Raw genomic sequence first — 110,457 nt, forward strand, 5'->3', positions numbered from 1 at the left:
TGGCTCGCCGAGCACGAGCACGCCGAGGTCGAGCTGCTGCCCGTCGACCACCTCGGTCGCCTCGACGTCGAGGCGTTCCGTGCCGCCGTCGAGCGCGACCCCGCGTCGGTCGCCCTGGTGTCGGTGATGTGGGCCAACAACGAGGTCGGCACCGTGCAGCCGATCGCCGACGTCGTCGCGATCGCGCACGCCCACGACATCCCGGTGCACACCGACGCCGTCCAGGCGGTCGGCCAGGTGCCGGTCGACTTCGCCGCGAGCGGCGTCGACCTGCTCACCCTGACCGCCCACAAGGTCGGCGGCCCGTACGGCGTCGGCGCGCTCGTCGTGCGGCGGGAGCTCGCGCTCACCCCGCAGCTGCACGGCGGCGGTCAGGAGCGCGACGTCCGGTCCGGCACCATCGACACCCCGGCCATCGCCGGCTTCGCGACGGCCGTCGAGCTCGCGGTGAAGCGGCAGGCCGAGCACGCCGAGCGCGTCTGCGCGCTGCGCAACGACTTGGTCAGTCGGGTCACCGAGGTGGTGCCCGACGCCGGCGTCAACGGCGACCCCGACTGCGCGCCCGACCACCGGCTGCCCGGCAACGCGCACCTCACGTTCCCCGGCTGCGAGGGCGACTCGCTGCTGATGCTGCTCGACGCCCGCGGCATCGCGTGCTCGACCGGGTCGGCGTGCTCGGCCGGCGTGCCGCAGCCCTCCCACGTGCTGCTCGCCATGGGCCACGACGACGAGCAGGCCCGGTCGTCCCTGCGGTTCTCGCTCGGCCACAGCTCCACGCAGGCCGACGTCGACGCGCTCGTCGAGGCGATCGGCCCCGTCGTCGAGCGCGCCCGGGCGGCCGGCGCCGTCTCCGGCATCGGCGGTTCCGCCCGCAAGGCGGTGTGACTCCCGTGAAGGTTCTCGCCGCCATGTCCGGCGGCGTCGACTCCGCCGTGGCCGCGGCCCGCGCCGCGGAGGCGGGCCACGACGTCACCGGCATCCACCTCGCGCTCTCGCGCAACCCAAAGTCCTACCGCACCGGCGCCCGCGGCTGCTGCACGATCGAGGACGCCAACGACGCGCGCCGCGCGGCCGACGCGATCGGGATCCCGTTCTACGTCTGGGACCTGAGCGACCGGTTCCACGAGGACGTCGTCGAGGACTTCATGGCCGAGTACACCGCCGGCCGCACCCCCAACCCCTGCCTGCGCTGCAACGAGAAGATCAAGTTCGCCGCCGTCCTCGAGCGCGCGCTCGCCCTCGGGTTCGACGCGGTCGCGACCGGCCACTATGCGCGGCTCGTCACCGGCGACGACGGGCTGGTCGAGATGCACCGCGCCGACGACGACCGCAAGGACCAGTCCTACGTGCTCGGCGTGCTCACCCAGGACCAGCTCGCGCACGCGCTCTTCCCGCTCGGCAACACCCCCAAGCACGAGGTGCGCGCCGAGGCCGAGCGTCGCCGGCTGCAGGTCGCGAAGAAGCCCGACAGCCACGACATCTGCTTCATCTCCGACGGCGACACCGGCGGCTGGCTGAGCGAGAAGCTCGGCGCCGGCTCCGGCGACATCGTCGACCACGCCAGCGGCGAGGTGCTCGGCCGTCACGGCGGAGCGTTCGGCTTCACGATCGGCCAGCGCAAGGGGCTGCGCATCGGCCGACCTGCCGCCGACGGCAAGCCGCGCTACGTGCTCGACATCGAGCCGGTCAGCGGAACCGTCACCGTCGGTCCGCGCGAGGCGCTCACCGTCGACCGGATCGCGGGCATCCGGCCGCGCTGGTGCGGCACCCCGCTGACCGGCGAGCTGCACGGCACCGTCCAGCTCCGCGCGCACGGCGACGAGCACCGCGCGGTCGTCCGCGTCGACGGAGACGACATCACCATCGACCTGCTCGACACCGCCCAGGGGATCGCGCCCGGCCAGGCCGCGGTCGTGTACGACGGCACCCGTGTCGTCGGCTCCTGCACGATCAGCGCGACCCGGCGCGTGCCGGCGGCCACCGCATGACGATCGCCACCGGGATCGGTTCCCTGCCGGGAGACGACGCCGCGGCCTTCGACGAGGCCGTCCGCACCGTGCTCGGCGAGCTGCCCGACCTGCCGCACCTGCCCGAGCTGCCCGGCCGCGGCGCGACCGCGTCGATGACCGGACGGACGCTCGCGCTCGTCGGCGGCCTCGACGCCGACCTCCAACCGGCCGGCTGGCGGCTGACGGGAAGCACTGGGTCCCCGGGTGCCGACCACCGCCGGGCCCGGTCGCTCCTCGCCCAGGACCTCGACGCGATCGAGGAGCAGGCGCAGGGCTACGAAGGCCGGTTCAAGGTGCAGGTCACCGGGCCGTGGACGCTCGCCGCGACCGTCGAGAAGCCGCGCGGCGACCGCGTGCTCGCCGACCACGGCGCCCGGCGCGAGCTCGCCCAGGCGCTGGCCGAGGGCGTCGCCGAGCACGTCGCCGACGTGCGCCGCCGGGTGCCGGGCGCGACCGAGCTGCTCGTCCAGGTCGACGAGCCGGCGCTCCCGGCCGTGCTCGCCGGCAGCATCCCGACCGCCTCCGGGTTCCACCGGCACCGTTCCGTCGACCTCCCGGTCGCGTCCGCGCTGCTGGAGGAAGTGTTCGCCGCGGTCGCCTCCGCCGGCGCCGTACCGCTCGCGCACTGCTGCGTCGCCGACGTCCCCGCCGCGCTGCTCACCGGCGCAGGCGCGCAGGGGCTGTCGGTCGACCTCGGCGTGCTCGCCGCGTCGGCGTACGACGAGGTCGCGACGCTGCTGGAGAAGGGCGCGCCGGTCCTGCTCGGCGTCGTGCCCTCGACCGACCCGGCGACGCCGCCCGGCGAGAAGGCCGTGGTGGAGCAGGTGCTGCGCTTCCTCGACATGCTCGGCTTCGACCCCGAGGCCGTCGCCGGGCACCTCGTGGTGACGCCCACGTGCGGACTGGCCGGAGCGAGCCCGGCCTGGGCCCGCCAGGCGCTGCGGCTGACCCGGAGCGTAGCGACGTCACTGGGCTAGGTGCGTAGGTTGGGCACCCGAGCCCCGAGGAGGCGCGCGTGCCCCGATACCCCGTCCTGCTGCACACCGCGATCGACGCCCGGGACTGCCGGGGCCTGGGAGAGTTCTACCGGCAGCTGCTCGGGCTGCGGTACCGCGACGGTGAGCAGCCGCCGACCGACGGCAGCCCCGACGACGCCGACTGGCTGGTCCTGCTCGACGACGACGGCCACCGGGTGCTGACCATCCAGCAGAAGCTCGACACGACCCCTCCCACGTGGCCGTCGGAGCAGGTGCCGATGCAGATGCACATGGACTTCGCGGTGCCCACGGTCGAGGAGCTGGAGCGGCACCGCGCCCGGGCCCTCGCGCTCGGCGCCCGGCTGCTGCACGAGCGCTCGCAGGACGAGGGCGAGCCGCTCTACGTGCTCGCGGACCCGGCCGGGCACCCGTTCTGCCTGCTGGTGCGACCGGTCAGCGGGTGAGCTCCTCGACGAGCACCTCGACGCGACGGCGGATCTCGTCGCGGATCGGGCGCACGACGTCGATGCCCTGGCCGGCGGGGTCGTCGAGCACCCAGTCCTCGTAGCGCGTGCCGGGGTAGAACGGGCACGCGTCGCCACAGCCCATCGTGACGACGACGTCGGCCTGCTGGACGGCGGAGTCGCTGAGCAGCTTCGGCTGCGCCGCGGCGATGTCGATGCCGTCCTCGGCCATGGCGGCGACGGCGACCTGGTTGACCTGGTCGGCGGGCTGGGAGCCCGCCGAGAGGACCTCGATCCGGTCGCCGGCGAGGTGCTGGAGGTAGCCGGCCGCCATCTGGGAGCGGCCGGCGTTGTGCACGCAGACGAACAGGACGGTCGGCTTGCTCACGGGGACTCCTCGAGGGGTACGGCGGTCGCGGCCGCCGGGGTGGCGTGGAGCAGGAGGACGAGCGCGGCGCCGACGCCGCCCCCGATCAGCTGCATGGCGACGAACGGCAGGACCGACGCGGGGGCGATCCCGGCGAAGGTGTCGGAGAGCATCCGCGCCACGGTGACGGCCGGGTTGGCGAAGCTGGTGGAGCTCGTGAACCAGTAGGCGGCGGTGATGTAGCCGCCGACCGCGAACGCAACCGTCTCGATCCGCGGGGACCGGAGCGCGCCGAACACGACGAGCACGAGGCCGAGGGTGGCCACGACCTCGCCGAGCAGCTGGCCGGACCCCCCGCGGTCGTGGGTGGAGATGCTGACGGCGTCGAGGTCGAACATCAGGTTCGCGACCACCACCCCCACCAGGCCGCCGGCCACCTGGGAAACGACGAGGACCGCTGCCGTGGCCGTGTCCACGCGGCCGAGGACCCGCTCGACGAGGGTGACGACGGGGTTGAACGACGCGGAGACGGGCTGCAGGGCGAGGATGAGCGCGACCAGGACCGCGCCCGTGGCGAGGCTGTTCTCCAGCAGCTGCAGGCCGGTGTCCTCGGGGGAGAGCCGCTGCGCGGCGATGCCGGAGCCGACCACGGCGGCGACCAGGAACGCGGTCCCGACCAGCTCCGCCACAGCGCGACGCAGGTGCACGGGCCGCACCGGCGGGTTCACCGGGTGACGAGCGAGGCGCGCAGCGCCTCGAGCGACGACGGCACGACGGAGTACCACATGTTGCGCCCGCGCTTCTCGGCCGTGACCAGGCCGGCGTTGGAGAGCACCTTGAGGTGGTGGCTCACGGTGCCCTGCGACCGCCCGACCGGCTCGGTCAGGTCGCACACGCACACCGCGCCGCCCTCGGCGTTCGCGAGCAGCGAGACCAGGCGCAGCCGCACCGGGTCGCCCAGCGCGGCGAACCGCTCCGAGAGCACCTCCGCGTCGGGCTCGGGCAGCAGCGTGGTCACCAGCGGGGTGCAGCACTCGTCCGCCGACGCCGCCGTACCCGGCCGCTCCACCAGCGGCAGCTCCTTCACGCCCACCCGGGCCTCCTTCTCTCGGTGTCTCTCCGAAGTCATTCTGCCAAACCCATTGACTTCCATCAATGGGTGGGTACTGTTCATCGCATCAGACGTATCGACAAGCATCGATGGATGCTTCCTGAGGAGGTCCCCATGTCCCGCGTCCAGCTCGCCCTCAACGTCGACGACATCGACGCCGCCGTCGACTTCTACTCCACGCTCTTCGACACCGAGCCGGCCAAGCGTCGTCCGGGCTATGCCAACTTCGCCGTCGAGAACCCCCCGCTCAAGCTCGTGCTCTTCGAGAACGCCGGGGCGACCGGCACCCTCAACCACGTCGGCGTCGAGCGCTCCTCGATGGAGGAGGTACAGGCCGAGGCGGACCGCCTCGAGGCCGCGGGACTCACGCTCGACGTCGAGGGCGACGTCGTGTGCTGCTACGCCCGCCAGGACAAGCACTGGGTCACCGGGCCCGACGGCCAGCGCTGGGAGAACTACGTCGTCCTGGCGGACGCCCACCCCGAGCTCGAGGGCAAGGCGAGTGCCGAGCTCACCCAGCTCGAGTGCGCCGACGACGCGGCCGCCGGTGGCTGCTGCGCCGGCTTCGAGAACGCCGACCGCGCGGGTGCCGAGCGCGTGGAGGTGACCCGATGAACCCGCTCGACACCTCGGGCATCCTCGCCCGCGAGATGATCCGTGACCGCGTCGAGCTGGCGCGCCACGCGCGGATCGCCGCGCTGGCCCGCTGCTGCCACCCGTCCACCTGGCGCCGCGCCGCCGGCCGGCTCCGCGAGGCGACCCGCTCCCTGCACCGAGCAACGACACCGGCCGCGTCCGTCTGCTGCGCCTGAGCGGCGGCTCGCGCCCCCGAGCCCGGGGACGTACGGCGGTCAGGCTGACGCGCGCCGGACCAGCGCCGGCGGGAACACCATCCGCACCGGCGTCGCGTCGGACGTGCCGTCGAGCTGCTCGAGCAGCATCCGGGTGGCGCGCTCGGCCATCAGGCCGATGGGGTTGCGGATCGTGGTGAGCGGCGGGTCGGTGGTCTCGGCGAGGCCGATGTCGTCGTAGCCGACGACCGCGACGTCGTCGGGCACCCGCCGGCCGTGCGCGGCGAGCACGCGCAGCGCGCCCAGAGCCATCAGGTCGGAGGCGACGGCGAGGCCGTCGAGGTCGGGATGCCGGTCGAGCAGCTGCTCGGCGGCTGCCGCGCCGCCCTGCTCGGTGAAGTCGCCGTGCTCGACGGCATCGGTGGCCAGTCCTGCCGCGGCCAGGGCGTCGCGCCAGCCGGCCAGCCGGTCCTCACCGGCGGACATGTCGGCCGGGCCGGCGACCGTGCCGATCCGGCGGCAGCCGCGCTCGACCAGCACCGTCGCGGCCTCGCGCCCGCCGCCGACGTTGTCGGTGTCGACGTAGGCGACCTTGTCGCCGCTGCTCAGCGGCCGGCCGACGAAGACGCACGGCAGCGCGATCCCGGCCAGGTGGTCGGCGAGGCTGTCGCTGCGGTGGTGCGAGACCACGATCGCGCCGTCGACGTGCCGTGCGCGCAGGTAGCGCAGCATCCGCTCCTCCTCCTCGCCGGGCCGGGCCAGCAGCAGCACGAGCTGGAGGTCCTTCTCGGCGAGCACGCGGTTGACCGAGCGCAGCGTGCGCGCGAAGAACGGGTCGGAGAAGACCCGCTCGTCGGGCTCGGGTACCACCACCGCGACCGAGCCGGTACGCCGGGTGACCAGGCTGCGGGCGGCGGGGTTGGGGGAGTACCCCAAGGACGTCACCGCTCTCTGCACCGCCGCCAGCGCAGCCGGGCTCACCCGGTGGCCGCCGTTGATCGCGCGGGACGCGGTCGCCCGCGAGACACCGGCGACGCGCGCCACCTCGTCGAGCGTCGGCGATCCGTCCACGGACGTCACGGTAGCGACCCCAGCCGGCCGGTCGCCGCGACCTCGGCGTAGAAGCGCGCACTGGACTTGGGGGTACGACGCTGGGTGGCGTAGTCGACGTGCACGATGCCGAAGCGCTTGCCGTAGCCGTAGGCCCACTCGAAGTTGTCGAGCAGCGACCACTGGAAGAAGCCGCGCACGTCGACGCCGGCCGAGATCGCGTCGTGGACGGCGCGCAGGTGGCCGTCGATGTAGGCGATCCGGTCCGGGTCGTGCACGCCGCCGTCCGGGCCGACCCGGTCCTCGTAGGCGGCGCCGTTCTCGGTGACGTAGATCGGCGGCGCGGCGTACTCGCCGAGCCGGCGCAGCAGCCGGGTGAACCCCTCGGGCTGCACCTCCCAGCCCATGTGGGTGCGGGGCAGGCCGCGGCGGGGGAACGTGACGTGCTCGGAGCCGGAGAACGGCGAGCCGGTGGTCCAGCCGGGCCGGCCGCTGCCGAACCCGGGGGCGCCCGGCTGCGGCCGGCCCGAGACCGCGTCGCCGTGGTAGTAGTTCACCCCCAGCACGTCGAGCGGCTGGTGGATCTGGGCGAGGTCGCCGTCGCGCACCACGTCGCGCCACGGCCGGCCCGCCCAGTGCAGGTGGGCGGTGTCGTCGTACAGGTCCTCGGGGTAGCGGCCGCGCAGGGTCGCGTCGAGGAACAGCCGGTTGTGCAGCGCGTCGATCCGCCGCGCGGCGTCGACGTCGGCCTCGTCGGTCGGGTCGAACGGGTCGGCCACGGTGAGGTTCAGCGTGATGCCGAGGTCGGCCGTGGTGCCGCGACGCCGCAGCTCGTCGACGACGAGCCCGTGCCCGAGCAGGAGGTGGTGCGCGGCGACCAGCGCGGCCGCGGGGTCGCGCCGGCCCGGCGCGTGCTGCCCGCCGGCGTGGCCGAGGAACGCCGAGCAAAACGGCTCGTTGAGCGTCGTCCAGACCGGGCAGCGGTCGCCGATGGCGTCGTACAGGGTCAGCGCGTAGTCGGCGAAGCGGTACGCCGTGTCGCGGTTCGTCCAGCCGCCCTCGTCCTCGAGCGCCTGCGGCAGGTCCCAGTGGTAGAGCGTGAGCCACGGCCGGATGCTGCGGTCGAGCAGCCTGTCGACGAGCCGGGCGTAGAAGTCGACGCCGGCCTGGTTGACGCTGCGGCCGTCGGGGCGGACCCGCGGCCATGCGGTCGAGAACCGGTAGGCGCCCAGGTTGAGCTCCGCCATCAGCGCGACGTCCTCGTCGACGCGGTGGTAGTGGTCGCACGCGACGTCGCCGGTGTCACCGCCGGCGACGGCGTCGGGCACGCGGCAGAAGGTGTCCCAGATCGACGGCCGGCGGCCGTCCTCGGTGGCGGCGCCCTCGATCTGGTACGACGCGGTGGCGGCGCCCCAGAGGAAGCCCGGCGGGAACGACACCGCACCCGGCTGGGCCCCGGCGGCGACGGTCGGGCGGATGGTGTCGGTCATCCCTTGACAGCTCCTTGCATGATGCCGGCCACCAGCTGGCGGCCGGTCAGGACGAACAGGACGAGCAGCGGGATCGTCGACAGCACCGCACCGCAGAGCACCAGCGCGTAGTCGACGTAGTAGCCGCTCTGCAGCTGCTGCAACGCGATCTGGACGGTCGGGTTGCTCGCGGGGAGCGCGATCATCGGCCAGAAGAAGTCGGTCCACACGGTCATGAACGTGAACAGGCCGAGGATCGCGGCGGCCGGCCGCGCGGCGGGGACGGCGACGTTCCAGAAGACCCGGATCATCGAGCAGCCGTCGACGCGGGCGGCCTCGATGAGCTCGTCCGGGATCGCGTCGACGAGGTACTGCCGCATGAAGAAGACGCCGAACGCCGTGACCAGGGTCGGCACGATCACCGCCGCGAGGGTGCCGGTCCAGCCGAGGTCGGCCATCAGGATGAAGAGGGGGATCACCCCGAGCTGCGTGGGTACGGCGAGCGTGGCGACGACGAACACCATGAGGGGCGTGCTGCCGCGGAACCGGAGCTTGGCGAAGGCGTAGCCGGCCAGCGTGCAGAAGAACACCACCGACGCCGCGCAGACGGTCGACACGATCAGGCTGTTGGACAGCGCCTTCCAGAAGTCGACCGTGTCGAACACGCGGGCGGCGTTGGAGAGGAAGTGCCCGCCCGGGACGAGCGGAGGCGTGTCGCGGTTGACGATCTCCTTGGTGTGGGAGCCGATCACGAACGACCACCACAGCGGCATCGCCGAGCCGAGCACGAACGCGGTGAGCAGGCCGTAGACGAGGAAGCCGGGTCGCCGGGTCATCGCCGCCTCCTTCCGAGGCCGCGGCCGTGGGCATGGCCGTGGAGGTGGCTCAGCCGCCGACCGAGCACGAGGTTGAGCAGCGCGAAGGCCGTGATGAAGCCGAAGAGCAGCCAGGCCACCGCCGACGCCGTACCGAGGTCGCGGATCCGCCAGCCGAGCTCCCAGAGGTAGAGCGTCACGGTCTGCCACTGCCGGTCGGAGCCGCCGAGCCCGACGTTGTCGAACAGCCGCGGCTCGGTGAAGATCTGCAGACCGCCGATCGTCGAGGTGATCACGACGAAGATCAGCGTCGGCCGGATCATCGGGATGGTGACGGAGAGGAACTGCCGGACCCGGCCGGCACCGTCGAGCGCCGCCGATTCGTAGAGGTCGCGGGGGACGGCCTGCATGGAGGCGAGCAGGATCAGCGCGTTGTAGCCGGTCCAGCGCCAGTTGACCATGCTCGCGATCGCGACGTGGCTGGCGAGGGTGTCGACGTGCCACCGGACCGGGTCGATGCCGACGACGCCGAGGACGGCGTTGACCAGGCCGTACTTGTCGCCGAACAGGTTGCCGAAGATCAGCGCGACCGCGGCCGGGGCCACGACGAACGGGACCAGCACGCTCATCCGCCAGAGCACCTTGCCGCGCAGCTCGTTGTCGAGCAGGCCGGCCACGACCAGGGCGAGCAGCACCTGCGGCACCGAGGACAGCAGGAAGATGCTGACGGTGTTGCGGAGGGCGACCCAGAAGTACTGGTCGCCGAACACCTTCGTGTAGTTGTCGACGCCGACGAAGTCGCCCTTGCCGCCCAGCAGGCTCCAGTCGTGCACCGAGACCCAGCCGGTGTAGAGCAGCGGGAACATCCCGACGAGCAGGAACAGCACGAAGAACGGCGCGACGTAGAGGTACGGCGAGACACGCACGTCCCACCGCGACAGCCGCTGCCGCCAGGTCAGCTGCGTCGTCGAAGGCACAGGCTGATCATCCAGGCGGGGGAGCGGCTGCGCAGCCGGCCGGGGGTCGGCGGCCGGCTGCCCCGCCGGGAGCGTGGAGGACGTGCTCCCGGCGGGCGCGAGGGGACGGTGCGTGCTCATGGGTGCAGTCGCTCAGCCGAGCCGCTCGACGTCGGAGACGAAGGTGTCCCACGACTCGTCCGGCGACGCCTGTCCCTGGTCGACGCGCAGGACGGCGTTCTGGAACGCCGCGATGATGTCGGCGTACTTCGGGCCCTTGAACGGCTGGACGGTGACGGCCTGCGCGCGGTCGGAGAGGATCTCGCCGGTCGGGGCGTCGTTGAAGAACTCGTTGACCTGGTCGGTGAGGACGGGGTCGTCGAGCGCGTCGACCTGGCTCGGGAAGGTGCCCTTGGCCTCGAACGCCTTGAGCTGCTGCTCCGGAGCGGTCAGCCACGCGGCGAGCGCCTTGGCCTCCTCGGGGTGCTCGGACTGCGCGGGCACGGTGAGGAACGAGCCGCCCCAGTTGCCGCCCCCGCCGGGAAAGGCGTTGGCGATGTCCCAGCCCTCGACGCCCTCGGCGTTGCCCTGGATCACGCCGAGCATCCAGCCCGGGCAAGCCATCGTGGCGAAACCGTCCTTCTGGAACGCGGCCACCCAGTCGTCGGACCACTGGTCGAGGTTGGTGGCGAGACCGGCCGCCTGCATCGAGGTGACGGTGTCGAAGACGTCGCGGACCTCGGGGTTGGTGGTCGCGACGATCGTGCCGTCCTCCTGCTCGAACGGGAACTCGAGCTGGTTGATCATGGCCTGGCTCACGCCCTTGGACGCGTCGTACCAGGCGGTGTCCGGCATCGTCGCGACGAACTCCTTGCCGGTCTCGAAGTAGGAGTCCCAGGACTCGAAGAGCGGCGCGACCTCGTCGCGGTCGCTGGGCAATCCGGCCTTCTCGAACAGGTCGGCGCGGTAGCAGATGCCCTCGGGGCCGATGTCGGTGCCGTACCCGATCAGCCTCCCGTCGGTGGTGGTGCCGGCCGCCTGCTTCCAGTCCAGCCAGCGGCCGTCGACCTCGGGGTCGGAGAGGTCGACGAAGCCGTCGGCCTCCTCGAGGATCGCCGGCATGCCGTCGCCCTCGATCGCCTCGACGTCGGAGAGACCCGAGCCCGCGGCGAGCTTGGTGTAGAGGTTGTCGCGGTGCTCCTCCCAGGTGCCGGTCTTCTTCTGGACGACCTTGATGTCGGGGTGGAGGTCCATGTACTCCGTGAGGAGGTCCTCGTAGCCGAACTCGTTGAACGTCGCCACGGTGAGGGTGATCGGGCCCCCGTCGTCGCCCGAGTCGGCGTCGGAGCCGCCGCCGCACGCGGCCGTGACGCCGGCCAGGAGGACCGTGACGGCGGCGAGGGCGAGGCCTCGGCGCGTGCGACGGTGACGGCGGGTGCTGCTGCTGGAGGTGGGGGTGGAGGTGTCCACGGTGTCGCTCCTCGGTGTGAGGCCGGTGTTCGTCGACCGGTCGGTGACCGGGCCACGGCCGTGGTCGGGCCGGCTCTGCTGTCGCGTGCAACGGTGTGAGAGCGCTTCCACCACGATGGCGGGATCACCCTGACACCCGTTTCTTTCCGTGTCAATGGTCACACCGTCGTGAGCGTGAAATGCGATGCGCCGTGAGTGGGAGCGCTCCCACCAAAAAGGCCTCCCGGTCTAGTCGCCGGACGGCGCGGGCATGCCGGCGAACGCCAGGCTCCGGCTCACCGCGAAGGCGTTCCACGCCGGGATGTCGCGGAACATGTAGTGCCCGACGCGGCCCATGTCGACGAGCTCGGCCGACGCCGCGACGCCCTCGGCCCGGCGGACGAACTCCCGGGTCTGCCGGAGCGACGTGATCCGGTCGGACCGGCCGTGGGCCGCCGCGAACCGGCGCCCGCGCAGCGTGCCGTTCGGCTCGTCGGGCGGGAGCCACGGCGCGAGCGCCACGACGCCGGTGACGTGCGGGTCGTCGGCCACGGCGACCGCCGTACGAGCGCCCATGGAGTGCCCGAGCAGCACGACCGGCAGGTCGCCGTACCGCTCGCGGACCTGCTCGAGCGCCCACCGGGCGTCCGGGACCGGGGACGGCCCGAGGGCCGCGCGGGCGTTCCAGCCGCGGAGGGAGTAGCGCAGCAACCAGACCGCGACGTCCGCGCGGGTCAGCCGCCCGCCGATGTGCGTCATCATCCAGCTGCTGCGTCGCCACGACGCGCTGCGGTCGTCGACAGGGGTGCGCCCGTCGGCCTTCCCGCCGTGCAGCATCAGCACCAGCGCGCGCGGGTCGGACGCGGGCGCGCGCGTGGTGAGGGACGGTGCGGGGGTCGGGTCGGGCACGTCGTCGATCCTCTCAAGATGGGGGCGGAGCCATCACTCAGTTCGTCGGTGGGGCACGGCAGGATGGCCCCATGACCGAGACCCCCGAGGTGGCCGCGGCGACGCCGGAGGCCCGCGAGGAGCACCGCGAGCTGGCCGAGCAGGTCGAGGACGCGCGCTGGCGCTACTACGTCCTCGACGACCCGACGCTGTCCGACGCCGACTTCGACCAGCGGATGCGCCGGCTCGAGGCTCTCGAGGAGGAGTTCCCCGAGCTGCGCACGCCGGACTCGCCGACTCAGAAGGTCGGCGGCGCGGTGTCGACGGAGTTCACCCCGGTCGACCACCTCGAGCCGATGATGAGCCTCGACAACGCGTTCACGCTCGAGGAGGTCGAGGCGTGGAAGGCCCGCCTCGCCCGCGACGGCGTCGAGGACCCGGCGATGCTCTGCGAGCTCAAGGTCGACGGGCTCGCGGTCAACCTGCTCTACGAGGACGGCCGGCTGGTGCGCGCCGCGACCCGCGGCGACGGCCGCACCGGCGAGGACGTCACGCCCAACGTCCGCACGATCGACAGCGTGCCGCACCGGCTCACCGGCACCGACGACTACCCCGTCCCGGCCCGGGTCGAGGTGCGCGGCGAGGTGTTCCTCCCCGTCGAAGCCTTCGAGCGGCTCAACGAGTCGATGAAGGACGCCGGCAAGCCCCAGTTCGCCAACCCGCGCAACGCGGCCGCGGGCTCGCTGCGGCAGAAGGACCCGCGGGTCACCGCGACCCGCGACCTCGGGCTGGTCTGCCACGGCCTCGGCGCGCGCGAGGGGTTCACGCCGACGGCGCAGTCCGACGCCTACAACGCCCTGTCCGCCTGGGGCCTGCCGGTCTCCGACCAGGTCAAGGTGCTGCCGAAGCTCGCCGACGTCGAGGCCTACATCGCCGACGTGGGGGAGCGGCGGCACTCGATCGTCCCCTACGAGATCGACGGCGTCGTCATCAAGGTCGACGACGTGTCGCTCCAGCGCCGGCTCGGGTCGACCTCACGCGCGCCGCGGTGGGCGATCGCCTACAAGTACCCACCCGAGGAGGTCAACGCCAAGCTGCTCTCCATCGAGGTCAACACCGGCCGCACCGGCCGGGTCACGCCGTTCGGCGTCATGGAGCCGACGCGGGTCGCCGGCTCGACCGTCGAGCGGGCCACCCTGCACAACGCCCACGAGGTGAAGCGCAAGGACGTCCGCCCGGGCGACACGGTGATCCTCCGCAAGGCCGGTGACGTCATCCCGGAGATCGTCGGGCCGGTGCTGCCGCTCCGGCCGGAGGGACTCGCGGAGTGGGTGATGCCGACCGAGTGCCCCTCGTGCGGCACCGGCCTGGTGCAGGAGAAGGAGGGCGACAAGGACCTCCGCTGCCCCAACCACCGGACCTGCCCGTCGCAGCTGCTCGACCGGGTCTTCCACGTCGCCGGCCGCGGGTCGTTCGACATCGAGGGACTCGGGTCCGAGGCCGCCTACGCGCTGCTGCAGGCGAAGGTGATCGTCGACGAGGGCGACGTGTTCGACCTCGACGAGGCCAAGCTCAAGCGGGCCGACCTGTTCACGCGTGCGCCCAAGAAGGACGAGGGCGACCAGCCGGTCCTGTCCGCCAACGGGCAGCGGCTGCTCGACAACCTCGGCGCCGCCAAGGACCGACCGCTCTGGCGGGTGATCGTGGGGCTGTCGATCCGGCACGTCGGCCCGACGGCCGCCCGCGCGCTCGCGACGCAGTTCGGCTCGATGCAGGCGGTCCGCGAGGCCGACGAGGAGGCGCTCGCCGCCGCCGAGGGCGTCGGCCCGACGATCGCGGAGTCGGTGCGCCAGTGGTTCGACGGCCCCGAGGCCGACTGGCACAACCTGATCGTCGACAAGTGGGCCGCCGCGGGCGTGACCATGGAGGACGAGCGCGACGAGTCCACCCCGCGCACGCTCGAGGGGATGAGCATCGTGGTGACCGGGTCGCTGGAGGAGTTCTCGCGCGACCAGGCCAAGGAGGCCATCCTCACCCGCGGCGGCAAGGCGGCGTCGTCGGTGTCGAAGAAGACCGACTTCGTGGTCGTCGGCGACGCGCCGGGCTCCAAGGCCGACAAGGCCGCGCAGCTCAAGGTGCCGGTGCTCGACGAGGACGGCTTCCAGGTGCTGCTCGCCGACGGCCCCGACGCCGCGCGGCAGGTCGCGCAGGTCGGGGACGCCTGAGGGCGGACGGTCAGGCCGTCGCGGGCTCCTCGACCGGCTGGACCTCGGTGTCGACGCCGGGGATGCCGGTGCCGCGGATCGAGGCCCGTGCGGTCTCGGGCACGAACAGCAGCGCGATCCCGCCGACGGCGCAGGCGGCCATCATCGAGAACGCCGGCACCAGCGAGTTCCCGGTCGCCTCGATGAGCGCCTCGTTCAGGTACGGCGCCGTACCTCCGAACAGGGCGGTCGACACGTTGTAGGCGATCGCGAACCCGGCGAAGCGCACCTGGGTCGGGAACATCGCCGGGAACGTCGCGGAGATGGTGCTGAGCTGGAACACGTACAGCAGACCGAGCACCGCGAAGGCGACGATGGCGAGCACGAAGCTCTGCGCCATCAGCAGGTACATCGGGATGGCGAGCACGAAGAGCCCGGCGAGCGAGGTCCACCACAGCGGCTTGCGGCCGAGCCGGTCGGACAGCCGGCCGGAGACCGGGATCACGAGCATCATCACGAGCTGGCCGATGATGACGACGGTCAGCGAGGCCGTCGAGGACAGCCCGATCTTGTTCTCGAGGTACGTCGGCATGTAGGCGAGCAGCGTGTAGTTGCAGACGTTGAGGGCGACGACGAGGCCGCCGAGGGCGAACAGCGGACGCCGGTACGTCGTGAACAGCTCGCGCAGCTCGTGGCCGAGGCCGAGCTTCCCGTCGTGCGCCCCCTGCTCCTCCTGCAGCTCGTTGAAGATCGGGGTGTCCTCGAGCTTGGTGCGCAGGTAGAGGCCGACCGCGCCGAGCGGGCCGGCGACGAGGAACGGGATGCGCCAGCCCCAGTCGGCCATCGCCGTGCTGCCCACGACGAGCTCGGTGCCGAGGACGATGAGCGCACCGGCGGTGAAGCCGGCGAGGGTGCCGAACTCCAGGAAGCTGCCGAGGAAGCCGCGGCGGCGGCTGGGGGCGTACTCCGCCATGAACGTCGCGGCGCCGCCGTACTCACCGCCGGCCGAGAAGCCCTGGACGACACGGAGCAGCACCAGCAGGACGGGGGCCCAGATGCCGATGGTCGCGTGGCCGGGGAGCAGGCCGATCGCGAAGGTCGCGCCGGCCATCAGCATGATCGTGCTGGCGAGCACCGCCTTGCGGCCGAGCCGGTCGCCGAGCGGGCCGAGCACGAGCCCGCCGAGCGGTCGGAAGACGAACGACACGGCGAACACCAGCAGCGTGGCGGCCGTGCCGGCCTCGGGGAAGAACTGGGCGGTGATGTAGGTGGTGGCGTAGGCGTAGACGCCGTAGTCGAACCACTCGGTCATGTTGCCGATCGCCGACGCGCTGATCGCGCGCTTGACGGTCGTGGGTGCGGGCTGGGCAGGGTCCGCGGGTGCGGAGGTGGACATGGTGCTCCTCGGTCGGGGACCCCAGCACCTACCCGCTTCGTCCCTTATGACACATCTGGTGTCACTCTGAGTCACACCAGGTGACACATCCGGTCGAGCCGGAGGGCCAGGTCGCGCATCGCGTCGCGCAGCTCGGGCGGCTCCAGAACCGTGCCGGGCGGCTCGATCCGGGCGAGGTGGAACGCCAGCGCGTCGAGCCGCTCGCCGCCCGCGACGAGCAGGCAGTGGTCGTCGTCGAGGGGCTCCACCGTGGCCGCCGTCGGCGGGACCTGCGCGCGCACGACGTCGGCCGGGACGTCGTAGCGCACCCGCACCTCCAGCGGGTACGGCGCCCGGCTGATCGCCCGCGAGACGTGCTCGCGCGCGTCGGGCGCCTCGCGCGGGCGGAACGTCCACGTCGTCGGCTCGACGTCGCGCATCCGGTCGAGCCGGAACGTGCGCCAGTCGTCGCGGTCGACGTCGTGGGCGAGGAGGTACCACCGGCGGCCCGTCGCGACGAGCCGGTAGGGCTCGACCGTGCGGGCCGTCTGCTCGCCGGCGTGGGCGACGTACCCGAAGCGGACGCGCTGGTGGTCGCGGCAGCCGCGGGCGAGCGTCATCAGCGTGGCCGGGTCGGCCGGCGTGGCGGCGGTGTCGAGCGTCTCGGTCGCCTGCTGGACGGCCGCGACCTGGGCGCGGAGCCGGGCCGGCAGCACCTGGTCGAGCTTGGACAGCGTGCGCAGCGCCGCCTCGTCGACGCCGGCGACCGACCCGCCGGCGGCGAGGCTGAGGCAGACCGCGACGGCGACGGCCTCCTCGGGGTCGAGCAGCAGCGGCGGGAGGCCCTGGCCGGGCCCGAGCTGGTAGCCGCCGCCGACACCCTTCGCGGAGCGGACGGGGTAGCCGAGCTCGCGCAGCCGCTCGACGTCGCGGCGCACGCTGCGGACCGTGACCCCGAGCCGGTCCGCGAGCTCCGGGCCCGACCAGACCGGGCGGGACTGGAGCAGCCCGAGCAGCTGCAGCACCCGGGCGGTCGTCTCGGCCATGCCGGCAGTCTGCCGCACGTAGAGGACCGGATCTGTCCTCTTCTGCTGGAACAGTGGAGGCATGACGACGACGCGCACCCCCGACCTGAACACCACCCTGCTCGACCAGCTCACCTTCCACTGGGAGCACCAGCTCCGGCCGCGGCTCGACGGCCTGACCACGGAGGAGTACCTCTGGGAGCCGGTCGACGGCGCCTGGAACGTCCGCCCGCGCGGCACCGGTGACGCGCCGTTGTCCGGCGGGTCGGGCGACTTCACGATCGACTTCGCGGCGCCCGCGCCGGAGCCGGCCCCGCTGACGACGATCGCCTGGCGGTTGGGGCACGTCATCGTCGGCGTGCTCGCGATGCGGGTGGGCAACCACTTCGGCGGTCCGCAGACCGACTACTTCCGGTGGGAGTACGCCAGCACCGCCGACGAGGCGCTGGCTCAGCTCGACGCGCAGTACGACGCGTGGGTCACCGGCGTGCGGGCGCTCGGCGCGGAGGGTTTGTGGCAGCCGTGCGGCGAGGCCGAGGGCCCGTACGCCGCCGAACCGAAGGCCACGCTCGTGCTGCACATCCACCGAGAGCTGATCCACCACGGTGCCGAGATCGCGCTGCTGCGCGACCTCTGGACGCACCGTGGTGGATGGCGCGGTCTGGACGCCGGTCAGGACTCGTAGGACATCCCCGCGATCCGCAGCTCGCCCTTGCCGAGGTCGACCGGCACGGCCGAGCAGCCGCCGTCGGCGAAGGTGGGGCACACGGTCGCCTCCTTCGCGGTCACCTTCAGGAGGTCGCCGGCAGCGGTCCAGCCGTAGTCCCAGGCCGCGCCGTCGACGGTCTGCTCGGCGCCGGTGTCGAGGTCGTGCAGGACGAACGACTCCTCGGAGGTCGGCGAGTCCTGGTACACCACCTTGGCGATGCTGCCGTCGGGAGAGAGCAGGATGTACGGCGTCCGCTTCGCGGGGACAGCCATCAGCTTGTCGCCTGTCTGCACGTCGACGACGGTGACCCCGCTCGTGCTGTCGTAGGTGACGGCGCGGCCGCCCACGACCGTCGACGGGGCGCCGGCGCCGAGGACCGGGGCGTCGCCCACGGTGCCGGCTCGCCAGTCGACGTCGGCGGTGGACGAGTCGAGCGCGACGTACACGTGGTCGCCGGACAGCGAGACCGGTGGTGCCTCCCAGCCGCCCTGCCCGAACCTGCCGTCGACCGTGACCCGGGCGACCTCGCTGCCGTCACGCACGTCGAGGACCACGACGTCCCACAGGTCGCCGGGGCCGGGGGCGTCGTCGGCGTACGCGAGGTACGGCTGGGTGGCGTCGGTCGACGGGATCCGGTCGCCGAGGTCGATGCCGAGGTCCCGAGGTGCCTCGTCGCCGTTGATCGCGACGTAGCGCGACGGACCGGCGTCGTCGCTGTACGGGTTGTTGCCGACGCGGGCCACGACGCCCTCGGACGTGTAGTAGACGGCCTTGACCTGTCCGTCGACCTCGACCGACGGCCGGTCGGCGCCCCGAGGCCACACCGTGCTGCCGGCGGCGAACGCGCCTGCGTCGGCCGACCGGGGCTCGGTCACGGGCGCGGTGTCGTCGCGATCCGTCCCGCTGTCCTTCGGGCCGAGGGCGGCGAAGCCGGCGACGACGACCGCGGTCGCGGCGACGGTCGCCACGACGGTGCCGGCCCGACGCCGGCGGCGTACCGCCCGGCCCCGGCGGAGGATCGCGTGCGCGTCGGGCACGGGGATCGGGAGGTCGGTGGCCTCCTCGCGGAGGAGGGTGCTCAGGCGCTCAGTCATGGCGGGCTCCCAGGGTCTGCGGGACGACGGCCTCACCGAGAAGGGTGCGGAGCCGGGCGAGGGCGTCGTGGGTCTGGCTCTTGACGGTGCCCTCCGTGCAGCCGAGGGCGTGGGCGGTCTGGGCGACGCTCAGGTCGTCGTAGTAGCGCAGCACGACCACCGCGCGCTGCCGGGTCGGCAGCTGGGCGAGCGCGGCGACCAGCGACGGCCGGTCGCTCGGGTCGTGCTCGTAGCCGTGCTCGGGAAGCGTCTCGGTCGGCCGCTCCTTGCGCCAGCCCTTCTTGCGGAACCAGGAGGTGGCGGTGTTGACGAGCACGGTGCGGGCGTACGCCGGAGCCGCTTCGATGTCGCGAACCCGGTGCCAGGACGCGTAGGTCTGGGCGAGCGCGGTCTGCACGAGGTCCTCGGCGTCACCGCGGTCGCCGACGAGCAGGTAGGCGGTCCGGTAGAGCGACGCCCAGCAGCCGTGCACGAGGGCGCTGAACTCCGCGTCGGACGCCGTCCGAGAAGGTGCCGCCATGGGCGCTCTCCTCCGCTGTGAAGTGACTGGTCACCCTCTCAGATGCGCGAGGCCGGGAAAGGGTTGGTCGGGCGCCCAAATAGGATGCTGCGCATGCCTGACATCTCCCGTGACGACGTGGCGCACCTCGCCACGCTCGCCCGGATCGACCTGTCCGACGCGGAGCTCGACCACCTCGCGCCGCAGCTCGCCGTGATCCTCGACTCCATCGCCTCGATCAGCGAGGTCGCCGCCGAGGACGTCCCGCCGACGTCCCACGCGCTGCCGCTGACCAACGTCTTCCGCGAGGACGTCGCGACCCCCGGCCTGACCGCCGAGCAGGCGCTGTCCGGCGCGCCCGAGGTCGAGGAGCAGCGCTTCTCGGTCCCGCGGATCCTCGGCGAGGAGCAGTGAGCGCCGTGACCGACTGGACCCGCAGCACCGCCGCCGAGCTCGCCGACGCGCTCGCGAACGGCGAGACCACCTCCGTCGAGCTGACCCAGGCGCACCTCGACCGCACCGCCGCCGTCGACGGCGCCGTGCACGCCTACCTGCACGTCGACGCCGAGGGCGCGCTCGCCCAGGCCGAGGCCTCCGACGCCCGCCGGGCCGCCGGCAGCCCCGCGTCGCGCCTCGACGGCGTGCCGATCGCCGTCAAGGACGTGCTGGCCACGCAGGGCCTGCCCACCACGTGCGGGTCGCGGATCCTCGAGGGCTGGATCCCGCCGTACGACGCCACGGTGGTCGACACCTTGCGCCGCGCCGGCCTGCCGATCCTCGGCAAGACCAACATGGACGAGTTCGCGATGGGCTCGTCGACCGAGCACTCCGCCTACGGCCCGACCCACAACCCGTGGGACCTCGACCGGATCCCCGGCGGCTCGGGCGGCGGCTCGGCCGCGGCGGTCGCGTCGTACCAGGCGCCGCTCGCGCTCGGCACCGACACCGGCGGCTCGATCCGCCAGCCCGGCGCCGTTACGGGCACGGTCGGGGTGAAGCCGACGTACGGCGGGGTCTCCCGCTACGGCCTCGTCGCGCTGGCCAACTCGCTCGACCAGGTCGGGCCGGTGACCCGCACCGTGCTCGACTCCGCGCTGCTGCACGAGCTGGTCGGCGGTCACGACCCGCGCGACTCGACGTCGATCGACCAGCCGCTGCCCGACCTCGTCGCGGCCGCGGAGCTGGGCGCGACCGGCGACATGAGCGGCGTCCGGATCGGCGTCGTCAAGGAGCTGTCCGGCGAGGGCTACCAGCCGGGCGTGCTCGCACGGTTCGAGGAGAGCGTCGAGCTGCTGGTCAAGGCCGGCGCCGAGGTCGTCGAGGTGTCGTGCCCGACGTTCGTGCACGCGCTCGCGACCTACTACCTGATCCTGCCGGCCGAGGCGTCGTCGAACCTCGCGAAGTTCGACGCCATGCGCTACGGCCTGCGGGTCTACCCCGACGGCGTCGACGCGCCGAGTGCCGAGGAGGTCATGCGCGCGACCCGCGACAAGGGCTTCGGCGACGAGGTGAAGCGCCGCATCATCCTCGGCACCTACGCCCTGTCGAGCGGCTACTACGACGCCTACTACGGCCAGGCGCAGAAGGTGCGCACGCTGATCAGCCGCGACTTCGAGGCGGCGTTCGCCAAGGCGGACGTGCTGGTGTCGCCCACCGCGCCGACCACGGCCTTCAAGCTCGGCGAGAAGCTCGACGACCCGCTGGCGATGTACCTCAACGACCTCGCCACCATCCCCGCCAACCTCGCGGGCGTCCCCGGCATCTCGGTGCCCAGCGGCCTGGCCGACGAGGACGGCCTGCCGGCCGGCTTCCAGGTGCTCGCGCCCGCCCTCGCCGACGACCGCGTCTACCGCGTGGGCGCCGCGCTCGAGAAGCTGCTCGCCGACCAGTGGGGCGGCCCGCTGCTCGCGCAGGCCCCGACCCTGGACGGAGTCGCCCGATGAGCACCCCATGCCGCTGCTCCCTGCGCTCACTTCGTTCACTCCGCTCCCACCGGCAAGGGGACCCCGCATGACCGACACCCTGCTGACGTACGACGACGCGCTGGCGGCGTACGACCCCGTCCTCGGGCTCGAGGTGCACGTCGAGCTCAACACCGCCTCGAAGATGTTCTGCGGCTGCTCGACCGTGTTCGGCGCCGAGCCCAACACCCAGGTCTGCCCGGTGTGCCTCGGCCTGCCCGGCGCGATGCCCGTCGTCAACGGCAAGGGCGTCGAGTCGGCCATCCGCATCGGGCTCGCGCTCAACTGCCAGATCGCGGAGTGGTGCCGGTTCGCGCGGAAGAACTACTTCTACCCGGACATGCCGAAGAACTTCCAGACGTCGCAGTACGACGAGCCGATCGCGTACGACGGCTGGATGGACGTGGAGGTCGACGGGGAGACGTTCCGCGTCGAGATCGAGCGCGCGCACATGGAGGAGGACACCGGCAAGTCCACCCACGTCGGTGGCGCGACCGGCCGCATCCACGGCGCCGACCACTCGCTCGTCGACTACAACCGGGCCGGGATCCCGCTGATCGAGATCGTCACCAAGCCGATCCGCGGCGCGGGGGCGCGGGCGCCCGAGGTGGCCCGCGCGTACGTCGCCCAGCTGCGCGACCTGATCGTCGCGCTCGGCGTCTCCGAGGCGCGGATGGACCAGGGCAACCTGCGCGCCGACGTGAACCTCTCGCTCTCGACCAAGGGCTCCGACGTGCTCGGCACCCGGTCGGAGACCAAGAACGTCAACTCGTTCCGCTCCGTCGAGCGCGCCGTCCGGTTCGAGGTGCAGCGGCACGCCGCGATCCTCGCCGGGGGCGGCTCGATCGTGCAGGAGACCCGGCACTGGCACGAGGACACCGGCATCACGACCTCGGGCCGCGAGAAGTCCGACGCCGAGGACTACCGCTACTTCCCCGAGCCCGACCTGGTCCCGGTCGCCCCGACGAGGGACTGGGTCGAGGAGCTGCGCGCGACGCTGCCCGAGAACCCGACCGCCCGGCGCGCCCGGCTGCAGCAGGAGTGGGGCTTCTCCGACCTCGAGATGCGTGACACCGTCGGCGCCGGCGCGCTCGGCCTGGTCGAGGAGACCATCGCGGCCGGCGCCTCGCCGCAGGCGGCCCGCAAGTGGTGGCTCTCCGAGCTGTCCCGGCGCGCCAACGACGCCGGCGTCGACCTCGTCGACCTCGGGGTCACGCCCGCGCAGGTCGCCGGCGTGCAGGCGCTCGTCGACGCGGGCACGGTCAACGACAAGCTGGCCCGCCAGGTGTTCGACGGGCTGCTCGCCGGCGAGGGCACGCCCGAGGAGGTCGTCGAGAAGCGCGGCCTCGCGGTCGTCTCCGACGAGGGCGCGCTGTCGGCGGCCGTCGACAACGCGATCGCCGCCAACCCCGACGTCGCGGACAAGATCCGCGACGGCAAGGTGGCGGCGGCAGGTGCGCTGATCGGCGCGGTGATGAAGGAGATGCGCGGCCAGGCCGACGCCGCCCGCGTCCGCGAGCTCATCCTCGAGAAGCTCTCCTAGCTCGAGACAGCGCGAGCCGGGGCCACGACCCCCCGGCTCGCGTCGGGCTACCGGAGCGTGACGGTCTTCGTGTCCTCGAAGGGGGCGAAGCCCTCGCCGCCCGACATGTCCTCGTCGTGCACGCGCAGGGTGTACTCGCCGGGCGCGGCGTCGTCGGGCAGGTCGACGGTGAACTCGTAGGGCGCCATCGTGCAGCACTCCTTCGCCATCACCGGGTCGTCGGCGTTGGAGGCGACGACCGGGCCGTCGAGGCCGCCGCGGTACAGCTCCCACGCGACGTTGGCCTCGAAGAACGCGCCGACGCCGGAGACGGTGAACCCGTCCTCGACCGTCGCGCCCTGCGCCGGTTCGATGATCCAGACCTGGGCGAGCGTGTCCGTCTCGGCGCCCCGGGCCAGCGGCTCGGCGGTCGGCACGCCCAGGACCGTCGTGGCGGGTCCGCCGTCGAGCCGCAGCGCGACGGGCGCCGTGGTCTGGGTCGCGGCCTGCGCCGTCCACACGAGCTGCTGCACGGCCATCTCGGCGTCGGCCTTCGACATGCCGGCGGGCCGCTCACCGGGCACGCCGGTCAGGTCGAGCTGGATCTGCCCGTCGTTGCCGTTGCCGTCGAAGCCGGCCTGCACCTGGGTGCCGGCCGGCCACGGCGTGCGGTAGTCCGGGTCGTCCGGCGTGCGGCTCACCGCGTCCGTGACGGCCTGGTCGAGCGGGGCGCCGCCGATGCCGGGATGGAACTCGCGGTAGAGCCGCGGGCCCTGGCCGGTGTCGCCGACGTAGTAGACGGGCACGGCTCCCTCGACCGCGACCGGCGGCTCCTCGCTGTCGGGCTCCGCGGGGCTCGTGGTCGTGTCGGGCTCGGCGGCGGACGTCGGGCCGGCGGAGGCCGGTCCCTGGTCCGCGGTCGGCGTCGTGCCGTTGTTCATCATGACGACGCCGGTGATGACGGCGGCGGTGGCGAGCACCGCGGCCGCCGTACCGAGGAACCAGGGGCGGGTCGACGATGCAGACATCGGGCTCACCTTCGTGCGGGACTGGATGTCGTCGAGGCCGTCGCGCGGCTGCACGTCGGCGGTCGCCTCGTCGAGCAGGGCACGCAGCCGGTCCTGCTCGCCGGGGGTCAGGTCGGGGTCGGGAGTCATGACGGGTCCTCCGTCTCGTGGGTGCTGTCGAGGAGGGGGCCGAGACTGGTGCGCAGCGCCGCTGCCGCGCGCGAGGCGTGGCTCTTCACCGCGCCGTTGCTGATGCCGAGGGCGTCGGCGATCTGGGCCTCCGAGAGGTCGAGGTAGTAGCGCAGCGCCACCACCTCGCGCTGTCGCTGCGGGAGCGCGCGAAGCGCCTCCAGCACGTGGGTACGGCGTTCCGCCACGACGGTGTCCTCGTCCGCACCGGGCCGGGGCGGCACCGGCTCCGGGACGTGTCGCGCGGCCACGACCCGGCGACGCAGCACCGAGCGGGAGCGGTTGACGACGGCCTGCCGCAGGTACGCGAGCGCCTTGTCGGGCTCGCGCAGCGACCGCCAGCGGCCGTGCATCGCGACGAAGGCGTCCTGCACCACCTCCTCGGCCGTCTCGGGGTCGCGCACGAGCAGGACGGAGAGCCGGACCAGCTGCCGGTAGTGCGCGGCGTACAGCTGCTCCACGGCGTCGTCGGCGTCCCAGGCACGCGCGTCGGCGCGGTCGCCCGCGTCGGGGCCGGACATGTCACCCCCTGGCCGGGGTCGCTGGAGCAGGGCGTTCCTCACGGTAGTTCCACGCGCGGCCCCGCGATCCGGTTGACACGCGCCTACGCTGAGTCCATGACGGAGAAGGCCGACCCCGTGACCGACCCGGACTGCCTGTTCTGCAAGGTCGTCGCCGGCGACATCCCGGCCGACGTCGTGCACGAGAGCGACACGACCGTGGCGTTCCGCGACATCGAGCCGCAGGCGCCCACCCACGTGCTGGTCGTCCCGCGCGCCCACCACGCCGACGCCGCAGCGCTCGCCGCCGCCGAGCCGACCGTGCTGGTCGACCTGGTCGACGCCGCCGCGGCCGTGGCCAAGGCCGACGGGATCGCCGACGACGGCTACCGCCTGGTGTTCAACACCGGCGCGTCGGCGCACCAGACGGTGTTCCACGCCCACCTGCACGTGCTCGGCGGGCGCACGATGACCTGGCCCCCGGGATGACCCGGCGGCCGGCGGGGGCGGGGGCAGTGGCGGCGCTGACCGTCTCGCTGCTGCTCCTGGCCGGCTGCGCCGGCTCCGACGCGCCTGCCGCCAAGGACAGCCGCGTCCGCGACGCGGTCGGCCAGCTCGCGACCAAACAGGGTGCCCGCGACCTCGACGCCCACGTCGACGAGCAGCACGACGGTGCCGCCGCGGCTCGCACCCCGCTGCGCCCGGGCGAGCGGTTCGCGCGGCTCGCCATGCCGGCGGCGTACACCCCGTCCGCCCCGAACGGCACCGGCAACGACGACTACCGCTGCTTCCTGCTCGACCCGCACCTCGGCCAGGACGCCTACCTCACCGGCCTCGACGTGCTGCCCGGCACCGAGCGCGTCGTGCACCACGTGATCCTGTTCAAGGTGCCCCCCGACGTCGTGGCGCAGGCCAAGGCCGCGGACGCCGCCGAGACGGGGCAGGGCTGGACCTGCTTCGGCGGCACCGGCCTCGGCGGTGACGGCGGCAACGGCCTCGACGACGCGCCCTGGCTGGGCGCCTGGGCGCCCGGCGGCGGCGAACGGGTGATGGCCGACGACCTCGGTATCCCGCTGGAGGCAGGCACCCAGGTCGTCATGCAGGTGCACTACAACCTGCTGGCCGGCCCCGGCCCCGACGTGACCTCGGCCCAGCTGCGGCTCGCGCCCGGCGACGCCGACCTCGAGCCGCTGCAGACCGTGCTGCTGCCTGCGCCGGTCGAGCTGCCCTGCCGCCCCGGCAGGACGGGCAAGCTCTGCAGCCGTGACAAGGCGGTCGCGGACGTGATCGCGCGCTTCGGACAGGCCGGCCAGGCCGCCAACGCGCTGCACCTGCTGTGCGGCACCGAGCCACCCGGTCCCGTCCAGCACTGCGACCGCACCATCGACCGTCCCGCGACGCTCCGCGCCGTCGCCGGGCACATGCACCTGCTCGGCAGGAGCATGCACATCGACGTCAACCCCGGCACGCCCCGCGAGAAGCGGGTGCTCGACATCCCGGTCTGGGACTTCGACAACCAGGGCTCCCAGGCGGTCGACCCGCTCGCGCTACGCCGCGGCGACGTCGTCCGGGTCACCTGCGAGCACGACCAGGCGCTGCGCGACGTGCTGCCGGCGTTCGAGGGCCAGGAGGAGCGGTACGTCGTCTGGGGCGAGGGCACGACCGACGAGATGTGCCTCGGCATGCTCCTGGTCACCCGGCCGTGAGCGGGACGGTTCCGCCAAACGCAGGAGCGCACCTGGGGGTGTGCTGAGTAGCATGGAACGGACACATCGCCCGCGAGACCAGGGAGGGCAGGCCGGACCGGCCACCCCATGACAGAGACCGACACTCCTCAGCACATCATCGTCGTGCCGGCGAGCGTCCCGATGGTGAGCCTGCTCGGCCCCCGCGACGAGCACCTGGCCCTCATCGAGCAGGCGTTCGAGGCCGACGTCCACGTCCGCGGCAACCAGGTCACCCTGCGCGGCGAGCCCGCCGAGGTGGCGCTCGTCGAACGGCTGCTCGACGAGCTCGTGACGATCATCCGCACCGGCCAGGGGATCACCCCCGAGACCGTCGAGCGCGCGATCGGCATGCTCCGCCAGGAGACCTCCGAGCGTCCCGCCGACGTGCTCAGCATGAACATCCTGAGCAACCGCGGCCGCACCATCCGGCCCAAGACGCTCAACCAGAAGCGCTACGTCGACGCCATCGACAAGCACACCATCGTCTTCGGCATCGGTCCCGCCGGCACCGGCAAGACCTACCTCGCGATGGCCAAGGCCGTGCAGGCGCTGCAGTCCAAGAACGTCAACCGGATCATCCTGACCCGGCCCGCCGTCGAGGCGGGGGAGCGGCTCGGCTTCCTGCCCGGCACCCTGAGCGAGAAGATCGACCCCTACCTGCGACCGCTGTACGACGCCCTCCACGACATGCTCGACCCGGAGACGATCCCCAAGCTGCTGGCGGCCGGGACGATCGAGGTGGCGCCGCTGGCCTACATGCGCGGCCGCACGCTCAACGACGCGTTCATCATCCTCGACGAGGCGCAGAACACCTCGCCCGAGCAGATGAAGATGTTCCTGACCCGCCTCGGCTTCGGCTCCAAGATCGTGGTCACCGGCGACGTCACGCAGGTCGACCTGCCCAACGGCATCAAGAGCGGCCTGCGCGTCGTGGAGGGCATCCTCGACGACGTGAAGGACATCTCGTTCAACCGGCTCACCAGCAGCGACGTCGTACGACACCGCCTGGTCGGGCACATCGTCGCGGCGTACGACGACTACGAGGCGCGCCGCGAGCCGGGCCCCGACCGCGCCCGCACCACCCGGTGAGCGGGGGACCGGCATGAGCATCGAGATCCTCAACGAGTCCGGCGCCGACGTCGACGTCAAGGAGCTGTCCCGGCTCGCGCGCTTCGTCATCGACCGCATGCGTGTCCACCCGCAGGCCGAGCTGTGCATCAAGCTCGTCGACGAGGACACCATCGCCGAGCTCAACGAGAAGTGGATGGAGAAGGAAGGCCCCACCGACGTGCTGGCCTTCCCGATGGACGAGCTGCGGCCCGGCCTGGTCAACGAGGAGCCCGAGGAGGGCGTGCTCGGCGACCTGGTGCTGTGCCACTCCGTCGCGGAGAAGCAGGCGAAGGCCGCGGGTCACGCCACCGCCGACGAGGTCGACCTGCTCACCACCCACGGCATCCTGCACCTCCTCGGCTACGACCACGCCGAGCCCGAGGAGCACCGCGAGATGTTCGGCCTCCAGGCCCGGCTGCTCGCCGAGTGGCAGGGTGCGCGTCGCGGCGAGGTCCTCGCCGGCGACGAGCCGGTCTGAGCGTGGTGACGACCCGATGAGCAGCATCGACGTCTGGATGCTCGTCCTCGCGGTCATATTGATCGTCGTCGCGGGCGCGTTCAGCAGCGCCGACGCCGCGCTGTCGTCGTTCTCCAAGGCCCGCGCGGAGCAGATCGCCCACGACGGCCGGCCGGGTGCCGCCCGGCTGCTCAGGATCGTCGAGGACCCGCCCCGCTACCTCAACACCGCGCTGTTCCTGCGGATGCTGTGCGAGATCGCCGCGATCGTCATGGTCACCGTCGTCTCGCTCGACCTGATCATCGTCGGCGGCAGCGCCGAGACCGGTCCCGAGGTCGGCGACCGCCGCTGGCTCGCGATGCTCGCCGCGATCGGCATCTCGCTGGTGGTGTCGTTCGTGGTCATCGGCGTCTCGCCGCGCACCGTCGGCCGCCAGCACGCCGAGCGCGTCGCGCTGATCTCCGCCGGTCCGCTGCTGGCGTTCACCAAGGTGCTCGGGCCGGTGCCGCGGCTGCTGATCCTCGTCGGCAACGCGATCACTCCGGGCCGCGGCTTCTCCGAGGGGCCGTTCTCGACCGAGGCCGAGCTGCGCGAGCTCGTCGACCTCGCCGAGGCGTCGTCGGTGATCGAGTCCGGCGAGCGGCAGATGATCCACTCGGTCTTCGAGCTCGGCGACACGATCGTCCGCGAGGTGATGGTGCCGCGCACCGACGTGGTGTTCATCGAGCGCAACAAGACGCTGCGCCAGGCCATCTCGCTCGCGCTGCGCAGCGGCTACTCCCGCATCCCCGTCGTCGGCGAGAACCTCGACGACATCGTCGGCTTCGCCTACCTCAAGGACCTCACCCGGCGGGTGTTCGACCGCCACGAGGCCGAGCAGACCGAGCGGGTCGAGTCGGTGATGCGTCCGGTCATGTACGTCCCCGACTCCAAGCCCATCGACGGCCTGCTCCGCGACATGCAGACCGAGCGCAAGCACGTCGCCGTCGTCGTCGACGAGTACGGCGGCACCGCGGGCCTGGTCACGATCGAGGACGTGCTGGAGGAGATCGTCGGCGAGATCACCGACGAGTACGACGTCGAGCAGACCGACGTCGAGCACCTCGCCAACGGCAGCACCCGGGTCAGCTCGCGCTTCGCCGTCGACGACCTCGAGCACGTCTGCGGCGTCGCGGTGGAGGACGACGACGTCGACACCGTCGGCGGCCTGCTCGCCAAGCACCTCGGCCGGGTACCGATCGCGGGCTCCGTCGTCGAGCTGCACGGGCTGCGCTTCGAGGCCGAGGGGCCCGCCGGCCGCCGCAACCGCATCGGCACCGTGCTGGTCACCCGGCTGGAGGCCGAGCCGGAGCGCCACGGCGACGAGTCCTACCCTGACTCCCATGCCGACGAACGTGCCGAACGAGCTCACTGACCCCGAGGACCACAAGCTCGTCACGCTCGCCCGCACCACGCGTGCGCGCACCCGCGCCGCCGAGGGCGCCTGCCTGCGCGACGGCGACGGGCGCACCTACGCCGGCGCCACCGTCGACCTGCCGACCCTGCGGCTCACCGCCGCCCAGGTGGCCGTCGCGATGGCGGTCGCGTCCGGCTCGCGCGGTCTCGAGGCGGTCGTCGTGCTCGGCGACGCCGCCGTCCTCGACGAGGCCGACCTGTCGGTCGTGCGCGACTTCGGCGGCCACGGTGTCCCCGTGCACCTGGCGGCGCCCGACGGCACGATCGTCGCCTCGGTGCGGTCCTGAGCGGTTGATACCGATATCGATAGCCCGACCGTGACCCCTGGGTCACTCCCGGACTACCGACGTCGGTAGTGCACCCGGGTCACCTGTGACGGTTGTCGCAGAAATGCTTGATCCGTGCGCGGTACATTGCGAGACGTGGCAGATCCGGTGGGTAGGGACCGGCACGCCGACGCGGTGCGGCGGCTGCGGGCGTCGTACGACGCCGTGCCGTCGGGCGCGCCCGTGCGGCTGGCCAAGCGCACTTCCAACCTGTTCCGGGCGCGCGCGAGCGCGACCGCGCCAGGCCTCGACGTCAGCGGCCTCGGGGGCGTGATCGAGGTCGACGCGCAGGCGCGGACCGCCGACGTCCAGGGCATGTGCACCTACGAACGGCTCGTCGACGTCACGTTGCCGCGCGGCTTCATCCCGTACGTCGTGCCGCAGCTGCGCACGATCACCCTGGGCGGCGCCGTCACCGGGCTCGGCATCGAGTCGACGTCCTTCCGCAACGGCCTGCCGCACGAGTCTGTCCTGGAGATGGACGTGCTCTGCGGCGACGGTGAGATCCGCACGGTGCGGCCCGGCGACGACCTGTTCGACGCGTTCCCGAACTCCTACGGCTCGCTCGGCTACGCCACCCGGCTGCGCATCGGGTTGGAGCCGGTGCCGTCGCACGTCGAGCTGCGGCACCTGCCGTTCAGCGACTTCGACGCGATGTCCCGCCTGATCGCCGAGATCTGCGAGACCCGCAGCCACGACGGCGAGCGGGTCGACGGCCTGGACGGCGTCGTGTTCGCTCCCGGCGAGGCCTACCTGACGCTGGCGCGGTTCACCGGCGCCGAGTCCCGGAGCCGGGCCAGCGACTACACCGGCATGGAGCCCTACTTCCGCTCGGTGCAGCGCCTCGGCAGCGGCTCGCCCGCGGGCGGCCGGGACCGGCTGACGATGTACGACTACCTCTGGCGCTGGGACACCGACTGGTTCTGGTGCTCGGGCGCCTTCGGGCTGCACGACCCGCGGGTGCGGCGGCTGTGGCCGCGGCGCTACCGGCGCAGCGACGTGTTCCACAAGATCGTCGGGCTCGAGAACCGCTACCACGTCAAGGCCCGTCTCGACCGCCGCAAGGGCCTGCCCGACCGCGAGCGCGTCATCCAGGACGTCGAGGTGCCCGCCGAGCGGCTCACCGAGTTCCTCACCTGGTTCGACGACGAGGTCGAGATGCGTCCCGTGTGGCTGTGCCCGCTGCGCAGCACGCGCGACTGGCCGTCGTACCCGCTCCGTCCCGGCGCCACCTACGTCAACGTCGGCTTCTGGGGCACCGTCCCGATCCGGCCCGGCGCCCGCGACGGCGACCGCAACCGCGCCGTCGAGGCCAAGGTCACCGAGCTCGGCGGCCACAAGTCCCTGTACTCCGACGCCTACTACGACCGCGCGACGTTCGACCGGCTCTACGACCAGGACTTCGCGCGCACCGTCCGCAAGCAGACCGACCCCGACGGTCGGCTGACCGACCTCTACGAGAAAGCAGTGGAACGTCGATGACCAGCACCCTCAACCGCACGACCTCGTCCTCCACTCCCTCGGTGACCATCGGCGAGGCCGTCGAGCGGATCATGCCCCAGGGCCTGCCCTTCCGGTTCTCGGCCTACGACGGCAGCGCCGCCGGTCCCGAGGACGCCCCGATCCACCTCGCGCTGCGCAACGAGCGCGGCCTGTCCTACCTGCTCACCGCCCCCGGCGACCTCGGCATGGCGCGCGCCTACGTCCGCGGCGACCTGGTCATCGAGGGTGTGCACCCGGGCAACCCCTACGACGCGCTCGTCTACCTGCAGAACAACCTGAGGTTCAAGGTGCCCTCGCCCTCGGAGGCGATGCGGCTCGCGCGCGGCCTCGGGCTGAGCCACTTCCTGCCGCCGGAGCCGCCGCCGCAGGAGTCGCTGCCGCGCTGGCGCCGGCTGGTCGAGGGCTTCCGCCACTCGCGCACCCGCGACGCCGGCGCGATCCACCACCACTACGACGTCTCCAACCGGTTCTACGAGATGGTCCTCGGCCCCTCGATGACCTACACCTGCGCGTGCTTCCCGTCCGAGACCGCGACGCTGGAGGAGGCGCAGGCCAACAAGTACGACCTCGTCGCCCGCAAGCTCGACCTCAAGCCGGGGATGCGGCTGCTCGACGTCGGCTGCGGCTGGGGCGGCATGGTGCGGCACGCCGCCCGGGAGTACGGCGTCCAGGTCATCGGCGTGACGCTCTCCCGGGAGCAGGCCACGTGGGGACAGGAGGCCGTGCGCCGCGAGGGCCTCGAGGACCTCGCCGAGGTGCGCCACGGCGACTACCGCGAGATCACCGAGACGGACTTCGACGCGGTCAGCTCCATCGGCCTCACCGAGCACATCGGCGTGCGCAACTACCCGTCGTACTTCTCCTTCCTGCGCGGCAAGCTCGTGCCGGGCGGCCGGATCCTCAACCACTGCATCACCCGCGCCGACAACCAGTTCCGCGACACCGGGGCGTTCATCGACCGCTACGTCTTCCCCGACGGCGAGCTCACCGGCTCCGGCCGGATCATCACGGTGATGCAGGACAACGCCATCGAGGTGCGCCACGAGGAGAACCTCCGCGAGCACTACGCGCTGACGCTCAAGGGCTGGTGCGAGAACCTCGAGGCCAACTGGGACGCCTGCGTCGACGAGGTCGGCACCGGCACCGCGAAGGTCTGGGGCCTCTACATGGCGGGCTCGCGCCTCGCGTTCGAGCGCAACGAGATCCAGCTGCACCAGGTGCTCGGCGTGCGGACCGACGACCAGGGCCGCTCCGGGTTCCCGCTGCGCCCCACCTGGCTGTCGTAGCAACCGGCGCACCAGGCAGAATCGCGGGGTGACCGAGACCGATCAGCCCGGGTTCCGCAGCGGCTTCGCGTCGTTCGTCGGCCGGCCCAACGCCGGCAAGTCGACCCTGACCAACGCGCTCGTCGGCACCAAGGTCGCGATCACCTCCTCGCGCCCGCAGACCACGCGGACCGTGGTGCGCGGCATCGTGCACCGGCCCGACGCGCAGCTCGTGCTCGTCGACACCCCCGGCCTGCACCGACCGCGGACGCTGCTCGGCGAGCGGCTCAACGACCTGGTCACCACCACCTGGGCCGAGGTCGACGTCGTCGCGGTGTGCTTCCCCGCCGACGAGAAGGTCGGGCCGGGCGACCGGTTCATCGTCAACGAGCTCGCCAAGGTCCGCCGTACCACCAAGATCGCGGTCGCCACCAAGACCGACCTCGTCGAGCCCGACCGGCTCGGCCAGCACCTGCTCGACATCCAGGCGCTGGGGGAGGAGACCGGCACCGACTGGGCCGAGATCGTCCCGGTCTCGGCGAAGTCCGGCGACCAGGTCGCGCTGCTCGCCGACCTGCTGGTCGCCCGGCTGCCCGAGGGGCCGCCGCTCTACCCCGACGGCGAGCTCACCGACGCGCCCGAGGAGGCGATCGTCGCCGAGCTGATCCGCGAGGCCGCGCTCGAGGGCGTGCGCGACGAGCTGCCGCACTCCATCGCCGTCGTCGTCGAGGAGATGGGGCTGCGCGAGGGCCGGCCCGAGGACAAGCCGCTGCTCGACATCCACGCCAACGTCTTCGTCGAGCGGTCGTCGCAGAAGGGCATCGTCATCGGACACAAGGGCAGTCGCCTGCGTCAGGTCGGCACCGACGCCCGCAAGGGCATCGAGGCGATGCTCGGCACGCCGGTGTACCTCGACCTGCACGTCAAGATCGCCAAGGACTGGCAGCGCGACCCCAAGCAGCTGCGCCGGCTCGGGTTCTGAGGTCCAGCCCACCGGTGACTTCCGGGCGCCTCGCTGGTCCACCCTGGTGAACGACGACCAGGAGAGGACCCGTCATGGACGAGCAGTTCGACGCGACCATGCAGAAGAGCGAAGCGAAGGGCGGCTGGACGTACGTCGTCTGGCCCCGCTCGGCGGAGTACTTCGGCACCCGCGGCCTGGTCAAGGTCAGCGGCACCATCGACGGCGAGCCGTTCCGTTCGTCGTTCATGGCGATGGGCGACGGCACCCACAAGCTGCCGGTGAAGGCCGATGTGCGGCGGAAGATCGGCAAGGAGGCGGGCGACACCGTGGCCGTCCGCCTCCTCGAGCGCCACTCGTCCTAGCGGCGTTGTCAGCGGACGCGGCAGGTCAGCAGGAGGTACTCCCACTGCATCGTGCCGGCCGCGTCGGAGCCTTCACTCGCCTCGAACGCCCGGCGCGACAGGTCGGCGAGCTCAGTGTCGAGCGAGGCGACCTTCTCGGGCTGGTCGGCGATCTGCTTGTACGCCGCGATCGTCGGGCCGTACGTCGCCTTGAAGAAGTCCCGGAACTCCTCGGGCGAGCCGAAGCGGTCGACGGTCAGCATCCGCCGCTCGGCCACCACGTCGTCGACGCGGTCGCCGAGCAGTTCCCGGACGTGCTCCTCCTTGCCCCACAGCGGGGGCGGCGAGACGCCGGCCGGGGGCGGGGCGACGTACGGCTTCATCGTCGCGAACATCTGCCCGATGAAGCCCTCCGGCGTCCAGCTCACCAGCCCGATCGTGCCTCCCGGCTTCGTCACCCGGACGAGCTCGTCAGCGCTCTCCTGGTGGTGCGGCGCGAACATCACGCCCACGACCGACATCGTCGTGTCGAACGCGTCGTCGTCGAACGGCAGCGCCTCGGCGTCGGCCTCGCGCCACGCCAGGGACACCCCCTGCGCCTCGGCGTCCGCCTTGCCCCGCTCGAGCAGCTCCGGGGTGAGGTCGCTCGCCACCACGTCGGCGCCGAGCCGGGCGGCCGGGATCGCCGCGTTGCCGGAGCCGGCGGCCACGTCGAGCACCTTGTGCCCGGCGCGCACCCCACACGCCTCGACGAGCACCGGCCCGAGGGACGGGATCACCTCGTCGGCCACGCTCGGGTAGTCCCCGAACGCCCACATCGCCCGGTGCTTCGCCTTGAGCTCGGCCCCCGCGGATGACGTCGTCGTCGCCGTCATGTCCTTCTCCTTCGTCGTTCCCCCACGGATGCTTCGTGCTTCGACGGTAGGGAGCCGCCAGGGGGTCGCCTAGTACGACATCTGTACCGGCCGAACCGGCCCGTCCGGTTTGGCCCGGCTTGCCCCGTGGCGGTCTCGGTACGGCGGGCCTAACCTCCCGGAATGGGGACGACGTACGGGCAGTTCTGCCCCGTGGCCAAGGCCATGGAGCTCCTCGACGAGCGCTGGACCATGTTGCTGGTCCGCGAGCTCGTCCTGGGCAGCGAGCACTTCAACGACCTGCGGCGCGGGCTGCCGCGGATGTCGCCGTCGCTGCTGTCGAAGCGGCTGCACCAGCTCGTCCGGGCCGGCGTCGTCGACAAGGTCGTGGACGGCAAGGACGTGCGCTACGTGCTCACCCCGGCCGGGCAGGAGCTGCGGCCCGTCGTCGAGGCCGTCGGCACGTGGGGTGCGCGGTGGATCGGCGAGCTCGGGGACGTCGACCTGGACCCCAAGCTGCTGCTGTGGGACATGCACCGCAACGTCGACCACGCCGCCGTGCCGCGCGGCCGGACCGTGGTGCACTTCCGGTTCCCGGAGCTGCGCGGGCCGGCCGGGCGCTGGTGGCTGGTGATCATGCCGCCGGAGGAGGTCGACGTCTGCGACACCGACCCGGGTCACGACGTCGACGTCGTGGTCACCTCGAGCCTGCGCGACCTCACCGACGTGTGGCGCGGCGCCCGCAGCTGGGCGGACGCCCTGCGCGCCGAACGGGTGTCGTTCGACGGCCCGGCCACGGTGCGGCGCGACGTACCGCGGTGGTTCCCGCCGAGCGGCTTCGCCCTCGTCGAGCACGCCGACGGGCTGGTCGCCCTCTGAACAGCGGCGTCTTCAGCAGGCGGAGGCGTAGACCCCGGCGTCGGTGGGGGGCGCGTCGGTGGACTTGGCGTTCTTGCGGTCGAGCGTGAAGTAGCGCAGCCAGTCCATCTGCATGCGGCTGCGGTTCATCCGGACTCCGGGCTCGGCGACCATGCTGTAGCGGACCGTGAAGGGGACGCCGGAGAGCGCCTCGGGGCGGCGCTCCGTGCGGATCACGTGTGCGTCGACGAACCAGGAGATGCGCTTGGGCCGGACCTCGACGGCGAACGTGTGCCACTGGTTGTCGGCGAGGTTCAGCGCCTTCGAGGCGGTGAACTCGCGGTTGGGCAGGTTGCGGATCCAGAGGTTCGCGCTGGTGTCGCCGAACTGGTAGCCCTGCAGGCCGACGTTCAGCGCGCCGCAGCGCTCGTCGCGGTCGCCGGCGGGGACGAGCTCGGTGCGGACCTTGTAGTCGGCGAAGCTCGTGGAGTAGCGGCGCGAGCGGAGCCGGATCTCCCAGCGGCCGGTCGACGCCCCGGACCTGGTGCTGGTCGCGGTCACGGTGCCCTCGTCGGCGGTGTTCAGCGTGAGCATGCCGAACTGGTGCTGGACGAGGCCGGGGCCCTCGACGTGGTACTTCCGCGGCTTGCGGCCCGTCTCGTAGTCGTCCTGCCACAGCGGGTGTCCCCACTTGAACGTCGACTGCGCGTTGACCGGGCCCGGCGGGTTGGCGTGGTCGGCCGTGGCGCTCGGCGCGGCGCCCGGCAGGACGGTGACGGCGGCGAGCACGGAGAGGGCGGCAGCGGTCCAGCGGGCGTGGGTGCGCATCGTTCGAGGCTAGGCAGACATGTCCGCTTTTGTACAGACAGAACGGGTGGCCGCGGGGGTGAGGGGCACGCGGCGGATGAGAGGCTCGGCCCGTGGTGACCCGCTGGACGCTGACCGTCGACTGCCAGGACGCGAACGTCGTGGCGGCGTTCTGGAAGGAGGCTCTCGGGTACGTCGACCGGCCCGCGCCGCGCGGCTGGGACTCCTGGGAGCAGTGGCTGCGCGACATGCACGTGCCGGAGGAGGAGTGGGGCGACGCCGCCGCGCTCACGGACCCCGACGGCGTGCTGCCGGACATCTCGTTCCTCAGGGTGCCCGAGGGCAAGACGGTCAAGAACCGGCTGCACCTCGACCTCCAGGTGGGTGGCGGCCGCGATCTCGACCAGGCCGTGCGGGTCGAGCGGATCCGCAGCCACGTCGACCGGCTGGTCGCGGCGGGCGGGCGGGTGCTGGCCGAGCACCACGACGGCGACCGGCTCGACCACGTCGTGCTCGCCGACCCGGAGGGCAACGAGCTCTGCGTCGTCTGACGCCGGCCGTCGGCGTGCCGTCAGCGAGCCGTCAGGGGTGCGCCTTCTCGCCGACCGCGGCCTTCTCGGCGATCAGTCCGACCCGCTTCGCGCGGGTGGCCTCCTGCTTGGCGGTGACGACCCAGGCGAGCATCATCTTGCGGGCCGATGCCGAGAACGCGTCCCACTGCTCGCGCGACCCGGGGTGCGCCACGAACGCGGCCGCCAGGTCCGGCGGGACCACGAGGTCCTCGACGTCGTCGTACAGCGTCCAGGTGCCGTCGGCCTTGGCGGCCTCGATGACGGCCCGTCCCGGCGCCTCCATCAGCCCCTCGCGCTCGAGGCGTTCGATGCGCACCTTGTTGGTGCGTGCCCACACGCTGCCCTTGCGGCGCGGGGAGAACCACTGCATCGCCCGGTCGTCGTCGAGCGTGCGCACGGTCGCGTCGATCCAGCCGTAGCGCAGCGCCTCGCAGACCGACGCCTCGTAGTCGAACGCCTGGTCTGCCGCGCGGCGCGGCGTCACCAGCCACACGCCGCGGGTGTCGGCGTGGTGGGCGGCGAGCCATGCGGTCCACTCGGCGAGCGCCCCTGGCTCGAACCGCTCGGCCTCGTCCATCACTCCCATGCGCTCATCCTGCCGGAGCGCACCGACAAGTCGGCGGTCAGCCGAGGACAGCCACCGGTCAGTCCGGCGCCCAGCAGAAGCCGTAGCGCTGGCCCTGGTCCCACTGCTCCCGGGTCGGCCACTCCCAGCCGTACTCGAACGACAGCGGGTCGTCGGCCGCGCCCGCGGCGCGGTCGCGGCAGCTCTCGTCGCCGGCGTCGCGCACCCGGGCGGTCCCGGGGTACCGCTTCCCGCCGGCCAGCGGGATCGTCGCGATCGCCCGCCACGAGTGCCGCCGGTCGCAGATCACCCGCTCGAACCCGCGGGTACCGGGCTCGGCGGTCCCGCACAGCCCGTACGTCGCCGGCCCGGCGGCGCGGTCCAGCACGCCGGCGACGCGCGGCCGGGGCGGCAGCGGGTGCAACGTGTCCCGGGCGGCGATCGCGACCAGGTCGCAGCGGAACCAGTCGGCGCCCTGCTCTGCCTGCTCCGGCGTCGGTGCGAACCACACCACGGCGAACCGGCTGAGCGAACGGTGCTCCGGGGTGCCGCCGACGTACGCCGCCATCCGGCGCGGGCAGGTGCGGGCCATCTGCGCGCGCACCCGCTCGGCGTCCACCGCGAGCCGGTGCCCGTCGACGACGAGGTCTAGCCGCCCGACATGGACGGTCTGCGCGTCGTGCCGCCCGGTGCAGGGCACCGGCTCGGCGTCGTTGCTGGTCCGGCCGAGCTCCCGGAACGCGTAGCGGTAGCAAGCCTTGGCCTTCGGCGCCGGCGGGGGCGTGGCCTCGGCCTGCTCGGTGCCGGCGCCCTCCGCCGCCGTGGTGCCGGGGGAGCCGGACGCTCCGGGCGGCTCGCCGTCGCTCGCGTCGCCGCCCCCGCCATCCGCGGTGCAGCCGGCGACGAGGACCGCGCTCGCCGCCGCGGCGAGGAACGTGCGGAGCCGGCTCATTCGCCCGTCTTCGCCCAGCAGATCGAGCGGCGGTTGCCGGCCTTCCACTCCGCTTCGTGGAACCACGTGTAGCCGAAGTCGTAGTCGACGGGGTAGTTCATCCAGGCGCCGACCGAGTCGGAGCAGTAGTCGCGGGTGCGGGCGGCGACGACCCGGTCGCCCGGGTAGTCCTCGTCGTTCTCGCCGAGGACGATCGTGGTCACCGCGCGCCAGGTGTGCTTCTCGCTGCAGGGGATCTTCACCGAGTCGGCGACCGTGGGCCCGTCGACGCAGACCAGCCACTTGTCCTCGGGGTCGCCGAGCAGGATGCCCTCGGCGGTCCTCGGCAGCGTCACCAGCGACGTCGACTCCTCGCCGCCGCCGACCACGTCGCAGCGCCACCAGCGGGCGCCGCCGTCCCACGCCTCCTGGCTCGGCCGGAACCAGGCCCAGGTCACCGTCGACCGCATGACCAGGCTCTCGTCGCCGCCCAGGAAGCGCCGGAACTGCTTCTCGCACGCGTCGAACACGTGCGCGCCGAGCGCCGGGTCGTCGATGTCGCCCTCGGCGGACGAGACGTCGTCGGGGAACTCACCCACGGCGAACGTCTCCGCGGTGTGCTTCCGGGCGCAGTCGACCGGAGGCGACGCGTTGCTCGCGGCCAGCACGTCGTCGGGCTCGAGCAGCCGGCACTGGCCCACCTCCGGCGGGCGGGTCGAGACCGGTTCCTCGCTGCCGCCGAGCGCGGGCAGCGCCGCGCATCCCCCGAGGACGAGCAGCGCCAGCAGCAGCGGCACGCGGGAGAGCAAGAACGAACCTCAGGTGTGGTCGGGGGACACGAGTGCGGCGATGGTACCGCCGAGCTCGTACGCCGCCGCGAGGTGCTCCTCACCGACGTCGCCGAGCACGCTGAGCACCTCGGCCGACTGGCGCCAGCCCAGCGCCCCCACGATCGACCGCACGGCCCGCACGGCGCCCTCGGTGTCGTAGCGGCCGTGGACGTAGAGCCCCCACGGCCGGCCGCGGGTGGTCGCCGCCTCGTCGGAGGAACCGTCCCCGGCCGACCCGTCGTCGGACAGGGCGCCGCCGACCCGGAGGAACGTGGAGTCGAAGAAGTGCTTGAGCGCGCCGCTCATGTAGCCGAAGTTGGCGGTCGTGCCGAGGACGTAGCCGTCCGCCCCCAGCACGTCGTCCGCGGTCGCCTCCAGTGCCGGCCGCACGACCACGTCGACGCCGGCGATCGCGTCGTCGTGGGCGCCGTCCAGCACGGCGTCGGTCAGTGCCGTGACGCCGCGCGTGGGGGAGTGGTGCACGACGAGCAGGGTGGCCATCAGCGCTCCCGCTTGAAGACCGTGCTCCGCGCGACCTCGCGCATCCCGAGCCGCTCGTTGACCGCGATCATGTGGTGGTTGGTGGAGTCGTTCCACGTCTCGACGCCGGTCACCTCGGGCCGCTCGTGTCGAAGCCACGCGATCATGTCGAGCTTGAGCAGCAGCCCGAGCCGGTGGCCGCGGTGCGCACGCACCACCGAGGTGTCCTCCTGGTGCGCGGTCGACGGGTCGAACTCGTCGACGCACACCATCGACAGCCCCGCGGGCTCGCCCGTGCCGCGGTGCCGGGCGACGACGGTGTACTGCGTCTGCCGGCGTCGCGTGAGCGCCTGCTCGTAGGCCGCGATCCGGTCGGTCGGGTAGCTCTCGAACTCCAGCGCGTCGGGGGCGTCGTTGATCGCCTCGCGCAGCACCACCATCTCTTGCAGGTCCGCCTCGGGGGTCGGGCCGACCCGGCGGACGAGCTCGTAGCCGTCCGCCGCCGCGTCGGCCTCGCGCCGCATCGACGACCAGCCCGGGTCGGGAGCGTCGAGGTCCAGCCGCCGTACGGCGGACGTGTGCGACGCGGTGAAGCCCCAGGCGGTGAGCGCCGGTCGGCCCGGCGTGCCCTCCCAGGCCCGGGTGCGGAGCCGGGTGCGGGTCGTCCCGGCGGTGAGCGCGTCGAGGAGGGCGCGGCCGACGCCCCGGCCCTGGTGGTCGGGCGCGACGCAGCCCTGGAGGAAGAGGCTGTCGGTGTACTCGCGGCGCGGCTCGGTCGCCCGGGCCCAGCCGACGAGACGGTCGTCTTCGCGGGCGAGCAGCACGACCTGGTCCTCGGGCTCGCCGCTGCCCTCCACGATGTCGAGCAGCAGGGCGGGTCCGGTGTAGGCGGCGACATCGACGCCGACGAGGCAGGAACGGCGCAGCTCGGCGAGCTCGTCCGCCGTGTCGAGGTCCAGGTCTCGCGGGTCGACCGCATCGATGCGCATGCCGCCATCCTCGTCTATGGTGGTCGGGTCATGAGCGCGCGCCTCCTCCTCCTTGGCTGCCGCAGCGAGGTCTGACCCAGCCGGACCCCTCGTTGCGGAGTTCGGCACGTGCCTGCAGCCCGGCGCCCACCGCTGACCTGACGAGGACCCCATGACCACCCCTGGCAGCACCCCGCTCTACGCCGCCGGCCACCACCAGAAGCCGGGCGGCATGCCGCACCACCGCTACCGCGCGTTCCCGCCGGTCGACCTGCCCGACCGCACCTGGCCGGGCAACACGATCACCCACGCGCCGCGCTGGCTGTCGACCGACCTGCGCGACGGCAACCAGGCGCTGATCGACCCGATGTCGCCGGCGCGCAAGATGGCGATGTTCGAGCTCCTCGTCCGGATGGGCTACAAGGAGATCGAGGTCGGCTTCCCGTCGGCGTCCGAGACCGACTTCAACTTCGTCCGCCAGCTCATCGAGCAGGACAAGATCCCCGACGACGTCACGATCTCGGTGCTGACCCAGGCCCGTGAGGACCTGATCGAGCGCAGCGTGCAGTCGCTGATCGGCATCCCGCGCGCCAACATCCACCTCTACAACGCGCTGGCCCCGCTGTTCCGCCGCGTCGTCTTCCACGCGGGCAAGGACGAGATCCGCAACATCGCGGTGCGCGGCACCGAGATGGTGATGAAGTTCAGCGACTCCTACCTCGACAAGACGGTGATCGGCTACGAGTACAGCCCGGAGATCTTCACCGGCACCGAGCTGCCGTTTTCGGTCGACGTGTGCGAGGCGGTCTCCGACGTCTGGCAGCCCGCCGATGGCCGCGAGATCATCCTCAACCTGCCGGCGACCGTCGAGATGGCGACGCCCAACGTGTACGCCGACCAGATCGAGTGGTTCTCCCGCCAGCTCACCCGCCGCGAGCACACCGTCGTGTCCCTGCACCCGCACAACGACCGCGGTACGGCGGTCGCGGCGACCGAGCTGGCGATGATGGCCGGCGCCGACCGCGTCGAGGGCTGCCTGTTCGGCCACGGCGAGCGCACCGGCAACGTCTGCCTGGTCACGCTGGGCATGAACCTCTTCAGCCAGGGCGTCGACCCGCAGATCGACTTCTCCGACATCGACGAGATCCGTCGCACGGTCGAGTACTGCACGCAGCTGCCGGTCCACCCGCGCCACCCCTACGCGGGCGACCTGGTCTACACGGCCTTCTCCGGCTCCCACCAGGACGCCATCAAGAAGGGGCTCGAGGCGCTCGACCAGGTCGCCGCCGAGTCCGGCCGCCCCGTCGGGGAGATGCCGTGGGAGGCGCCGTACCTCCCGATCGACCCGAAGGACGTCGGTCGCACCTACGAGGCGGTCATCCGGGTCAACAGCCAGTCCGGCAAGGGCGGCGTCGCCTACATCCTCAAGGCCGACCACAAGCTCGACCTGCCGCGCCGCCTCCAGATCGAGTTCAGCCGCGCGGTGCAGCGGCACACCGACGACGAGGGCGGCGAGATGACGCCCGAGGCGATCTGGGAGGCCTTCAAGGCGGAGTACCTCGACCGCGAGACGCCGCTCGAGCTCAACTCGGTGCACACGTCGTCGGCGGCGGGGGAGAAGGACGCGCTCACCGTCAACGTGTACGTCGACGGTGAGATCCGCACGCTCGACGGCGCCGGCAACGGCCCGATCGCGGCCTTCGTCGACGCGGTCAACGGGCTCGCGGCCGACGAGGTGGCGAAGGGCAACGCCGTGTTCGAGAACCGCACCGACGTGCGCGTCCTCGACTACCACGAGCACGCGCTGTCCTCGGGCGGCGACGCGCTCGCCGCGGCCTACGTCGAGTGCACCGTCGGCGACCAGATCGTCTGGGGCGTCGGCGTCGACGCCAACATCGTCACCGCCTCGCTCAAGGCCGTGATCTCCGCCGTCAACCGGGCGTGACGGGCGCGCTGCGCTGCGGCGTCGTCGTCCTCGTTCCCGAGGCCGACGCCGCCGTCGGGGCGCAGCGGTCCCGGCTCGACCGCTCGGCGGGCTGGGGCGTCGGCGCGCACGTCACCGTGCTGTTCCCGTGGCTGCCGCCGGACCGGCACTCCGAGGAGGACCTGGTCCGGCTCGCCGCGGCGGTGGCGTCGGTGCCGGCGTTCCCGTGCGAGTTCCGGCGGACGGCGTGGTTCGACGAGGACGTCGTCTTCCTCGAGCCGGAGCCCGCCGAGCCGTTCCGCGCGCTGACCCGCGCGGTCTGGGCGGCGTTCCCGGACCACCCGCCCTACGAGGGCGCCTTCGACGACGAGGTCACCCCGCACCTCACCGTCGGGCACGCGCCGCTCGGCACGCCGGACGACCTCCGCGCGGCCGAGGCGGCGGTGCTGCCCCTGCTGCCGGTCCGCACCACCGTCGACCACGTGTCGGTGCTGGCCGGGCGCGAGACCGACCCCACCGACGCCGCCACTGCCGCCGAGCCGTGGCGGCTGGTGGCCGAGCTCCCGCTCGGCGCAGCCGACCTCAGCGGCCGGGCGGCGCGTCGACGTTGACGGTCGGGATGCCACCACCGGCCCGCGCGATCACGGCGACGGACACCTCGTCGGTCGGGTTGCTCTCGCGGTGCACGGTGTACGCCGGGACGAGCACGAAGTCGCCCGGCCCGGCGTCGAGCCAGCCGTCGTGGCCCTCGAACTCCAGGCGCAGGATCCCGGACACGACGTAGAGGCTGGACTGGTTCAGGTCGTGGTGGTGCCAGCCGGAGATCGCGCCCGGCGCCGTCTCGACCTTGCCCGCCCACAGCAGCGGCTGCTCGAAGGCCCGCAACCGGACCATGCCCGGCGTGGGGTCGGCGTCGACGAGGTCGGAGGCCCGGACGACGCGGATCGGCTCGGTCATGCCGCCATCCTCACCCCGCGAGGACCATCCGTTCCACCCGTTCGTCCGAACCCTCCCGCAGCGGCCGCGTCTCGCCGGTCGCGATGTAGCCGGACCGCTCGTAGAGCGCACGCGCGCCGTCGTTGACGGTGTTGACGTCGAGGTGCAGCCGGAAGCCGCGCTCGTCGGCCCACGCCGCGAGCGCGCCGAGCACGGCCGCGCCCACGCCGTGGCCGCGGTGGGCCGGGTCGGTCCACATCGCGACGACGTGCACGAAACCGGGCAGGTCGCCGAAGCCGCCGCCCATCCCGACCGGGACGGCCTCGTGGTAGGCGAGCACGGCCACGTCGGTCGGCTCGGTGGGCGACAGCCGGTCGCGCCAGGCGGTCTCGTCGAAGGCGGCCTCGCGGGCGTACGTCGACCCGAACGCGCTCGGCGAGTCCTGCAGCGCGCGCAGCCGCAGGTCGCGCCAGGTGGCCCAGTCGTCGGGCCCGGCCAGCCGCACCCACACTTCGCTCATGCGCCGTCCCCCGGCGAGCCGAGGCACGCCGTACCCACGCGGCGGAAGCCGACCCGCTCGTAGACCCGCGCCACGGCGTCGTCCTGCGCGGACAGGAAGACCGTGCCCACCCCGCGGCGCCGGGCGTCGTCGACGAGGGCGCGGGTGAGCGCCTCGCCGACGCCCCGCTTGCGGGCGCGGGGGAGGACCGCGATGCCGGCGAGCTCGGTGGTGTCGCCACGCGGCCCGTGCGAGCCGCCGCCGACCACGGTGCCGTCGGCGTCGAGCGCGACAGCGAGCGTCACGAGCCCGGCTGCGACCATCCGGCGGCGCCGCGCGACGGCGGTCTCGGACGGGACCGCCACCTCGTCGGTGCCGGCGAACCCCGCACTCACCGCGGCGATGGCCCCCGGCACCAGGTCGCTGTCCGCGTCGAGCACCGAGACCCGGGCTGTCTCCTGGCCGGACGGCGGCCGCGGCTCGGCCAGCACGAGCAACGGGCACTCCTCGACGTGCAGGCCGGCGGTCAGGGCGGCGGCGAGCAGGGACGGGGTCGTCTCGTGCACCCACTCGAACGTCTCCGGGGCCGCGACCTCGCGCTGCCGCTCCCGCACCCGCCGTACGTCGTCCGCGGTGACGGTGCTCTCGGCGGGGAGGCCGAGCCGCGGCCGGGCGTAGTACGGCCAGCCGTCCGGGTCGGACCGCAGGAAGAGCGTGAACGGCCCGACCTCCTCGGTCGTCGCCGAGGCCCGCGGGGCGGTGTCGTAGTAGGTCTCCAGCGTCCGGAGTGGGTCCGCAGTCGTCACGCGGGCGATCCTCGCAGTGCCGTGTCGTTGCGCGCATCTCGTTTGCCGGCCGGTGACTGGCGAGTAACATCCGAGACATGGCGACCCTCGTGTCCGAACGCGTCGGCCAGTTCTTCCTGGGCCACGACCGGCTGGAGTACACCGAGTACGGCTCCGGCGACCGCTGGGTGGTGCTCCTGCACGGCCAGCTGATGCCGCGCCGGATGCACCAGCCGCTGGCCCGCGCGATCGCGGCGGAGGGCTTCCACGTCGTGACGCTCGACCTGCTGGGGCACGGCCGGTCCGACCGGCCGGAGGACCCGCGGGAGTACTCCATGACGGCGTTCGGCACCCAGGTCGTCGCGCTGCTCGACCACCTCGGCGCCGACGAGGCGGTGATCGGCGGTACGTCGCTCGGCGCCAACGTGTCGCTCGAGGTCGCGGACGCCGCGCCCGAGCGGGTGCGCGGGCTGCTGCTGGAGATGCCGGTGCTCGACAACGCCCTCGAGGCCGGGCTGATCGCGTTCGGGCCGCTGATGTTCCTGGCCCGGTTCGTGCCGGTGAGCGTGTCGGCGGTGCGGGCGCTGAGCGGCGCCGTCCCGCGCGGCCTGGTGCCGTTCTGGGCCGGCATCGTGCTCGACACGCTCAACCAGCAGCCGGCCGCGATGGCGGCGACCATGCACGGGCTGTTCTTCGGCCGGATCGCCCCGCCCGCGAGCCGGCGCCGGCGGATCACCGCGCCGGCGCTGGTCGTCGGGCACCGGCGCGACCCGATCCACCCCGCCGCCGACGCGTCGATGCTCGCCGAGGAGCTGCCGGACGCCCGGTTCGTGGCGGCGCGGGGGCTCCTCGAGTGGCGGGCGCGGCCCGAGCGCCTCGACCGCGAGGCCGTCGACTTCGTCGCGGAGTGCTGGGAGCAGTCGCGCGGGCGCCGCGCCTCGGGGTGACCTGCGGGGTCGACACCCGCCGCGCTACTGCGAGATGCGGTGCAGCCGGAGCGCCACCTGCAGCTCGAGCTGGCGCTCCGGCTCCTGCCAGTCCTCGCCGATCAGCTTGCCGACCCTGTCCAGGCGCTGCGCGACCGTGTTGACGTGGACGTGCAGCGCCTCGCGGGTGCGCGCGAGGTTGCCGCCGGCGTCGAAGTAGGCCTGCAGGGTGCCGACCAGGTCGGTGCCGCGGCGCTCGTCGTAGTCGAGCAGCGGACCGAGCGCGGTCGTCACGAAGCCGGGTACGTCGGGCTGGTCGCCGAGCACGAGGCCGACGAAGCCGAGCTCCGCGAGCGACGCGCCCTGGCCCGCGCGGCCGAGCGAGACGAGCGCGGTGACGCACCGGACCGCCTCGTCGTGCGCGCCGGACAGCTCCGGCACGGACGCGACGGGACCGGCGCCGCCGACGGTGACCGGGTGGGCCAGCGTGGCGCCGAGCTCGGCGGCGAGCTGGCGGGCGACCGCGTCGGGGCCGGCGCCGTCCTCGGCCGGGGGCAGGACCAGCGCGAGCCGGCCCTCGAATGCCCCGCCGAGGCCGTCGCGCAGCGACGCGATGTGGTCGACCGCGCTGGCGCCGCGCCGGCGGTCGGCGCCGTCGAGCGTGACGACGTACACCGAGAGCGGCTGGGCGAGGTCGGTGCCGAGCCGCCGGGCGCGCTCGGTCAGCGTCTCGGCGTCCTGGCCGCCGGGGCGGCCGGCGCGGAGGAGGTCGTCGACGAGCTCGCCGCGGACCCGGTTCTCGGCCTCGATGCCCGAGCGCAGGCTCAGCATCAGCAGCGCCGTCACCACCGCGGCCCGCTCGATGATCCGCTGGTCGGCGTCGTCGAGCGGCTCGTCGCGCTGCAGCACCAGGGAGCCGAACTGCTCCTGGTCGACGGTCACCGCGACCACCGACCACGACGTGCCTTCGCCGGGCACGGCCACCACGCGGCCGGACGCCAGCGAGGCGGCGACGGCCTGCTCGAGCACCTCTGGATCGGGCCGGACGGGGTCGCCGACGCTCTCCAGCAGTCGGTTCTCCTCGTCGAGCGCGAGCAGCTCGCCGCCGAGCACGTCGACGAGGGCGGCGCCGATCTGCCGGACGCCGCCGCCGTGCAGGACTGCCCGCGCCATCCGGTCGTGCGCGTCGGCGGCGCGCTCGACGCTCCGGGTGCGCTCCTGCAGCAGGAGGTGCACCGAGCGCAGCTCGTCGAGGGCGACCCGGGTCTCGTCGAGCAGCCGGGCCTTGTCGATCGCCGCCGCGGCATGGGCGGCGAGCGACTGGAGCAGCGCCACCTCGGACCTCGAGAAAGGTCGCTGGTTGCGGTTGGCGGCGTACAGCACGCCGATGACGGTGCTGCCGAGCTGGAGCGGGACGCCGAGGATCGCGACCAGGCCCTCCTCGGCGACGGCGCTGTCGATCGGGCTGGTGTGGTTGAAGCGCGGGTCGTCGAAGTAGGACGCGGTGTTGTAGGGCATCGCGCTCTCGGCGACGAGCCCGCCGAGGCCCTCGCCCATGCCGAGGCGGACCTGCTTGAACCGGGCCGACGTGCAGCCGACCGTGACGCGCATGTAGGTGTCGCCGCGGTCGGCGTCGTTCATCGAGAGGTAGGCGACGTCGGTGCGCAGCAGCTGCCGCGCGCGGTGCACGATCGCCTCGAGCACCGAGTCGAGGTCGGACAGCCGGGCGAGGTCGTAGGCGGTGTCGTAGAGCGCGGACAGCTCGTCCTCGCGGCGGCGCTGGGTCAGCAGGCTCTCGCGCACCTGCAGCGCGAGCCGCTTGCCCTCCTCGAGCTGGTCGATGACCTCGGCGGACTCGCCGGCCGAGCGGGCGTCGAGGACGGGCGCTTCGTACTCGACCGCGGGCGCGTCGCGCGCGAGCAGCTCGAGGTAGGCGGTCCACATGGCGCCGATTGTCTCCCGGCGCGTCCGGACCGTCAGTGCGCGGTCCACCCGCCGTCCATGACCATGGAGGCGCCGGTCATCGCGGAGGCGGCGGGGGAGCAGAGGTACGCCGCCATCTCGGCGACCTCCTCGGGCTCGAGCAGGCGCTTCAGCGCGGCCCGCTCGAGGATGACGTCGGCGAGCACCTCGTCCTCGGGGATGCCGCGGACCTTGGCCTGGTCGGCGATCTGGCCCTCGACGAGCGGGGTGCGGACATAGCCGGGGTTGATGCAGTTGGCGGTCACGCCGTGCTCGGCGCCCTCCAGCGCGGTGACCTTGGTCAGGCCCTGGAGGCCGTGCTTGGCGGAGACGTAGGCGGCCTTGTACGGCGACGCGACGAGGCCGTGCACCGAGGAGATGTTGACGACCCGGCCCCAGCCTGCGGCGTACATGTGCGGCAGGGCGTGCGAGGTGATCCAGAACGGCGCCTCCAGCATCACGCGCAGGATCGCGCCGAAGGTCTCGCGCGGGAACTCCTCGAGCGGGGCGACCTGCTGGAACCCGGCGTTGTTGACGACGACGTCGAGGTCCTTCGGGAGCGTGTCGAGGAAGTCCGGCGACGACAGGTCGGCGACGACCGGCTCGCCGCCGGCGTCCTCGGCGGTGCTCTTCGCGCCGTCGGCGTCGAGGTCGACGGCGAGCACGTGGGCGCCGGCGGCGGCGAGGCGCAGGGCGACGGCGCGGCCGATGCCGCTGGCGGCGCCGGTGACGAGGGCGCGCTTGCCGGAGAGGTCGAGGGCGAGGTCGCGGGGTGGTGCGGGGACGGGTGCGGCGGGGGCCATGCGGCGAAACTACCGACGCTCCCGGCCGCTCCCCACGGCCCGATCCACCACACTCCCGGCCGATCCGGTGGGGATCCGCCACACCTTCGGGTGGTCGGGCCTGTCGAGACCACGACCACGAGGCCCGGGTGGTCGAGCCTGTCGAGACCACGACGCCCGGGTGGTCGAGCCTGTCGAGACCACGACCACGCGTGCGGGAGAATGCTCCCGTGGGGCTCTACCGGGACGAGGCAGTCGTGCTGCGCACCCAGAAGCTGGGTGAGGCGGACCGCATCGTCACGCTCCTGTCCCGCGAGCACGGGCGGATCCGGGCGGTCGCCAAGGGCGTGCGCCGGACGACGTCGCGGTTCGGCTCCCGGCTGGAGCCGTTCACCCACGTCGACCTGCAGCTGGCCGAGGGTCGCTCGCTGGACGTGATCACCCAGGCCGAGACGCTGCATCCCTTCGGCGCTCGGGTCGGCGCCGACTACGAGCGCTACACCGCCGGCACCGTGATGCTGGAGACCGCCGAGCGGCTCGTCGTGGAGGACAAGGAGCCGGCGCTGCAGCAGTTCCTGCTGCTGGTCGGCGCGCTGCGCGCGATGTGCGAGCAGGACCGGCCGGCCGGGCAGGTGCTCGACTCGTTCCTGCTGCGGTCGCTGGCGGTGGCCGGCTGGGCGCCGTCCTTCGACGGCTGCGCGCGCTGCGGCCTCGAAGGACCGCACCGCGCGTTCAACCCCGCCCAGGGCGGCATGCTCTGCGCGACCTGCCGGGTGCCCGGCTCGGCGAGCCCGGCGTTCGAGACGGTGGCCCTGCTCGGCGCGCTCCTCGCCGGTGACTGGGACGTCGTCGAGGCGAGCGACGTCCGGCACCGGCGCGAGGCGACCGGCCTCGTGGCGGCGTACCTCTCGTGGCACCTGGAGCGCGGGCTGAAGTCGATCGCCCTCGTCGAGCGCGTCTGACCGCGGCTCACGGGGTCAGAGGTACGACTCGTCGACGACGCGGAGCGCGTCGAGGTCGTAGCCGTGGATCGCGGCCAGGTCGGTGAACGTCCTCTCGGCGTCGCGGTGCTCGGCTCGGGCGGCTGCCAGCCGCGCGGCGGCCTCGACCCGCCGTCGCCGCGTGCCCGGCAGCCAGGTCAGGCGCTCGTGCGCGAGGAAGACGTCGACCTTCGCGGCGGCGAGCAGCTCACGAGCGCGGTGCAGCGCGTGGAGGGCGACGAGTCCACTGGGCAGCGGGGAGGTCGGGGGCGTGGAGGTGGCCGGGTGGGGCATGCGTCGTTCGCTCCGGTCCGAGTCGGGGGCAGTGGTCGCTGTTCGGGCGCGCACCACACGGCGACGGCGGGTGCGACCGGTACAGAGACGTGCACGAACCGCGATCATGACGCGCCCGCGGCGAGTCCGATCACGGGGCGCGGGCTAGGACCGGGCGTCCGCCAGCATCAGCGCCTCGACGGACTCGTTGAACGTCGTGAGCAGACGGGCGAAGTCCTCGCGGTCTGCGGCGTCCCAGTGCGCGAGGACCTGCTGCAGCCGGTCGCGGCGGTGCCGGCGGGTCCGGTCCAGCGCGTCGCTGCCCTCCGCGGTGAGGTCGAGGATCGACGCGCGGCGGTCGGTCGGGTCGGTCGTGCGCTGCGCGAGGCCGAGGGACTCCAGCGCCTGCACCTGGCGGGTGATCGTGGACGGGTCGAGGCCGAACGCGGAGGCCAGCGCGCCGAGCCGCTGCGGACCCTCGTCGGCGAGCTGGCACAGGATGCCGTACGACGAGCGCTCGAGGTGCACGTCGCCGGTGGCGGTGACCATGTGGATACGCTGCACGCGGCGCAGCAGCACGGTGAGCTGCTGCTCGATGCGCATGTCGGCACTGTTCATGGCGCGACCTCTCGACCAGGGGTGGTGCGCCCAGGATAGAGAGCAGCACGGGAGGTGGCGTGGTCCGCTCACGAGCACGTCGCCCGGTTGCTCCGCCGCGCGCCGTACGTCCTCCGCACCCGCACCCCTCCGGCGCCACCCCTCCTGACGTCCCGACCGACCTGGTGCCGCGGCACGTCGCGATCGTGATGGACGGCAACGGGCGCTGGGCCAAGCAGCGCGGGCTGCCCCGGACCGCCGGCCACGAGCAGGGCGAGCACTCGCTGTTCGACGTCGTCGAGGGGGCCATCGAGATCGGCGTCAAAGCCGTGTCGGCGTACGCCTTCTCCACCGAGAACTGGACCCGCAGCCCCGACGAGGTGCGCTTCCTCATGGGCTTCAACCGCGACGTGATCCGGCGCCGGCGCGACGAGATGCACGAGCTCGGCGTCCGGGTGCGTTGGGCCGGCCGCGCGCCGCGGCTGTGGCGGTCGGTCATCAAGGAGCTCCAGGTCGCGGAGGAGATGACCAGGGACAACGACGTGCTGACGTTGACCATGTGCGTCAACTACGGCGGTCGCGCCGAGCTGGCCGACGCCGCGCGCTCGATCGCCCGGGCGGTCGCCACAGGTGAGCTCGACCCCGACAAGGTCGACGAGAAGACGTTCGCCAGGCACCTCTACGTACCCGAGCTCGCCGACGCCGACCTGGTCTGGCGTACGTCGGGGGAGCAGCGGCTGTCGAACTTCATGCTCTGGCAGGCGGCCTACTCCGAGCTCGTCTTCACCGACGTGCTGTGGCCCGACGTCGACCGCCGGGACCTCTGGCGGGCGATCGAGCTCTACGCCGGCCGAAACCGTCGGTACGGCGGTGCAGAGTAGGCGCCATGACGGACATCGTGCTCTTCCACCACGCCCAGGGACTCACCGACGGGGTCCGCGCGCTCGCGCAGACCCTCACCGAGGCCGGACACACCGTGCACACGCCCGACTCCTACGACGGCCACACCTTCCCCGACCTCGAGGGCGGGCTCGGCTACGCCCGGGAGGTCGGTTTCGGTGCGGTCGCCGAGCGCGGCCAGGCCGCCGCGGCGGAGCTGCCGGCCGAGGTCGTCTACGTCGGCATCTCGCTCGGCGTGATGGCCGCCCAGCCGCTGGCGCAGCAGCGGCCCGGCTGCAAGGGTGCCGTGCTCATCGAGTCCTGCGTGCCGCCCGAGGAGTTCGGCGGGCCCTGGCCCGACGGGGTGCCGGTGCAGGTGCACGGCATGGACGGCGACCCGATCTTCGCCCACGAGGGCGACCTCGACGCCGCCAAGGCGCTGGTCGGCAGCGTCCCCGACGGTGAGCTCTACCTCTACTCCGGCGACCAGCACCTCTTCGAGGACAGCTCGCTGCCGTCCTACGACGCCGACGCGACGCGGCTGCTGACGGAGCGGGTGCTGGCCTTCCTCGCGCGGGTCTGACGACACCTCGTCCGCCAACGCATCTCGTCGAGGGTCCAGCCCGCGACTCTCCGCCGCGCGGCTGGACCACCACGTCGGCCAGGTCGGCGTACGGCGCCAGCACGAACCAGTCGTCGCCGACCTGCGCCGCCTCGTGCGTCCGACCCTCGACGTCCCGCGAGGTGACGGCGTCGGCGTCCCGCACCGCCAGTCCGACGGCGGCGTGCCGGGGGGACGTCGGCCGCGACGTACCAGTCGCGCACGCCGGCGCGGACGCAGAGCTTCTGCCCGCAGGGCGCGGCCCAGATCGTCCGCGTGTGCAGCGGTCCCGAGGCGTCGTCGTAGCTCCGCCGCGCACCGCGAGTCGGTCGGCGTCGCCGGCACCCAGCCGTCGTCGCCCGGACCAGCTCGGAGCGGCTGGAGAGCCAGTCCTACGCCGCGGCGACCCGGACGGTTGAGAGCACGCGCACCGAAAGTCAAAATTCCGGCAAAACGCTCCCTCGCGCGGGCCGCGGACCTACCTTCGTGTGAAGGAGTCGTGCTGGGGAGGCGCGACCCTGACTCGCTCCACACGTGCCGTACCAGGGGAAGCTCCATGATCGTCGTCCTGCTCGTCCTCGCCCTGACCGTGGTGCTCGCCGCGGCGTGGGGCACCCGTCGTCACCACGCCGTCCAGGCCTGGGACCGGGAGCTCGACGTGGCCTTCGCGGTCGCCGACCGACGCGACATGCCCACGCGCGCGGTGCTCTGAGACGTCGTTTCAGCCGGTAGTCAGCGGCACGACGGGCAGGTGCCGAAGATCTCCAGCGTGTGGCTGATCTCGGCGAAGCCGTGCTCGTCGGCGACGCTGTCGGCCCAGGCCTCGACGGTCGGCCCCTCCACCTCGACAGTGTGCCCGCAGGACCGGCAGACCAGGTGGTGGTGGTGCCGCTCGGAGCAGCGGCGGTACAGCGCCTCGCCGTCCTCGGCCCGCAGCACGTCGACCTCGCCACCGTCGGCGAGCGCCTGCAGCGTGCGGTAGACCGTCGAGAGGCCGACGTTGTCGCCGGCGCGGCGGAGCAGGTCGTGGATGTCCTGGGCGGAGCGGAAGTCGTCGAAGGACCGCAGCACCGCAGCGACCGCGCGGCGCTGGCGGGTCGGGCGGGCGCCGGCGGGCAGCTTCGGGTCAGTGCTCGTCATAGTGCCCCCCGTGCACGGCGTGGCGGTGTCCGTCGTGGACGTAGTCGACGTGGTCCCCGTGCTCGACCGCGGCGTGCCCGCAGGCGGGTCCGTGCTGGTGCTCGTGGTCCTCGGGTACGGCGGTGTGCCCGTGCACCGGGACGACGCCGTCGAGGCCGTCGGCCATCTCGAGGAACGGCATCCGTGCCCGGCGGCGCCGGCGCAGCAGCAGGCCGACGGGGTAGGCGGCGACGAAGCCGGCCAGCGCGATCAGCACGATCGTCGCGCCGGGCGCCACCTCGACGAACGCAGAGACCAGCACGCCGGCGAGCGAGGCGAAGGTGCCGATCGCCATCGCCGCGAACAGCGTCGTGCGGAAGCCGCGCGTGACCTGCTGCGCGGTCGCCACCGGGATCACCATCAGCGCACTGACCAGCAGCAGGCCGACGGTGCGCATGGCGACCGTGACGGTCACGGCGGCCATCACCGCGACGAGCAGGTTGTAGACGCGGGCATCGAGGCCGGACACCTGCGCGAACTCCTCGTCCTGCGCGACCCCGAACAGCTGCGGCGACAGGCCGACCGCGACGAACAGCACGACCGCGGCGAGGGCGAGCGTCAGCCACACCTCGCCGGCGGAGATCGAGGTGATCGAGCCGAAGAGGTAGCGCTGCAGCACATTGGCGCCCTCGCCGGCGAGACCGGTGAGCATGACGCCTCCGGCGATGCCGCCGTAGAACAGGAGCGCGAGCGCGACGTCGCCGCTGGTGCTGGTGCGACCCCGGATCACCTCGAGGGCGACCGCGCCGGCGACCGAGACGATCACCGCCGTGAGCAGGGGGGCGGTGCCGGTGAGCAGGCCGAGCGCCACGCCGGTGACGGCGATGTGGCCGATGCCGTCGCCCATGAGCGCCAGCCGGCGCTGCACGAGGTAGGTGCCGACGGCCGGGGCGGCGAGGCCGGTGAACACCGCGCCGAGCAGCGCGCGGATCACGAAGTCGTAGAGGAAGATGCTCATCCGGACCTCACCGCGCCTCTCGTGCGGGCGGGTCCAGCGGCGCGGCCACGCTCGGCACGTGGTCGCCGGTGCGGACGGGGCTCGCCGGGTGGTTGTGGTCGTGGTGGTGCACGTGGTCGGCCTCCGTGAACGCCGCGAGCGGAGGCCCGTCGTACACCAGGCGGCCGTCGCGCATCACGACCGCGCGGCCGACCAGCCCGGCGAGCGGGCCGAGCTCGTGGGCGACGAGCACGATCGTGGCGCCCCGGTCGACCAGGGTGCCCAGCGCCGCGGCGAACGCCTCCTGCGACTCCACGTCGACACCCGCGGTCGGCTCGTCGAGCACGAGCAGGTCGGGTTCGCCGGCCAGCGCCCGCGCGATCAGCACGCGCTGCTGCTGCCCGCCGGACAGTGTGGAGACGCCGTCGCCGAGGCGGCCCGCGAGACCGACGGCCTCGACTGCGGCGGCGACGGCGTCCTTGTCGCGGCGGCGCATCGGCACGAACGGCGTACGGCGGGAGAGCCGGCCGGCCGCGACGACCTCGCCGACCGTGGCCGGGACCCCGGAGGTGGCGTTCGCCCGCTGCGGCACGAAGCCGATCCGCTCCCAGGACCTGAACCGGTCGAGCGGGGTGTCGAACAGCCGCACCTCGCCGCGCACGGTCGGGACGAGGCCGAGCAGGGTGCGGACCAGGGTGGACTTGCCGGAGCCGTTGGCCCCGAGCACGGCGACGACCTCGCCGGCGTGCACGTCGAGGTCGATGCCGCGCAGCACCGGCCGGCCGCCCAAGGCGACCGCCACGTCCCGGGTGCTGACGAGCGTCTGGGTGCTCATGTGCACTCGTTCGCCTCCTGGATCGCGGCGAGGTTGCCGCGCATGAGGGAAAGGTAGTCGTCGTCGGAGCCGGCGTCGGCCAGCCCCTCGACGGGGTCGAGCACGGCGGTCCCCAGCCCGAGCTCGCCGGCGAGGGTGTCGGCGAGCTCGCGGGTCGCGAGCGTCTCGGAGAAGACCGTGGTGATGCCCTCGGTCTCGATCAGGTCGGAGAGCTGGGCGAGGTGCGCGGGGGAGGGCTCGGCGTCCGGCGTCATCCCGTTGATCGACTCGACGTGCAGGCCGTAGCGCTCGGCGAAGTAGGCGAACGCGTTGTGGCTGACCACGATCGTGTCGACCCGGCAGTCCTCGAGGCCGGACATCAGGTCGTCGTCCAGCGCGGTGAGGTCGTCCTGGAGCGCGGCCAGGTTGGCGGCGTAGTCGTCGGCGTGGTCCGGGTCGGCCTCGGCGAGCTGCTGCTCGACGGCGTCGGCCACCTTGGCGAGCCGGGTCGGGTCGAGCCAGAAGTGCGGGTCGAGCGCGCCGTGGTCGTGCGCCTCCTCGTCGGCGTGCGAGGCGTGCTCCTCCTCGGACTCCGCGGCCGGGCGCAGGTCGGCGACGTCGGCGGCGTCCACGACGTGCTCGGAGCCTCCCTGCTCCACGGCGTCGTCGACGGCCGGCTGGAAGCCCGACAGGAAGACGACCACGTCGGCCTCGGCCACCTCGACGGTCCTCTTGAACGTGAGCTCGAGGTCGTGCGGCTCCTGGCCGGGGGAGGTGAGCGCCTCGACGTCGGCGTGGTCGCCCGCGACCCGCTCGGCGACGTACTGCAGCGGGTAGAAGGACGCGACCACGCTGGGGCCGTCCGAGTCGTCCGCGCCGACCGCGCCGCAGGCGGCCAGGGTCGGGACGAGGACGGTCGGGCCCAGCAGGGCGAGGAGCCTCCTTCTCATGGGAATCATTCTCAGTTCAGTTGAGAACCGTTGTCAAACCGGGTCGAGGCGGCCGACGACCGCGGTGCCCTCCCGGTCCTCGTCGCGGCTGACCTCGGCGGCCAGGCCGGCCTGCAGGTACGCCGCGCGGAGCACGGGCGCCTGCCGGACGCTGGTCTCGACCACGAGGTGACCGCCCGGCCGCAGCCACGCCGGCGCGCACGCGACCACCCGCCGGGCGACGTCGAGGCCGTCGGTGCCGCCGTCGAGCGCGACGCGCGGCTCGTGGTCGCGCGCCTCGGGCGGCATCGACGCGATGTCGTCGGTCGGGACGTACGGCGCGTTGGCGACCAGGACGTCGACCCGGCCGCGCAGCGACGCCGGCAGTGGCGCGTCGAGGTCGCCCTCCAGCACCCGCGCCCGGTCGCCGACGTTGCGCCGGGCCGCCCGCACGGCTGCCGGGTCGACGTCGGCGACGGTCAGGTCCGCGTCCGGGACGGCCGCCAGCACCGCCGCTCCGATCGCCGCGACCCCGCAGCAGAGCTCGACCACCACCGGCCGCGGTGCGGCTTCCCGGGCCAGGTCGATCGTCAGGTCGGCGAGGTGCTCGGTGCGCCGGCGCGGCACGAACACCCCGGGCTCCAGCGCGACCCGCAGGCCGGCGAACTCCGCCCAGCCCAGCACCTGCTCCAGCGGCCGGCCTTCGACGCGTTCGCGCAGCATCGCCTCCAGGTGGGCGTCCTCGTGCGCCTCGGCGACCAGCAGCGCCGCCTCGTCCTCGGCGAACACGCAACCGGCCGCGCGCAGGCGGAGCACGAGTGAGTCCACGTCCGTCACCGGGCTAGTGTCCCGTGCGTGATCGTGGTCAACCGCTTCCGGGCCGGCGACGGCCCCGCCGCGTCCGACGAGCTGCGCCGCCTCCTGCACGACGCGCTCGACGCCTTGCGGGCCCGGCCGGGCTTCGTCGACGGCGACGTCGCGCGCAACCTCGACGAGCCCGACCTCTGGCTGCTGACCACCCGCTGGCAGGACGTGGGGAGCTACCGCCGCGCGCTCTCGTCGTACGACGTGAAGCTGGCGGCCGTGCCGACCCTGTCGCGCGCGGTCGACGAGCCGTCGGCGTACGGCCCGGTCGGTCGTGACGACCGTCTCGACGAGGCCATCCCACGGGAAACCCGGTAGCGCCGGTCGATACCCTGTGACCTCGCCGTCAGCCAGTCGGCGAGCACCGACCAGATGGAGCAGCACCGTGGCCAGCAAGCCGACCTCGACCGTCGACAACGTCGTCTCCCTCGCGAAGCGTCGCGGCTTCGTCTACCCCTGCGGTGAGATCTATGGCGGCACCCGCTCGGCCTGGGACTACGGCCCGCTCGGCGTCGAGCTCAAGGAGAACATCAAGCGCCAGTGGTGGCGCTCGACGGTGCAGTCGCGCGAGGACGTCGTCGGCCTCGACTCGAGCGTGATCCTGCCGCGCCAGGTCTGGGAGGCCAGCGGCCACGTCGACACCTTCATGGACCCGCTGACCGAGTGCCAGTCGTGCCACAAGCGGTTCCGGGCCGACCACCTGCAGGAGGCCTACGCCGAGAAGAAGGGGATCGACAACCCGGACGACGTCGACCTCAAGGACGTCGCCTGCTCCAACTGCGGCACCCGCGGCGCCTGGACCGAGCCGCGCCAGTTCTCCGGCCTGCTCAAGACCTACCTCGGCGTGATCGAGGACGAGTCCGGCCTGCACTACCTGCGGCCCGAGACCGCGCAAGGCATCTTCGTCAACTTCGCCAACGTCGTGACGTCGTCGCGCAAGAAGCCGCCGTTCGGCATCGCCCAGATCGGCAAGAGCTTCCGCAACGAGATCACCCCCGGCAACTTCATCTTCCGCACGCGCGAGTTCGAGCAGATGGAGATGGAGTTCTTCGTCAAGCCCGGCGAGGACGCCGAGTGGCACCAGTACTGGATCGACGAGCGCACCCGCTGGTACGTCGACCTCGGCATCGACCGCGACAACCTGCGCCACTACGAGCACCCGCAGGAGAAGCTCAGCCACTACTCGACGCGCACCGTCGACATCGAGTACCGCTTCAACTTCGCGGGCTCCGAGTGGGGCGAGCTCGAGGGCATCGCCAACCGCACCGACTTCGACCTGTCGACGCACGCGAAGCACTCCGGCGCCGACCTGTCCTACTTCGACCAGGCCGCCAACGAGCGCTACACCCCCTACGTCATCGAGCCGGCAGCCGGCCTCTCGCGCAGCCTGATGACGTTCCTCGTCGACGCCTACACCGAGGACGAGGCACCCAACACCAAGGGCGGCGTCGACAAGCGCACGGTGCTGCGGCTCGACCCGCGTCTCGCGCCGGTGAAGGTCGCGGTGCTGCCGCTGTCGCGCAACGCCGACCTGTCGCCCAAGGCCAAGGGCCTCGCCGCCGACCTGCGCACGCTGTGGAACGTCGAGTTCGACGACTCGGGCGCCATCGGCCGTCGCTACCGCCGTCAGGACGAGATCGGTACGCCGTACTGCGTGACCGTCGACTTCGACACCCTCGAGGACGACGCCGTGACGATCCGCGAGCGCGACTCGATGTCGCAGGAGCGAGTCTCGCTCGGCGGCGTGAAGGCGTACTTCGCGGAGCGTCTCGCGGGTTGTTGAGGTCCTGGTACCACCCGGCATGCACAATGTCCGGGTGCGTCCTGGCTCCCCTCTCTCACGTCCGCTCCTGGCCCTCCCGGCGGTGCTGCTCGCGCTGACGCTGACCGCCTGCGACGGGTCCGGCGACGACGCGCCCGCGACCGAGGAGTCGCCGTCGGCCGGGATCTCGTCCGCGGACGCCCCGACCGAGTCTCCGACCGCCGACGTGACCGTGCCCGAGGGGGTCGCGGTGACCGCGCAGGGCAGCGACCTGCGCTTCGGCGACAGCGCGACCGTGGTCTTCGAGCCCGACCAGAAGCGCGACACGCTCCTGCAGCTCACCGTGACCGGTGCGCGCAAGGGCCGCCTCGACGACTTCCAGGGCTTCATCCTCGACAACGACTACAAGAAGAAGGCCAACTACTACTACGTCGACGTCGACGTCGAGAACGTCGGCGAGGGAGACGTGGGCGGCGCGCCGGTCCCCTTGTGGGGCGTCAACGAGGACAACACCCTGCTGCCGGCGGTGAACTTCACGACGAAGTTCAAGCCGTGCGACTCCACGCCCCTGCCCAAGAAGTTCCAGCCCGGTGACAGCCTCGAGACCTGCCTGGTCTACCTCTCGCCCGACAAGGGCTCGCTGGAGTCGGTGAGCTTCCGTCCCGACCAGGCCTTCGACCCGATCGAGTGGACCGGCGACGTCAAGCCGCCGAAGAAGGACAAGAGCGACAAGGGCGGCAAGGGCAAGAAGAACAAGAACGGCAAGAACGACAACGGCTGACCCGGGCCCGCGCCCCCGCGGCGGGCCCGGGTCAGGCCCGGGTCCTCAGCCGAGCCGCCGGTCGGCGGCGTTGTGGTCGGCCAGGTACTGCGCCAGGCTGCGGCCGCCGAGCGCCGCGCTCGCCTCCGCGTACGGCGAGGACGGGGCGGCAGCACCGGTCTCGGGTCCGCGCAGCGGCGCCGCGACCGCCGGGACGGTGGCCGTCACGCCGAGGGTGACGACGGCTGCTGCAGTGATGGCGATGCGTGTCGAGACGTTCATCTCGGTCACCTCCGGTCGTGTGGATGGGATGCCCTCGAATCTCGTGCTGAGGGCCCCTCCTCGACATCCGGAACCACCCCTCAGATCGAGGTCGGGACCCCCTCAGATCCGGGCCGCACCGCCCCACCGGGCTACAGACAGTCCGCGCATTCCGTCGCAAACTCGGAAACGATGACCGAAGGCGGCCGGGCTCGGCAGCCGCGCATCGCCGGACGCGTCCGGGAGCGGGGGCTGCTGGCGACGGCGATCCAGGACGCCGCCGGTGGACGACCCGGCGCGGTGTTCGTGCACGGCGAGGCCGGTGTGGGCAAGACCCGGCTGGTGCGCGAGGCTGCCGACGAGGCCGTCGCGCGCGGGTTCGCCGTGCTGTGGGGGTCGTGCCTGCGCTTCGGTGCGGTCGAGTCCGTCCTGCTGCCGTGGGTGGTCGCCCTGGACCGGTGGGTCGCCGAGGCGGACGACGAGGACCGGCGGGCGGTGCTCGCCGGCGTCGCCGCGGCCGACCAGCTGCTGCCGTCGCTCGGGGGTGGCCCGCACGACGGCGCCCCGCACCTGGCCGGTGTGGCCGAGACGCTCCTGGCCCGCGTGGTCGCGAGGCGGCCCACGGTGCTCGTGCTGGACGACGTGCAGTGGGCGGACGCGGCGTCGCGCGACGTGCTGTCGTTCCTCGTCGCGGGCTTCGCCCGGCAGCGCGTGCTCGTCCTCGGCACCTGCCGCGACGAGGGCCTGCCGGCCGGCGACCCGACGTTCGGCTGGCTGGCCGACCTGCGCCGGATGCCCCAGGTGACCGAGCTGACCCTGGGCCGGCTGACCCGCGAGGAGACGGAGGAGCAGCTGGCGGGTCTGCTCGACGCGGTGCCCGCCCCGGGGCTCGTGGCCGCCGTCCACGACCGGTCGGGCGGCAACGCCTACCTCTCCGAGCTGCTGGCCCACGGCCTGGCCCCGGGCGCCGAGCGGCTTCCGCGGGACCTGCCCGGTGACCTGGCCACCGCGCTGCTGGCCGCCTGGCACCGGCTCGCACCGGCCACCCGCGAGGTCGTCCGGGTGCTCGCGGTCGCGGGACGACCGGTGCCGCTCGCCCGGCTCCAACGGGTGTGCGCGAGCCTGGGGGTCGACACGGTGGGGCGTGCGGTCACGGAGGCGGCGACCGCTGGCACCGTCGTCGCTCGGGACGACCGGCTCTGGCTGCGGCACCCGCTGCTGGCGGACGTCCTCAACGACACCTACCTGCCGGGCGAGGCCGCGCCGGTGCACCTGGCCTGGGCGGCGACGCTGGAGGCCGAGGGGGAGCGTGGCGGCGTCCCGGAGCTGCGCCGGCTCGGCGACGTGGCACTGCACCGGGAGCGGGGCGGCGACGTGGACGCGGCGTTCGTCGCCTCGCTGGCGGCGGCCGACGCTGCGCGGCGGATGCAGATGTGGCAGCACGAGCCCGTCCACCTGCAACGGGCCGCCGCGCTGTGGCAGCGGGTGAGCGAGGGCTGCCGGGACGGCGTCGACGAGGCCGGCCTCCTGGAGCGTGCCGCGATCGCGAGCGTGCGGGTCGGGCAGGACCGGGAGGGGGTGGAGCTGGGCCGGCGCGCCCTCGCCCTCGCCGAGCTGCGCGGCGACGATCTCCAGGCCAGCCGGCTGACGATCTGGGTGGCCGACGCCGCCTGGTGGCTCGGTGAGATCGACCAGGAGCCGGTGGCGCAGGCCCTGGAGGCCGTCGCGCTCGCGGCGGTCGAGCCGGACAGCCGCGAGCACGCTGACGCGCTCACCAGCCTGGCCCAGGCGCTGGGGTGGGAGGGCCGTTGGCGCGTCGCGACGCCGATCGCCGACCGGGCCGTCGAGGTCGCTCGACGGTCCGGCTCCCGGGAGGCGCTGGCGGCGGCGCTGGGCGCTCGCTCGGCGCTGCCCTCCCGGCCCGACGGCGGGCTCGCCGACAGCGAGGAGGGACTGCGGCTGGCCGTCGAGTCCGGCGACCCGGACGTCATCCAGTGGGCCGCCCAGTGGCGCTGCAACGCGCTGGTCGCGCACGGGCGGCTGCGCGACGCGACCGGTGTGAGCGAGTGGGCGCTGGCGGAGTCGCTCGACTCGGGCGCGCTCGCAGCGGCGCTCTGGCACGCCAGCGGCGCCGCCCGGGGGCTCGCTGACCAGGGCCGCCTGGCCGACGCGGCCGCCGCCGTGCGTACCGGGCTCGGCCTGACCGGCGTCGGCAACGGCTCCGCCGCGTTGCGGCTGTCGGCGGCCGTGGTCGCCGTACGGCGGGGTGACGTGCCCGCCGCGCGGCTGCACGTCCAGCGGGCGGAGGAGCAGATCCCGAGCTTCCGGCTCCGTCCGGGCCTCGAGGCGCCACCGGTGCTGGCCGAACTGCTCGTCGCCGAGGGACGCCCGTTCGAGGCCCTGGTGCTGATGAGCACCACGATGTCGGCCCACGCGGTCGACCCCCGCATCACGGACCTGATGCTGCTGCGGGGGATCGGGGCGGCCGCCGACCTCGCCGTGCAGGGGCGCGACCGGGCCGACCGCCAACTGCGCCGGCTGGCCCGCCGGCACCTGTACTGGCTCGCCCGCGCCCGCAACGGCATCCCGGGGGAGGCGTTCACGGGGCCCGACCCGCGCGACCCGGTGCTGGCCGCCTGGCGGGCGCTGCGCGGTGCCGAGCTCGCCCGGTTCGACGGGCTGCCCTCCGAGGCCGACCGCTGGGCCGTGGCCGTCCGCTGCTGCCGCGACGCCGGGCTCGGCTGGGACGCGGCCGTCGCGACCACCCGCTGGTGCGCCGCCCTGCTCGCGGCCGGCGCCGACCGCGAGCGCGTCACCGGCCCGCTGCGCGAGGCCCACGCCTACGCCGTGCGGGAGGGCGCCGCGGGCCTGCGGGCCTGGGTCGAGCGGCTGGCGGGCACCGCCCGCGTCGCGCTCGCCCCGCCGGACACGCCGACCGTGCCGGTCCAGCGCACCGGCAACGGGGGCCGCCTCGCCGGCCTGACGCCGCGGGAGCGCGAGGTGCTCCGGCACCTCGTCGCGGGGGACACCTACGCCCAGATCGGGCAGGCGCTGTTCATCAGCGAGAAGACCGTGAGCGTCCACGTCTCCAACCTGCTGCGCAAGACCGGGACCTCCTCCCGCCAGGAGGTTGCGGCGCTCGCCCTGCGCATCGGCACCACCGGTTGAACAGAGCCGCTGATTTGGGCGGCCGCGACGCCCGCCTCACAATGGTCCGATGACCACCTCGGCAGCACCCGCACCGACCCGCGAGCTCGTGCTCGGGTCGCTGCGCGTCGAGACGCCGGTGGTCCTCGCGCCGATGGCCGGGATCACCAACGCGGCGTACCGCCGGCTCTGCCGCGAGCAAGGCGCGGGCCTCTACGTCTGCGAGATGATCACCAGCCGCGGGCTGGTCGAACGCGACCCGGTCACCCTGTCGATGCTGGTCTTCGACGAGCTCGAGGACGTCCGCTCGGTGCAGCTCTACGGCACCGACCCGGTGTACGTCGGCAAGGCCGCCGAGATCCTCTGCGCGGAGTTCGGCGTCGGCCACATCGACCTCAACTTCGGCTGCCCGGTCCCCAAGGTGACCCGGAAGGGCGGCGGCGGAGCGCTGCCCTGGAAGCGCCGGCTCCTCGGCGACATCCTGGAGGCCACGGTCGCGGCGGCCGCGCCGTACGACGTGCCCGTCACGATGAAGACCCGCAAGGGCATCGACGACGACCACCTCACCTACCTCGACGCCGGGCGGATCGCCCAGGAGTCCGGCTGCGCCGCGATCGCGCTGCACGGCCGCACCGTCTCGCAGGCCTACTCCGGCCAGGCCGACTGGGACGCCATCGGCGAGCTCGCCGCCTCCGTCGACATCCCGGTGCTCGGCAACGGCGACATCTGGGAGGCCGAGGACGCGGTCCGCATGGTCGAGCAGACCGGCGCCGCCGGCGTGGTCGTCGGTCGCGGCTGCCTCGGCCGGCCCTGGCTGTTCCGCGACCTGGCCGCCGCCTTCGCGGGCGAGGAGGTGCGGGCGCTGCCGACGCTGGGCGAGGTCGCCGCGATGATGCGCCGGCACGCCGAGCTGCTGTGCTTCCACATGGGGGAGGAGCGTGGCTGCAAGGAGTTCCGCAAGCACGTCACCTGGTACCTCAAGGGCTTCGCCGCCGGCGGCGAGATGCGCCGCTCGCTCGGCCTGGTCGACTCGCTGGCGTCGCTGGACCGGCTGCTGGCCGACCTCGACCCCGCCGAGCCGTTCCCGGTCGACACCCTCGGCACCCCGCGCGGGCGGCAGGGCAGCCCCCGCCGGGTAGTCCTCCCGCAGGGCTGGCTGGACGACACCGACGGCACCGGGTGCGCGATCGCGGAGGACATGCACTCGGGAGGGTGACCGCGCTCGCGAAGTCGTCCAGACTCCTGCACCACTTCTCGTGATGCCGCCCACGACACAGCGCCACGTTCCCGCCTGGAACGCCTCAATCTGGTGTGATCGCGATGTGACCGCACCAAACCGGTGTGCTTCACTGCTTGCTTTGCTGTCAATCCTGGATGGGTGATCCCGCAATGAACGCCGCACGCCACCGTGCGGTCGTGGAGCCGAAGGAACGGCGCCGTGCGACCAAGCTCGCGCTGCCGGCCCTCGCCGCGACCGTCGTGACGAGCTCCGTCGTCGGGGTCGCAGTCCTCGGCGGGGTCGACACCCCGGCCGTCTCCTCCGCCGGCGCCGACATCGGCGCCGCCCGCTCCGGCCCCCTGCTCGACGCCGACGGCCGCGAGCGCCTCGCCGACCGCATGCAGAGCGTGAGCCGGTCCGCCAAGCGGGTCACCATCGAGGAGAAGCCGGTCGCCGACGGCCACAAGTTCAGCACCGTTGCGCTCAACATCCGCAAGAGCCCGTCGCAGGACGCCCAGACCCTGACCACGATCGACCCGGCCACCAAGATCCCGGTCACCGGCACCGTCGAGGGCGACTGGGCCGAGGTCATCTGGGACAAGCGGGCCTACTGGGTCTCCGCGGAGTACCTCGCCAAGAAGAAGCCCGAGCCGGAGGACACCGTCTCCGTCGGCGGCTTCAGCAGCGCGCCGTGCGCCGCCGGCTCCTCGATCGAGGGCGGCATCACCGCCAACGCCGTCCGTGTGTTCCGGGCCGTCTGCGCGGAGTTCCCGCAGATCACCACCTACGGCGGGTGGCGCGCTGACGGTGAGCACTCCGACGGTCGCGCCATCGACATCATGGTCTCCGGCGACCTCGGCTGGCAGGTCGCCGACTACCTGCGGGCCAACTCCTCCGCGCTCGGCCTCTACGACATCATCTTCAGCCAGCGCATCTGGACCGCGCAGCGCTCCTCCGAGGGCTGGCGGTACATGGAGGACCGCGGTTCGACCACGGCCAACCACTACGACCACGTCCACGTGAAGGCCTTCTGAGCCCTGCCGCCCTCCGGCCGGTGATCTCGACAGGCTCGATCAGCCGGAGTCCGGTGATCTCGACAGGCTCGATCAGCCGAGGCTCCGTCGGCGGTGCCCGCTAGGGTCGCGGCTTGTGGGGTCGATGACGGAGTACGACGAGCACGCCCGGGCGCGCTGGGTCGACGAGCCGCCCAAGCCGAGCGGCCCGGCAGACCGCAGCGCCTTCGCCCGGGACCGGGCTCGCGTCGTGCACTCCGCCGCGCTGCGTCGGCTGGCGGCCAAGACCCAGGTGGTCGGCCCCCAGAGCGACGACTTCGTCCGCAACCGGTTGACGCACACCCTCGAGGTGGCCCAGATCGCCCGCGACCTCGGCCGCTCGATGGGCTGCGACCCCGACATCGTCGAGACCGCCGCGCTGGCCCACGACCTGGGCCACCCGCCGTTCGGCCACAACGGCGAGCGCGCGCTCGACCGGCTCAGCGAGGCGTGCGGCGGGTTCGAGGGCAACGCCCAGACGTTGCGGATCCTGACCCGGCTGGAGGCCAAGAGCGTCGACGCCGCGGGCCGTTCGGTCGGGCTCAACCTCGCCCGCGCGACGCTCGACGCCGCCACCAAGTACCCCTGGACCCGCGAGGCCGCCGCCGCGCCGCACGGTTCCTACGCCGACGGCACGCCGCGGGTCGGCCTCAAGTTCGGGGTGTACGACGACGACGCGCCGGTGTTCGCCTGGCTGCGCGACGGCGTCCCCGGCGAGGCGGGCGGCACGGGGGAGGGCCGGCGCTGCATCGAGGCCCAGGTGATGGACCTCGCCGACGACGTCGCCTACTCCGTGCACGACCTGGAGGACGGCGTGGTCGCCGGCCGGATCGACCCGCGCCGGCTCGACTCCGCCGAGGAGCGGGCGGCGGTCTTCGCCACGGTCCGCGACTGGTACGTCCCCGACGCCGCCGACGAGGAGCTGGGGCCGGCGCTGCAGGACCTCCGCGTCCGGAGCTCGTGGCCGACCGGCCCCTACGACGGCAGCCGCGCCGCGGAGGCCGGCCTCAAGAACCTCACCAGCGACCTGATCGGCACGTTCTGCACCAGCGTCCGCGACGCGACGCGCGAGGCGCACGGCGACCGGCCGCTCGGCCGCTACGACGGCGACCTCGTCGTACCCCGCCGGACGGAGCTGTCCGTCGCTGTGCTCAAGGGCGTCGCGGCGCACTACGTCATGCGGGCCGACGACCGGGTCGCCGTCCTCGAGCGTCAGCGCGAGGTGGTCACCGAGCTGGTCGCCCAGCTGCGGCTGCGCGGTCCCGCCGTGCTGCAACCGGCGTTCCGCGCCGACTTCGAGGCCGCCGGGTCCGACGCCGGCCGGCTGCGGGTGATCGTCGACCAGGTCGCCTCCCTCACCGACGCCTCCGCGCTCTCCTGGCACAACCGGCTGGCCTGACGTGCGCGAGCTGCCGCGCGGGTTCACCGCCCGCGTGCTGGCGTACCGCTCCACGCACGACCTCATCCCGCTCTACAGCGTCTACGCGCTGCTGTTCACCGACAGCGGGCTCTCGGTCGCGCAGGTGTCGTCGCTGTTCGTGATCTGGTCGGTGACCGGCTTCGTGCTCGAGGTGCCGTCGGGCGCCTGGGCCGACACGATCGACCGTCGGCGGCTGCTCGTGCTCGCGGCCCTCGTGCACGCGCTCGGCTTCGCGAGCTGGGTGCTCTGGCCGACGTACCCCGGCTTCGCCCTCGGCTTCGTGCTCTGGGGCGTCGCCGGCTCGCTGATGTCCGGCACCTTCGAGTCGTTGCTGTACGACGAGCTCGACGCCCATGGCGAGGCGCACCGCTACGCCCGGATCGCCGGGTGGTCGCACGCCACCGCGATGACCGCGAACCTGGTCGCGTCCGTGTCGGCGGCGCCGCTGATGCGGCTCGGCGGCTACGAGCTGGTCGGCTGGGCCAGCGTCGGCGTGTGCCTGGTCGAGCTGCTGCTGGCCGCCACGCTGCCGGTCACGACCGCCCACCCCTCCCAGCGCGGGCAGCACCACGCGGTGGAGGAGACCGTCGAGGAGACGGTCCGCTACCTCGCGATGCTGCGCACCGGTGTCCGCGAGGCCGCGCGGGTGCCGGTGGTGCGGCGCGTGGTGCTGATCTACGCCTTCGTGATCGGGGCGAGCGCCTACGACGAGTACTTCCCGCTGGTGGCCGCCGACCACGGCGTCGCCGCCGCGACCGTCCCCTGGCTGATCGGCCTCACCGTCCTCGGCCAGGTCGCCGGCACCGCGCTGGCGGGCCGCACCGCCGGCATGTCCGCGCCCACCATGGGGCTGGTGCTGCTCGGCGCCGCGGTGCTCATCTCGGCCGGCGCGCTCGCTGACCGGCCGTGGCTCGGCTTCGCCGGCATCGCGGCCGGCTACGGCCTGCTGAACAACGCGATGGTCGTCTCCGAGGCCCGGCTCCAGGACGTGATCACCGGCCCTGCTCGTGCGACGGTCACCTCCACCGCCGGGCTCGCCACCGAGGTCGTCGCGCTCACGGTGTACGTCGGGTTCGCGGCCACCGGCGACCTCGCCTCCGTGTCCGGGCAGGTGGCCGCGCTCGGCGTACCGATGCTGCTGGTGGCGCTGCTCGCCGCCCGCACCTTCCCGCCGTCCCCAGCCTCCGGGAACCGCCGCGAGACAGGGTGAGCCGACCCGTAGACCCAGGGCACGTCGCCCTCTCCCATGGCCTGCTGCGCGTCGCCCTGTCGGCACCCCGCGGCGTTGTCGTCGGTCGACGGGGCATCCGCCCCGCCTCCCTCCTCCGCCTTGCGGGGCACTCGACCGGACGCCGCTCGCCACGGCCGAGGAGAGGGGGACGTACCCTAGCCCCCGTGGCCGGGCTGATCAGGGACGAGGACATCGCTCTCGTCCGCGAGCGTGCCCGCATCGACGAGGTGGTCTCCGACTACGTCACGCTCAAGAACGCCGGCGGCGGCTCGATGAAGGGCCTGTGCCCGTTCCACGACGAGAAGTCACCGTCGTTCCACGTCACGCCGTCACGGGGGTTCTACCACTGTTTCGGCTGCCAGGCGGGTGGCGACGTCATCAAGTTCCTCCAGGAGGTCGACGGCCTCGGGTTCGCCGAGGCGGTCGAGCGGCTGGCCGACCGGTTCGGCGTGCAGCTGCGCTACCAGGAGTCGACGACCGGCTCAGGCAGCCCGGCGCCGCGCCGCGACACCCACCTCCGGCCGCGGCTGATCGAGGCGCACAAGCTGGCCGCGGCGTTCTACGTCGACGCGCTGTCCTCGACCGACGCGGCGGCCGGCCGGCAGTTCCTCTCCGAGCGCGGCTTCGACAAGGACGCTGCCGACACGTTCGGCATCGGCTTCGCCCCGCGCGACGGCGAGGCGCTCTACAGGCACCTGCGGCAGAAGGGTTTCACCGACACCGAGCTGGTCACCGGCGGGCTCGTCGGCCAGGGCCAGCGCGGCCACTACGACCGGTTCCGCGGACGGCTGCTCTGGCCGATCCGTGAGACCAACGGCGACGTGATCGGGTTCGGCGCGCGGCGGATCTTCGACGACGACCGGATCGAGGCGAAGTACCTCAACACCTCCGAGACCCCGATCTACAAGAAGTCCCAGGTCCTCTACGGCATCGACCTCGCCCGCCGCGACATCGCCCGCGCCTCGCAGGCCGTCGTCGTCGAGGGCTACACCGACGTGATGGCCTGCCACCTGTCCGGTGTCCCCACCGCCGTCGCGACCTGCGGCACGGCGTTCGGCGACGACCACGGCCGCGTGCTGCGCCGGCTGCTGCAGGACCACGACGAGTTCCGCGGTGAGGTGATCTTCACCTTCGACGGCGACGCCGCCGGGCAGAAGGCCGCGCTGCGGGCGTTCGAGGGCGACCAGAACTTCGCCGGCCAGACCTACGTCGCCGTCGAGCCCGACGGCCTCGACCCCTGCGACCTCCGGCTGCAGAAGGGCGACGCCTCCGTCCGCGAGCTCGTCGCCCGCCGGGTGCCGCTCTACCGCTTCGTGCTCGGCAACGTGGTCAGCCGCTACGACCTCGACCGCGCCGACGGCCGGGTCGACGCTCTGCGCGAGGCCTCCCGGCTGGTCTCCGCGATCCGCGACCGGTCCAAGGTCGAGGCGTTCGCCCGCGAGCTCGCCGGCATGGTCGGCGTCGACGTCGAGGAGGCCCGCGCGGAGGTACGGCGGGCGGCGGCACGCGGCAACCGGCCCCAGCAGGACCAGCGCGCCCGGCCCGGAGGTCCCGCCGGCCCGTCCGGTCCGCCCGGTGCGACGGGACCCGCCGCGCCCGAGCGGCCGAGCGCGCCGCCGCTGCCGGACCTCAAGGACCCGCGCTTCTCGCTGGAGCGCGAGACGCTGAAGCTGGTCGTCCAGCACCCGGGCGTCGTCGGCCACGCGGCCCGCGACGTCGACGCCGACGACTTCACCCACCCGACGTACCGCGCCGTCTGGGACGCCGTCACCGCCTGCGGCGGCCCGACGTCCGCACCGGCCACCGAGGTGTGGGTGTCCAAGCTCCGCGACAACGTCGAGGACGGGCCGGTCGCGCACGCGCTCGGCGCCCTCGCCGTCGAGCCGGTGCTGTCGGCCAAGGAGCCCGACCGCGGCTACGTCAACGCCCACGTCTACCGGCTCCAGGAGCTGACCACCATGCGGCGGATCGCCGACCTGAAGTCCCGGCTGCAACGCACCAACCCGGTCGAGCACGCCACCGACTACAACCGGATGTTCGGCGAGCTCGTCGCGCTCGAGCAGCACCGCCGCACGCTGCGCGAGAAGGCGATCGGCGGCGAGGGCTGATGCCCGCGCTGTTCCGCCGGGCGACCAGGACGCAGGCCCCGGCCGACGTGGTCGCGCGGGCCGGGCTCGCCCGCGGCGACAAGGTGCTCTCCGCGGCCCACGCCGACGACGGCACCTGGCTGGTCGCCTCGCGCACCGCGCTGGTGCTGGTGCCGCCGGCCGAGGCCGCCGACGACGACAAGGTCACGACGCTGCCCTGGCAGGAGATCGAGTCCGCCGGCTGGAACCGCGACGACGACCGGTTCCGGGTCAGCGAGGTGGGGGAGTACGGCCGCCCTCGCGCCCGGCACGCGTTCACCCTCCACGAGGCCTCCGAGCTGCTCGCCGTCGTGCGCGAGCGGGTCACCGCCTCGGTGGTGCTCCAGCGCCGCGTCGCCGTCCGCGGACGCCGCGGGCTCACGGTCGTCGCGCGCCGGGCGCCGAACACCGACGCCGCCCTGACCTGGTCCTACGAGCTCGACGCCGGCCTCGACCCCGACGACCCCGAGGTGCGTGACCTCGCCGAGCGCGGCCTGCGGGCCGCCGCCGAGGAGCTGGGCCTCTGACACCGGGGGAGGGGATGGCCCCCTGAACCCGTGAGGGGGCAGCTCCACCTGCTCGTCACCGGCGCGTCGTGGCACGAGTGACGCCTCGGCGGGCCGGCGGGCGGCCGGGGAGCCGGGCCGGAAACCCCTACGGTTCCGACGGTTCCGCCCGATTTAACGATCCGGGAGACGGCTTGCTACCGTATCCCCGCACGATCCCCTGTAGCTCAATTGGCAGAGCATTCGGCTGTTAACCGGAGGGTTGTTGGTTCGAGTCCAACCGGGGGAGCTGAGACGGGCCCTGTGAGGGGCCCGTTCCTCATTTCCGGGGTTGCCGGACGTTTCCCGGCCGGGCTCGCTGGGCACCGGCGCGGCGTGGACACCAACCCCGACACCCGCGCCGACACCTCGCCCGACTCCCCGACCGAGCTCACGAAGCAGTCGTGGAAGTACGTCGTGCGCAAGACCGTGCGCGAGTTCGCCGACGACGAGTGCACCGACCTGGCCGCGGCGCTCACCTACTACGCCGTGCTCGCGATGTTCCCCGGCTTCATCGCCCTGCTCTCCCTGGTCGGCCTGGTCGGGAAGGGACAGCAGACCGCGCAGACGCTGCTCGACATCCTCGACCAGCTCGGTGCCGGCTCCATCGCCGAGACGCTCGAGCCGACCCTGATGACGCTGGCGACGGCCGACCAGGCAGCCGGCGTCGCGTTCGTCGTCGGTCTCGCGGGTGCGGTCTGGTCCGCGTCCGGGTACGTCGGGTCGTTCGGCCGGGCGATGAACCGGGTGTACGAGATCCGGGAGGGCCGGCCGATCTGGAAGCTGCGGCCCTGGATGCTGCTCGTCACCCTCGTCGTGCTGCTGCTCGCGGTGGTCGTCGCGCTCGCGCTGGTGCTGACCGGACCGGCTGCGCAGGCGGTCGGTGACGCCCTCGGGCTCGGGTCCACCGTTGTCACGGTCTGGAACATCGCGAAGTGGCCCGTGATGCTGCTCGCCGTCATCGTCGCGGTGGCGGTCCTCTACTACGCCACGCCCAACGTGCGGCAGCCGAAGTTCCGCTGGGTCAGCGTCGGCGCCGTGCTGGCGATCGTGGTGTGGATCGTGGCCTCGGCAGCGTTCGGGTTCTACGTGTCGAACTTCAGCTCCTACAACAAGACCTACGGCGCGCTGGCCGGCGCGATCGTGTTCCTTCTGTGGCTGTGGATCAGCAACCTCGCGCTGCTCTTCGGGGCAGAGCTGGACGCCGAGCTTGAGCGCGGCCGCGAGCTGCAGTCCGGGCTGCCGGCCGAGGAGCAGATCCAGCTGCCGGCGCGTGACACCCGCAACATCGAGAAGGCCGAGGCCAAGGCGCGCGAGGACGTCGAGCGCGGTCGGAGGATCCGCCGCCACCGCGGGTGACCCGGGCCGGCTCAGCCGACGACCTCGCTGCGGCGCTCCATCAGGACGACGTCACGCCACCGGCCGTCGCACGGGCCGCCGCGCATCAGCCCCAGCCGGCGCCGCACGCCGACCTCGACGAAGCCCGCCGCGCGGTGCAGCGCGAGGCTCGCGACGTTCTCGGGGAAGATGCCGGACTGGATCGTCCAGATGCCCGCGGCCTCGGTCGACGCCACCAGCGCGTCGAGCAGGGCCCGGCCGACGCCGCGGCCGCGGGCTGCCGGGTCGACGTACACCGAGTGCTCGACGACGCCGCGGTAGACCGGGCGCGTGGACGTGGGGGAGCAGGCCACCCAGCCGACGAGCCCGAGGTCGGCGTCGAGCGCGACGAAGCGGTGGTCGGCGAGCCGGGCGGCGTCGAAGTCCTCCCAGCGCGGCACCTCGGTCTCGAACGTCGCGTGGCCCTCCTCGATACCGGCGGCGTAGACAGCCGCCACCCAGGGCCAGTGGGTCGCTGCGAGCGGGACGGTCCGGAGCGCGGTCACCGGCGCAGTGTCGCGCGGCGACGTTTCGGGGATGTGACGCGCCGCCCTACTCTCCCCAGCCCATCGGGAAGACCTCGAACGCGGTGGCGTGCGCGACCCCGAGCCGCTGCCCGGTCGCCCGCGAGATGCCCTCCAGGAACTCCGCCGGGTCGAAGTGCTCCCAGCCGAGCCCGTCGATGTACGCCGTGTGCGCCTTCAGCGACTCGACGCCGGCGTCGAACGTGTCGGTGATGTCGACGGCGCTGTCGGACTGCGGCGAGCTCGCCGCCCAGACCGCCTTCACCCCGCCCCACGGCTCCAGGCCGTCCTGCTCGAGCTGCTCGCGGAACACCCACCGGTTGCCGGCGTCACGCACCGCGTCGAGCGTCGCCTTGCCGGTCGCGATGTGGTCGGCCTGGTTGAGGTTGCGGCCGCCCCAGGTGTCGCGGAAGTTGTTGGTCACCACGACGTCCGGCCGGTGCCGGCGCACCGAGCCGGCGATGGCGCGTCGCAGGGGGACGCCGTACTCCAGGACGCCGTCGGGCAGGTGCAGGAAGTCGACCACGTCGACGCCGACGATCCGTGCGGACTCGACCTGCTCGGCCTCGCGCACCTCGCGGCACTGGTCGGGGTGCATCCCGTCGATGCCGGCCTCGCCGCTGGTCACCATGCAGTAGGCGACCGTCTTGCCCTGGCCGGTCCAGCGCGCCACGGCCGCGGCGGCGCCGAACTCCATGTCGTCGGGGTGGGCGACGACGCAGAGCATCCGCTCCCAGTCCTCGTCGAGCGGCGTCAGGGGCGGGGGAGCGTCGGTCATGCGCGCACCCTAACCCCCGTTGGACGAGAAGTGCTGGTAGTCGGGGTGTCCCCAGCGAGCACCCCACGCCCAGCCGAGTGCCTGGAACTTCCTGTGCACGACGCCGCCCGCCACGATCACCCCGCGGCGGTACGGCGACCGGTCGAGGTAGCGACGCGAGCCGGCCGGGTAGACGCGGCTGCTGGTGACGTAGGGGTTCTCGCGGGTGTTGATGTCGACGGCGTTGCCGTAGGAGTGCTGCGAGATCCGGTAGGGGTTCCCGGTGACCGGCCGGCAGTTGAACGCCGACGTGTTCCCCGCGCGCATCGCCGCCTTGTCGGACCCGCTCGGCGTGCGCCGACCGCCGGCGTAGAAGTGGTCGGCCGGCCGCATCCGGCGGATCGGGAAGCCCTGGGCGAACGCCGCCTTCAGCACCTTCACGACCGCGCGCGCCTCGCCGGCGCGGACGACCAGGGCGCCGCGGTCGACCCGGCCGTCGTAGCCCCAGTGGTTGACCCGCACCATGCGCAGCCCGGCCGGACCGACCGGGCAGCCGGCCCGCCAGGAGTGCGGTACGTCGGACGCGGCGAGCGGCCCGGACACGCTCGGCGCGGCGACGGCCCGGACCCTCCGCTCGACGGTGCGCGACACGACCTTGCCGCCGTCGGGGAGCAGCGCCTTGGCGCGGAGCTTGGTCCGGCCGGCGCGGTCGGTGGACCAGGTGGCGGCCCAGGCGCCGGCGCCGTCGGTCGTCGCCCGGGCCTCGGTGCGCCACCGGTCGCCGGCCTTGCGCTGCACCTTGACGACCGCGCCGGCAGCGGCCGGTGACACCTGGCCACTGACCGTGTGGTCACGCAGCGCGACGAGGTCCTTGTCCACCTCGAGGGTGACCGCGCGCTCGGTGGGGGACGGCGTCACGTGCACGACGAGGCGCCCGGTCGAGACGAGCTCGCCGTCACTGACCTGGTAGTCGACGACGACGTCGCCGGAGTCGCCCGCGCCGGTGGTGACGGTGACGTCGGCCGGCGAGTACGTCGCGCGGGGGTCGCCCGCGACGCCCACGACCTCCAGCCGAGGCGGCTCGCCCGCGGGCCGGCCGACGCCGTCGTCGGTGTCGTTGGCGAGCACGGGGACGGTCACCGCCTGGCCGGCCTGGACGGTCGCCTCGTCCGGCGCGGCGGCCGGCGGCTGGTTGGGTGCCTGCTGGGCGACGGCGGCACCCACCGGACCGGCGAGCAGGAGCAGCGCGAGGGGAGCGAGGAGGAGACCGGGTCGGGACATCGGGGGCTGCCTTCCGGTGGTCAGCGGGTGCGGAACGAGCGGGCGAGGGCGCGGGCCGAGGCCGGGTCGAGCGGTGGGTCGTTGATCCGGCTCTGCGCGGCCACCAGCACGACGGAGTCGCCGTCGAGCACCGCCAGCTCGGTCCACGGGTCCGACTGCTGCGTCCTGCCGTTGACCAGCACGCCGGCGCCGTACGCCCGGAGGTCGGAGACGTACGGACCGACCGCGCCGCCGTCGACGCCGACGCACGCGCGGAGGTTCGCGCTGCGGCCGCCGAAGAACGACCGCGCGCTCGCCGCGTCCGCGAACTGGCTGCGGATCGCGATCACCTTTGTGCCGCCCGCCGCGTAGTCGACCTCGAGGGCGTGGGTCGGCCGCGGCATGGGCGTACGGCGTGCGCAGCCGAACGGCACGGCCGTCTGCACGATCTCGCCGGGGTCGCGCGCGAGCGCGGGCGTGCCGTTGCCGAGGTAGCCCTCCTCGGTGTCACCGGGGTCGACGACGTACGACCAGCCGGCGCCGAGGTCGCGCGGGCGCGGGAAGTCGCGCCGGCTCAGCCGGCCCGAGCGCTGCCCGGGTGTCTCGAGCCCGTCCGGGCCGGACGAGGCCGGCTCGGTCGGCTCGGTCGGCTCGGTCGCAGCGGACGACTCGGCGGTGGCGGTCTCGCCCGCGCCCGCCGTCGACGGTCCGGGCGCGGCAGGGGTGGCGGGCTCGCCCGCACAGCCCGCGGCCGTCAGGGCGACGGCAGCCAGCAGGGTCCACAGGTGGCGGTCCCGAGCCCGAGTCATCGAGGCAGGGTACCGAGCCCGCGCCCCGGCTAGAAGAAGCCGCCACCCTTCGGCTTGTCCTCGATGTGGTGCCACGCGTGCGGTGCGAGCGTGTGGCGGGTGCCGTCCTCCATCACCACCACGAGGTAGCCGGCCTGGTTGAAGCTGTAGGACGCGCGGTCGCCGTACTCCGTGGGGGCGCCGTCCGCGCTGCCGTAGACGAGGAATGCCATGCCGGAAGCCTGGCAGACGGCGACGGCCGGATGGCGGATGTCGGTGCCCGGCACTAGCGTCGCGACCATGCCGGCCGCCACTCCTCCCGTGCCCGAGTTCGAGCGGCGTTGGACCAACGTCGACCTCTCCGGGGCGCGGTTCCACAACGTCGTCCTGTCCGGTGCCAAGATCACCGGCGTCTGGGCCCGAGACCTGGTGGTCGACGGCGACCTGCGCGGGCTGACCGTCAACGGCATCGACGTGATGCCGTACGTCGAGCAGCGGCTCGCCGCCGAGCACCCCGAGCTCGGGCAGATCTGGTCCGGCGACCTCGACGACCTGCGCGCCGGCTGGGCGACGGTGCGTGCCGCGTGGGAGTCGACGGAGGCCGAGGTCGCCGCGCTCGACGAGGCGATGCTGCACGAGCGTGTCGATGACGAGTACTCCTACCTCGAGACGCTGCGCCACCTCGTCTTCGCCTCCGACGCCTGGTTGCGGCGCTGCCTCCTCGGCGAGACCGACTTCTGGTACGCCGGTGTCCCGCACGACGAGATGGAGCCCGAGGTGCTGGAGCTGCTGCCGATCGACGCCGCCGCCGACCCCGCGCTCGACGAGGTGATGGCGGTCCGGCTCGACCGCCGCGGCGTCCTCGACCGGCTGCTCGCCGAGGCCACGCCCGACGCGCTGGCGGAGCACCCGCCGGCACGCGAGCGCAACGGCTACCCCCTCGACACCAGCGGGCGCACGGTCGGGGAGTGCCTGCGGTGCATCGTCAACGAGGAGTGGTGGCACCACCGCTACGCCACCCGTGACCTCGCGGTCGTCCGCCAGGGAGTGGCGGAGCGGTAGGCACGCGCAACGGTGGCCCCGGTTCGCAGGGCCGGGGCCACCGTCGTCTCGACCCGGGTCGGGTGCCGTGGGTGCGGAAAGGAGATCGCACGCGGCCCGGGTGCCATGGGTCACATCTGCGGCATCAGGACCGAGTCGATGAGGTACACCGTCGCGTTGGCGGTCTGCACGCCGCCGCAGATGACGTTGGCGTCGTTGACCTTGAGCGAGTCGCCGGAGCCGGTGATCTCGACGTCGCCGCCCTGGACGGTCGTCTGGGTGGTGCCGGCGATCTCGTCGGGCGAGAGCTGGCCGGGCACGACGTGGTAGGTCAGCACCGTCGACAGGGTCTCGGCGCCCTTCGGCGTGCCGAGCGCCTTGACCGTCTTCTTCGGCAGCTGCGCGAACGCGTCGTCGACGGGGGCGAAGACGGTGAACTCGTCGCCGTTGAGGGTGTCGACGAGGTCGACCTTCGGGTTGAGCTGCCCGGAGACCGCCGCGGTGAGGGTCTTCAGCAGCGGGTTGTTCGATGCGGCGACGGCGACCGGGTCGGCCGACATGCCTTCCACCGACCCGGCGCCGTCCGGCACCTGCTCGGCGTAGTCGGCGCAGCCCGGGCCGACGAGATTCGCGGCCGGGTCTGACGCCATGTCGTCCTCCTCCATGCTGTCGGACGGCGTCTCGGACTGCATCGGTGTCGCGGAGGACTCGTCGGTCGTGTCGGCGGCGGAGTCGTTGCCCCCGCACGCGGCCGTCATCGTGATCGCGGAGACCACGGCGATGGACGCGGCAACCTTCTTCATGGTGCGCATGAGGGTGCTTCCCTTCGTCGGTGACGAGGCGTTATGCCTTGTGTCACAGGGGATTCGGCGCGACATGGTGATCGGATTGGTCATGGGCGGAAGTCATCCGACGACCACGTCGACGCTGTGCCACCCGGTCGACCCGTCGGGAGCGATCGGCGTGCGCTCGGAGGTCTGCGTGTAGCCGGACCGGTCGGTGGCGCGCACCTCGAGCTTGTGGCTGCCGGGCTCCGCGTCCCAGCGGTAGACCCACTGCCGCCAGGTGTTGACGTTGTCCGCAGCGGCGAGGTCGGCCTCCTGCCAGGCGCCGCCGTCGACGCGCACCTCGACCTTCGCGATGCCGCGGTCCTGCGACCACGCGACGCCGGCCACTGCGTTGCGACCCTTCTTCAGGCGGGCGAACGAGCGCGGGACGTCGATCCTCGAGGACGTCTTGATCGGTGCCTGCGCGCTGTAGCCGCGCGTGGTCCAGTACGCCTGGAAGTCGGCGAACCGGGTCACCTCCAGGTCGACGAGCCACTTCGTCGCCGAGACGTAGCCGTAGAGGCCGGGTGTCACCATCCGGGCCGGGAAGCCGTGCTCGAGGGGCAGCGGCTCGCCGTTCATCGCAATCGCGACGAGCGCGTTGCGTTGCGGGTCCTGGAGCACCTCCAGCGGGGTGCCGACGGTGAAGTCGTCGGCGCTCGTGGACTTCACCGCGTCGGCGCCGGCTTGCACGCCTGCCTCCTCCAGCAGGTCGCGCATCGGGACACCGATCCAGGCGGCGTTGCCGACGTACTCGCCGCCGACCTCGTTGGAGACGCAGGTCAGCGTGATGCGGTCCTCGACCAGCCGCCGCTCCAGCAGGTCCTGGAACGTCAGGGTCAGCTCCTTGTCGACCATGCCGTGGATGCGCAGTGTCCATCCGTCGAGCGGCACGTCGGGCACCCGCAACGCGGTGTCGACGCGGTAGAAGTCGCGGTTGCTCGTCAGGTACGGCGTGAGGCCGTCGACGCCGAGGTCGACGCCCGTGGGAAGCGGCGGGGCGGGCACGGTGGGGCGCGGGACCGTCAGGTCGGCGCGGGCCGCGGCGGCCGCTGAGCCGCCCAGCGCCCGCGCGGCGAGGCCACCGGCGCTCGCGGCGACGGCCACGGCGGCCGCGGCGCGCAAGAACACGCGACGGTCGAACGCGGCGGGCAGGTCGTCGCCGGGCACGCCCGTCGGGAGCATCACGGGCGGCCGGGCGGGGCGGCGCAGCGTGCCGAGCAGCCAGGTGAGGGAGCCGAACCCGACCAGCAGCAGCACGACCGCCGGCAGCACTCGGGCGGCCGGGCCGGCCGTGGCCGCGCGGTCGGTCAGCGCGGCGGCCGTCGCGACGAGGGCGAGCAGCACGAACGCGCCGAGAGCGACCCGCGGTCGACGTACCCCCACGGCGCCGGCGACCACGGCGATCACGGCGACCGTCCCGATGACACCCCCGATGAGGACCGCCTTGTCGGCCGTCCCGAAGGTGGCGACGGCCCACTCCTTGACCGGGCGGGGCGCGGCGTCCACGGCCCGGTTGGCGACGGCGAGCAGCGGGGACGTGACCCCGTCGAGCGCGGCCGCGACGGCTTCGGACACCGCCACGGCAGCGGCCCCGGCCAGGAGCCCGGCGAGGCCGCCGGCGAGCAGGTTTCCTCGGGTGGTCATACCCGTGGTTCGGGCACGACTCGCTGCCGGATGGGAGTCCCGGGCCGACCCCGCGTCAGGAGGCGGTCAGGGACACGTCGTCGACGGTCACCGCGCTCGGGTCGTGCGCCGGACCCGCGGTGACGAGGAGGCGGAGCTTCGAGCTCCCCGCCGCCTTCGGCGTGAGCGAGACCTCGATGCGTTGCCAGGAGTTCGTCGTCTTCGTCGCGACGCGTGCGTCCTGCACCCGCTTGCCGTCGACCTTCTCCCGGAGGTGCAGCACCAGCCGCAGGTCCGAGCGGCTGCGCATCCACAGCACCGCCGTGTAGAGCTTCCGCTCCGGGTCGGTGGTCCACTTGTGCGTGCCACGCAGGGCCAGCACGTGCGCGGACCTGTCGACCGTGTGCACGCGTGCGGCGTACGCACCCGAGTGGGCGGTCGTGACCTGGTGCAGCCGGAGGCCGGGCCGACCGGCCGTGCTCCACCCGTGCAGGGCGTTCTCGAAGCTGCCGTTGCGGAGCAGGTTGGGCGAGACCGGTACCTCCGCCGGCGGCGGCGGTGCGGCGGTGCTGACCGTGACCGTCTGGGAGGAGCTGCTCGAGCCCGCGCTGTTGGTGACCGTCAGCGTCGCGGTGTAGCTACCGGTCGAGGCGTAGACGTGGCTCGGGCTCTGCGACGTCGAGGTCCCGCCGTCCCCGAAGGCCCAGCTCCACGTGCTGGGCGAGCCGGTCGACGTGTCCTGGAAGGCCACGGTGAGCGGAGCCGCGCCGCTCGAAGGCGTCTCCGTGAAGGAGGCAGACGGCCTGGCCGGCGACGGCGAGGGCGAGGGTGACGGAGATGGTGACGGTGTCCCGCCGCCGGAGCCGATGCCGCTGAAGACGAAGATCGCGTGGGCCTTGGGGTCACCGGGCGCGCGGAAGTCGTACCCGTCCGAGACGTACATCTTGTCTCCGACGACCTCGACCGCACGGGTGTCGAGCAGCCCGAACGACGACAGCTGCATGGTCCAGCCCGACACCAGGGTCCGGGTGCTCCAGGCCACCCGGTTCACCGTCGTGGAGGTCTGCGCGACGAGCAGGTCTTTGCCGTCGTCGGTGAAGTCCATCCCGAGGATGCCCGAGACGCCCCCCACCGAGAAGGCGGGCCCGGTGCTGTTGGAGGCGAAGTCGTAGCTCTGGAAGGTCGAGTTGACGCCGACGTACACCTTCTTGTCCGCGGGGTTCCACCCAGCCGCGGTGAAGTCGGATCCGGGCAGCGGCTGGAACGCGTCCGGCTGCAGCTTCCCGGACACCCGGCGGAGCCGGTACGCCGTCGGCAGGACGCCGATGGCGCAGCACGAGCCGGAGAACGCGTAGAGCACGTCGTTGGTCTCGTCGTAGGCGAGGCTCTCCAGGTCCCGCGAACGGTCCGGTCCAGCGCTGCCGCCACCGCCGAGACGGGGCGTGTTGCTCAGGGTCGAGCCGTTGATCGTGCGCTTGAGAGCCCCCGTGGTCGCGTTGATCTCGTAGAGGGAGCGCGCGTCGTCGTCGGCGATCCAGATCGACCCGTCCTTGGGCACGTAGGCCATGCCCTCGTTGTCCTTCGCGGACACCGACGAGCCCGCGAACGGACTCGTGGCGATCGTCCGGTCGAGCTTGAGGCTGGGCTTCGGCGCCAGGGCCGCCGAGGCGACCCAGGTCGTCAGGAAGCCGACGCAGAGCGCCGCCGCCAGTGTTGTCACGATCGCCGTCCGGGTCCCCCGTGAGGACCACCACCTGGCTGTGAGCATGTGGGCCCTCCCAAGCCGCCAGTCCCCCTGTAGGCAGGTACGCCACCAGGCTGCTGGGCGGCGATGCCCGTCCGCGCCCACTGCCGGAACGAGTTGTCGTACGCAGATGTGACCACGCCACCGGATGCACGCCCCGGGCGTGGTCAGGTCGGGCCAGAAATGTGTAGTGCCCAAGAACCAGGCCCGGATGGGTCGACCGGAAATGCAACGTCGCACGGGGTCGTCGAGGAGTCCCGCCCGGCGTTTGGCGGCCACCGCCTCGCCACGGCTGGCCGCGTGCGGCTTGGCCAGTGGGGCGGCACGATCCGCGGTCCAAGGTTCGGGAGGACCGTTCCGGCCGCCCGTGGTCGCCCCGGGTCAGGGACGTGTAGTACCCGCGGGCCAGGCCGGGTCGGCCGGACCGGTACTTCTCGCGACGTTCGGCGAGTTCACCCCCGGCTGCCGGTGCGGCTCGCCTAGCCTCGCGTGGTTCGTGGCCGTGATCGACACCGGGGGAGGGACATGACGCGCTCGCGCGCCCGTGTCGTCGCGCCGGTCCTGGCGCTTCTCACCGGCCTGCTGAGCGTCCTGGCGATCGCGCCGGCCCAGGCGTACGACCGCGACTGCGGTGACTTCGCCACCCAGCGGGCGGCCCAGCTGTTCTACCTGGGCAACGGCGGACCCAGGCTGGACCCGCACCGGCTGGACGAGGACGACGACGGGATCGCCTGCGAGTCGAACAGCTGCCCCTGCCTCTCCTCGCGCACGAGCGGCGGCAGCACGCCGAGCACGCCGCCGCGGTCCGCCGCGACGACGCGGGTCGAGCAGTCCGCGACAGTCGTACACGTGACCGACGGCGACACCATCGCCGTCCGGCTGTCGACGGGCGGCACCCGCGACGTGCGGCTCGTCGGCATCGACACGCCGGAGGTCTACGGCGGTGCCGAGTGCGGCGGCGACGAGGCGTCGCAGAGCCTGCGGAGGATCCTGCCGGTCGGCACCCGGGTCACCCTCTACTCCGACCCGACCCAGGACCTGAAGGACCGCTACGGCCGGCTCCTGCGCTACGTCCACAAGATGTCCACCGGGAGGGACGTCAACCGGCAGCAGGTGTACCTCGGCCACGCCAGGGTCTACGTCTACGACCACCACCCGTTCCAGCGCGTCACGGGTTACCGGAAGGCCGCCACGGTCGCCAAGGCCTCGGCACGCGGCCTCTGGGGCCGCTGCTGAGGCAGGGCTCACCCCGGTGGGTGCGGCAGCCCGTCGACGTTCCTGGTGTCCGCGTCCACGTCGGGGAGCTCGGGGTCGGGGTCCCCGCGCTCCTGGTCGCGCCGCCACGGCTGCCGTACGACGGCACGACCCAGCGCCGCGAGCTCGTCGTAGAGGGCCAGCTCCGCGACCCGCACGAACATCGGCGACGCCGCCGTCAGCTCGAACCGGCGGCCCGAGGCCAGGACGACCTGCCGCGACCGCTCGAGCTCGTGCATGCAGCCGCAGTCGATGAAGATGACCCCCTCGAGGTCCAGCCACACGCGGTCGACGTCTCGAGCCGCGAGCTGCCGCAGCAGGGACCGCAGCCGGTCGCGGGAGCCGAGGTCGAGCTCGCCGACGACCCGCAGCCCGGCAGCATCGAACCCGCCGTAGGTTCGAAACGCGGGTTCCATGGCTTGATCCCCTCGTCTGCGCCGGCCCTCGCTCCCGAGCGGCTGGCTGGCGGCCACCTCGACGGTACGCCTCCCGGTCGGTGTCGTATCCATCGCGTCACCTTCAGGAGGTGTGCGCGCGCTGGGGGAGCCTCCAGCCCGGCCGCGGGAAGTGGCACATGTCGCCGTCCGGGTGCTTCTGCAGGTAGTACTGGTCCTCGGGACCGGCCTCCCAGAAGCGGGTGACCGGCTCGACCGTCGTGACGACCTTGCCGGGCCACAGGCCGGACGCGTCGATGTCGGCGATCGTGGCCTCGGCCGTCCGTCGCTGCGTCTCGTCCGCGTAGAAGACCACCGAGCGGTACTCCGTGCCGACGTCCTCCATCTGTCGGTTCGGGGTCGTCGGGTCGTGGATCTGGAAGAACAGCTCCAGGATCTCGCGGTACGAGGTCTGCTCCGCGTCGAAGGCGATCTCCACCGCCTCGGCATGGTTGCCCGGGCTGGTCTCGGTGGGGTCGAGGGTGTCGCCTCCGGTCCAGCCGGCGCGAGTGCCGACCACCCCCGGCTTCCGGCGCATCAGCTCCTGGATGCCCCAGAAGCATCCGCCTGCCACGACTGCAGTCTCGGTCCTGGGTTCCATGGTGTGTACCTCGTCCACCCCCGTGCCGGCCTCACACGATCGAGGTTAGGACCGCCGCACTCCTGTGCCCATGCCCCGATCGAGCCACGGGCGCTGGGCGGCCAGCGGCCACCAGTGTCTCGTGCCGAGGTGCGTCTCGGCGTCGGTGCGCTCCAGCCACGCGCCGGCCGGGTCGAGGTCCGCCGGCACGTGGCAGCGCCAGACCACGAAGTGTGCGTACGGCGACGGCCACGGGTAGTCGTCGGGCGGGTCCGCGACCACGTTGCGCACGTACCCGAGCATCGAAGCGGGTCGAACCGTGCCGAGCGTCCGGACGAGCAGCGTCCGCAGGGTGGCTTCCACGTCGCCGCCGTCGATCGCCAGCGTCGGGAGGTCGTGGCCTCCGCCGTCCGCGCGGGCCACGGTGAGGACCCTCCCGTCGCGGGTCGCGAACAGCCGCACCAGGCAGGTGGGGTCGGGTACGGCGGTGTCCCCGTCGGCCAGCACGACGTCGGCTCGTCCGCCGCGCGGAAGCCAGTTCGCGTCACGGTGGCTGACGATCACGCGTCCAGGGGTCGACACGGCGATCAACGTAGTGCCGTCACCGCGGCGTCCGGGGGCGGGGCGGCTTCCGGCGTAGGGTGACGACGCCGGGCCGGAGCCGCGGACCGGACCGGACGAGTGGAACGGGGGGAACGCGATGCACGTCGCCATCGGGACCGCACACACGGGGCGCGCCGCCCCGAGGCGGGGGTAGGCGTGCTTCGGGCCGTCGCCGTGGGCGGCGGTGTCCTCTGCGTCGTGGCCGGCGGCGTCCTGCTGGCCACGGGCACCGCGCCGACGATCGCGGTCGTGCTCCTGGTCGTGGGACTGCTGGGGGTCGGCTTCAGCGTCGGGGGTCGAGCGGGCTCCTCGGGCTGACGACCGACGCGACGACCTCGCGCAGCCGGTCCACCGTCAAGGTGGACGTCGACGGTCCGATCTGCACGTCGTCGCCGATGGCGATGGTGGCGACGTCGAGGAGGATCAGCCCCAGCCTCGCCGAACGCGCCGAGCAGCTCGCGCAGCAGCCGGTCCCGGCTGTCGTGGTCGGTGGGGTCCTGGGAGCTGATGAGGTGCGTCAGCCGCTGGGCGCGCTTCGAGTGCCTGGCCGGCGCCGGGTCGTCGGCGGCGTACAGCTCCCCGGCGCGCATCCGTTCCCTCATCGTCCGTGCGGCGTCCACCATGTGCACGAATGTGCACATGCGCCGCGACTAGGCTCCCGGAGTGTCCGACCCGGTCCCGAGCAGCGCGCCGCGAGGTACGGCGCCCGGCCTCGCCGAGGTGTACCGACGGTTCTCCGAGGCCGAGGCCGGCGACACGTCGCCGTTGTACCGGGGTGTCGCCGCCGCGATCAGCGAGTCCGCCGACGCGCTGGCCGCGGTCGGGACCGCGCCGGCGCGCAGACGCCAACCGGTCCTGGTCCTCGCCGCCCTGCACGACCTCGCCCTGGCCGGGCACGCGCCGGCACTCGCCGAGGCCTACGCCGCCGGTGACGCTGCCGGGGCCGCTCGCGCGGCGGTCGACACGCTGCTGCGCGAGTCGGACGCCGTCGCGCCGATCGCGACGCGCCGGACCGTGAGGGCGGACGGGGCCGGACGCTGCACCGTCCTGTACCCGGTCATCGCAGAGGCGGCGCGCCGGGCCGGGGCGGACGCTGTCGGGCTGGTCGACGTGGGCGGTGTGGCCGGGTTCAACCTCGTCGTCGACCGGGTCGCGATCGCGTACAGCGACGGCCGGACCCTCGGCGACGCGTCGTCCCCGGTCCGGCTGACGTGCCGGGTCGTGGGGGATCAGGGCGTGCCGGGGACGACGCTGCCCGACGTCGTCGCCCGGGTCGAGGTGGGCGCCGACCCGCTCGACGTGACCGACCCGGACGACGTCCGATGGTTGCGCGCCTGCGTGTGGCCGGACCAGCACGAGCGGAGGGAGACGTTCGAGGAGGAGCTGGCGCTGGCGAGGACGGTTCCTCCCCTGCTCGTCCGGGGCGACCCGGTCACGACGGTGGCGGCTGGCCTGGCCGCGGTCCCGGCGGGCGCACTGCCCGTCGTCGTCACGACCTGGGCGTTGTCGGCTCTCACGGCCGAGGCCCGGCGCCGGTTCCTGCACGAGGCGCGCCAAGCATCCGCGGGGCGGCCGGTGGCGTGGGCGTCGGTGGAGGGCGTCGGCGTCGCGCCCGGGGTCCCGACGTTCGGCGACCGTCCCGCCTCCGGTCACAGCATCATCGGCCTGACGATGCTCGCCACGCCTTCGGAGCACGCCGAGGCCGTCGGACGCTGCTGGTCGCGCGGTCGCGTGATGGCCTGGCTGGCAGGGTCCGACGACTCTGGCCCACCCGTGACGGCCGGCGCACGCTGAGGTACGGGGACGAGAGCTCAGGCAGGTGTCATGAGGGGCGCCGAGCACGCACGGGCGCGCGAGCTGCTGCTCGCCTGCGGCATTGCGTACGCGGCGGCGTACGTCGCGGCCAACGACGTCGTCGCGGCGGCGATGTACGACGGTTACAGCCGGATGGACCAGGCCGTCAGCGAGCTGTCCGCCCTGACCGCTCCGCCCCGGACGTTCCTGACGGCCATGCTCCCCGTCTTCACGGTGCTCATGGTCTCGTTCGGTGCCGGCGTGTGGTGGTCGGCGTCCGGAGGCCGCGCCCTGCGCCTGACCGCGATGGCGCTCGTCGCCTTCGGCATCACCGGGGTGGCATGGCTGCCGTTCCCGATGACCGCGCGCGACGACATCGCCGCGGCGACGGGGCCGATGTCCGCCAACGACGTAGGGCACCTGGTGCTCAGCGGCGTCACCGCGTCACTGATCGTCGCGATGTGCGCCGCCGGCGCCGCTCACTTCGGACTCGGCTTCCGGCTGTACACCGCCGCGACCGTCGTCGTCGTGCTGGTCTTCGCGGGGGTGCTGACCGGGCTCGAGTCCGCCAAGCTGCCGTCCGGCGACCCGACGCCGCTGCTGGGCTTCTACGAGCGACTCGGGATCGGCGCCTGGCTGGTGTGGCTGACCGTCCTGGCCGTCGCGCTGATGCGGCAGTCCGTCGCCGCCCCGGGCGAGGCGAGTAGCCACCGGCACGCCTAGAACGAGGCGGGACCGCCGTCCGGGCCGGTGCCGTGCGGCAGCCGGACCAGGTCCAGGATGTGCTGTGCCGGGGTCCCGTAGGGCGCGACCAGCGTGACGTCGGTGCCGTCCGTGGTGATGACGTCGTGGAGGACGCGGACGGCCGCGCTGCCGAGGTGGGTGACGTCGGTGAGGTCGACGACGGCCGCCACGACCCCCGCCGCCGTACGGCGCCGGAGCGCACGGTCGAGCTCGTCCGCCGCTCCGCCGAGCAGCGCGCCGCGCACGACCAGGACATCGTCACGCTGGACCACCTCGAACGACGGCTCGTGTCGCGGCGGGGGTGCGACCGTGCCGGCGGTCAGCAGGATCGCGGGTCGGTGGGGGCGCAGCGCGCCGGTCGCGGTGGTGCCGTGGTCGGTGCCGTGGACGTCGAGACCGTCCAGGAACGCCCTCGCCATGTGCAGGCCGCGCCCGCCGGGCAGCGGGTGGTCGGTCGTCGCCTCGCTCGGCGGCCTCCAGCGCCCCTGGTCGGTGACCGCGACGGCGATCACGCCCGTGCCGGTGAGCTCGAGCTCGAGGGTCATCTCGCCGGCCACGGTCCGGTGCGCGTAGGCGTGCTCGGCCGCGTTCGCGAGCAGCTCGCTGACGGCGTGGGTGAGGGCGATGCGATCCAGCGCGCGCACGTCGAGCCGGTCGAGCCAGCGGCCGAGCCGGTCCCGGACTTCGGCGAGGAAGACCGCCTGTGCCGGGACGGTGAGCCGCAGCGGCTCCGGCGGTGCGGTCCGCTCGGCGGCGAGGATGGTGATGTCGTCACTGTGCCCGGTGGTCCGCGTCATGATCTCCAAGGTGAGCTGGCAGACCCGCTCCGTCGCCCGCACAGGAGCCCCCAGCGCCAGGCCCCGGCCGGCGGCCGCGTCACCCACGGTCGCCGCCAGCTCGACGGTGCTCGCGGCAGGTGTGGTCCCCGGGCGCTCCAGCAGCCCGTCGCTGTACAGCACGACCAGGTCGTTCACCGACGGCAGCGTGAACGTGCCGATCGCGAGGTCGCCGGTCGTCGCGAGCGGGCCGGCGCCCGAGGGGGGCAGGAAGCTGGATCTGCCCGACGTCACCACCAGCGGTGGCGGATGACCGGCTGTGCAGTACCGGCCCGCGCCGGTGCGTGGGTCGAGCTCGACGACGCACACCGTGGCATGTCGAGCCTCCGGGACCCCGCGGGCGTAACGGTCGAGGTCCGCGAGCACCTGGGGGAGGGGTGCGGTGCTGGTCAGCCGCTCGTACGCCACCGCGCGGAGCTGTCCCATCGTCGCCGAGGCGGACGTGCCGTGCCCCACGACGTCGCCCGCCACCAACGCCACGAGGCCGTCGGGTCTCACGACGGCGTCGAACCAGTCACCTCCGGAGGCGTCGTCCTCCGCAGCCAGCAGGTACCTGGCCCCGACGTCGAGGTGCGGCAGCATCGGCAGGGCCCGGGGGAGCAGCTCGTCCTGCATCGTGCGCACGAGGAGCGGCACGTCCGCCCACGTCTGCTCCGCGAGCGACTGCCGCGCCTCGGCGGCCTGCGCCGCGCGCACCTGCTCGGACACGTCACGGCCCTCACCCACCACGCCGAGGACCTCGCCGACGGCGCCCTTCCACGGCGTGACGGTGAAGTCGACGTAGGCCTCGCCCCTGCCGCCGTCGGGTGCGTCGAACTGGATCCGCCAGACCCCCATCGACTGCGGCTCACCGGTGGCGAAGCAGCGCTCGTACGGCTCGTAGATCCCCTGCCCCGCCAGGTCCGCGAACGCCTCACGCAGCGGCAGCCCGAGCGTTCGGTTTCCGACCAGGTCCGCCCCGGGCTGGTTGAAGGCGGCGAGCCGCAGCTCGGGTCCACGCAGCGCCAGGAGGACGTGCGAGCACTGGTCGAAGCCCGCCATCATGGCCTCGACCTCGTCGTGCTCCGGACTCCTGCGTCCGAGCCGGCCGTCGTCGCTCACGTGCGCCTCCCCCCAGCGTCGTACCCGGGTGGGTTCCTGACGTCGTCCAAAGGATCTGTCGCGACCGGTACCCGTGCGGGCTGCCGTCAGTCTCCTTCAGGCCGGTGGGAACACCTGCGGCCACAGGTCGTTGCCGGCGTAGAGGGCGTGCACGTCGTCCAGCTCGACGTCGACGACGTCCTCGGGCACGTCGGCGCTGCCGGCGACCCACCAGTCCGCGCCCGGAAGGCCGGCGGACGCGTAGGCGCGCGACCCCGGCTCCTGCGCGACGTACGACGCACGCGGGTGCGCGAGGACCTGGCCGCGCGCCGGTTCCCACAACCGGACCAGGCCGTCCGGGTCTGTGCCCAGCACGACCGCGTCGAACCACCGCCACACGACGGCTTCCTGGCCGTTCGGGCCGGAGCCGACGGCGACGAGGTGCCCCGGGGACACGCGCTCGACGCGCGGGGTCGGGAACATCGGGGCGAACCCGACCCAGCTGACCTCACCGCGGTTCCAGACCTGGCATCGGTCCTCCTCGACGCGCAGCACGCGTGCGGCGCGGAGGCGGTGGCGGGTCGGGACGGCATCGGGTTCGGGAGTCACGGGCGAGAGTCTCGCGGACCCGCTCCGGATCGGGAAACGATTTGTGCAGTGCGCGTTGCCGTGGACCGGCAGACACAGGTTCCCCCGAAGCGGGCGATACCGCGGCGCCGTGACCAGTGGACAGGGTGTCGGCATGGCGACCGAGCACGAGACCCCCTCCGTGCGCCTGTCGACCCGTCAGGCGGCGTTCATCGGCGTGGGGTCGATGGTGGGGGCGGGGATCTTCTCCCTCCTCGGCGCCGCGGGGGAGGTGGCCGGTGCTGCTGTGTGGGTGTCGTTCCTGATCGCGGGCGGGATCGCCGCCTTGCAGGGTTACTCGTTCGCGAAGATGGGTGCGCGCTACCCGTCGGCAGGCGGGCTCCTGGAGTACGTCGTCCGCGGCTGGGGGAACGGTCACTTCACGGGCGTGATCGGGTGGCTGGTGCTGGCCGTCAACGCGATCATCACTGGCATGGTGGCCGTCTCGTTCGGCAGCTACGCGAGCGCCGCGACGGACGCGGGCACGGCCGGAGTGAAGGTGTTCGCGGTGCTGCTGATCGTGGCGATGGCTGGGCTCAACGTCGTCGGCTCCCAGGCCGTGGCGAGGGCGCAGACGGTCGTCGTCGTCGTGGTCATCGGCATCTTGACCCTGTTCGCGATCACGACGCTGTTCAACATCGAGCAGGGTCACCTGTCGCCGGCGGTCTATCCGTCGTTCAGCGACATCGTCGCCAGCGTGGCGCTGACGTTCTTCGCGTTCCTGGGCTTCGGTGTCATCACCTTCACGGCCAAGGACCTGGCCGATCCGGCACGGCAGCTCCCTCGCGCGGTGTTCCTGGCGCTGGGGATCGCGACCGTCATCTACGTGGCCGTCGCGCTGGGCGTGTTCGGGGTGCTCACCGTCGAGGAGGTGATCTCGTCGGGCGGCACCGCCCTGGCCGTCGCCGCGGAGCCGGTGCTGGGCTCGGTCGGATTCGGGCTGATGACCGTCACGGCGTTGTTCGCCACGGCAGGGGCCACCAACTCGGGGCTCTACCCGGCCGCCGGGCTGTGCGAGCAGCTGGCCAGGATCGGCCAATTCCCGCCCGGGCTGGGAGCCCGCCTCGGCGGCCGTGCCCCGATGGGTCTGGTGGTGACGGCCGTGATCGCCATCCTGCTGGCCGCCGGTTTCGACCTGAACGCGATCGCCTCGATCGGCAGCGCCGTCGCACTGGTGGTGTTCGCCCTCGTGTCGGTCGGACACCTCCGTGTGCGTGCCGAGACGGGAGCCAAGGCCTGGGTCCTCGGCCTCGGGATCGCCACGAACCTGGTGGTGCTGACCACCTTCGTGCTCACGACCCTCGTCGAGGAACCGTCTACCGCGGCGGCCCTCGTGGTGATCCTCGCGCTCAGCATCGGGGCGGACCTGGTCTGGAAGCGCCGTTCCCCGGTCGCGTCCCGGGGGTGACGGGCGACGTGGAGCAGGGCACCAGCGTCGACGTGGCCGCCCCGGTGGACCGGGTGTGGGAGGTGCTCGTCGACGTCGAGCGGTGGCCGGAGTGGACGGACTCGGTGAGCAGCGTGCGGCTGCTCGACACCGGCCCGCTCGCCGTCGGGTCGCGCGTGCAGGTCTCCCAGCCGCGGATCCCCACCGGCGAGTACACCGTGACCGCGCTCGAGCCGGGAAGCAGCTTCACCTGGGAGCAGCGGCAGCCCGGCAGCAGGGTGTCGGCGCACCACGCGTGCACGCCGTTGCCCGACGGCGGCACCCGCGTCGAGCTCGCCGTCGTGATGAGTGGTGCGCTCGGCGGGGTCGTGGGGCGGCTGTACCGGAGGCTCACGGAGCGGTACCTCGCCATGGAGGCGGCCGGCCTCAAGCTCCGCGCCGAGAGCACCGCGCGCTGAGCGGGACCGCTCGCTTCGTTCTGCTAGCGTGCGCTCCCCGAAGATCCGCTCTGCCGATCAGGCTCACGCTCGGAGGTCGTCGATGGGTGGTGGCGCCACGCGGGCCACCGTGCTCGGGCACACGACGGTCGATGTCGTTCCCGGCTGCGGGACGGGCATCCGCACGCGGGAGCGCGCCCGGTCGGCTGCGGCATGAGGGCGGTGCTGCTCGGCGGGGCGATCTCACTCGTCCTGTCGCTCCTCCTCACGCGGCTCGCGGTGCGCCAGTTCGCGATCTGGGGCCTCGGGCAGGAGGTCCGGGTGGACGGGCCGACCACCCACCTCGTCAAGAGGGGGACGCCGACGATGGGCGGATGCGCCATCGTGCTGTCGGTCCTCCTGGGGTACGCCGCCGCCAAGCTGCTCACGCGAGAGGCCCCGTCCGCGTCGGCGCTGCTGCTGCTGCTCCTCCTCGTGGGGATGGCGGGGGTGGGGTTTCTCGACGACTACCTCAAGATCCGCAATCAGCGCAGCCTGGGACTGAGAAGCCGGGCCAAGGTCGTGGGCCAGGCGGTCGTCGCCTTGGCGTTCGCCGTACCGGCGCTGCGGGGTTCCGCGAGCGACGGTGACACGTCGCCGGTGTCCGACCGGCTCTCCTTCGTTCGCGACGTCGGGCCCGCACTGCCGTGGATCCTGCTCGTCGGGATCATCTGGCTGATGGTGACCGGCACGAGCAACGCCACGAACCTGACGGACGGCCAGGACGGTCTCCTCGCCGGCTCCGCCACCTTCGTCTTCGCCGGGTACACCGTCATCGGCATCTGGCAGAACGACCATCTCTGCAGCGGGTCGGCAGCCGGCCTCGCCGCCTGCTACCAGGGCGGGGCACCGCTGGACCTGGCGACCATGTCGGCCGCCATCGCCGGCGCCTGCGTCGGGTTCCTGTGGTGGAACGCGCCACCGGCCCGGATCATCATGGGCGACACCGGCTCGCTGGCACTCGGCGCGGCGATGGCGGGGTTCGCCCTCATGACCAGGACCGAGCTGCTGCTGATCGTGCTCGGCGGGCTCTTCGTCGCCGTCACGATGTCCGTCATGCTCCAGGTGTCCTGGTTCAAGGTCACGCGACGCGTGAGCGGCACCGGCAGGCGGCTCTTCCTCATCGCGCCGCTCCACCACCACTTCGAGCAGCTGGGGTGGCAGGAGGTGACGGTGACCATCCGCTTCTGGATCATCGCCGGGCTCTGCTCGATCGCCGGTCTCGGGATCTTCTACAGCGAGTGGCTGACGCGGGCCTGAGCGGACCCGGCCCTGCGCTGGTGACGCAGTGCGAGCCAGCCGACCAGGACCATCAGTCCCAGGACGTCGGCGAAGCCGGCGATCGAGGCCCACGGAAGCTCGATGTCCCCTCCTTGCAGGTTGGCGTAGAAGGAGCCGAGCGGGGTCAGGAGGGGCCAGAGGACGACGAGGTTCCGGACGATGGCGAACGCGACCGCGTAGACCAGGCCGAGGCCGGTGAGGAAGAGCAGGTCCGTCCCGGTCATCTCGAACCCGACGTGGTAGGCGCCGTACAGGGCCGCCGCGACCGCGATCCCGACGACCGGGCCGAGCTGCTCCTCCAGCCTGGTCTGGATGAACCCGCGGAAGAAGACCGACTCGAAGACGCCGATCACGAGTGACATCGCCAGCAGCGGGACCCAGTCGACCGGGGCCGGCAGGTCGTAGCCCCACAGCGTGAGGCCGAACTGCACGCCCGCGAAGCCCAGCGCGAACGGTACGGCGGCGCGCAGGTTGTCGCGGCGCACGCCCAGGTCGGCGAGCGTCCGGTGCCGCACCCACACGGTGTAGTAGACCGGCCCGGCGACGCCCAGCAGCAGCGCGCCGGCGAAGCACAGGAAGAGCCCGAGGACGTGGTCCTGGGTGAAGCCGACGAACGCGGCTCGGTTGAGCGCCACGACCGCGACGAACAGGCCGGCGATGACGAACAGGTCCTGCGGGTCGGCCAGCCGACGGGACGAGGGCAGGGCGCCGGGGACCAGCGAGAGCGCGAGCCCACTGGCCGCCACGGCCACGAAGTACCACGGGCCGCTCCCGATCGGGAGCAGCAGGAATCCGAGGATCACCCAGCCGGACCAGAGCATCGTGCGCGTGCGGTTGCTCATGGCGAACACCTCCACCCTCAGTCGACGGCGATCGGGGGAGCCGCGGCAGAGGCCGAGGGGCCGAGACGTGAGGACGTTCGTCCCCGCGGGAGTCGCTCCGACCGGGCGCTGCCGGCCATCTCATCCGATGCGGGGGAGGCGCCGTCGGTTCCGGGGGCCGAACCCTGGGGGCGCTTGGAGGTGTCGGTGACCTACGTCGAACACGTGCGCCCGGACGGGACGGTGGTCCGCTGGGAGTCGCGCCGGCACCGCAAGCACCTGACGGAGGAGGCCGCCGGCTCCACCTGGTGGGCGCCCCGGGCTCGGGGCTGGTGGATCGCCGTCCTGTTCGCGGTCGGGTCCTTGCTGTTCGCCGTCGGTGCGACTTCGGTCTACGCCGACGCGGTCGGGACCCGCTGGGACAACGTCACGTTCTTCGTCGGGTCCCTGTTCTTCACCTCGGCCGGGTTCCTGACCTACCGGGAGGCTGTCGACGCCGCGCCACCCGCGATGAACCCCGCCGACCGGCGGGTCCTCGTCTACCAGCCGCAGCGCATCGACTGGTGGGCCAGCGGCGTGCAGCTCATCGGCACCCTGTTCTTCAACGTGAGCACGGGAACCGCCCTCGCCGCCAGCCTGTCCCCGCATGCCGCCCACGACCACGTGTGGCGCCCCGATGCCCTCGGCTCGGTCTGCTTCCTGGTCTCGAGCGGCCTGGCCTGGTTCGAGGTGTGCCACGGCTGGGCCGCCTGGCGCCCGAAGGACTGGGCCTGGTGGATCACGCTGGCCAACCTGGTCGGGTCGGTCGCCTTCGGCGTCTCCGCGGTCGGCGCCTACGTCAACCCGGTCTCCGGTCAGGTCCACAACGCCCAGGAAGCCGCGGTGCAGACCCTGATCGGCGCGGTCTGCTTCTTCGTCGGAGCCGTGCTGCTGCTGCCCGAACGCACCGAGCACACGGGTGAGAGGGCCGCGGCAACGACCGCCTGAGTCTCCTGCGACCGGCACCGCTCCGGCGAGTGCGGCGACCGCGTCGGGTGAGGGCTGGCACCATCGGGGTGTGCCAGCCCTACTCACCAGCGCCGCGCCGACGACGGGCCGCGAGGATCGCCGGTGGTACCGCGCGTACGGTCTGCAGGTCGTGCTCGCCATCGGCCTGTTCGGCGCCGCGCTGCTGGTCGCCAGGATCCAGCATCTTCCGGTCCGGGACCCGGATGACTCGATCGTGGGACCGTCCTACGTCCGGCTTCCCCTCATCGCCCTCACCTGCTTCCTCCTCGACGTCGTCGTGCGCTGTCTCCGGGGCGGCGGTCCGGTCGGGTGGCGATCCCGCCTTGCGGCGGTCGTGCGCGAGCGGTGGCAGGTACGGCGGGTGCGGCTGGTCCTGATCGGCATGGGCAGCTGGTACGTCGCCTACGTCGGTTTCCGGAACCTGAAGAGCTACGTCCCCTTCGTGCGTCCGGACATGATGGACGACCACCTGCTGCGTCTGGACCGGATGCTGGCCTTCGGACACGACCCGGCCACCGTGCTGCACGACCTGCTGGGCACCGGGCTCGCCGCCCACCTGATGTCCCTCACCTACGTCGCGTGGATCCTGTTCCTCACCCTGTCGCTGCTCATCGCCCTGTTCTGGACGAGCAACCTCGACATCGCCTGCTGGTACGTCAGCGCGGTGGCGGTCAACTGGGTGCTGGGGGTGGCGGTTTACTACCTCGTCCCCTCGACCGGGCCCATCTACGCCCGTCCCGAGCTGTTCGCGGACCTGCCGGACACGATGGTCACCCACATCGCCCGGAGCTGGCTCACCGACCGGGCCGACATGCTCGCCGACCCCTTCGGGACCGACGCTCTGCAGACCATCGCGGCGTTCGCGTCGTTGCACGTGTCCGTCATGGTCACCGCTTGGCTGATCGCCAGGATGATCGACCTCCGCCCGGTCTTCGTCCGGTGGGGCCTGGCGCTCTTCCTGGTCCTCAACATCCTGGCCACGGTCTACCTGGGCTGGCACTACGTGGTGGACGTCTTCGGCGGGATGGCGATCGGGGTGGCCGCGGTCTGGCTCTCGGCCTGGGGCACCGGCAACCAGCACCGGTTGCCGACCCTCCTGCCTTCGGCATCCGCGCGCCGACGACGCTGGTAATTCATGGAGTCGGGGTATCGAACGGGCGCGGAGGTGATATGCACACCTCCATGCTGCCGGCCGCCGAGCTCCACCTGCACCTCGAAGGCACCCTCGAACCCGAGACGATCTTCGCGATCGCGGAACGGAACAAGATCGCGCTGCCGTACTCAAGCATCGACCAGCTGCGGGCACGCTATGCCTTCACCGACCTGCAGTCGTTCCTGGACCTGTGCTACACCAACATCGACGTCCTGCGGACCGCCGAAGACTTCGCCGACATGACGACGGCCTATCTGGACCGCGCGGCTGCGGCGGGGCTGCGGCACGCTGAGGTCTTCCTCAACCCGCAGGCACACACTGCCCGAGGGGTCCCCCTGCCCGAAGTCATGGCGGGAGTCGCCAGCGCCCTCTCCGAGTCGCTCCGGACTCATGGGCTGAGCACCGGGCTGATCGTGGCGTTCCTGCGGGATGAGAGCGAAGAGTCGGCGATGGCGACCCTCAACGCTGTCCTGGCCCTGGACGCAGCGTTCATCGGCGTGGGTCTCGACTCCGCCGAGGTAGGGCACCCTCCGTCGAAATTCGCCAAGGTGTTCCAACGGGCTCGCGCCGAGGGTCTGCACCGCGTGGCCCACGCTGGTGAAGAAGGTCCACCCAGCTACATCTGGGAGGCGCTCGACGTGTTGGGCGTCGAGCGGATCGACCACGGCGTGCGCTGCCTCGATGACGAACGGCTCGTCCGGCGCCTCGTTGAGGACCAGGTGCCGCTGACCGTGTGCCCTCTGTCGAACGTGAGCCTCAGAGTAGTTGACGACATTGCCTCACACCCGTTGTCAACCATGCTGGAGCGAGGGATCAAGGTGACCGTCAACTCCGACGACCCGGCGTACTTCGGTGGCTACGTCGACGACAACCTCGACGCCCTCACCCGAGCCGGCCATCTCACGGGTGCAGACCTCGTGACGCTGGCTCGCAACTCGATCGAGGCATCCTTCGCCGATCCCGGACGCAAGCAGCAACTGCTGAATGAGCTCGGCGTCGCGCTCGGCGAACCGGATGGCAAGCACCGCGGGACTCCCGGCCGAGCGACCTAGCCACGACCTGGTGCGACAGGAGACAAGGGACTGAGCGGCGACGAACGGGGTATTCAGGCACGATGCTGTCGCTCGGCGTGAGGGAGGCCATGAACGGGTTGTTCGTCATGGAGTCGACTGCCGCCTCGGTACGCACAGTCGACTGCGGGCGGTTCTCTCCTGACAACACCCGCCCTGAGTGTGAGGACCGTGCTGACACGGGCATCGGCATCTTTGTCGCCGCAGCCGTGTTGCTCCTCGCCGTGGGTCTCGTTGCCTGGCGTCTCATGCTGAGGCGGATCAAGACGGCACCCTCAGACGACGAGAGGCCAGAGAGCCGATGAGTCGTCCACTACGGCCACCGACAGACAAGGGCGACGCGGTTCGGGGGGCACACTCATCGGCACGACCGCACACTGCGCCGACACGCTATGCCGTACTGACAGCGGCCCTGTCGTCCTGCCGAGGGAACGGGGGTTTGAAGACGTTCGGGAAGCTCTGCAGGTAGTTCTGGCGTTCCAGCCCGTCCTCCACGAACACACCTCGTGGGCTGATCTTGGTCACGGTCTTGCCTGGCCAGTGGCCCGACGCGTCGACGTCGAGGATCATTTCCTCGGCCACTCTCCGCTGGTCCGCGCTCATGTAGAAGATCTCGGAGCGGTGGATGGAGCTGACGACGCCTTCATCGAGGTCGGGTCGGTGAACCTGGAAGAACACCTCCAGCAGTCCTCGATACGAGAGCCGCGCGGGATCGAAGGTGACTTCAACGACCTCCGCGTGACCGCGGGAGGTTGTCGGTCATCGTGGACTCCCTCCATCGCACGAGGCCGCACGTCCGGACGTCCTGCCGTTCACGCTCGAAAACCAGCATGCGGCCAGACCTGCGCGAACACCTGGTAGGGCGGGTGGGGCTCGAACCCACGACCCAAGGATTATGAGTCCTCTGCTCTGACCGACTGAGCTACCGCCCCGTGCCGGGCGATCCTAACGACGTGGCCGCGACGTCGTGCGGCCGCGTATCCCTCGCAGACCTGTGCATCACGGACAAGCGGTGCGCCGACAACCAGGCAGAGTAGGCCTTCTGGTGGAGGCGTCGCCGGACGCGTTCTTTTTACCGTCGCCGCATGACCAGGCTGCCGCACTCCACCCCCCTGTCCGAGACCGGCCGGTCGCGTCCGCCGAAGGCCCGGCGCGCGACGTACCTGACCACGACCACGACCGCGGCACTGGTCGCCGCTGCCGTGGCGTGGGGCGGTACGGCGCCGTCGGCCGCCGGCGGTCAGCGCGCCGGAGCCGCGCGGGACTCGTCCGGTCCCGCCGCACACCAGTACGTGGTCCGCTACCGGCCGGGCACGAACATGCGAGCCGTGGGGCGGTCGCTGCGCGCGGACGGCGTCGAGGTCGAGGCCACCGTGACGCGCGCCGTCGACGTCGCGCTGGTCACCCTGGACCGCGCCGAGGCACGCGTCCTGTCGCGCTCGCCCGAGGTGGTGTCGGTGTCGCCCAACCGGCGGATCTCCATCGCGGGCACCCAGACCCAGCCGACCTGGGGCATCGACCGCGTCGACCAGCGGGCACTGCCGCTCTCGGCCAGCTTCACCACGCCTGATCCGGTGAGCACGGTCGAGGCCTACATCATCGACACCGGTACGGGCGCTCACAACGACCTGCAGGGACGGGTCGCCGCCGGGTACTCGTCGGTCGACACCGGGGCGGGCAACACGGATTGCAACGGGCACGGGACGCACGTGGCCGGCACCGTCGCCGGTGCGACGTACGGCGTGGCGAAGGGCGCCGCCAGCGTCATCCCGGTGCGCGTGCTCGACTGCACCGGCAGCGGCACGCTGTTCCAGGTCATCAACGGGATCAACTGGGCGGTCGGGCAGCACCAGCCGGGCGTCCCGGCGGTGGCCAACCTGAGCCTCGGAGGCGCGGCCGACAGCTCTCTCGACGCCGCGATCCAGGCCCTCGTCGCGGACGGCGTGACCGTGGCCGTGGCCGCCGGCAACTCCGCCAGCGACGCCTGCCTGGTGTCCCCGGCGCGCGAGCCCCTGGCGATCACCGTCGCCGCGAGCAACATCGCGGACCAGCACGCTGCGTTCTCCAACAGCGGGACGTGCGTCGACCTGTACGCGCCGGGCGTGGACATCACGTCCGCCTGGCCGACCGCGCCCGACGCCACCATGACGATCTCCGGCACGTCCATGGCGTCCCCGCACGTGGCCGGCGCCGCCGCGGTCCTGCTCTCGCGGCAGCCGGCCCTGACCCCCGCGCAGGTCGCCGAGAAGCTGGTCGCCGACGCCACCCCCGACGTCCTCATCGGCGTGCCCGCGAGCACGCCGAACCGGTTGCTCTTCGTGGACCAGTACCCCGCCGCGCTGCCGCCGCCGCCCCCGCCCCCGCCGCCGGCGCCGGCCGTCGCGACGGTGCCCGACCGGGCCCGCTCGGTGGACGCGCAGGCGAAGGAGCGGTCGGCCCGCGTCGAGTGGAACGTCACGGCGGACGGCGGCTCGCCGATCACCGCTCAGCGGATCCGCGTCTACCAGTCGGGTGACAAGGTGCGCTCCGTGTCCGTCGAGCCCGGTGTCGAGCACGTGCGCGTCGAGCACCTCCGGCCCGGCGAGTCCTACAAGTTCACCGTGACGCTGCGGAACGCGGTGGGACGCAGCCCGGAGTCGCACAAGTCCGAGGCGGTCGAACCCCGGCGCTGAACGGCCCGGACGGCCTACGCTGCCGGGCATGGTGCTGCTGATGACGAACGGGGAGGGCATGCGCGGGGGAGCGGTGCACCACACGATCGCCGACCACCCGTTCGTCGGCGAGGTGGAGACCGCGCCGCGCTACCGGTTCTTCTCGGTGCGCGACCAGTTCCCCGGCCTCGTGCCCGTCGGGGACGGCGGCAGCGTCGTCCGCGGTGAGCTGTACGACGTACCGCTGGAGGTGCTGCGCGACTCCTTCCTCCCGCACGAGCCGGCCGAGCTCGAGCTCGGGGCGGTCGAGCTGGCGGACGGCCGCGCCGCGCTCTGCATGGTCCTGCGTCCGGAGGAGCGCGGGCGGCACCGCGAGATCACCGAGCACGGCGGCTGGCGCGCCTACAAGGCCACCCTCGGCTGACGCGTGGCCACCACCTACGACCTCGTCATCGAGGCGCCACGCGCGGTCGTCGACGGCCGCGAGGACGCGTGCGTGGTCGTGGTCCGCGACGGCCGGGTCGTCGGTGTCGAGCGGTTCGGCGCCACCGTCGCCGCCGCGGAGACGGTGCGGCTCGACGACGACGCGGTGCTGCTGCCCGGCCTGGTCGACACCCACGTGCACTGCAACGACCCCGGCCGCACGGACTGGGAGGGGTTCGCCCACGCCACCCGCGCGGCCGCGGCCGGAGGTGTGACCACCCTCGTCGACATGCCGCTCAACAGCGTCCCGCCGACCGTCGACCCGGAGGCCCTCGCCGCCAAGCGGGACGCCGCGCACGGCCGCTGCTACGTCGACGTCGCGTTCTGGGGCGGCGCGGTGCCGGGCAACACGGCCCACCTCCGGTCGCTGTGGGACGCGGGCGTGCTGGGGTTCAAGGCCTTCCTGGTCGACTCCGGCGTGGAGGAGTTCCCCGCGCTCGACGAGGCCGGGCTCCGCCGCGCCGCCGAGACCGTCGCGTCGTTCGGCGGCCTCCTGCTCGTGCACGCCGAGGACCCCGACGCGGTCCTGCCGGCTCCGGCCGGCGACGACTACGCCTGGTTCGCGGCGAGCCGGCCACCGGTCGCTGAGGTGGAGGCCGTCCGCGCGGTGGTCGCCGCGTCGCGGGCGACCGGGTGCCGGATGCACGTGGTCCACCTGGCCGCCGCGGCGGCGCTGCCGGTCGTCCGGTCCGCCCACGACGCCGGGGTCCCCGTGACCGCCGAGACCTGCCCGCACTACCTGGCCCTGACCGCCGCGGACGCACCGGCCGGCGACGGCGCCTTCAAGTGCTGCCCGCCGCTGCGCGACGCCACCAACCGCGACGGCCTCTGGGACGGGCTGCGCGACGGCACGCTCGGGCTGGTCGTCTCCGACCACTCACCCTGCCCCGCCGAGCTCAAGGCGACCGGGCCGGGCGGGCTCGCCGACGCCTGGGGCGGGATCAGCTCGCTCCAGCTCGGACTCGCCGTGACCTGGACCGGCGCCCGGCAGCGGGACCTCACCCTCGCCGACGTGGCGCGCTGGATGGCCACCGCGCCGGCCGACCGCGCCGGGCTCGGGCGCAAGGGCCGGATCGCCGAGGGCGCCGACGCCGACCTGTGCGTGCTGGCGCCGGAGGAGACGTTCGTCGTCGACCCGCACGAGCTCCAGCACCGCCACCCGGTGACGCCGTACGCCGGACGGACGCTCGCCGGGGTCGTCCGGCAGACCTGGCTCGCCGGCCGGCCGGTCGACCTCGAGGCACCGCCGCGCGGCCGCCTGCTCCGACGGGGAGGGACACCATGACCCAGGATGGCCCGGACTTCACCGATCTGCCCGACGTCGCGTCGCGCACGCTCGGGGGCGGCGTCGTGCACGCCGACGACGAGCTGTTCGCGTCGGCCGACAACCTGGTGAACCCCGGTCCGCCGGAGCACGACCCACAGGCCTTCGGCCCCCGCGGCAAGGTGTACGACGGCTGGGAGACGCGGCGGCGGCGCACGCCCGGCCACGACACGGCCGTGATCCGGCTCGGGGTCCGGTCCGAGGTCGCCGGCGTCGTGGTCGACACGGCGTGGTTCGCCGGCAACTACCCGCCCCGGGTCGGCGTGGACGGCGTCGACCTGCCCGGCTACCCATCGGTCGACGAGCTGCTCGACGCGCCCTGGAAGCCCCTCGTGCCGGTCAGCGACGTCCGCGGCGACGCCCGCAACCCGTTCGCGGTCGACGGATCTCCCGCGTGCACGCACGTCCGGCTGACCCTGCACCCCGACGGCGGCGTCGCGCGGCTGCGCGTGCACGGCCGGCCGGTGCCCGACCCGGCGCTGCTGACCGGCACGGTCGACCTCGCCGCGCTGGAGAACGGCGGCGACGTCGTCGACTGCTCCGACGCGTTCTACGCCTCCGCGCGCAACCTGCTCCTGCCCGGCCGCGCGCGCACCACGGGCGAGGGCTGGGAGAACGCCCGGCGCCGCGACGGCGGCAACGACCACGTCACGGTCCGGCTGGCCGGGCCCGGCACCGTCCGGCGCCTGGTGCTGGACGCCTCCCGCTTCGTCGGCAACGCCCCGGGCGAGGTGCTGGTCCGCGGCCGCACGGGCGCGCCCACCGGTGGCGACGACGGTCCCTGGATCACCCTGCTGCCGCGCACCCGGCTGCAGCCGGACACCCGGCACGTCTTCGCCGTCGACCCCCGCGCCGCCGGCACGACGGTCGACCACGTGCGGCTCGACGTGTACCCGGACGGCGGGCTGGCCAGGTTCCGCGTGCTCGGGGAGCTGAGCCGCTGAATCTCCGGCCGAGAGGGGCCGGGAGTGGTAGGAAGTCCGGAGAAGGGAGGGGGAATGGCGCAGGTCGTGCAGCCGAGCGACGAGCAGCTCCGTGCCTGCTGCGCCGCGGACACCTGGCTGCGCACGATGACGTCCGCGCGGCCGTTCCCCTCCGTCGACGCCGCCCTCGCGCTCTCCGACGAGGTCGTCCTCGGGCTCGACGCGGCCGGTGTCGACGAGGCGCTGGCCGCGCACGCCCGCATCGGCGAGCGCAGGTCCGGCAGCTCGACCGAGGACCGGTGGTCGCGCACCGAGCAGGCCGGTGCGCTCGCCGTCGACACCGACGTGCAGACCCGGCTCGCCGAGGCCAACCGGCGCTACGAGCAGCGGTTCGGCCGCGTCTTCCTGATCCGCGCGGCCGGCCGGTCCGCACAGGAGATGCTGGCCGCGCTCGAGGAGCGGCTGCACCACGACGACGACACCGAGCTCGACGTCGTACGACGCGAGCTCGCCGACATCGTCCGGCTGCGGCTGGAGAAGGTGGTCTCGACAGGCTCGACCACCCGGGACGGCTCGACCGCCAGGGGGCCGGCATGAGCCTGTCCAGCCACGTCCTCGACGCGGTCCACGGCCGGCCCGCCCACGGGGTCCGGGTCCGCTGGGAGCGGCTGCACGGCGAGCGCTGGGAGCAGGTGTCCGAGGCCGTCACCGACGAGGACGGCCGGATCTCCGTCTGGGACCACCCTGCGGCGACCGGCCCGGGGGAGCACCGGCTGGTGTTCGACACCGGCGCCTGGTTCGCGGGCCAGGGCGCCAAGACGTTCTACCCCGAGGTGGTCGTGGTCTTCGAGGTCACCGACCCCGACGCCCACCACCACGTCCCGCTGCTGCTCAGCCCGTTCGCCTACTCGACGTACCGGGGGTCCTGATGCAGGCACGCATGGGTCCCAACCAGTACGGCAAGGCCGAGATCCGGCTGATGAAGGTCGACCGCGACCACGCCCGGCACGTCCTGCACGACCTCACCGTGTCGGTCGCGCTCGCCGGCGACATGGACCGCGTGCACGTCGACGGAGACAACAGCCCCGTGCTGCCGACCGACACCCAGAAGAACACCGCCTACGCGTTCGCCCGCGAGCACGGCGTGGCGGAGATCGAGGACTTCGCGGCGCTGCTCGCCCGCCACTTCGTCGCCACCCAGGTCGCGGTCCGGCGCGCCACCGTGACCGTCGAGGAGCACGCCTGGGAACGGCTCGCCGACCATTCCTTCGCCCGGTCCGGGCGGGAGACCCGGACCGCGACCGTGCGGTACGACGGTGACCGGATCGAGGTCCGCTCCGGGCTGCGCGACCTGGTGCTGCTGAGCTCGACCGCCTCGGAGTTCCGTGGCTTCGCCACCGACCGGTGGACGACGCTGCCCGAGACCGACGACCGGATCCTGTGCACCTCGGTCGACGCGCGGTGGCGGCACACCGCCCCGCAGGCCGACTGGCGGGCGTCGTACGACGCCGTCCGGTCCGCGCTGACCACGGCCTTCGCCGACACCTACAGCCGCTCGCTCCAGCACACGCTCTACGCCATGGGCGCCCGCGTCGTGTCCACCTGCCACGGGGTCGCCGAGGTCCGGCTCCGGCTGCCCAACCGGCACCACATCCTCGTCGACCTCGCTCCCTTCGGCCTGGAGAACCCCGGCGAAGTGTTCCACGTCGACGACCGGCCGTACGGCCTGATCGAGGGCACGGTGCTCGCCGACGGCGCCGACGCGGACGACGGGGCCTGGTGAGGACGTGCAGCCGATGGACCTGGTGCAGCCCGCGACGTGGGCGGAGGCGCTGACCGCCCGGGCGGAGCGCCCCGACCTGCTGCCGATCGCCGGCGGCACCGACGTCATGGTCGACATCAACTTCGACCGCCGCCGGCCCGAGGGGCTGCTCGACCTCACCCGCGTACCGGAGACGGCGACCTGGTCGGTGGACGACGGTGTGCTGCGGATCGGTGCCGGCGTCACCTACGCGCAGGTCGAGTCGGACCTGGCCGACCTCGCGCCGGGGCTCGCGATGGCCTCGCGCACGGTCGGGTCGCCGCAGATCCGCAACCGCGGCACCGTCGCCGGCAACCTCGGCTCGGCGTCCCCGGCCGGTGACGCCCATCCGCCGCTGCTGGCCGTCGGGGCGACCGTCGAGGTCGAGTCCGTGCGCGGCATCCGGCAGGTCGCCGCCGACGACTTCTTCGTCGGGGTCAAGCGCAACGCCCTCGAGCCCGACGAGCTGATCCGGTCGGTGCTCGTCCCGGTCACCGGCGCACCCCAGCAGTTCGCCAAGATCGGCACCCGCAACGCCATGGTCATCGCGGTCGCCTCGTTCGCCGTCTCCCTGCACCCCGCCGACCGGCGCGTCGGCACCGGCATCGGCTCTGCCGCCCCGACACCCCGGCGTGCACCCCAGGCCGAGGAGCAGCTCGCGGGCGCGCTCGACTGGGACGGCCGCGGCCCGCTCGACCCGTCCGCCGTACGACGCTTCGGGGAGCTCGTCGCCGACGCGGCCGACCCGATCGACGACGTCCGCGGCAGTGCGGCCTACCGCCGCCACGCCCTGGCCGTCCTCGCGGCCCGCACCGCCACCTGGGCCTGGGACCAGCACCGCACGGAGGTCGCGTCATGAGGGTGCGCTGCACGGTCAACGGGGAGGAGCGGGTGGCCGACGACGTGTGGGCCGGCGAGAGCCTGCTCTACGTCCTGCGCGAGCGGCTCGGCCTGCCCGGCTCCAAGAACGCCTGCGAGCAGGGCGAGTGCGGCTCCTGCACCGTCTACCTCGACGGCGTCCCGGTCTGCGCGTGCCTGGTCGCGGCCGGGCAGGTCGAGGGCCGGACCGTCGTGACCGTCGAGGGCCTGGCCGACGGCGACCTGCTGCACCCGGTGCAGCAGGCGTTCCTCGACGCCGGCGCGGTGCAGTGCGGCTTCTGCACGCCCGGTCTCGTCGTCGCCGTCCACGACCTGCTGCAGCGGCACCCCCGGCCCAGCGACCCCGACGTCCGCGAGGCGCTGGCCGGCAACCTGTGCCGCTGCACCGGCTACGAGAAGATCCTCGAGGCCGTACGCCTCGCGGCCCTGCGCGCGGGCGGTGACCGGTGACGACCGTGGTCCAGGGCTGTGCCGTCGCGACCGTCGACGTGGCGGGCACCGAGCACGCCGAGGGTCACGTCGTGGTCGAGGGCGACCGGATCGTCGCCGTCGGGCCCGGTCCCGCCGACCCGGCCGTCGTGGACCGCGCCGACACCGTGGTCGACGGGCGCGGCTGCCTGCTCACGCCCGGCCTGGTCAACACGCACCACCACCTCTACCAGTGGGCGACCCGCGGGCTCGCCCAGCAGGACGACCTGTTCGGCTGGCTCACCACGCTGTACCCGATCTGGGAGGGCCTCGACGAGGACGTCGTCGGCGCCGCCGCCGCGGCCGGGCTCGGCTGGCTCGCCCGCACCGGCTGCACCAGCACCACCGACCACCACTACGTCTTCCCGCTCGACGGCGGCGACGTGCTCGGCGCGACCGTTCTGGCCGCGCGCGAGGTCGGGCTGCGGTTCCACCCCACCCGCGGGTCGATGGACCTCGGCCAGTCGCAGGGCGGGCTGCCGCCGGACTCCGTCGTGGAGACCACCGAGGCGGCGCTGGCCGGCACCCTGCGCGCGGTCCAGGAGCACCACGACCCCACGCCGGGGTCGATGCTGCGGATGGGCGTGGCGCCGTGCTCGCCGTTCTCGGTGACCGAGCGGCTGATGCGCGAGGCGGCCGCGCTGGCCCGCGACCACGGCGTCCGGCTGCACACCCACCTGGCCGAGACCGTCGACGAGGACACCTTCTGCCGGTCGCGCTACGACTGCACCCCGGCGGAGTACGCCGACAGCCTGGGCTGGCTCGGCGACGACGTCTGGCTTGCCCACTGCGTGCACGTCGACGAGGCCGCGGCGAAGCGCTTCGCCGACGCCGGTACGGCGGTCGCGCACTGCCCGACCAGCAACGCCCGGCTCGGCGCCGGCCTCGCGCCGGTGGCCGCGCTGCGGGCGGCCGGCGTCGCGGTCGGCCTGGGCGTCGACGGCTCCGCCTCCAACGAGGAGAGCTCGCTGGCCACCGAGCTGCACGCCGCGGTGATGGTCGCGCGGCTGCGGGAGGGGCCCGCCGCGATGACCGCCCGCGACGCCCTCGCCCTCGGCACGATCGGCGGGGCACGCGTGCTCGGCCGAGCCGACGAGATCGGCTCGATCGAGGCCGGCAAGCTCGCGGACCTCGCGCTGTGGCGGGTCGACGGGCTCGGGCACGCCGGCTGCGAGGACCCCGTGGCGGCCCTGGTGCTGGGCTCCCGGCCGCCGCTCGCCCTGCTCCTCGTCGGTGGCGACGCGGTGGTCGCCGACGACGTGCTGCTGACCGCCGACGAGGACGCGCTGGCCGGCCGGGCCGCCGCGGCGACCCGCCGGCTGCTGGCGAGGAGCCGGCGATGACGGCGACCGGCACCCGCGCACGGACCCGGGGCGGGGTCGGCGAGAGCGCCGCCCGGCCCGACGGCGGCCTCAAGGTGCGCGGCGAGTTCGCGTTCTCCTCAGACCTCTGGATGGAAGGCATGCTCTGGGGCGCGACGCTGCGCAGCCCGCACGCCCATGCCCGGGTCGAGGCGATCCGCACCGAGGCCGCCCTCGCCGTCCCCGGCGTCTTCGCGGTGCTCACCCACGAGGACGTGCCGGGGGTCAACGCCTACGGCCTCGAGCACCGCGACCAGCCGGTGCTCGCGCACGACCGCGTGCGCTACCAGGGCGAGCCGGTCGCCCTCGTCGCCGCCGACCACCCCGAGACCGCGCGCCGGGCCGCCGCGCTCGTCGAGGTCGACTACGCCGAGCTGCCACCCGTCACCGACGCGCGCGCCGCCGTCCGGGGCGAGTGCGAGCCGTTGCACGCCGGCGGCAACACCGTGCGGCACGTGCGCATCCGGCGCGGCGACCCGACCGCCTCCGCCCCGGTCGTCGTCACGGGGGAGTACGAGGTCGGCATGCAGGACCAGGCCTTCCTCGGCCCCGAGAGCGGGCTCGCCGTCCCGGCGGCGGACGGCGGCGTCGACCTGTACGTCGCAACCCAGTGGCTGCACGTCGACCGCAGCCAGGTCGCCTACGCGCTCGGCCTCGACGAAGAGCTGGTCCGGATCACGCTCGCCGGCGTCGGCGGCGCGTTCGGCGCGCGCGAGGACCTCTCGATGCAGGTGCACGCGTGCCTGCTCGCGCTGCGCACCGGGCGCGCGGTGAAGATGGTCTACTCCCGCGAGGAGTCGTTCTTCGGCCACGTGCACCGGCACCCCGCCTGGATGCGCTACGAGCACGGCGCCGACGAGACCGGCCGGCTGGTCTACGTGCGCGCCGAGATCGTGCTCGACGGCGGCGCGTACGCCTCCAGCACGCCGGCGGTCGTCGCCAACGCGGCCACGCTGGGCGCCGGGCCGTACGCCGTACCCAACGTGGCGATCGACTGCCACGGCGCCTACACCAACAACCCGCCGTGCGGCGCGATGCGCGGCTTCGGGGCGGTGCAGGCCGCGTTCGGCTACGAGTCGCAGATGGACCGGCTCGCCGAGGCCGTCGGCGTCGACCCGGCCGAGATCCGGGTGCTCAACGGCCTGACCCAGGGCGACCACGTGGCGACCGGCCAGGAGGTCGACTCCGCCGCCCCGGTCGCCGAGCTGGTCCGCCGGGTGCGGGACATGCCGCTGCCGCCGCCGACGGGCACCGACCTGCGCTCGCTGCCCGGCGGCGTCGCCAACACCACCCACGGCGAGGGCGTCCGGCGCGGCGTCGGGTACGGCGTCGGCATCAAGAACATCTGCTTCTCCGAGGGCTTCGACGACTACTCGACGGCCCGGGTGACGGTGCAGGTCGTCGGCGACGCGCCGGTCGCCTCGGTGCACACCGCCGCCGTCGAGGTCGGGCAGGGGGTCGTCACCCTGCAGGAGCAGATCGCGCGCACCGAGCTCGGCATCGCGCGCGTGCGGGTCGAGACCGCCGACACCCGGGTCGGCTCGGCCGGCTCCACCTCGGCGTCCCGGCAGAGCTACGTGACCGGCGGCGCGGTGCAGGCGGCCTGCCGCGAGGTCGCCGCCGAGCTCGTCTCCCGGGCGTCGATCGCGTCCGGCGCCGACCCGGCCACCCTGTCGCTGGACGCCGACCACGTCGTCGACCTGTCCGGACGCCGGGTCGCCAGCGTCGTGGACCTGCTCGGGGGCGAGGAGGTCGTCGAGCGCACCGTCGAGTGGCGGCACCGCCCCACCACGACGCTGGACCCCGAGACCGGGCAGGGCAGCGCCCACGTGCAGTTCGCCTTCGCCGCGCACCGGGCGGTCGTCGACGTCGACGTCGAGCTCGGCCTGGTCAAGGTCGTCGCGCTCGACTGCGCCCAGGACGTCGGCCGGGCGCTCAACCCCGGTGCGGTGCTGGGTCAGGTCCACGGCGGCAGCGCGCAGGGGCTCGGCCTTGCGGTCATGGAGGAGATCCAGGTGGTCGACGGGCTGGTGCGCAACCCGTCGTTCACGGACTACCTCATCCCGACGGTGCTCGACATGCCGCCGATGCAGGTCGACGTGCTCGAGCTGGCCGACCCGCACGCGCCGTACGGCCTGCGCGGTGTGGGGGAGCCGCCCACCATCTCCTCGACGCCGGCCATCGTCGCCGCGATCCGCGCCGCGACCGGGCTGCCGCTCGCCCGGGTCCCCGTGCGGCCCGAGCACCTCACCGGAACCTGAGCCCCGGCACGTTTCGAACGACGCGTGTCGGGCACCGGGGGGTTCAACGCGTTGTGTGCGGTCGCGAACGTACCCAGCGAAGGCCCCCGGCGTCTGCAGCACCGTCGGGCCGGGGGCCGTGCTGGGGGTCGGCGAGGCCGCGACCGTGCGTGACTTCCGCGGCCCCGCCAACAGACTCAGGGCACGCGTCGTCCGGGCGACAGCTGGTGCCGGCGGATGAGCCGGACGCCGTCGGCGTGCCGGGCGTACGGCAGCCGGTGGTGGTCGAGCAGCGCCTGGGTGTCGCTCAGCGACAGGTGCAGGATCTCGGCGGCCTGCCCGACCGTGACCCAGTACGACCGGGGGTCGTGCCGGTGCGCGCGCCACCGGTAGGTGCGCAGGGCGACCCCCTCGACCTCACCGGGCGTGACCACGTGGCCGCGCATGAGGTCGGCGGCATCCTCGGGCGTGCAGCCGAGGATCAGTGCTGGATCGAAGTCAGTCGGCGTCACGCCGTACTCCCTCAGGACCATCCGGCGTCGCCTCGCTCCTCGAGCGACTCGATGACTCTAGACCCGCTCGGTGGGGCGGTAAAGGCCTCTGCGCCAACGGACTCGGGCGACTTCGAAGACCCCCTCGACTAGCCTCGGAGCATGACGCCGGAGGAGATCGCCGACCTGGCGCACCTGCGCCGGGCCCGCGACCTGATGGACCGCGACTACGCGCAGCCCCTCGACGTCCCGGCCATGGCGCGGGCGGCGCTGATGTCCCCGTCGCACTTCTCGCGCAAGTTCGCAGCCGCCTACGGCGAGACGCCGTACTCCTACCTGATGACCCGGCGGATCGAGCGGGCCAAGGCGCTGCTGCGGCAGGGCATGTCGGTGACCGACACCTGCTTCGCTGTCGGCTGTACGTCGCTCGGCTCGTTCAGCTCGCGCTTCACCGAGGTCGTGGGGCGGACGCCGTCGCAGTACCGCGCGGACGACCACACCGGCATGGAGACCGTCCCCGAGTGCGTGGCGAAGCTCGGGACCCGGCCGCGACGGCGGCGCGCCAGCTGACCGAGCAGGATTCGAGAAGCGCGACGGGGGCTGCCGGACCTACGGTCTCTCCATGACCTCCATCTCCGTCTCCACCATGTTCATCCCCGTCAACGACCCCGACGAGTCGCTCGGCTTCTACCGCGACGCGCTCGGCCTCGAGGTCCGCAACGACGTCGCCGCCGACGGCTACCGCTGGGTCACGGTCGGCGCGCCCGGCCAGGACGTCGACGTCGTCCTCTTCCAGCCGCACGGCGGCCGCTCGCAGACCGAGGGCGACCAGATGGTCGAGCTGATGACCAAGGGCTCGCTCCAGGCCGCGATCTTCAGGACCGAGGACCTCGACGAGACGTTCGAGAAGGTCCGCGCGTCCGGCGCCGAAGTGATGCAGGAGCCCGTCGCCCAGCCGTGGGGCGCCCGCGACTGCGCCTTCCGCGACCCCGCAGGCAACATGGTCCGGATCGCCCAGGCCTGAGCCGCCGTTCTGGAAGACTCCGACGCATGCCCACGAGCACCCCGCACCCCGCCGACACCCACGACCTGATCCGCGTCGAGGGCGCCCGCGAGAACAACCTCAAGGACGTCACCGTCGAGATCCCCAAGCGCCGGCTCACGGTGTTCACGGGGGTGTCGGGCTCGGGCAAGAGCTCGCTGGTCTTCGCGACGATCGCCGCGGAGTCCCAGCGGATGATCAACGAGACCTACAGCGCCTTCGTCCAGGGCTTCATGCCGTCCCTGGCCCGCCCCGACGTGGACCACCTCGAGGGAATCACGACCGCGATCATCGTCGACCAGGAGCGGATGGGCGCCAACCCCCGCTCCACCGTCGGTACGGCGACCGATGCCAACGCCATGCTCCGGATCCTGTTCAGCCGGCTCGGCAAGCCCTACGTCGGTCCGCCCACGGCGTACTCCTTCAACGTCCCGACCCGCAAGGCCAGCGGGATGATGACGACGGAGAAGGGGGGCCGCACCGAGCGCCGGATCGCCAAGCAGGAGGTCTACCTCGGCGGCATGTGCCCGCGCTGCGAGGGCATGGGCAAGGTCAACGACATCGACCGCACCGCGCTCTACGACGAGGACAAGTCGCTCAGCGAGGGTGCGCTCACGGTGCCGGGTTACTCGATGGACGGGTGGTACGGCCGGCTGTTCGAGGGCATGGGCCTGCCGATGGACAAGCCCATCAAGTCGTTCACGAAGAAGCAGCTCGAGACGATGCTGTGGGCCGAGCCGACCAAGATCAAGGTCGAGGGCGTCAACCTCACCTTCAACGGCATCATCCCGCAGATCCAGAAGTCCATGCTCTCCAAGGACCCCGAGGCGATGCAGCCGCACGTCCGGCGGTTCGTCGAGCGGGCGGTGACCTTCCAGACCTGTCCCGACTGCGAGGGCACCCGCCTCACGCCGGAGGCACGCGCGTCGAAGATCAACAAGAAGTCGATCGCCGACCTCTGCGAGATGCAGATCAGTGACCTCGCCGAGTGGATCCGCGACCTCGAGGAGCCGTCGGTCGCACCACTCCTCAAGGGCCTCCAGCACCTCCTCGACTCGTTCTCCGAGATCGGGCTGGGCTACCTGTCCCTCGACCGCCCCGCCGGCACGCTGTCCGGGGGCGAGGCGCAGCGCACCAAGATGATCCGGCACCTCGGGTCGTCACTCACCGACGTCACCTACGTGTTCGACGAGCCCACCATCGGGCTGCACCCGCACGACATCGCGCGCATGAACAACCTGCTGCGCCAGCTCCGCGACAAGGGCAACACGGTGCTCGTCGTCGAGCACAAGCCGGAGACGATCGCGATCGCCGACCACGTCGTCGACCTCGGCCCTGCGGCCGGTGCGGCCGGTGGCGAGATATGCTTCGAGGGCGATGTTGACGGGCTGCGCTCCAGCGGCACCATCACCGGCCACCACCTCGACGACCGCGCCAAGATCAAGGACGAGGTGCGCACGGCGACCGGGCAGATCGAGGTGCGCGGAGCCTCCACCCACAACCTGCGCGACGTCGACGTCGACGTACCCCTCGGCCTGCTGACCGTGGTCACCGGCGTCGCCGGTTCCGGCAAGAGCTCGCTGATCCACGGCTCGCTGGCGGGACGTGACGAGGTGATCGTGATCGACCAGGGTGCGATCAAGGGCTCGCGGCGCAGCAACCCCGCGACCTACACCGGCCTCCTCGAGCCGATCCGCAAGGCGTTCGCCAAGGCCAACGGCGTGAAGCCGGCGCTCTTCAGCTCCAACTCCGAGGGTGCCTGCTCCACGTGCAACGGCGCCGGCGTGATCTTCACCGAGCTCGGGCCGATGGCGACCGTCGAGTCGCCGTGCGAGGAGTGCGAAGGTCGTCGGTTCAAGGCCGAGGTG

117 protein-coding genes, 2 tRNA genes and 2 pseudogenes (2 of these 121 running past the window's edge) are annotated in these 110,457 nt (G+C 73.0%); 68 read left to right on the top strand and 53 right to left on the bottom strand.

Features of this window, described 5'->3' with window-relative positions:
* The 4 genes in view from ETU37_RS19995 to ETU37_RS20010 are tightly spaced (at most 38 nt apart) and all read left to right on the top strand, a layout consistent with a single transcriptional unit that may run on beyond the window.
* A protein-coding gene (locus tag ETU37_RS19995; protein ID WP_206054074.1) for a cysteine desulfurase family protein crosses the window boundary here: on the top strand, window positions 1–885 show its 3' portion. The gene continues 354 nt to the left of window position 1, outside the view; the window shows 885 of its 1,239 coding nt (coding positions 355–1,239); its start codon lies off the left edge, out of view; it ends in the stop codon at window positions 883–885.
* A 5-nt stretch (window positions 886–890) separates the two neighbouring features.
* Window positions 891–1,988 (top strand): tRNA 2-thiouridine(34) synthase MnmA, encoded by a 1,098-nt coding sequence (gene mnmA, locus ETU37_RS20000; RefSeq protein WP_206054076.1) that lies wholly within the window; start codon window positions 891–893, stop codon window positions 1,986–1,988.
* Window positions 1,985–2,986, top strand: coding sequence for a methionine synthase (locus ETU37_RS20005; protein ID WP_129989123.1), 1,002 nt, complete (start codon window positions 1,985–1,987; stop codon window positions 2,984–2,986). Before mnmA ends, ETU37_RS20005 begins: the two co-directional genes overlap by 4 nt.
* A 38-nt stretch (window positions 2,987–3,024) precedes the next feature.
* Window positions 3,025–3,450, top strand: a complete 426-nt coding sequence (locus ETU37_RS20010) for a VOC family protein (RefSeq protein WP_129989124.1) — start codon at window positions 3,025–3,027, stop codon at window positions 3,448–3,450.
* On the opposite strand, the gene ETU37_RS20015 is transcribed toward ETU37_RS20010, so the two are convergent.
* From ETU37_RS20015 to ETU37_RS20025, 3 genes are read right to left on the bottom strand one after another with little or no spacing between them, the layout of a single operon-like run.
* Entirely contained in the window at window positions 3,440–3,838 is a 399-nt protein-coding gene (locus ETU37_RS20015) for an arsenate reductase ArsC (RefSeq protein ID WP_129989125.1), read from the bottom strand. The genes ETU37_RS20010 and ETU37_RS20015 overlap by 11 nt on opposite strands.
* Complete coding sequence (locus ETU37_RS20020; RefSeq protein WP_338068633.1) at window positions 3,835–4,602, bottom strand: aquaporin; 768 nt, start codon at window positions 4,600–4,602, stop codon at window positions 3,835–3,837. Before ETU37_RS20020 ends, ETU37_RS20015 begins: the two co-directional genes overlap by 4 nt.
* Entirely contained in the window at window positions 4,542–4,910 is a 369-nt protein-coding gene (locus ETU37_RS20025) for an ArsR/SmtB family transcription factor (RefSeq protein ID WP_240755855.1), read from the bottom strand. Before ETU37_RS20025 ends, ETU37_RS20020 begins: the two co-directional genes overlap by 61 nt.
* 132 nt (window positions 4,911–5,042) lie before the next feature.
* Here ETU37_RS20025 and ETU37_RS20030 point away from each other — a divergent pair, with 132 nt between their 5' ends.
* Entirely contained in the window at window positions 5,043–5,543 is a 501-nt protein-coding gene (locus ETU37_RS20030) for an ArsI/CadI family heavy metal resistance metalloenzyme (RefSeq protein ID WP_129989127.1), read from the top strand.
* Window positions 5,540–5,740 carry a hypothetical protein gene (locus ETU37_RS20035; protein WP_129989128.1) on the top strand — a complete coding sequence of 67 codons (201 nt, stop codon included), beginning with the start codon at window positions 5,540–5,542 and terminating at the stop codon, window positions 5,738–5,740. The genes ETU37_RS20030 and ETU37_RS20035 overlap by 4 nt, the downstream gene beginning before the upstream one ends.
* A 39-nt stretch (window positions 5,741–5,779) precedes the next feature.
* Here the strand turns inward: ETU37_RS20035 and ETU37_RS20040 are convergent, their stop codons facing one another.
* The 6 genes from ETU37_RS20040 to ETU37_RS20065 all read right to left on the bottom strand — a co-directional run bounded on the left by ETU37_RS20040 (window position 5,780) and on the right by ETU37_RS20065 (window position 12,367).
* Complete coding sequence (locus tag ETU37_RS20040; RefSeq protein ID WP_206054078.1) at window positions 5,780–6,790, bottom strand: LacI family DNA-binding transcriptional regulator; 1,011 nt, start codon at window positions 6,788–6,790, stop codon at window positions 5,780–5,782.
* 5 nt (window positions 6,791–6,795) lie between these two features.
* Window positions 6,796–8,259 (bottom strand): glycoside hydrolase family 1 protein, encoded by a 1,464-nt coding sequence (locus ETU37_RS20045; protein WP_129989130.1) that lies wholly within the window; start codon window positions 8,257–8,259, stop codon window positions 6,796–6,798.
* Complete coding sequence (locus tag ETU37_RS20050) at window positions 8,256–9,074, bottom strand: carbohydrate ABC transporter permease (protein ID WP_129989131.1); 819 nt, start codon at window positions 9,072–9,074, stop codon at window positions 8,256–8,258. Before ETU37_RS20050 ends, ETU37_RS20045 begins: the two co-directional genes overlap by 4 nt.
* The gene (locus ETU37_RS20055) at window positions 9,071–10,030 is read right to left on the bottom strand and encodes a carbohydrate ABC transporter permease (protein ID WP_206054079.1); all 960 of its coding nucleotides are present in this window, start codon (window positions 10,028–10,030) and stop codon (window positions 9,071–9,073) included. The genes ETU37_RS20050 and ETU37_RS20055 overlap by 4 nt, the downstream gene beginning before the upstream one ends.
* Before the next feature lie 132 nt (window positions 10,031–10,162).
* Window positions 10,163–11,479, bottom strand: a complete 1,317-nt coding sequence (locus tag ETU37_RS20060) for an ABC transporter substrate-binding protein (protein WP_129989132.1) — start codon at window positions 11,477–11,479, stop codon at window positions 10,163–10,165.
* A gap of 228 nt (window positions 11,480–11,707) precedes the next feature.
* Window positions 11,708–12,367, bottom strand: a complete 660-nt coding sequence (locus ETU37_RS20065) for an alpha/beta hydrolase (protein ID WP_240755856.1) — start codon at window positions 12,365–12,367, stop codon at window positions 11,708–11,710.
* Window positions 12,368–12,438: 71 nt separating this feature from the next.
* Between ETU37_RS20065 and ligA the strand changes: the two genes are divergently transcribed.
* Window positions 12,439–14,571: an NAD-dependent DNA ligase LigA gene (gene ligA / locus ETU37_RS20070; RefSeq protein ID WP_129989133.1), complete on the top strand. Its 2,133-nt coding sequence runs from the start codon at window positions 12,439–12,441 to the stop codon at window positions 14,569–14,571.
* A gap of 10 nt (window positions 14,572–14,581) precedes the next feature.
* On the opposite strand, the gene ETU37_RS20075 is transcribed toward ligA, so the two are convergent.
* Window positions 14,582–15,946, bottom strand: a complete 1,365-nt coding sequence (locus ETU37_RS20075) for an MFS transporter (RefSeq protein ID WP_129989134.1) — start codon at window positions 15,944–15,946, stop codon at window positions 14,582–14,584.
* Between the two features lie 71 nt (window positions 15,947–16,017).
* On the bottom strand, window positions 16,018–16,971 hold the full coding sequence (locus ETU37_RS20080; protein ID WP_129989135.1) for a helix-turn-helix transcriptional regulator: 954 nt from the start codon (window positions 16,969–16,971) through the stop codon (window positions 16,018–16,020).
* Window positions 16,972–17,032: 61 nt separating this feature from the next.
* On the opposite strand from ETU37_RS20080, the gene ETU37_RS20085 reads away from it, so the two are divergent.
* Window positions 17,033–17,635, top strand: coding sequence for a DinB family protein (locus tag ETU37_RS20085; protein ID WP_129989136.1), 603 nt, complete (start codon window positions 17,033–17,035; stop codon window positions 17,633–17,635).
* Here the strand turns inward: ETU37_RS20085 and ETU37_RS20090 are convergent.
* Window positions 17,623–18,753, bottom strand: coding sequence for a PQQ-binding-like beta-propeller repeat protein (locus tag ETU37_RS20090; RefSeq protein ID WP_129989137.1), 1,131 nt, complete (start codon window positions 18,751–18,753; stop codon window positions 17,623–17,625). The two genes, ETU37_RS20085 and ETU37_RS20090, sit on opposite strands and share 13 nt — an antisense overlap.
* Window positions 18,746–19,273 (bottom strand): SigE family RNA polymerase sigma factor, encoded by a 528-nt coding sequence (locus ETU37_RS20095; protein ID WP_129989138.1) that lies wholly within the window; start codon window positions 19,271–19,273, stop codon window positions 18,746–18,748. The genes ETU37_RS20090 and ETU37_RS20095 overlap by 8 nt, the downstream gene beginning before the upstream one ends.
* A gap of 93 nt (window positions 19,274–19,366) precedes the next feature.
* On the opposite strand from ETU37_RS20095, the gene gatC reads away from it, so the two are divergent.
* The 3 genes from gatC to gatB all read left to right on the top strand — a co-directional run bounded on the left by gatC (window position 19,367) and on the right by gatB (window position 22,756).
* Complete coding sequence (gatC, locus tag ETU37_RS20100) at window positions 19,367–19,666, top strand: Asp-tRNA(Asn)/Glu-tRNA(Gln) amidotransferase subunit GatC (RefSeq protein WP_129989139.1); 300 nt, start codon at window positions 19,367–19,369, stop codon at window positions 19,664–19,666.
* A 5-nt stretch (window positions 19,667–19,671) separates the two neighbouring features.
* Window positions 19,672–21,195 (top strand): Asp-tRNA(Asn)/Glu-tRNA(Gln) amidotransferase subunit GatA, encoded by a 1,524-nt coding sequence (gene gatA / locus ETU37_RS20105; RefSeq protein WP_129989140.1) that lies wholly within the window; start codon window positions 19,672–19,674, stop codon window positions 21,193–21,195.
* Between the two features lie 67 nt (window positions 21,196–21,262).
* Window positions 21,263–22,756: an Asp-tRNA(Asn)/Glu-tRNA(Gln) amidotransferase subunit GatB gene (gatB, locus tag ETU37_RS20110; RefSeq protein WP_129989141.1), complete on the top strand. Its 1,494-nt coding sequence runs from the start codon at window positions 21,263–21,265 to the stop codon at window positions 22,754–22,756.
* 47 nt (window positions 22,757–22,803) lie between these two features.
* Here gatB and ETU37_RS20115 read toward each other — a convergent pair whose 3' ends face one another.
* Complete coding sequence (locus ETU37_RS20115) at window positions 22,804–23,892, bottom strand: Gmad2 immunoglobulin-like domain-containing protein (protein ID WP_129989142.1); 1,089 nt, start codon at window positions 23,890–23,892, stop codon at window positions 22,804–22,806.
* Window positions 23,889–24,452, bottom strand: a complete 564-nt coding sequence (locus ETU37_RS20120) for a SigE family RNA polymerase sigma factor (RefSeq protein WP_129989143.1) — start codon at window positions 24,450–24,452, stop codon at window positions 23,889–23,891. The genes ETU37_RS20115 and ETU37_RS20120 overlap by 4 nt, the downstream gene beginning before the upstream one ends.
* A 96-nt stretch (window positions 24,453–24,548) precedes the next feature.
* On the opposite strand from ETU37_RS20120, the gene ETU37_RS20125 reads away from it, so the two are divergent.
* From ETU37_RS20125 to ETU37_RS20170, 10 genes are all read left to right on the top strand, one after another.
* A complete protein-coding gene (locus ETU37_RS20125) occupies window positions 24,549–24,920 on the top strand; it encodes an HIT domain-containing protein (protein ID WP_129989144.1) in 372 nt (123 codons plus the stop codon).
* A gap of 26 nt (window positions 24,921–24,946) precedes the next feature.
* Window positions 24,947–26,137, top strand: coding sequence for a hypothetical protein (locus tag ETU37_RS20130; RefSeq protein ID WP_129989145.1), 1,191 nt, complete (start codon window positions 24,947–24,949; stop codon window positions 26,135–26,137).
* 108 nt (window positions 26,138–26,245) lie between these two features.
* Window positions 26,246–27,247: a PhoH family protein gene (locus tag ETU37_RS20135; protein WP_129989146.1), complete on the top strand. Its 1,002-nt coding sequence runs from the start codon at window positions 26,246–26,248 to the stop codon at window positions 27,245–27,247.
* 13 nt (window positions 27,248–27,260) lie between these two features.
* Window positions 27,261–27,746 (top strand): rRNA maturation RNase YbeY, encoded by a 486-nt coding sequence (gene ybeY, locus ETU37_RS20140; protein ID WP_129989147.1) that lies wholly within the window; start codon window positions 27,261–27,263, stop codon window positions 27,744–27,746.
* Window positions 27,747–27,762: 16 nt separating this feature from the next.
* Window positions 27,763–29,139 (top strand): hemolysin family protein, encoded by a 1,377-nt coding sequence (locus tag ETU37_RS20145; protein ID WP_129989148.1) that lies wholly within the window; start codon window positions 27,763–27,765, stop codon window positions 29,137–29,139.
* Window positions 29,108–29,467 (top strand): cytidine deaminase, encoded by a 360-nt coding sequence (locus tag ETU37_RS20150; RefSeq protein ID WP_129989149.1) that lies wholly within the window; start codon window positions 29,108–29,110, stop codon window positions 29,465–29,467. The genes ETU37_RS20145 and ETU37_RS20150 overlap by 32 nt, the downstream gene beginning before the upstream one ends.
* Window positions 29,468–29,602: 135 nt before the next feature.
* The gene (locus ETU37_RS20155) at window positions 29,603–30,988 is read left to right on the top strand and encodes an FAD-binding oxidoreductase (RefSeq protein ID WP_206054080.1); all 1,386 of its coding nucleotides are present in this window, start codon (window positions 29,603–29,605) and stop codon (window positions 30,986–30,988) included.
* Window positions 30,985–32,295, top strand: coding sequence for an SAM-dependent methyltransferase (locus tag ETU37_RS20160; protein WP_129989150.1), 1,311 nt, complete (start codon window positions 30,985–30,987; stop codon window positions 32,293–32,295). Before ETU37_RS20155 ends, ETU37_RS20160 begins: the two co-directional genes overlap by 4 nt.
* Window positions 32,296–32,323: 28 nt before the next feature.
* Window positions 32,324–33,256: a GTPase Era gene (gene era / locus ETU37_RS20165; RefSeq protein WP_129989151.1), complete on the top strand. Its 933-nt coding sequence runs from the start codon at window positions 32,324–32,326 to the stop codon at window positions 33,254–33,256.
* A 74-nt stretch (window positions 33,257–33,330) separates the two neighbouring features.
* Entirely contained in the window at window positions 33,331–33,600 is a 270-nt protein-coding gene (locus ETU37_RS20170; RefSeq protein WP_129989152.1) for a DUF1905 domain-containing protein, read from the top strand.
* 8 nt (window positions 33,601–33,608) lie between these two features.
* Here the strand turns inward: ETU37_RS20170 and ETU37_RS20175 are convergent, their stop codons facing one another.
* Entirely contained in the window at window positions 33,609–34,454 is an 846-nt protein-coding gene (locus ETU37_RS20175; RefSeq protein ID WP_129989153.1) for a class I SAM-dependent methyltransferase, read from the bottom strand.
* A gap of 162 nt (window positions 34,455–34,616) precedes the next feature.
* Between ETU37_RS20175 and ETU37_RS20180 the strand changes: the two genes are divergently transcribed.
* Complete coding sequence (locus ETU37_RS20180; protein ID WP_129989154.1) at window positions 34,617–35,312, top strand: winged helix-turn-helix transcriptional regulator; 696 nt, start codon at window positions 34,617–34,619, stop codon at window positions 35,310–35,312.
* Between the two features lie 12 nt (window positions 35,313–35,324).
* Here the strand turns inward: ETU37_RS20180 and ETU37_RS20185 are convergent, their stop codons facing one another.
* Window positions 35,325–36,119, bottom strand: coding sequence for a family 16 glycosylhydrolase (locus ETU37_RS20185; RefSeq protein ID WP_129989155.1), 795 nt, complete (start codon window positions 36,117–36,119; stop codon window positions 35,325–35,327).
* Between the two features lie 92 nt (window positions 36,120–36,211).
* Here ETU37_RS20185 and ETU37_RS20190 point away from each other — a divergent pair, with 92 nt between their 5' ends.
* Entirely contained in the window at window positions 36,212–36,649 is a 438-nt protein-coding gene (locus tag ETU37_RS20190; protein ID WP_129989156.1) for a VOC family protein, read from the top strand.
* 31 nt (window positions 36,650–36,680) lie between these two features.
* On the opposite strand, the gene ETU37_RS20195 is transcribed toward ETU37_RS20190, so the two are convergent.
* The 5 genes from ETU37_RS20195 to ETU37_RS20215 are packed head-to-tail and all read right to left on the bottom strand — an operon-like array spanning window position 36,681 to window position 40,465.
* Entirely contained in the window at window positions 36,681–37,256 is a 576-nt protein-coding gene (locus ETU37_RS20195) for a YdeI/OmpD-associated family protein (RefSeq protein ID WP_129989157.1), read from the bottom strand.
* A 58-nt stretch (window positions 37,257–37,314) separates the two neighbouring features.
* Window positions 37,315–38,187: a septum formation family protein gene (locus ETU37_RS20200; RefSeq protein WP_129989158.1), complete on the bottom strand. Its 873-nt coding sequence runs from the start codon at window positions 38,185–38,187 to the stop codon at window positions 37,315–37,317.
* Window positions 38,184–38,975 (bottom strand): septum formation family protein, encoded by a 792-nt coding sequence (locus ETU37_RS20205; RefSeq protein ID WP_129989159.1) that lies wholly within the window; start codon window positions 38,973–38,975, stop codon window positions 38,184–38,186. The genes ETU37_RS20200 and ETU37_RS20205 overlap by 4 nt, the downstream gene beginning before the upstream one ends.
* 9 nt (window positions 38,976–38,984) lie before the next feature.
* Window positions 38,985–39,497 (bottom strand): flavodoxin family protein, encoded by a 513-nt coding sequence (locus ETU37_RS20210; RefSeq protein ID WP_129989160.1) that lies wholly within the window; start codon window positions 39,495–39,497, stop codon window positions 38,985–38,987.
* Entirely contained in the window at window positions 39,497–40,465 is a 969-nt protein-coding gene (locus ETU37_RS20215) for a GNAT family N-acetyltransferase (RefSeq protein WP_165372615.1), read from the bottom strand. The genes ETU37_RS20210 and ETU37_RS20215 overlap by 1 nt, the downstream gene beginning before the upstream one ends.
* Window positions 40,466–40,616: 151 nt before the next feature.
* Here ETU37_RS20215 and leuA point away from each other — a divergent pair, with 151 nt between their 5' ends.
* Together leuA and ETU37_RS20225 are read left to right on the top strand one after the other, a co-directional pair.
* Window positions 40,617–42,389: a 2-isopropylmalate synthase gene (leuA, locus tag ETU37_RS20220; RefSeq protein WP_129989162.1), complete on the top strand. Its 1,773-nt coding sequence runs from the start codon at window positions 40,617–40,619 to the stop codon at window positions 42,387–42,389.
* The gene (locus tag ETU37_RS20225) at window positions 42,386–42,979 is read left to right on the top strand and encodes a 2'-5' RNA ligase family protein (protein WP_206054081.1); all 594 of its coding nucleotides are present in this window, start codon (window positions 42,386–42,388) and stop codon (window positions 42,977–42,979) included. Before leuA ends, ETU37_RS20225 begins: the two co-directional genes overlap by 4 nt.
* Here ETU37_RS20225 and ETU37_RS20230 read toward each other — a convergent pair.
* From ETU37_RS20230 to ETU37_RS20240, 3 genes are read right to left on the bottom strand one after another with little or no spacing between them, the layout of a single operon-like run.
* Entirely contained in the window at window positions 42,951–43,325 is a 375-nt protein-coding gene (locus ETU37_RS20230) for a cupin domain-containing protein (protein ID WP_129989163.1), read from the bottom strand. The two genes, ETU37_RS20225 and ETU37_RS20230, sit on opposite strands and share 29 nt — an antisense overlap.
* A gap of 10 nt (window positions 43,326–43,335) precedes the next feature.
* A complete protein-coding gene (locus tag ETU37_RS20235; protein WP_129989164.1) occupies window positions 43,336–43,824 on the bottom strand; it encodes a GNAT family N-acetyltransferase in 489 nt (162 codons plus the stop codon).
* Window positions 43,821–44,609 (bottom strand): GNAT family N-acetyltransferase, encoded by a 789-nt coding sequence (locus ETU37_RS20240; protein ID WP_129989165.1) that lies wholly within the window; start codon window positions 44,607–44,609, stop codon window positions 43,821–43,823. The genes ETU37_RS20235 and ETU37_RS20240 overlap by 4 nt, the downstream gene beginning before the upstream one ends.
* 77 nt (window positions 44,610–44,686) lie before the next feature.
* Between ETU37_RS20240 and ETU37_RS20245 the strand changes: the two genes are divergently transcribed.
* On the top strand, window positions 44,687–45,535 hold the full coding sequence (locus ETU37_RS20245) for an alpha/beta fold hydrolase (RefSeq protein ID WP_129989166.1): 849 nt from the start codon (window positions 44,687–44,689) through the stop codon (window positions 45,533–45,535).
* Window positions 45,536–45,559: 24 nt separating this feature from the next.
* Here ETU37_RS20245 and ETU37_RS20250 read toward each other — a convergent pair whose 3' ends face one another.
* Together ETU37_RS20250 and ETU37_RS20255 are read right to left on the bottom strand one after the other, a co-directional pair.
* On the bottom strand, window positions 45,560–47,458 hold the full coding sequence (locus ETU37_RS20250; protein WP_129989167.1) for a helix-turn-helix domain-containing protein: 1,899 nt from the start codon (window positions 47,456–47,458) through the stop codon (window positions 45,560–45,562).
* Between the two features lie 32 nt (window positions 47,459–47,490).
* Window positions 47,491–48,279, bottom strand: coding sequence for a 3-hydroxybutyrate dehydrogenase (locus ETU37_RS20255; protein WP_129989168.1), 789 nt, complete (start codon window positions 48,277–48,279; stop codon window positions 47,491–47,493).
* 209 nt (window positions 48,280–48,488) lie between these two features.
* Here ETU37_RS20255 and recO point away from each other — a divergent pair, with 209 nt between their 5' ends.
* Entirely contained in the window at window positions 48,489–49,220 is a 732-nt protein-coding gene (gene recO / locus ETU37_RS20260; protein ID WP_129989169.1) for a DNA repair protein RecO, read from the top strand.
* A 15-nt stretch (window positions 49,221–49,235) separates the two neighbouring features.
* Here the strand turns inward: recO and ETU37_RS20265 are convergent, their stop codons facing one another.
* Both ETU37_RS20265 and ETU37_RS20270 read right to left on the bottom strand, forming a co-directional pair.
* Window positions 49,236–49,532 (bottom strand): hypothetical protein, encoded by a 297-nt coding sequence (locus tag ETU37_RS20265; protein WP_129989170.1) that lies wholly within the window; start codon window positions 49,530–49,532, stop codon window positions 49,236–49,238.
* A 144-nt stretch (window positions 49,533–49,676) separates the two neighbouring features.
* Window positions 49,677–50,129 (bottom strand): MarR family winged helix-turn-helix transcriptional regulator, encoded by a 453-nt coding sequence (locus tag ETU37_RS20270; protein ID WP_129989171.1) that lies wholly within the window; start codon window positions 50,127–50,129, stop codon window positions 49,677–49,679.
* Between the two features lie 59 nt (window positions 50,130–50,188).
* On the opposite strand from ETU37_RS20270, the gene ETU37_RS20275 reads away from it, so the two are divergent.
* The 3 genes from ETU37_RS20275 (at window position 50,189) to ETU37_RS23355 (ending at window position 52,300) form a co-directional block, all read left to right on the top strand.
* Window positions 50,189–50,989, top strand: a complete 801-nt coding sequence (locus ETU37_RS20275; RefSeq protein ID WP_129989172.1) for an isoprenyl transferase — start codon at window positions 50,189–50,191, stop codon at window positions 50,987–50,989.
* Between the two features lie 5 nt (window positions 50,990–50,994).
* Window positions 50,995–51,570, top strand: a complete 576-nt coding sequence (locus ETU37_RS20280; protein WP_129989173.1) for a dienelactone hydrolase family protein — start codon at window positions 50,995–50,997, stop codon at window positions 51,568–51,570.
* A 574-nt stretch (window positions 51,571–52,144) separates the two neighbouring features.
* On the top strand, window positions 52,145–52,300 hold the full coding sequence (locus tag ETU37_RS23355) for a hypothetical protein (protein ID WP_165372616.1): 156 nt from the start codon (window positions 52,145–52,147) through the stop codon (window positions 52,298–52,300).
* 20 nt (window positions 52,301–52,320) lie between these two features.
* Here the strand turns inward: ETU37_RS23355 and ETU37_RS20285 are convergent, their stop codons facing one another.
* From ETU37_RS20285 to ETU37_RS20305, 5 genes are read right to left on the bottom strand one after another with little or no spacing between them, the layout of a single operon-like run.
* Window positions 52,321–52,728, bottom strand: coding sequence for a Fur family transcriptional regulator (locus ETU37_RS20285; RefSeq protein ID WP_129989174.1), 408 nt, complete (start codon window positions 52,726–52,728; stop codon window positions 52,321–52,323).
* Window positions 52,715–53,725, bottom strand: coding sequence for a metal ABC transporter permease (locus tag ETU37_RS20290; protein WP_129989175.1), 1,011 nt, complete (start codon window positions 53,723–53,725; stop codon window positions 52,715–52,717). Before ETU37_RS20290 ends, ETU37_RS20285 begins: the two co-directional genes overlap by 14 nt.
* Window positions 53,726–53,732: 7 nt before the next feature.
* Window positions 53,733–54,539: a metal ABC transporter ATP-binding protein gene (locus ETU37_RS20295; RefSeq protein WP_129989176.1), complete on the bottom strand. Its 807-nt coding sequence runs from the start codon at window positions 54,537–54,539 to the stop codon at window positions 53,733–53,735.
* Window positions 54,536–55,468: a metal ABC transporter substrate-binding protein gene (locus tag ETU37_RS20300; RefSeq protein ID WP_206054082.1), complete on the bottom strand. Its 933-nt coding sequence runs from the start codon at window positions 55,466–55,468 to the stop codon at window positions 54,536–54,538. Before ETU37_RS20300 ends, ETU37_RS20295 begins: the two co-directional genes overlap by 4 nt.
* A 33-nt stretch (window positions 55,469–55,501) precedes the next feature.
* Window positions 55,502–56,284, bottom strand: a complete 783-nt coding sequence (locus ETU37_RS20305; RefSeq protein ID WP_129989178.1) for a putative protein N(5)-glutamine methyltransferase — start codon at window positions 56,282–56,284, stop codon at window positions 55,502–55,504.
* An 18-nt stretch (window positions 56,285–56,302) separates the two neighbouring features.
* Between ETU37_RS20305 and ETU37_RS20310 the strand changes: the two genes are divergently transcribed.
* The 3 genes from ETU37_RS20310 (at window position 56,303) to ETU37_RS20320 (ending at window position 58,854) form a co-directional block, all read left to right on the top strand.
* A complete protein-coding gene (locus tag ETU37_RS20310; protein ID WP_240755857.1) occupies window positions 56,303–56,629 on the top strand; it encodes an antibiotic biosynthesis monooxygenase family protein in 327 nt (108 codons plus the stop codon).
* Between the two features lie 67 nt (window positions 56,630–56,696).
* Complete coding sequence (locus tag ETU37_RS20315; protein WP_129989179.1) at window positions 56,697–58,094, top strand: glycine--tRNA ligase; 1,398 nt, start codon at window positions 56,697–56,699, stop codon at window positions 58,092–58,094.
* Between the two features lie 34 nt (window positions 58,095–58,128).
* Window positions 58,129–58,854 carry a hypothetical protein gene (locus ETU37_RS20320; protein ID WP_129989180.1) on the top strand — a complete coding sequence of 242 codons (726 nt, stop codon included), beginning with the start codon at window positions 58,129–58,131 and terminating at the stop codon, window positions 58,852–58,854.
* Window positions 58,855–58,899: 45 nt separating this feature from the next.
* On the opposite strand, the gene ETU37_RS20325 is transcribed toward ETU37_RS20320, so the two are convergent.
* Window positions 58,900–59,115: a hypothetical protein gene (locus tag ETU37_RS20325; protein ID WP_129989181.1), complete on the bottom strand. Its 216-nt coding sequence runs from the start codon at window positions 59,113–59,115 to the stop codon at window positions 58,900–58,902.
* Between the two features lie 171 nt (window positions 59,116–59,286).
* Here ETU37_RS20325 and ETU37_RS23900 point away from each other — a divergent pair, with 171 nt between their 5' ends.
* From ETU37_RS23900 to ETU37_RS20370, 9 genes are all read left to right on the top strand, one after another.
* The gene (locus tag ETU37_RS23900) at window positions 59,287–62,262 is read left to right on the top strand and encodes a helix-turn-helix transcriptional regulator (protein WP_129989182.1); all 2,976 of its coding nucleotides are present in this window, start codon (window positions 59,287–59,289) and stop codon (window positions 62,260–62,262) included.
* Between the two features lie 49 nt (window positions 62,263–62,311).
* Window positions 62,312–63,457, top strand: a complete 1,146-nt coding sequence (gene dusB / locus ETU37_RS20335) for a tRNA dihydrouridine synthase DusB (protein ID WP_129989183.1) — start codon at window positions 62,312–62,314, stop codon at window positions 63,455–63,457.
* Between the two features lie 200 nt (window positions 63,458–63,657).
* Window positions 63,658–64,494, top strand: a complete 837-nt coding sequence (locus ETU37_RS20340; RefSeq protein ID WP_129989184.1) for an SH3 domain-containing protein — start codon at window positions 63,658–63,660, stop codon at window positions 64,492–64,494.
* A 124-nt stretch (window positions 64,495–64,618) separates the two neighbouring features.
* A complete protein-coding gene (locus tag ETU37_RS20345) occupies window positions 64,619–65,911 on the top strand; it encodes a deoxyguanosinetriphosphate triphosphohydrolase (protein WP_129989185.1) in 1,293 nt (430 codons plus the stop codon).
* 1 nt (window position 65,912) lies between these two features.
* Window positions 65,913–67,142, top strand: a complete 1,230-nt coding sequence (locus ETU37_RS20350; RefSeq protein WP_206054083.1) for an MFS transporter — start codon at window positions 65,913–65,915, stop codon at window positions 67,140–67,142.
* Between the two features lie 185 nt (window positions 67,143–67,327).
* Entirely contained in the window at window positions 67,328–69,271 is a 1,944-nt protein-coding gene (gene dnaG, locus ETU37_RS20355) for a DNA primase (protein WP_129989186.1), read from the top strand.
* Complete coding sequence (locus ETU37_RS20360) at window positions 69,271–69,816, top strand: hypothetical protein (RefSeq protein WP_129989187.1); 546 nt, start codon at window positions 69,271–69,273, stop codon at window positions 69,814–69,816. Before dnaG ends, ETU37_RS20360 begins: the two co-directional genes overlap by 1 nt.
* A gap of 195 nt (window positions 69,817–70,011) precedes the next feature.
* Window positions 70,012–70,084, top strand: a tRNA-Asn gene (locus ETU37_RS20365).
* A gap of 86 nt (window positions 70,085–70,170) precedes the next feature.
* Window positions 70,171–71,193, top strand: coding sequence for a YihY/virulence factor BrkB family protein (locus ETU37_RS20370; RefSeq protein WP_165372617.1), 1,023 nt, complete (start codon window positions 70,171–70,173; stop codon window positions 71,191–71,193).
* 11 nt (window positions 71,194–71,204) lie between these two features.
* On the opposite strand, the gene ETU37_RS20375 is transcribed toward ETU37_RS20370, so the two are convergent.
* From ETU37_RS20375 to ETU37_RS20395, 5 genes are read right to left on the bottom strand one after another with little or no spacing between them, the layout of a single operon-like run.
* On the bottom strand, window positions 71,205–71,750 hold the full coding sequence (locus ETU37_RS20375) for a GNAT family N-acetyltransferase (RefSeq protein ID WP_338068640.1): 546 nt from the start codon (window positions 71,748–71,750) through the stop codon (window positions 71,205–71,207).
* 13 nt (window positions 71,751–71,763) lie between these two features.
* Window positions 71,764–72,513, bottom strand: coding sequence for a PIG-L deacetylase family protein (locus ETU37_RS20380; RefSeq protein ID WP_129989190.1), 750 nt, complete (start codon window positions 72,511–72,513; stop codon window positions 71,764–71,766).
* A 9-nt stretch (window positions 72,514–72,522) separates the two neighbouring features.
* The gene (locus ETU37_RS20385; protein WP_129989191.1) at window positions 72,523–73,773 is read right to left on the bottom strand and encodes a M15 family metallopeptidase; all 1,251 of its coding nucleotides are present in this window, start codon (window positions 73,771–73,773) and stop codon (window positions 72,523–72,525) included.
* 20 nt (window positions 73,774–73,793) lie between these two features.
* Window positions 73,794–74,561, bottom strand: coding sequence for a hypothetical protein (locus tag ETU37_RS20390; protein ID WP_129989192.1), 768 nt, complete (start codon window positions 74,559–74,561; stop codon window positions 73,794–73,796).
* Between the two features lie 29 nt (window positions 74,562–74,590).
* A complete protein-coding gene (locus ETU37_RS20395) occupies window positions 74,591–74,773 on the bottom strand; it encodes a hypothetical protein (protein ID WP_129989193.1) in 183 nt (60 codons plus the stop codon).
* Between the two features lie 67 nt (window positions 74,774–74,840).
* Here ETU37_RS20395 and ETU37_RS20400 point away from each other — a divergent pair, with 67 nt between their 5' ends.
* Entirely contained in the window at window positions 74,841–75,602 is a 762-nt protein-coding gene (locus ETU37_RS20400) for a DinB family protein (protein WP_165372618.1), read from the top strand.
* Window positions 75,603–75,712: 110 nt separating this feature from the next.
* Here ETU37_RS20400 and ETU37_RS20405 read toward each other — a convergent pair whose 3' ends face one another.
* From ETU37_RS20405 to ETU37_RS20415, 3 genes are all read right to left on the bottom strand, one after another.
* Window positions 75,713–76,393 (bottom strand): fasciclin domain-containing protein, encoded by a 681-nt coding sequence (locus ETU37_RS20405; RefSeq protein WP_129989195.1) that lies wholly within the window; start codon window positions 76,391–76,393, stop codon window positions 75,713–75,715.
* A gap of 93 nt (window positions 76,394–76,486) precedes the next feature.
* Window positions 76,487–78,055, bottom strand: coding sequence for a molybdopterin-dependent oxidoreductase (locus ETU37_RS20410; RefSeq protein ID WP_129989196.1), 1,569 nt, complete (start codon window positions 78,053–78,055; stop codon window positions 76,487–76,489).
* A gap of 55 nt (window positions 78,056–78,110) precedes the next feature.
* A complete protein-coding gene (locus ETU37_RS20415; protein ID WP_206054084.1) occupies window positions 78,111–79,754 on the bottom strand; it encodes a PKD domain-containing protein in 1,644 nt (547 codons plus the stop codon).
* A gap of 549 nt (window positions 79,755–80,303) precedes the next feature.
* Between ETU37_RS20415 and ETU37_RS20420 the strand changes: the two genes are divergently transcribed.
* Window positions 80,304–81,014, top strand: a complete 711-nt coding sequence (locus tag ETU37_RS20420) for a thermonuclease family protein (protein ID WP_129989197.1) — start codon at window positions 80,304–80,306, stop codon at window positions 81,012–81,014.
* Window positions 81,015–81,022: 8 nt separating this feature from the next.
* On the opposite strand, the gene ETU37_RS20425 is transcribed toward ETU37_RS20420, so the two are convergent.
* From ETU37_RS20425 to ETU37_RS20435, 3 genes are all read right to left on the bottom strand, one after another.
* The gene (locus tag ETU37_RS20425; RefSeq protein WP_165372619.1) at window positions 81,023–81,448 is read right to left on the bottom strand and encodes an STAS domain-containing protein; all 426 of its coding nucleotides are present in this window, start codon (window positions 81,446–81,448) and stop codon (window positions 81,023–81,025) included.
* Window positions 81,449–81,551: 103 nt separating this feature from the next.
* Window positions 81,552–82,040: a peptide-methionine (S)-S-oxide reductase MsrA gene (gene msrA, locus ETU37_RS20430; protein WP_240755858.1), complete on the bottom strand. Its 489-nt coding sequence runs from the start codon at window positions 82,038–82,040 to the stop codon at window positions 81,552–81,554.
* 72 nt (window positions 82,041–82,112) lie between these two features.
* Window positions 82,113–82,628, bottom strand: coding sequence for an NUDIX hydrolase (locus tag ETU37_RS20435; protein WP_129989200.1), 516 nt, complete (start codon window positions 82,626–82,628; stop codon window positions 82,113–82,115).
* A 177-nt stretch (window positions 82,629–82,805) separates the two neighbouring features.
* On the opposite strand from ETU37_RS20435, the gene ETU37_RS23770 reads away from it, so the two are divergent.
* Window positions 82,806–82,967: a hypothetical protein gene (locus ETU37_RS23770; protein ID WP_165372620.1), complete on the top strand. Its 162-nt coding sequence runs from the start codon at window positions 82,806–82,808 to the stop codon at window positions 82,965–82,967.
* A gap of 131 nt (window positions 82,968–83,098) precedes the next feature.
* Here ETU37_RS23770 and ETU37_RS24000 read toward each other — a convergent pair.
* Window positions 83,099–83,290, bottom strand: a pseudogene (locus ETU37_RS24000) (maltose acetyltransferase domain-containing protein); the annotation flags it as partial.
* A 22-nt stretch (window positions 83,291–83,312) separates the two neighbouring features.
* On the opposite strand from ETU37_RS24000, the gene ETU37_RS20445 reads away from it, so the two are divergent.
* Window positions 83,313–84,443 carry a DUF2332 domain-containing protein gene (locus ETU37_RS20445; RefSeq protein WP_129989201.1) on the top strand — a complete coding sequence of 377 codons (1,131 nt, stop codon included), beginning with the start codon at window positions 83,313–83,315 and terminating at the stop codon, window positions 84,441–84,443.
* A gap of 30 nt (window positions 84,444–84,473) precedes the next feature.
* A complete protein-coding gene (locus tag ETU37_RS20450; protein WP_129989202.1) occupies window positions 84,474–85,166 on the top strand; it encodes a DUF998 domain-containing protein in 693 nt (230 codons plus the stop codon).
* Here ETU37_RS20450 and ETU37_RS20455 read toward each other — a convergent pair.
* On the bottom strand, window positions 85,163–87,124 hold the full coding sequence (locus tag ETU37_RS20455; protein ID WP_129989203.1) for a SpoIIE family protein phosphatase: 1,962 nt from the start codon (window positions 87,122–87,124) through the stop codon (window positions 85,163–85,165). The genes ETU37_RS20450 and ETU37_RS20455 overlap by 4 nt on opposite strands.
* Window positions 87,125–87,220: 96 nt before the next feature.
* Window positions 87,221–87,712, bottom strand: a complete 492-nt coding sequence (locus ETU37_RS20460; RefSeq protein ID WP_129989204.1) for a hypothetical protein — start codon at window positions 87,710–87,712, stop codon at window positions 87,221–87,223.
* Between the two features lie 133 nt (window positions 87,713–87,845).
* Between ETU37_RS20460 and ETU37_RS20465 the strand changes: the two genes are divergently transcribed.
* From ETU37_RS20465 to mraY, 3 genes are all read left to right on the top strand, one after another.
* A complete protein-coding gene (locus ETU37_RS20465) occupies window positions 87,846–89,138 on the top strand; it encodes an APC family permease (RefSeq protein ID WP_129989205.1) in 1,293 nt (430 codons plus the stop codon).
* Window positions 89,135–89,575: an SRPBCC family protein gene (locus ETU37_RS20470; protein ID WP_206054087.1), complete on the top strand. Its 441-nt coding sequence runs from the start codon at window positions 89,135–89,137 to the stop codon at window positions 89,573–89,575. The genes ETU37_RS20465 and ETU37_RS20470 overlap by 4 nt, the downstream gene beginning before the upstream one ends.
* A gap of 192 nt (window positions 89,576–89,767) precedes the next feature.
* Entirely contained in the window at window positions 89,768–90,853 is a 1,086-nt protein-coding gene (mraY, locus tag ETU37_RS20475; protein WP_129989206.1) for a phospho-N-acetylmuramoyl-pentapeptide-transferase, read from the top strand.
* Here mraY and ETU37_RS20480 read toward each other — a convergent pair.
* A complete protein-coding gene (locus ETU37_RS20480) occupies window positions 90,826–91,716 on the bottom strand; it encodes a CPBP family intramembrane glutamic endopeptidase (RefSeq protein WP_129989207.1) in 891 nt (296 codons plus the stop codon). The two genes, mraY and ETU37_RS20480, sit on opposite strands and share 28 nt — an antisense overlap.
* A 186-nt stretch (window positions 91,717–91,902) precedes the next feature.
* On the opposite strand from ETU37_RS20480, the gene ETU37_RS20485 reads away from it, so the two are divergent.
* The 4 genes from ETU37_RS20485 to ETU37_RS20500 all read left to right on the top strand — a co-directional run bounded on the left by ETU37_RS20485 (window position 91,903) and on the right by ETU37_RS20500 (window position 95,231).
* Window positions 91,903–92,682 (top strand): hypothetical protein, encoded by a 780-nt coding sequence (locus tag ETU37_RS20485; RefSeq protein WP_206054088.1) that lies wholly within the window; start codon window positions 91,903–91,905, stop codon window positions 92,680–92,682.
* A 70-nt stretch (window positions 92,683–92,752) separates the two neighbouring features.
* Window positions 92,753–93,835 carry a phosphatase PAP2 family protein gene (locus ETU37_RS20490; protein WP_129989208.1) on the top strand — a complete coding sequence of 361 codons (1,083 nt, stop codon included), beginning with the start codon at window positions 92,753–92,755 and terminating at the stop codon, window positions 93,833–93,835.
* A 50-nt stretch (window positions 93,836–93,885) separates the two neighbouring features.
* Complete coding sequence (locus tag ETU37_RS20495; protein ID WP_129989209.1) at window positions 93,886–94,908, top strand: adenosine deaminase; 1,023 nt, start codon at window positions 93,886–93,888, stop codon at window positions 94,906–94,908.
* Between the two features lie 62 nt (window positions 94,909–94,970).
* Window positions 94,971–95,231, top strand: a complete 261-nt coding sequence (locus ETU37_RS20500; RefSeq protein WP_129989210.1) for a hypothetical protein — start codon at window positions 94,971–94,973, stop codon at window positions 95,229–95,231.
* 85 nt (window positions 95,232–95,316) lie between these two features.
* On the opposite strand, the pseudogene ETU37_RS20505 reads toward ETU37_RS20500, so the two are convergent.
* Window positions 95,317–95,664: pseudogene (locus ETU37_RS20505) on the bottom strand (peptide-methionine (S)-S-oxide reductase); the annotation flags it as partial.
* 117 nt (window positions 95,665–95,781) lie between these two features.
* A tRNA-Ile gene (locus ETU37_RS20510) sits at window positions 95,782–95,858 on the bottom strand.
* A gap of 153 nt (window positions 95,859–96,011) precedes the next feature.
* Here ETU37_RS20510 and ETU37_RS23365 point away from each other — a divergent pair.
* The 11 genes from ETU37_RS23365 to pucD are packed head-to-tail and all read left to right on the top strand — an operon-like array spanning window position 96,012 to window position 107,077.
* On the top strand, window positions 96,012–97,598 hold the full coding sequence (locus ETU37_RS23365) for a S8 family serine peptidase (protein WP_165372621.1): 1,587 nt from the start codon (window positions 96,012–96,014) through the stop codon (window positions 97,596–97,598).
* Between the two features lie 28 nt (window positions 97,599–97,626).
* Window positions 97,627–98,001, top strand: a complete 375-nt coding sequence (locus ETU37_RS20520) for an allophanate hydrolase-related protein (protein WP_129989212.1) — start codon at window positions 97,627–97,629, stop codon at window positions 97,999–98,001.
* Between the two features lie 3 nt (window positions 98,002–98,004).
* The gene (gene allB / locus ETU37_RS20525) at window positions 98,005–99,345 is read left to right on the top strand and encodes an allantoinase AllB (protein WP_129989213.1); all 1,341 of its coding nucleotides are present in this window, start codon (window positions 98,005–98,007) and stop codon (window positions 99,343–99,345) included.
* Window positions 99,342–100,328, top strand: a complete 987-nt coding sequence (gene alc, locus ETU37_RS20530; protein WP_129989214.1) for an allantoicase — start codon at window positions 99,342–99,344, stop codon at window positions 100,326–100,328. Before allB ends, alc begins: the two co-directional genes overlap by 4 nt.
* Before the next feature lie 54 nt (window positions 100,329–100,382).
* Window positions 100,383–100,904, top strand: a complete 522-nt coding sequence (gene uraD, locus ETU37_RS20535) for a 2-oxo-4-hydroxy-4-carboxy-5-ureidoimidazoline decarboxylase (protein ID WP_129989215.1) — start codon at window positions 100,383–100,385, stop codon at window positions 100,902–100,904.
* The gene (uraH, locus tag ETU37_RS20540) at window positions 100,901–101,236 is read left to right on the top strand and encodes a hydroxyisourate hydrolase (protein WP_129989216.1); all 336 of its coding nucleotides are present in this window, start codon (window positions 100,901–100,903) and stop codon (window positions 101,234–101,236) included. The genes uraD and uraH overlap by 4 nt, the downstream gene beginning before the upstream one ends.
* Window positions 101,237–101,247: 11 nt before the next feature.
* Window positions 101,248–102,090 (top strand): factor-independent urate hydroxylase, encoded by an 843-nt coding sequence (gene pucL, locus ETU37_RS20545; protein WP_240755859.1) that lies wholly within the window; start codon window positions 101,248–101,250, stop codon window positions 102,088–102,090.
* Between the two features lie 13 nt (window positions 102,091–102,103).
* Complete coding sequence (locus ETU37_RS20550; protein WP_129989218.1) at window positions 102,104–102,967, top strand: FAD binding domain-containing protein; 864 nt, start codon at window positions 102,104–102,106, stop codon at window positions 102,965–102,967.
* Window positions 102,964–103,437 (top strand): (2Fe-2S)-binding protein, encoded by a 474-nt coding sequence (locus ETU37_RS20555; protein ID WP_129989219.1) that lies wholly within the window; start codon window positions 102,964–102,966, stop codon window positions 103,435–103,437. The genes ETU37_RS20550 and ETU37_RS20555 overlap by 4 nt, the downstream gene beginning before the upstream one ends.
* A complete protein-coding gene (locus ETU37_RS20560; protein ID WP_129989220.1) occupies window positions 103,434–104,798 on the top strand; it encodes an 8-oxoguanine deaminase in 1,365 nt (454 codons plus the stop codon). Before ETU37_RS20555 ends, ETU37_RS20560 begins: the two co-directional genes overlap by 4 nt.
* Window positions 104,795–107,077, top strand: a complete 2,283-nt coding sequence (gene pucD / locus ETU37_RS20565) for a xanthine dehydrogenase subunit D (RefSeq protein ID WP_129989221.1) — start codon at window positions 104,795–104,797, stop codon at window positions 107,075–107,077. Before ETU37_RS20560 ends, pucD begins: the two co-directional genes overlap by 4 nt.
* 176 nt (window positions 107,078–107,253) lie before the next feature.
* On the opposite strand, the gene ETU37_RS20570 is transcribed toward pucD, so the two are convergent.
* Window positions 107,254–107,589, bottom strand: coding sequence for a MerR family transcriptional regulator (locus ETU37_RS20570; protein ID WP_165372622.1), 336 nt, complete (start codon window positions 107,587–107,589; stop codon window positions 107,254–107,256).
* A gap of 120 nt (window positions 107,590–107,709) precedes the next feature.
* On the opposite strand from ETU37_RS20570, the gene ETU37_RS20575 reads away from it, so the two are divergent.
* The 3 genes in view from ETU37_RS20575 to ETU37_RS20585 are tightly spaced (at most 52 nt apart) and all read left to right on the top strand, a layout consistent with a single transcriptional unit that may run on beyond the window.
* Window positions 107,710–108,117: a helix-turn-helix transcriptional regulator gene (locus ETU37_RS20575; RefSeq protein WP_129989223.1), complete on the top strand. Its 408-nt coding sequence runs from the start codon at window positions 107,710–107,712 to the stop codon at window positions 108,115–108,117.
* A 52-nt stretch (window positions 108,118–108,169) separates the two neighbouring features.
* Window positions 108,170–108,571, top strand: a complete 402-nt coding sequence (locus ETU37_RS20580) for a VOC family protein (RefSeq protein WP_129989224.1) — start codon at window positions 108,170–108,172, stop codon at window positions 108,569–108,571.
* A 26-nt stretch (window positions 108,572–108,597) separates the two neighbouring features.
* Window positions 108,598–110,457, top strand: partial view of an ATP-binding cassette domain-containing protein gene (locus tag ETU37_RS20585; protein ID WP_129989225.1) — the 5' portion only. 507 nt of this gene lie beyond the right edge of the window; 1,860 of the gene's 2,367 nt are visible here — the first part of the coding sequence; the start codon lies at window positions 108,598–108,600; the stop codon falls past the right edge of the window.

The organism is Nocardioides iriomotensis, assembly GCF_004168035.1.
Lineage (GTDB): Bacteria > Actinomycetota > Actinomycetes > Propionibacteriales > Nocardioidaceae > Nocardioides_B > Nocardioides_B iriomotensis.

Excerpts from the sequence above, each read along its gene's own strand:
- ETU37_RS20005 (WP_129989123.1), top strand. The coding sequence starts at position 1,985 with ATGACGATCGCCACCGGGATCGGTTCCCTGCCGGGAGACGACGCCGCG.
- ETU37_RS20030 (WP_129989127.1), top strand. The coding sequence starts at position 5,043 with ATGTCCCGCGTCCAGCTCGCCCTCAACGTCGACGACATCGACGCCGCC.
- ETU37_RS20035 (WP_129989128.1), top strand. The coding sequence starts at position 5,540 with ATGAACCCGCTCGACACCTCGGGCATCCTCGCCCGCGAGATGATCCGT.
- ETU37_RS20045 (WP_129989130.1), bottom strand. The coding sequence starts at position 8,259 with ATGACCGACACCATCCGCCCGACCGTCGCCGCCGGGGCCCAGCCGGGT.
- ETU37_RS20050 (WP_129989131.1), bottom strand. The coding sequence starts at position 9,074 with ATGACCCGGCGACCCGGCTTCCTCGTCTACGGCCTGCTCACCGCGTTC.
- ligA (WP_129989133.1), top strand. The coding sequence starts at position 12,439 with ATGACCGAGACCCCCGAGGTGGCCGCGGCGACGCCGGAGGCCCGCGAG.
- ETU37_RS20075 (WP_129989134.1), bottom strand. The coding sequence starts at position 15,946 with ATGTCCACCTCCGCACCCGCGGACCCTGCCCAGCCCGCACCCACGACC.
- ETU37_RS20080 (WP_129989135.1), bottom strand. The coding sequence starts at position 16,971 with ATGGCCGAGACGACCGCCCGGGTGCTGCAGCTGCTCGGGCTGCTCCAG.
- ETU37_RS20085 (WP_129989136.1), top strand. The coding sequence starts at position 17,033 with ATGACGACGACGCGCACCCCCGACCTGAACACCACCCTGCTCGACCAG.
- ETU37_RS20090 (WP_129989137.1), bottom strand. The coding sequence starts at position 18,753 with ATGACTGAGCGCCTGAGCACCCTCCTCCGCGAGGAGGCCACCGACCTC.
- ETU37_RS20095 (WP_129989138.1), bottom strand. The coding sequence starts at position 19,273 with ATGGCGGCACCTTCTCGGACGGCGTCCGACGCGGAGTTCAGCGCCCTC.
- gatC (WP_129989139.1), top strand. The coding sequence starts at position 19,367 with ATGCCTGACATCTCCCGTGACGACGTGGCGCACCTCGCCACGCTCGCC.
- gatB (WP_129989141.1), top strand. The coding sequence starts at position 21,263 with ATGACCGACACCCTGCTGACGTACGACGACGCGCTGGCGGCGTACGAC.
- ETU37_RS20115 (WP_129989142.1), bottom strand. The coding sequence starts at position 23,892 with ATGACTCCCGACCCCGACCTGACCCCCGGCGAGCAGGACCGGCTGCGT.
- ETU37_RS20120 (WP_129989143.1), bottom strand. The coding sequence starts at position 24,452 with ATGTCCGGCCCCGACGCGGGCGACCGCGCCGACGCGCGTGCCTGGGAC.
- ETU37_RS20125 (WP_129989144.1), top strand. The coding sequence starts at position 24,549 with ATGACGGAGAAGGCCGACCCCGTGACCGACCCGGACTGCCTGTTCTGC.
- ETU37_RS20135 (WP_129989146.1), top strand. The coding sequence starts at position 26,246 with ATGACAGAGACCGACACTCCTCAGCACATCATCGTCGTGCCGGCGAGC.
- ybeY (WP_129989147.1), top strand. The coding sequence starts at position 27,261 with ATGAGCATCGAGATCCTCAACGAGTCCGGCGCCGACGTCGACGTCAAG.
- ETU37_RS20145 (WP_129989148.1), top strand. The coding sequence starts at position 27,763 with ATGAGCAGCATCGACGTCTGGATGCTCGTCCTCGCGGTCATATTGATC.
- ETU37_RS20150 (WP_129989149.1), top strand. The coding sequence starts at position 29,108 with ATGCCGACGAACGTGCCGAACGAGCTCACTGACCCCGAGGACCACAAG.
- ETU37_RS20160 (WP_129989150.1), top strand. The coding sequence starts at position 30,985 with ATGACCAGCACCCTCAACCGCACGACCTCGTCCTCCACTCCCTCGGTG.
- ETU37_RS20170 (WP_129989152.1), top strand. The coding sequence starts at position 33,331 with ATGGACGAGCAGTTCGACGCGACCATGCAGAAGAGCGAAGCGAAGGGC.
- ETU37_RS20175 (WP_129989153.1), bottom strand. The coding sequence starts at position 34,454 with ATGACGGCGACGACGACGTCATCCGCGGGGGCCGAGCTCAAGGCGAAG.
- ETU37_RS20180 (WP_129989154.1), top strand. The coding sequence starts at position 34,617 with ATGGGGACGACGTACGGGCAGTTCTGCCCCGTGGCCAAGGCCATGGAG.
- ETU37_RS20185 (WP_129989155.1), bottom strand. The coding sequence starts at position 36,119 with ATGCGCACCCACGCCCGCTGGACCGCTGCCGCCCTCTCCGTGCTCGCC.
- ETU37_RS20195 (WP_129989157.1), bottom strand. The coding sequence starts at position 37,256 with ATGGGAGTGATGGACGAGGCCGAGCGGTTCGAGCCAGGGGCGCTCGCC.
- ETU37_RS20200 (WP_129989158.1), bottom strand. The coding sequence starts at position 38,187 with ATGAGCCGGCTCCGCACGTTCCTCGCCGCGGCGGCGAGCGCGGTCCTC.
- ETU37_RS20210 (WP_129989160.1), bottom strand. The coding sequence starts at position 39,497 with ATGGCCACCCTGCTCGTCGTGCACCACTCCCCCACGCGCGGCGTCACG.
- ETU37_RS20215 (WP_165372615.1), bottom strand. The coding sequence starts at position 40,465 with ATGCGCATCGATGCGGTCGACCCGCGAGACCTGGACCTCGACACGGCG.
- leuA (WP_129989162.1), top strand. The coding sequence starts at position 40,617 with ATGACCACCCCTGGCAGCACCCCGCTCTACGCCGCCGGCCACCACCAG.
- ETU37_RS20230 (WP_129989163.1), bottom strand. The coding sequence starts at position 43,325 with ATGACCGAGCCGATCCGCGTCGTCCGGGCCTCCGACCTCGTCGACGCC.
- ETU37_RS20235 (WP_129989164.1), bottom strand. The coding sequence starts at position 43,824 with ATGAGCGAAGTGTGGGTGCGGCTGGCCGGGCCCGACGACTGGGCCACC.
- ETU37_RS20245 (WP_129989166.1), top strand. The coding sequence starts at position 44,687 with ATGGCGACCCTCGTGTCCGAACGCGTCGGCCAGTTCTTCCTGGGCCAC.
- ETU37_RS20250 (WP_129989167.1), bottom strand. The coding sequence starts at position 47,458 with ATGTGGACCGCCTACCTCGAGCTGCTCGCGCGCGACGCGCCCGCGGTC.
- ETU37_RS20255 (WP_129989168.1), bottom strand. The coding sequence starts at position 48,279 with ATGGCCCCCGCCGCACCCGTCCCCGCACCACCCCGCGACCTCGCCCTC.
- ETU37_RS20265 (WP_129989170.1), bottom strand. The coding sequence starts at position 49,532 with ATGCCCCACCCGGCCACCTCCACGCCCCCGACCTCCCCGCTGCCCAGT.
- ETU37_RS20270 (WP_129989171.1), bottom strand. The coding sequence starts at position 50,129 with ATGAACAGTGCCGACATGCGCATCGAGCAGCAGCTCACCGTGCTGCTG.
- ETU37_RS20280 (WP_129989173.1), top strand. The coding sequence starts at position 50,995 with ATGACGGACATCGTGCTCTTCCACCACGCCCAGGGACTCACCGACGGG.
- ETU37_RS23355 (WP_165372616.1), top strand. The coding sequence starts at position 52,145 with ATGATCGTCGTCCTGCTCGTCCTCGCCCTGACCGTGGTGCTCGCCGCG.
- ETU37_RS20285 (WP_129989174.1), bottom strand. The coding sequence starts at position 52,728 with ATGACGAGCACTGACCCGAAGCTGCCCGCCGGCGCCCGCCCGACCCGC.
- ETU37_RS20290 (WP_129989175.1), bottom strand. The coding sequence starts at position 53,725 with ATGAGCATCTTCCTCTACGACTTCGTGATCCGCGCGCTGCTCGGCGCG.
- ETU37_RS20295 (WP_129989176.1), bottom strand. The coding sequence starts at position 54,539 with ATGAGCACCCAGACGCTCGTCAGCACCCGGGACGTGGCGGTCGCCTTG.
- ETU37_RS20300 (WP_206054082.1), bottom strand. The coding sequence starts at position 55,468 with ATGAGAAGGAGGCTCCTCGCCCTGCTGGGCCCGACCGTCCTCGTCCCG.
- ETU37_RS20325 (WP_129989181.1), bottom strand. The coding sequence starts at position 59,115 with ATGAACGTCTCGACACGCATCGCCATCACTGCAGCAGCCGTCGTCACC.
- ETU37_RS23900 (WP_129989182.1), top strand. The coding sequence starts at position 59,287 with ATGACCGAAGGCGGCCGGGCTCGGCAGCCGCGCATCGCCGGACGCGTC.
- dusB (WP_129989183.1), top strand. The coding sequence starts at position 62,312 with ATGACCACCTCGGCAGCACCCGCACCGACCCGCGAGCTCGTGCTCGGG.
- ETU37_RS20345 (WP_129989185.1), top strand. The coding sequence starts at position 64,619 with ATGACGGAGTACGACGAGCACGCCCGGGCGCGCTGGGTCGACGAGCCG.
- ETU37_RS20360 (WP_129989187.1), top strand. The coding sequence starts at position 69,271 with ATGCCCGCGCTGTTCCGCCGGGCGACCAGGACGCAGGCCCCGGCCGAC.
- ETU37_RS20380 (WP_129989190.1), bottom strand. The coding sequence starts at position 72,513 with ATGACCGACGCTCCCCCGCCCCTGACGCCGCTCGACGAGGACTGGGAG.
- ETU37_RS20385 (WP_129989191.1), bottom strand. The coding sequence starts at position 73,773 with ATGTCCCGACCCGGTCTCCTCCTCGCTCCCCTCGCGCTGCTCCTGCTC.
- ETU37_RS20390 (WP_129989192.1), bottom strand. The coding sequence starts at position 74,561 with ATGACTCGGGCTCGGGACCGCCACCTGTGGACCCTGCTGGCTGCCGTC.
- ETU37_RS20395 (WP_129989193.1), bottom strand. The coding sequence starts at position 74,773 with ATGGCATTCCTCGTCTACGGCAGCGCGGACGGCGCCCCCACGGAGTAC.
- ETU37_RS20400 (WP_165372618.1), top strand. The coding sequence starts at position 74,841 with ATGCCGGCCGCCACTCCTCCCGTGCCCGAGTTCGAGCGGCGTTGGACC.
- ETU37_RS20405 (WP_129989195.1), bottom strand. The coding sequence starts at position 76,393 with ATGCGCACCATGAAGAAGGTTGCCGCGTCCATCGCCGTGGTCTCCGCG.
- ETU37_RS20410 (WP_129989196.1), bottom strand. The coding sequence starts at position 78,055 with ATGACCACCCGAGGAAACCTGCTCGCCGGCGGCCTCGCCGGGCTCCTG.
- ETU37_RS20420 (WP_129989197.1), top strand. The coding sequence starts at position 80,304 with ATGACGCGCTCGCGCGCCCGTGTCGTCGCGCCGGTCCTGGCGCTTCTC.
- ETU37_RS20425 (WP_165372619.1), bottom strand. The coding sequence starts at position 81,448 with ATGGAACCCGCGTTTCGAACCTACGGCGGGTTCGATGCTGCCGGGCTG.
- ETU37_RS20450 (WP_129989202.1), top strand. The coding sequence starts at position 84,474 with ATGAGGGGCGCCGAGCACGCACGGGCGCGCGAGCTGCTGCTCGCCTGC.
- ETU37_RS20465 (WP_129989205.1), top strand. The coding sequence starts at position 87,846 with ATGGCGACCGAGCACGAGACCCCCTCCGTGCGCCTGTCGACCCGTCAG.
- mraY (WP_129989206.1), top strand. The coding sequence starts at position 89,768 with ATGAGGGCGGTGCTGCTCGGCGGGGCGATCTCACTCGTCCTGTCGCTC.
- ETU37_RS20480 (WP_129989207.1), bottom strand. The coding sequence starts at position 91,716 with ATGAGCAACCGCACGCGCACGATGCTCTGGTCCGGCTGGGTGATCCTC.
- ETU37_RS20495 (WP_129989209.1), top strand. The coding sequence starts at position 93,886 with ATGCTGCCGGCCGCCGAGCTCCACCTGCACCTCGAAGGCACCCTCGAA.
- ETU37_RS20500 (WP_129989210.1), top strand. The coding sequence starts at position 94,971 with ATGCTGTCGCTCGGCGTGAGGGAGGCCATGAACGGGTTGTTCGTCATG.
- ETU37_RS23365 (WP_165372621.1), top strand. The coding sequence starts at position 96,012 with ATGACCAGGCTGCCGCACTCCACCCCCCTGTCCGAGACCGGCCGGTCG.
- ETU37_RS20520 (WP_129989212.1), top strand. The coding sequence starts at position 97,627 with ATGGTGCTGCTGATGACGAACGGGGAGGGCATGCGCGGGGGAGCGGTG.
- alc (WP_129989214.1), top strand. The coding sequence starts at position 99,342 with ATGACCCAGGATGGCCCGGACTTCACCGATCTGCCCGACGTCGCGTCG.
- uraD (WP_129989215.1), top strand. The coding sequence starts at position 100,383 with ATGGCGCAGGTCGTGCAGCCGAGCGACGAGCAGCTCCGTGCCTGCTGC.
- uraH (WP_129989216.1), top strand. The coding sequence starts at position 100,901 with ATGAGCCTGTCCAGCCACGTCCTCGACGCGGTCCACGGCCGGCCCGCC.
- pucL (WP_240755859.1), top strand. The coding sequence starts at position 101,248 with ATGGGTCCCAACCAGTACGGCAAGGCCGAGATCCGGCTGATGAAGGTC.
- ETU37_RS20550 (WP_129989218.1), top strand. The coding sequence starts at position 102,104 with ATGGACCTGGTGCAGCCCGCGACGTGGGCGGAGGCGCTGACCGCCCGG.
- ETU37_RS20555 (WP_129989219.1), top strand. The coding sequence starts at position 102,964 with ATGAGGGTGCGCTGCACGGTCAACGGGGAGGAGCGGGTGGCCGACGAC.
- pucD (WP_129989221.1), top strand. The coding sequence starts at position 104,795 with ATGACGGCGACCGGCACCCGCGCACGGACCCGGGGCGGGGTCGGCGAG.
- ETU37_RS20570 (WP_165372622.1), bottom strand. The coding sequence starts at position 107,589 with ATGGTCCTGAGGGAGTACGGCGTGACGCCGACTGACTTCGATCCAGCA.
- ETU37_RS20575 (WP_129989223.1), top strand. The coding sequence starts at position 107,710 with ATGACGCCGGAGGAGATCGCCGACCTGGCGCACCTGCGCCGGGCCCGC.
- ETU37_RS20580 (WP_129989224.1), top strand. The coding sequence starts at position 108,170 with ATGACCTCCATCTCCGTCTCCACCATGTTCATCCCCGTCAACGACCCC.